Origin of the sequence: Bradyrhizobium sp. CSA207 (assembly GCF_029051685.1) — a bacterium.
Classification (GTDB): Bacteria; Pseudomonadota; Alphaproteobacteria; order Rhizobiales; family Xanthobacteraceae; genus Bradyrhizobium.
On sequence record NZ_JAACFT010000002.1, the window covers coordinates 55,594 to 168,501 of the forward strand.

Annotated in this window: 107 protein-coding genes, 1 tRNA gene and 1 pseudogene (1 of these 109 only partly in view); 57 read left to right on the forward strand and 52 right to left on the reverse strand. The window is 64.9% G+C overall.

Annotated features, from left to right (window positions below; translation table 11 throughout):
• Positions 1–103: 103 nt before the first annotated feature.
• Both GWG65_RS02000 and GWG65_RS02005 read left to right on the forward strand, forming a co-directional pair.
• Entirely contained in the window at positions 104–1,156 is a 1,053-nt protein-coding gene (locus tag GWG65_RS02000) for a hypothetical protein (RefSeq protein ID WP_275193624.1), read from the forward strand.
• Between the two features lie 434 nt (positions 1,157–1,590).
• On the forward strand, positions 1,591–3,036 hold the full coding sequence (locus GWG65_RS02005; protein ID WP_275193625.1) for an MATE family efflux transporter: 1,446 nt from the start codon (positions 1,591–1,593) through the stop codon (positions 3,034–3,036).
• Here the strand turns inward: GWG65_RS02005 and GWG65_RS02010 are convergent.
• The 5 genes from GWG65_RS02010 to GWG65_RS02030 all read right to left on the reverse strand — a co-directional run bounded on the left by GWG65_RS02010 (position 3,033) and on the right by GWG65_RS02030 (position 6,063).
• Positions 3,033–3,500, reverse strand: a complete 468-nt coding sequence (locus GWG65_RS02010; RefSeq protein WP_275193626.1) for a hypothetical protein — start codon at positions 3,498–3,500, stop codon at positions 3,033–3,035. The genes GWG65_RS02005 and GWG65_RS02010 overlap by 4 nt on opposite strands.
• A 112-nt stretch (positions 3,501–3,612) precedes the next feature.
• Positions 3,613–4,014 (reverse strand): SRPBCC family protein, encoded by a 402-nt coding sequence (locus tag GWG65_RS02015; protein ID WP_275193627.1) that lies wholly within the window; start codon positions 4,012–4,014, stop codon positions 3,613–3,615.
• Between the two features lie 205 nt (positions 4,015–4,219).
• Positions 4,220–4,579 carry a VOC family protein gene (locus GWG65_RS02020; protein ID WP_275193628.1) on the reverse strand — a complete coding sequence of 120 codons (360 nt, stop codon included), beginning with the start codon at positions 4,577–4,579 and terminating at the stop codon, positions 4,220–4,222.
• Between the two features lie 56 nt (positions 4,580–4,635).
• Positions 4,636–5,475, reverse strand: a complete 840-nt coding sequence (locus tag GWG65_RS02025; RefSeq protein ID WP_275193629.1) for an AraC family transcriptional regulator — start codon at positions 5,473–5,475, stop codon at positions 4,636–4,638.
• 9 nt (positions 5,476–5,484) lie between these two features.
• On the reverse strand, positions 5,485–6,063 hold the full coding sequence (locus tag GWG65_RS02030) for a methylated-DNA--[protein]-cysteine S-methyltransferase (protein WP_275193631.1): 579 nt from the start codon (positions 6,061–6,063) through the stop codon (positions 5,485–5,487).
• Between the two features lie 176 nt (positions 6,064–6,239).
• Between GWG65_RS02030 and GWG65_RS02035 the strand changes: the two genes are divergently transcribed.
• The 3 genes from GWG65_RS02035 (at position 6,240) to GWG65_RS02045 (ending at position 7,349) form a co-directional block, all read left to right on the forward strand.
• Positions 6,240–6,313: transfer RNA gene (locus tag GWG65_RS02035), tRNA-Gly, on the forward strand.
• Between the two features lie 369 nt (positions 6,314–6,682).
• Positions 6,683–6,862, forward strand: a complete 180-nt coding sequence (locus tag GWG65_RS02040) for a hypothetical protein (protein WP_275193632.1) — start codon at positions 6,683–6,685, stop codon at positions 6,860–6,862.
• 130 nt (positions 6,863–6,992) lie between these two features.
• Positions 6,993–7,349, forward strand: a complete 357-nt coding sequence (locus tag GWG65_RS02045; protein ID WP_275193633.1) for a hypothetical protein — start codon at positions 6,993–6,995, stop codon at positions 7,347–7,349.
• A 9-nt stretch (positions 7,350–7,358) separates the two neighbouring features.
• On the opposite strand, the gene GWG65_RS02050 is transcribed toward GWG65_RS02045, so the two are convergent.
• On the reverse strand, positions 7,359–7,655 hold the full coding sequence (locus GWG65_RS02050) for a hypothetical protein (RefSeq protein ID WP_275193634.1): 297 nt from the start codon (positions 7,653–7,655) through the stop codon (positions 7,359–7,361).
• A 414-nt stretch (positions 7,656–8,069) separates the two neighbouring features.
• On the opposite strand from GWG65_RS02050, the gene GWG65_RS02055 reads away from it, so the two are divergent.
• From GWG65_RS02055 to GWG65_RS02100, 10 genes are all read left to right on the forward strand, one after another.
• The gene (locus tag GWG65_RS02055; protein WP_275193635.1) at positions 8,070–8,651 is read left to right on the forward strand and encodes an XRE family transcriptional regulator; all 582 of its coding nucleotides are present in this window, start codon (positions 8,070–8,072) and stop codon (positions 8,649–8,651) included.
• 10 nt (positions 8,652–8,661) lie between these two features.
• Complete coding sequence (locus GWG65_RS02060) at positions 8,662–9,126, forward strand: GNAT family N-acetyltransferase (protein ID WP_275193636.1); 465 nt, start codon at positions 8,662–8,664, stop codon at positions 9,124–9,126.
• A 96-nt stretch (positions 9,127–9,222) separates the two neighbouring features.
• Positions 9,223–10,269, forward strand: a complete 1,047-nt coding sequence (locus GWG65_RS02065) for a LacI family DNA-binding transcriptional regulator (protein ID WP_275193637.1) — start codon at positions 9,223–9,225, stop codon at positions 10,267–10,269.
• Between the two features lie 80 nt (positions 10,270–10,349).
• Positions 10,350–11,804, forward strand: coding sequence for a xylulokinase (gene xylB, locus GWG65_RS02070; RefSeq protein ID WP_275193638.1), 1,455 nt, complete (start codon positions 10,350–10,352; stop codon positions 11,802–11,804).
• The gene (gene xylA, locus GWG65_RS02075; RefSeq protein ID WP_275193640.1) at positions 11,805–13,127 is read left to right on the forward strand and encodes a xylose isomerase; all 1,323 of its coding nucleotides are present in this window, start codon (positions 11,805–11,807) and stop codon (positions 13,125–13,127) included.
• A 13-nt stretch (positions 13,128–13,140) separates the two neighbouring features.
• Positions 13,141–13,899 carry an ATP-binding cassette domain-containing protein gene (locus GWG65_RS02080; RefSeq protein WP_275193641.1) on the forward strand — a complete coding sequence of 253 codons (759 nt, stop codon included), beginning with the start codon at positions 13,141–13,143 and terminating at the stop codon, positions 13,897–13,899.
• Positions 13,899–14,981, forward strand: a complete 1,083-nt coding sequence (locus GWG65_RS02085; protein WP_275193928.1) for an ABC transporter permease — start codon at positions 13,899–13,901, stop codon at positions 14,979–14,981. Before GWG65_RS02080 ends, GWG65_RS02085 begins: the two co-directional genes overlap by 1 nt.
• A 96-nt stretch (positions 14,982–15,077) precedes the next feature.
• Positions 15,078–16,010, forward strand: a complete 933-nt coding sequence (locus GWG65_RS02090) for a sugar-binding protein (RefSeq protein ID WP_275193642.1) — start codon at positions 15,078–15,080, stop codon at positions 16,008–16,010.
• A 90-nt stretch (positions 16,011–16,100) separates the two neighbouring features.
• Entirely contained in the window at positions 16,101–17,078 is a 978-nt protein-coding gene (locus GWG65_RS02095; protein WP_275193643.1) for an aldo/keto reductase, read from the forward strand.
• Positions 17,079–17,081: 3 nt separating this feature from the next.
• Entirely contained in the window at positions 17,082–17,930 is an 849-nt protein-coding gene (locus tag GWG65_RS02100; protein WP_275193644.1) for an amidohydrolase family protein, read from the forward strand.
• Positions 17,931–18,124: 194 nt separating this feature from the next.
• Here the strand turns inward: GWG65_RS02100 and GWG65_RS02105 are convergent, their stop codons facing one another.
• From GWG65_RS02105 to GWG65_RS02120, 4 genes are all read right to left on the reverse strand, one after another.
• Positions 18,125–18,490: a nuclear transport factor 2 family protein gene (locus tag GWG65_RS02105; protein WP_275193645.1), complete on the reverse strand. Its 366-nt coding sequence runs from the start codon at positions 18,488–18,490 to the stop codon at positions 18,125–18,127.
• A gap of 192 nt (positions 18,491–18,682) precedes the next feature.
• Positions 18,683–19,036, reverse strand: a complete 354-nt coding sequence (locus GWG65_RS02110; protein ID WP_148740113.1) for a RidA family protein — start codon at positions 19,034–19,036, stop codon at positions 18,683–18,685.
• 124 nt (positions 19,037–19,160) lie between these two features.
• Entirely contained in the window at positions 19,161–20,066 is a 906-nt protein-coding gene (locus tag GWG65_RS02115; RefSeq protein WP_275193648.1) for a PHB depolymerase family esterase, read from the reverse strand.
• An 11-nt stretch (positions 20,067–20,077) separates the two neighbouring features.
• The gene (locus GWG65_RS02120; protein ID WP_275193649.1) at positions 20,078–21,736 is read right to left on the reverse strand and encodes an FAD-binding dehydrogenase; all 1,659 of its coding nucleotides are present in this window, start codon (positions 21,734–21,736) and stop codon (positions 20,078–20,080) included.
• A 264-nt stretch (positions 21,737–22,000) separates the two neighbouring features.
• Here GWG65_RS02120 and GWG65_RS02125 point away from each other — a divergent pair, with 264 nt between their 5' ends.
• From GWG65_RS02125 to GWG65_RS02145, 5 genes are all read left to right on the forward strand, one after another.
• Positions 22,001–22,522 (forward strand): hypothetical protein, encoded by a 522-nt coding sequence (locus tag GWG65_RS02125; protein WP_275193650.1) that lies wholly within the window; start codon positions 22,001–22,003, stop codon positions 22,520–22,522.
• 108 nt (positions 22,523–22,630) lie between these two features.
• Positions 22,631–22,825, forward strand: coding sequence for a hypothetical protein (locus tag GWG65_RS02130; protein ID WP_275193651.1), 195 nt, complete (start codon positions 22,631–22,633; stop codon positions 22,823–22,825).
• A 24-nt stretch (positions 22,826–22,849) separates the two neighbouring features.
• Positions 22,850–23,440, forward strand: coding sequence for an SCO family protein (locus tag GWG65_RS02135; RefSeq protein WP_275193652.1), 591 nt, complete (start codon positions 22,850–22,852; stop codon positions 23,438–23,440).
• Positions 23,441–23,655: 215 nt separating this feature from the next.
• A complete protein-coding gene (locus GWG65_RS02140; protein ID WP_275193653.1) occupies positions 23,656–24,591 on the forward strand; it encodes a transporter substrate-binding domain-containing protein in 936 nt (311 codons plus the stop codon).
• Between the two features lie 186 nt (positions 24,592–24,777).
• The gene (locus GWG65_RS02145; protein WP_275193654.1) at positions 24,778–26,421 is read left to right on the forward strand and encodes a lysine--tRNA ligase; all 1,644 of its coding nucleotides are present in this window, start codon (positions 24,778–24,780) and stop codon (positions 26,419–26,421) included.
• A 25-nt stretch (positions 26,422–26,446) separates the two neighbouring features.
• Here the strand turns inward: GWG65_RS02145 and GWG65_RS02150 are convergent, their stop codons facing one another.
• From GWG65_RS02150 to GWG65_RS02160, 3 genes are all read right to left on the reverse strand, one after another.
• Positions 26,447–26,932 (reverse strand): cupin domain-containing protein, encoded by a 486-nt coding sequence (locus GWG65_RS02150; RefSeq protein WP_275193655.1) that lies wholly within the window; start codon positions 26,930–26,932, stop codon positions 26,447–26,449.
• Positions 26,929–27,873, reverse strand: coding sequence for a 2-dehydropantoate 2-reductase (locus tag GWG65_RS02155; RefSeq protein ID WP_275193656.1), 945 nt, complete (start codon positions 27,871–27,873; stop codon positions 26,929–26,931). Before GWG65_RS02155 ends, GWG65_RS02150 begins: the two co-directional genes overlap by 4 nt.
• Before the next feature lie 74 nt (positions 27,874–27,947).
• Positions 27,948–28,784: an AraC family transcriptional regulator gene (locus GWG65_RS02160; RefSeq protein ID WP_275193657.1), complete on the reverse strand. Its 837-nt coding sequence runs from the start codon at positions 28,782–28,784 to the stop codon at positions 27,948–27,950.
• 155 nt (positions 28,785–28,939) lie between these two features.
• Between GWG65_RS02160 and GWG65_RS02165 the strand changes: the two genes are divergently transcribed.
• On the forward strand, positions 28,940–29,257 hold the full coding sequence (locus GWG65_RS02165; RefSeq protein WP_275193658.1) for an antibiotic biosynthesis monooxygenase: 318 nt from the start codon (positions 28,940–28,942) through the stop codon (positions 29,255–29,257).
• Positions 29,258–29,276: 19 nt separating this feature from the next.
• Here GWG65_RS02165 and GWG65_RS02170 read toward each other — a convergent pair whose 3' ends face one another.
• Positions 29,277–30,029, reverse strand: a complete 753-nt coding sequence (locus tag GWG65_RS02170; protein WP_275193659.1) for a carbonic anhydrase family protein — start codon at positions 30,027–30,029, stop codon at positions 29,277–29,279.
• 117 nt (positions 30,030–30,146) lie between these two features.
• Positions 30,147–30,800 carry a helix-turn-helix transcriptional regulator gene (locus GWG65_RS02175; protein WP_275193660.1) on the reverse strand — a complete coding sequence of 218 codons (654 nt, stop codon included), beginning with the start codon at positions 30,798–30,800 and terminating at the stop codon, positions 30,147–30,149.
• A gap of 203 nt (positions 30,801–31,003) precedes the next feature.
• On the opposite strand from GWG65_RS02175, the gene GWG65_RS02180 reads away from it, so the two are divergent.
• Complete coding sequence (locus GWG65_RS02180; RefSeq protein ID WP_275193662.1) at positions 31,004–31,348, forward strand: DUF952 domain-containing protein; 345 nt, start codon at positions 31,004–31,006, stop codon at positions 31,346–31,348.
• Entirely contained in the window at positions 31,345–32,442 is a 1,098-nt protein-coding gene (locus GWG65_RS02185) for a quinone-dependent dihydroorotate dehydrogenase (RefSeq protein ID WP_275193664.1), read from the forward strand. Before GWG65_RS02180 ends, GWG65_RS02185 begins: the two co-directional genes overlap by 4 nt.
• Positions 32,443–32,798: 356 nt before the next feature.
• Here GWG65_RS02185 and GWG65_RS02190 read toward each other — a convergent pair whose 3' ends face one another.
• From GWG65_RS02190 to GWG65_RS02210, 5 genes are all read right to left on the reverse strand, one after another.
• Positions 32,799–34,124, reverse strand: coding sequence for an MATE family efflux transporter (locus GWG65_RS02190; RefSeq protein ID WP_275193666.1), 1,326 nt, complete (start codon positions 34,122–34,124; stop codon positions 32,799–32,801).
• A 1-nt stretch (position 34,125) separates the two neighbouring features.
• Complete coding sequence (locus tag GWG65_RS02195; protein ID WP_275193668.1) at positions 34,126–34,860, reverse strand: MBL fold metallo-hydrolase; 735 nt, start codon at positions 34,858–34,860, stop codon at positions 34,126–34,128.
• A gap of 71 nt (positions 34,861–34,931) precedes the next feature.
• Positions 34,932–35,237 (reverse strand): DUF6460 domain-containing protein, encoded by a 306-nt coding sequence (locus tag GWG65_RS02200; RefSeq protein WP_247389009.1) that lies wholly within the window; start codon positions 35,235–35,237, stop codon positions 34,932–34,934.
• Positions 35,238–35,553: 316 nt separating this feature from the next.
• Positions 35,554–37,428, reverse strand: a complete 1,875-nt coding sequence (locus GWG65_RS02205; protein ID WP_275193672.1) for an ATP-dependent DNA ligase — start codon at positions 37,426–37,428, stop codon at positions 35,554–35,556.
• A complete protein-coding gene (locus tag GWG65_RS02210; protein ID WP_275193929.1) occupies positions 37,425–38,462 on the reverse strand; it encodes a ligase-associated DNA damage response exonuclease in 1,038 nt (345 codons plus the stop codon). The genes GWG65_RS02205 and GWG65_RS02210 overlap by 4 nt, the downstream gene beginning before the upstream one ends.
• Before the next feature lie 130 nt (positions 38,463–38,592).
• Between GWG65_RS02210 and GWG65_RS02215 the strand changes: the two genes are divergently transcribed.
• The 4 genes from GWG65_RS02215 (at position 38,593) to pdeM (ending at position 44,583) form a co-directional block, all read left to right on the forward strand.
• Positions 38,593–39,519, forward strand: a complete 927-nt coding sequence (locus tag GWG65_RS02215; protein WP_275193673.1) for a methyltransferase domain-containing protein — start codon at positions 38,593–38,595, stop codon at positions 39,517–39,519.
• 116 nt (positions 39,520–39,635) lie between these two features.
• Complete coding sequence (locus tag GWG65_RS02220) at positions 39,636–40,865, forward strand: ABC transporter substrate-binding protein (RefSeq protein WP_275193674.1); 1,230 nt, start codon at positions 39,636–39,638, stop codon at positions 40,863–40,865.
• A 275-nt stretch (positions 40,866–41,140) separates the two neighbouring features.
• Positions 41,141–43,705: a ligase-associated DNA damage response DEXH box helicase gene (locus GWG65_RS02225; protein WP_275193675.1), complete on the forward strand. Its 2,565-nt coding sequence runs from the start codon at positions 41,141–41,143 to the stop codon at positions 43,703–43,705.
• Positions 43,706–43,887: 182 nt separating this feature from the next.
• Positions 43,888–44,583, forward strand: a complete 696-nt coding sequence (gene pdeM, locus GWG65_RS02230; protein WP_275193676.1) for a ligase-associated DNA damage response endonuclease PdeM — start codon at positions 43,888–43,890, stop codon at positions 44,581–44,583.
• Positions 44,584–44,716: 133 nt separating this feature from the next.
• Here the strand turns inward: pdeM and GWG65_RS02235 are convergent, their stop codons facing one another.
• A complete protein-coding gene (locus GWG65_RS02235; protein ID WP_275193677.1) occupies positions 44,717–45,580 on the reverse strand; it encodes a LysR substrate-binding domain-containing protein in 864 nt (287 codons plus the stop codon).
• Between the two features lie 98 nt (positions 45,581–45,678).
• On the opposite strand from GWG65_RS02235, the gene GWG65_RS02240 reads away from it, so the two are divergent.
• Together GWG65_RS02240 and GWG65_RS02245 are read left to right on the forward strand one after the other, a co-directional pair.
• Positions 45,679–46,593 carry a DMT family transporter gene (locus GWG65_RS02240; protein WP_275193678.1) on the forward strand — a complete coding sequence of 305 codons (915 nt, stop codon included), beginning with the start codon at positions 45,679–45,681 and terminating at the stop codon, positions 46,591–46,593.
• A 12-nt stretch (positions 46,594–46,605) separates the two neighbouring features.
• Positions 46,606–47,379: an MBL fold metallo-hydrolase gene (locus GWG65_RS02245; RefSeq protein ID WP_275193679.1), complete on the forward strand. Its 774-nt coding sequence runs from the start codon at positions 46,606–46,608 to the stop codon at positions 47,377–47,379.
• A gap of 160 nt (positions 47,380–47,539) precedes the next feature.
• Here GWG65_RS02245 and GWG65_RS02250 read toward each other — a convergent pair whose 3' ends face one another.
• From GWG65_RS02250 to GWG65_RS02265, 4 genes are all read right to left on the reverse strand, one after another.
• Entirely contained in the window at positions 47,540–48,310 is a 771-nt protein-coding gene (locus GWG65_RS02250) for a TIGR02186 family protein (RefSeq protein WP_275193680.1), read from the reverse strand.
• Positions 48,307–49,224, reverse strand: coding sequence for a sulfite exporter TauE/SafE family protein (locus tag GWG65_RS02255; protein WP_275193681.1), 918 nt, complete (start codon positions 49,222–49,224; stop codon positions 48,307–48,309). Before GWG65_RS02255 ends, GWG65_RS02250 begins: the two co-directional genes overlap by 4 nt.
• A 344-nt stretch (positions 49,225–49,568) precedes the next feature.
• A complete protein-coding gene (locus GWG65_RS02260) occupies positions 49,569–52,964 on the reverse strand; it encodes a hypothetical protein (protein WP_275193682.1) in 3,396 nt (1,131 codons plus the stop codon).
• 331 nt (positions 52,965–53,295) lie between these two features.
• Complete coding sequence (locus tag GWG65_RS02265; protein WP_275193683.1) at positions 53,296–53,886, reverse strand: PadR family transcriptional regulator; 591 nt, start codon at positions 53,884–53,886, stop codon at positions 53,296–53,298.
• A 192-nt stretch (positions 53,887–54,078) separates the two neighbouring features.
• Between GWG65_RS02265 and GWG65_RS02270 the strand changes: the two genes are divergently transcribed.
• The 4 genes from GWG65_RS02270 (at position 54,079) to GWG65_RS02285 (ending at position 60,028) form a co-directional block, all read left to right on the forward strand.
• Complete coding sequence (locus GWG65_RS02270; RefSeq protein ID WP_275193684.1) at positions 54,079–54,459, forward strand: nuclear transport factor 2 family protein; 381 nt, start codon at positions 54,079–54,081, stop codon at positions 54,457–54,459.
• A 121-nt stretch (positions 54,460–54,580) separates the two neighbouring features.
• A complete protein-coding gene (locus tag GWG65_RS02275) occupies positions 54,581–56,371 on the forward strand; it encodes an acyl-CoA dehydrogenase C-terminal domain-containing protein (RefSeq protein ID WP_275193685.1) in 1,791 nt (596 codons plus the stop codon).
• Between the two features lie 63 nt (positions 56,372–56,434).
• Entirely contained in the window at positions 56,435–57,643 is a 1,209-nt protein-coding gene (locus tag GWG65_RS02280) for an acetyl-CoA C-acetyltransferase (protein WP_275193686.1), read from the forward strand.
• Positions 57,644–57,811: 168 nt separating this feature from the next.
• Entirely contained in the window at positions 57,812–60,028 is a 2,217-nt protein-coding gene (locus tag GWG65_RS02285; protein WP_275193687.1) for an FAD-dependent oxidoreductase, read from the forward strand.
• 101 nt (positions 60,029–60,129) lie between these two features.
• Here the strand turns inward: GWG65_RS02285 and GWG65_RS02290 are convergent.
• Positions 60,130–60,466, reverse strand: a pseudogene (locus tag GWG65_RS02290) (glutathione S-transferase N-terminal domain-containing protein); the annotation flags it as partial.
• A gap of 126 nt (positions 60,467–60,592) precedes the next feature.
• Here GWG65_RS02290 and GWG65_RS02295 point away from each other — a divergent pair.
• The 3 genes from GWG65_RS02295 (at position 60,593) to GWG65_RS02305 (ending at position 63,235) form a co-directional block, all read left to right on the forward strand.
• Positions 60,593–61,090: a MarR family winged helix-turn-helix transcriptional regulator gene (locus tag GWG65_RS02295; RefSeq protein WP_128968787.1), complete on the forward strand. Its 498-nt coding sequence runs from the start codon at positions 60,593–60,595 to the stop codon at positions 61,088–61,090.
• 99 nt (positions 61,091–61,189) lie between these two features.
• Positions 61,190–62,560: a glutamate--cysteine ligase gene (locus GWG65_RS02300; RefSeq protein ID WP_275193689.1), complete on the forward strand. Its 1,371-nt coding sequence runs from the start codon at positions 61,190–61,192 to the stop codon at positions 62,558–62,560.
• Between the two features lie 114 nt (positions 62,561–62,674).
• Positions 62,675–63,235, forward strand: coding sequence for a PAN domain-containing protein (locus GWG65_RS02305; RefSeq protein WP_275193690.1), 561 nt, complete (start codon positions 62,675–62,677; stop codon positions 63,233–63,235).
• A 117-nt stretch (positions 63,236–63,352) separates the two neighbouring features.
• Here the strand turns inward: GWG65_RS02305 and GWG65_RS02310 are convergent, their stop codons facing one another.
• From GWG65_RS02310 to GWG65_RS02325, 4 genes are all read right to left on the reverse strand, one after another.
• Complete coding sequence (locus tag GWG65_RS02310) at positions 63,353–63,925, reverse strand: nucleotidyltransferase family protein (protein ID WP_275193691.1); 573 nt, start codon at positions 63,923–63,925, stop codon at positions 63,353–63,355.
• A 22-nt stretch (positions 63,926–63,947) separates the two neighbouring features.
• A complete protein-coding gene (gene lepB / locus GWG65_RS02315; RefSeq protein ID WP_275193692.1) occupies positions 63,948–64,724 on the reverse strand; it encodes a signal peptidase I in 777 nt (258 codons plus the stop codon).
• Positions 64,721–66,148, reverse strand: coding sequence for a metalloprotease TldD (gene tldD, locus GWG65_RS02320; RefSeq protein WP_275193694.1), 1,428 nt, complete (start codon positions 66,146–66,148; stop codon positions 64,721–64,723). Before tldD ends, lepB begins: the two co-directional genes overlap by 4 nt.
• A 114-nt stretch (positions 66,149–66,262) precedes the next feature.
• Positions 66,263–66,808 (reverse strand): invasion associated locus B family protein, encoded by a 546-nt coding sequence (locus tag GWG65_RS02325; protein ID WP_275193696.1) that lies wholly within the window; start codon positions 66,806–66,808, stop codon positions 66,263–66,265.
• Between the two features lie 445 nt (positions 66,809–67,253).
• Between GWG65_RS02325 and coxB the strand changes: the two genes are divergently transcribed.
• From coxB to GWG65_RS02370, 9 genes are all read left to right on the forward strand, one after another.
• A complete protein-coding gene (gene coxB / locus GWG65_RS02330) occupies positions 67,254–68,108 on the forward strand; it encodes a cytochrome c oxidase subunit II (protein WP_275193697.1) in 855 nt (284 codons plus the stop codon).
• An 81-nt stretch (positions 68,109–68,189) separates the two neighbouring features.
• The gene (gene ctaD / locus GWG65_RS02335; protein ID WP_275193698.1) at positions 68,190–69,815 is read left to right on the forward strand and encodes a cytochrome c oxidase subunit I; all 1,626 of its coding nucleotides are present in this window, start codon (positions 68,190–68,192) and stop codon (positions 69,813–69,815) included.
• A 59-nt stretch (positions 69,816–69,874) separates the two neighbouring features.
• Positions 69,875–70,819: a heme o synthase gene (locus GWG65_RS02340; RefSeq protein ID WP_275193699.1), complete on the forward strand. Its 945-nt coding sequence runs from the start codon at positions 69,875–69,877 to the stop codon at positions 70,817–70,819.
• Positions 70,816–70,992 (forward strand): CoxF protein, encoded by a 177-nt coding sequence (locus tag GWG65_RS02345; protein WP_148742238.1) that lies wholly within the window; start codon positions 70,816–70,818, stop codon positions 70,990–70,992. The genes GWG65_RS02340 and GWG65_RS02345 overlap by 4 nt, the downstream gene beginning before the upstream one ends.
• Positions 70,993–70,997: 5 nt before the next feature.
• Positions 70,998–71,642: a cytochrome c oxidase assembly protein gene (locus tag GWG65_RS02350; RefSeq protein ID WP_275193701.1), complete on the forward strand. Its 645-nt coding sequence runs from the start codon at positions 70,998–71,000 to the stop codon at positions 71,640–71,642.
• 76 nt (positions 71,643–71,718) lie between these two features.
• Positions 71,719–72,615 (forward strand): cytochrome c oxidase subunit 3, encoded by an 897-nt coding sequence (locus GWG65_RS02355; RefSeq protein ID WP_275193703.1) that lies wholly within the window; start codon positions 71,719–71,721, stop codon positions 72,613–72,615.
• Between the two features lie 98 nt (positions 72,616–72,713).
• Positions 72,714–73,115, forward strand: coding sequence for a DUF983 domain-containing protein (locus GWG65_RS02360; RefSeq protein WP_275193704.1), 402 nt, complete (start codon positions 72,714–72,716; stop codon positions 73,113–73,115).
• Positions 73,112–73,870 (forward strand): SURF1 family protein, encoded by a 759-nt coding sequence (locus GWG65_RS02365; protein WP_275193705.1) that lies wholly within the window; start codon positions 73,112–73,114, stop codon positions 73,868–73,870. Before GWG65_RS02360 ends, GWG65_RS02365 begins: the two co-directional genes overlap by 4 nt.
• Positions 73,871–73,976: 106 nt before the next feature.
• Positions 73,977–74,342, forward strand: coding sequence for a nuclear transport factor 2 family protein (locus GWG65_RS02370; RefSeq protein ID WP_275193707.1), 366 nt, complete (start codon positions 73,977–73,979; stop codon positions 74,340–74,342).
• On the opposite strand, the gene GWG65_RS02375 is transcribed toward GWG65_RS02370, so the two are convergent.
• Positions 74,339–75,679: a histidine kinase gene (locus GWG65_RS02375; protein ID WP_275193708.1), complete on the reverse strand. Its 1,341-nt coding sequence runs from the start codon at positions 75,677–75,679 to the stop codon at positions 74,339–74,341. The genes GWG65_RS02370 and GWG65_RS02375 overlap by 4 nt on opposite strands.
• A gap of 86 nt (positions 75,680–75,765) precedes the next feature.
• Between GWG65_RS02375 and GWG65_RS02380 the strand changes: the two genes are divergently transcribed.
• The 5 genes from GWG65_RS02380 (at position 75,766) to GWG65_RS02400 (ending at position 81,086) form a co-directional block, all read left to right on the forward strand.
• On the forward strand, positions 75,766–76,410 hold the full coding sequence (locus GWG65_RS02380; protein ID WP_275193709.1) for a response regulator transcription factor: 645 nt from the start codon (positions 75,766–75,768) through the stop codon (positions 76,408–76,410).
• Between the two features lie 547 nt (positions 76,411–76,957).
• The gene (gene thrC / locus GWG65_RS02385; protein WP_275193710.1) at positions 76,958–78,376 is read left to right on the forward strand and encodes a threonine synthase; all 1,419 of its coding nucleotides are present in this window, start codon (positions 76,958–76,960) and stop codon (positions 78,374–78,376) included.
• Entirely contained in the window at positions 78,373–79,662 is a 1,290-nt protein-coding gene (locus GWG65_RS02390) for a pitrilysin family protein (protein WP_275193711.1), read from the forward strand. Before thrC ends, GWG65_RS02390 begins: the two co-directional genes overlap by 4 nt.
• Positions 79,663–79,700: 38 nt before the next feature.
• On the forward strand, positions 79,701–80,288 hold the full coding sequence (locus GWG65_RS02395) for a GNAT family protein (RefSeq protein ID WP_275193712.1): 588 nt from the start codon (positions 79,701–79,703) through the stop codon (positions 80,286–80,288).
• Between the two features lie 144 nt (positions 80,289–80,432).
• Positions 80,433–81,086 (forward strand): hypothetical protein, encoded by a 654-nt coding sequence (locus GWG65_RS02400; RefSeq protein ID WP_275193713.1) that lies wholly within the window; start codon positions 80,433–80,435, stop codon positions 81,084–81,086.
• Positions 81,087–81,292: 206 nt separating this feature from the next.
• Here the strand turns inward: GWG65_RS02400 and GWG65_RS02405 are convergent, their stop codons facing one another.
• From GWG65_RS02405 to GWG65_RS02425, 5 genes are all read right to left on the reverse strand, one after another.
• The gene (locus GWG65_RS02405; RefSeq protein ID WP_275193714.1) at positions 81,293–81,778 is read right to left on the reverse strand and encodes an ATP F0F1 synthase subunit B; all 486 of its coding nucleotides are present in this window, start codon (positions 81,776–81,778) and stop codon (positions 81,293–81,295) included.
• A gap of 5 nt (positions 81,779–81,783) precedes the next feature.
• Complete coding sequence (locus GWG65_RS02410; RefSeq protein ID WP_275193715.1) at positions 81,784–82,350, reverse strand: F0F1 ATP synthase subunit B'; 567 nt, start codon at positions 82,348–82,350, stop codon at positions 81,784–81,786.
• Between the two features lie 59 nt (positions 82,351–82,409).
• Entirely contained in the window at positions 82,410–82,640 is a 231-nt protein-coding gene (locus GWG65_RS02415; RefSeq protein WP_007599451.1) for a F0F1 ATP synthase subunit C, read from the reverse strand.
• 53 nt (positions 82,641–82,693) lie between these two features.
• Positions 82,694–83,443 (reverse strand): F0F1 ATP synthase subunit A, encoded by a 750-nt coding sequence (locus GWG65_RS02420; RefSeq protein WP_275193716.1) that lies wholly within the window; start codon positions 83,441–83,443, stop codon positions 82,694–82,696.
• Between the two features lie 113 nt (positions 83,444–83,556).
• A complete protein-coding gene (locus GWG65_RS02425; protein ID WP_148742268.1) occupies positions 83,557–83,931 on the reverse strand; it encodes an AtpZ/AtpI family protein in 375 nt (124 codons plus the stop codon).
• A 359-nt stretch (positions 83,932–84,290) separates the two neighbouring features.
• Here GWG65_RS02425 and GWG65_RS02430 point away from each other — a divergent pair, with 359 nt between their 5' ends.
• Together GWG65_RS02430 and GWG65_RS02435 are read left to right on the forward strand one after the other, a co-directional pair.
• Entirely contained in the window at positions 84,291–84,812 is a 522-nt protein-coding gene (locus tag GWG65_RS02430; RefSeq protein ID WP_275193717.1) for a hypothetical protein, read from the forward strand.
• 150 nt (positions 84,813–84,962) lie between these two features.
• Positions 84,963–85,442 (forward strand): secondary thiamine-phosphate synthase enzyme YjbQ, encoded by a 480-nt coding sequence (locus GWG65_RS02435; protein ID WP_275193718.1) that lies wholly within the window; start codon positions 84,963–84,965, stop codon positions 85,440–85,442.
• A gap of 77 nt (positions 85,443–85,519) precedes the next feature.
• Here GWG65_RS02435 and GWG65_RS02440 read toward each other — a convergent pair whose 3' ends face one another.
• Positions 85,520–87,145 (reverse strand): MFS transporter, encoded by a 1,626-nt coding sequence (locus GWG65_RS02440; RefSeq protein WP_275193719.1) that lies wholly within the window; start codon positions 87,143–87,145, stop codon positions 85,520–85,522.
• A gap of 343 nt (positions 87,146–87,488) precedes the next feature.
• On the opposite strand from GWG65_RS02440, the gene GWG65_RS02445 reads away from it, so the two are divergent.
• Entirely contained in the window at positions 87,489–88,160 is a 672-nt protein-coding gene (locus tag GWG65_RS02445; protein ID WP_275193720.1) for a response regulator transcription factor, read from the forward strand.
• Positions 88,161–88,165: 5 nt separating this feature from the next.
• Here the strand turns inward: GWG65_RS02445 and GWG65_RS02450 are convergent, their stop codons facing one another.
• Positions 88,166–91,006, reverse strand: a complete 2,841-nt coding sequence (locus GWG65_RS02450) for a winged helix-turn-helix domain-containing protein (RefSeq protein WP_275193721.1) — start codon at positions 91,004–91,006, stop codon at positions 88,166–88,168.
• A 186-nt stretch (positions 91,007–91,192) separates the two neighbouring features.
• Between GWG65_RS02450 and GWG65_RS02455 the strand changes: the two genes are divergently transcribed.
• The 3 genes from GWG65_RS02455 (at position 91,193) to GWG65_RS02465 (ending at position 93,350) form a co-directional block, all read left to right on the forward strand.
• The gene (locus GWG65_RS02455; RefSeq protein WP_275193722.1) at positions 91,193–91,612 is read left to right on the forward strand and encodes an organic hydroperoxide resistance protein; all 420 of its coding nucleotides are present in this window, start codon (positions 91,193–91,195) and stop codon (positions 91,610–91,612) included.
• A gap of 71 nt (positions 91,613–91,683) precedes the next feature.
• The gene (locus GWG65_RS02460) at positions 91,684–92,715 is read left to right on the forward strand and encodes an alpha/beta hydrolase (protein ID WP_275193723.1); all 1,032 of its coding nucleotides are present in this window, start codon (positions 91,684–91,686) and stop codon (positions 92,713–92,715) included.
• A gap of 71 nt (positions 92,716–92,786) precedes the next feature.
• Entirely contained in the window at positions 92,787–93,350 is a 564-nt protein-coding gene (locus GWG65_RS02465) for a cytochrome P460 family protein (protein WP_275193930.1), read from the forward strand.
• A gap of 39 nt (positions 93,351–93,389) precedes the next feature.
• Here GWG65_RS02465 and GWG65_RS02470 read toward each other — a convergent pair whose 3' ends face one another.
• The 6 genes from GWG65_RS02470 to GWG65_RS02495 all read right to left on the reverse strand — a co-directional run bounded on the left by GWG65_RS02470 (position 93,390) and on the right by GWG65_RS02495 (position 103,732).
• Complete coding sequence (locus GWG65_RS02470; RefSeq protein ID WP_275193724.1) at positions 93,390–96,899, reverse strand: hybrid sensor histidine kinase/response regulator; 3,510 nt, start codon at positions 96,897–96,899, stop codon at positions 93,390–93,392.
• Positions 96,900–97,421: 522 nt separating this feature from the next.
• Positions 97,422–98,651: a 5-aminolevulinate synthase gene (hemA, locus tag GWG65_RS02475; protein WP_275193725.1), complete on the reverse strand. Its 1,230-nt coding sequence runs from the start codon at positions 98,649–98,651 to the stop codon at positions 97,422–97,424.
• Positions 98,652–98,885: 234 nt separating this feature from the next.
• Complete coding sequence (locus GWG65_RS02480; protein WP_275193726.1) at positions 98,886–99,947, reverse strand: MBL fold metallo-hydrolase; 1,062 nt, start codon at positions 99,945–99,947, stop codon at positions 98,886–98,888.
• A 184-nt stretch (positions 99,948–100,131) separates the two neighbouring features.
• Entirely contained in the window at positions 100,132–102,297 is a 2,166-nt protein-coding gene (locus GWG65_RS02485) for a methyl-accepting chemotaxis protein (RefSeq protein WP_275193727.1), read from the reverse strand.
• Positions 102,298–102,462: 165 nt separating this feature from the next.
• Entirely contained in the window at positions 102,463–103,188 is a 726-nt protein-coding gene (locus tag GWG65_RS02490) for an outer membrane protein (RefSeq protein WP_275193728.1), read from the reverse strand.
• 223 nt (positions 103,189–103,411) lie between these two features.
• A complete protein-coding gene (locus GWG65_RS02495) occupies positions 103,412–103,732 on the reverse strand; it encodes a hypothetical protein (protein ID WP_148742288.1) in 321 nt (106 codons plus the stop codon).
• A gap of 178 nt (positions 103,733–103,910) precedes the next feature.
• Between GWG65_RS02495 and GWG65_RS02500 the strand changes: the two genes are divergently transcribed.
• Complete coding sequence (locus tag GWG65_RS02500) at positions 103,911–104,195, forward strand: hypothetical protein (protein ID WP_275193729.1); 285 nt, start codon at positions 103,911–103,913, stop codon at positions 104,193–104,195.
• Between the two features lie 34 nt (positions 104,196–104,229).
• Here the strand turns inward: GWG65_RS02500 and GWG65_RS02505 are convergent, their stop codons facing one another.
• The 8 genes from GWG65_RS02505 to GWG65_RS02540 all read right to left on the reverse strand — a co-directional run.
• Positions 104,230–105,171 carry an AEC family transporter gene (locus tag GWG65_RS02505; RefSeq protein ID WP_275193730.1) on the reverse strand — a complete coding sequence of 314 codons (942 nt, stop codon included), beginning with the start codon at positions 105,169–105,171 and terminating at the stop codon, positions 104,230–104,232.
• Positions 105,172–105,326: 155 nt separating this feature from the next.
• Positions 105,327–105,536, reverse strand: a complete 210-nt coding sequence (locus GWG65_RS02510) for a hypothetical protein (RefSeq protein ID WP_148742295.1) — start codon at positions 105,534–105,536, stop codon at positions 105,327–105,329.
• A complete protein-coding gene (locus tag GWG65_RS02515; protein ID WP_275193731.1) occupies positions 105,533–105,709 on the reverse strand; it encodes a hypothetical protein in 177 nt (58 codons plus the stop codon). The genes GWG65_RS02510 and GWG65_RS02515 overlap by 4 nt, the downstream gene beginning before the upstream one ends.
• Positions 105,710–106,021: 312 nt before the next feature.
• Positions 106,022–107,620, reverse strand: coding sequence for an ABC transporter ATP-binding protein (locus GWG65_RS02520; RefSeq protein ID WP_275193732.1), 1,599 nt, complete (start codon positions 107,618–107,620; stop codon positions 106,022–106,024).
• 2 nt (positions 107,621–107,622) lie between these two features.
• Positions 107,623–108,462, reverse strand: a complete 840-nt coding sequence (locus GWG65_RS02525; protein ID WP_275193733.1) for an ABC transporter permease — start codon at positions 108,460–108,462, stop codon at positions 107,623–107,625.
• Positions 108,459–109,430: an ABC transporter permease gene (locus tag GWG65_RS02530; protein WP_275193734.1), complete on the reverse strand. Its 972-nt coding sequence runs from the start codon at positions 109,428–109,430 to the stop codon at positions 108,459–108,461. The genes GWG65_RS02525 and GWG65_RS02530 overlap by 4 nt, the downstream gene beginning before the upstream one ends.
• Before the next feature lie 204 nt (positions 109,431–109,634).
• Positions 109,635–111,185, reverse strand: coding sequence for an ABC transporter substrate-binding protein (locus GWG65_RS02535; protein ID WP_275193735.1), 1,551 nt, complete (start codon positions 111,183–111,185; stop codon positions 109,635–109,637).
• 298 nt (positions 111,186–111,483) lie between these two features.
• Positions 111,484–112,908: the 3' portion of a winged helix-turn-helix domain-containing tetratricopeptide repeat protein gene (locus GWG65_RS02540; RefSeq protein ID WP_275193736.1), read on the reverse strand. It continues 126 nt past the right edge of the window; 1,425 of the gene's 1,551 nt are visible here — the last part of the coding sequence; its start codon lies off the right edge, out of view — the gene reads right to left on this strand; its stop codon occupies positions 111,484–111,486.

The window sequence follows — 112,908 nt, forward strand, 5'->3', positions numbered from 1 at the left end:
TGGATCGCCCGATCAAGTCGGGCGATGACACCGAGTGCGTGGTTGGTTGCGCCGCCTTGTCCGCGATGACACACTCCCGCAAAACAACAAGCCGGGAGCGAACATGACCGCCGCAGCAGATTCCACGCAGCAAGCCCAATGGAAACGCTGGCGCGCGGTCGCCGATCTCTATCACGCTTATTTCACCGGCCTCATCCTCACCGTGGTCACGCGGCGCGGCACGGCGGATGCTGCTGAGTTCGTCTTTCGCGTGTTCCGCCGCCAGCAGCAGGAACGCTTCCTGCCGGGCCTCGAAAAGCTCGGGCTCAGCCATCTGCCGCCGGCGGTCGCCGCTGCGCAATATCACTATCTCTCCAACTGGATCGGCGGCGTGCATGTCGAATACATGTACGAGAGCGACACCAAGGCCTGGATTCGCTATCCGCCGCCGCGCTGGATTTGGAAGGGCACCGCGATCTGCGGCGTGCCGGGTGAGGTCAGCCGCGCAATGTTGCGCGGCTGGCACGCCAACAATGGCGTCGCGCTCGGCGACACCAGGCTCGGCTTCGTCTGCACCAAGCAGAGCGTCGACGGCCAGGACGGGCTCGAAGGCTATTACCACCAATATGACCACCCGCTCGAGCTCGACCAGCGCCTGGTGTTCACGCGGCACCTGGAAGCGCCGCTGTTCGACGCGAAGGCCGCGCCGGCATTGCCGGTATCGAGCTGGCCAAAGCCGCGGCTCGAAAAGGCCTATCGCAACTATGCGATGGAATATGTGCGCACCGCCGCGCCGGTGATGGTGCAGCTGTTCGGGCCGGAAGACGCGGGCTATCTGCTGCACTTCACCGGCAAGCTGATCGGCATGCAATACTTTGACGACGTCGCCGCCGCACTGGCGATGAGCCGTGGCGGCGCGCCCGAATTCGCGGCCTTCCTCAACGCGCTATTCGCCGCGCAGGATGATGCGGCCGAGACGAGGCAATCCGAAGGCGCTCTCGAAATCCGCCAGCAGAGCTGGAGATTGATGGACGACGTCGCGGACTATCATGGTGCCTGCGCCAAGGTGCTGGAAGGGCTATTTGAAGGTCTCGCTGCCGGCTGCGGCCGGCATATTGGCGTGCATTTGCGTCCAGCCGCCGGCGGCCGGCCGCCCCTGGAGTGGACGATCGAATGAAGTACAGTGGTGCAGCGCCCTTCGCCTCTCCCCGCTCGCGGCAGGGTGATCGTATATAGCCTTTTGGGCGGCCTGAGCGCGCGCCTCGTCCTTCGAGACGACCGCTCCGCGGTCTCCTCAGGATGAGGCTGAGCGGCATCGGCGCCCGTTGAAACCGCTGCCGCGCACTCCATCCTCATCCTGAGGGCCCGCCCCAAGGCGGGCGTCTCGAAGGATCGGCCACAACAAGATCAGCCCATATGCGATTGCCCTGCCTCACGCGGGGGAGAGGCCGCATCCCATCGCTGCCGCGGGGCACGCCTGCGCCGGACGCAGGAGGAATCGGGGCGTGCCGTGCTAACAAGCCTCGCAACGCGCCTTTTTGCGCGAAGAAAACAATTGGCACACCTAGTTATTGCCCGCCGCATGCCGGCGATCCGTGCCCGGGAGAGGAAATGTCCGACATCGCCGAAATCCCGGTCGATGAGCAAGAGCGTCCGTTGCCGCCGCCCCCGCGCCCCGTGAAGAGCGCACTGATGGACGGCCCGATCCTGCGCACGCTGCTCGGACTCGCTTGGCCGAACGTCATTGCGCTGTCGGCCGGTACCTGCGTGGTGATCGCGGAAACCTCCTATATCGGACGGCTTGGTGTGGAAGCGCTGGCTGCGATGGCGCTGGTATTTCCGACCGTAATCCTGACCATGACGATGTCCGGCGGCGCCATGGGCGGCGCGGTTGCCTCGGCCATCGCGCGCGCGATCGGCGCCGGCGATCGCGAACGGGCCGGAACGCTCGCTGCGCATGCGATGCTGATCGGCATCGCCTTCGGCCTCGTCTTCATGCTGGGCATGCTGATCTTCGGCCCGCAGGTCCTGGAAATGCTCGGCGGCCGCGGCGATGTGCTGACGCATGCGGTTGCCTACACGCAGGTGTTTTTTGGCGGCGCCGTGCTGCCCTGGCTGCTCAACACCATGGCCGGCGTGCTGCGCGGCACCGGCAACATGAAGCTGCCGTCATTGTTGATCCTCAATTCCGCGGTCTGGCAGGTCGTGCTCGGCGGCACGCTGGGTCTCGGGCTCGGTCCCGTGCCGCAGCTCGGCATGCGCGGCGTCGCTGCCGGCGCGCTGATCGCCTATTCCATGAACATCTGCGTGATGGGCTGGTACCTGTTCTCCGGCCGTGCGCGCGTCGTGCCGAAGCTGCGCGGCTTGCGCGTGCAATGGGCGATGTTCTTCGACATCTTGAAGGTCGGCGCCATCGCCTGCTTCTCGCCGTTGCAATCGGTGCTGACGATCTCGATCTTCACCCACATGCTGGCGAAATTCGGCACCGCGATCCTCGCCGGCTACGGCATCGGTGCGCGGCTCGAATTCCTGCTGACCTCGATTGCATTCTCGTTCGGCATCGCCTCGGTGCCGATGGTGGGTATGGCGATCGGTGCCGGCCGCATCGCGCGCGCCCGGCGCATCGCGTGGATCGCGAGTGCCGCCGCCTTCGTGGCCGTCGGCACCCCGGCGTGCCTTGTCGCGCTGTTCCCAGATCTCTGGGTCAACATCTTCACCGACAGCGCCACCGTGCGCGCCACAAGTCACCAATACCTGTCGACGGTCGCGCCGTTCTACGCCTTCTTCGGCCTTGCAACCACGATGTATTTCTCGTCGCAGGCCGCGGCAAAGGTGATCGGGCCGGTGCTGGCGCAGACGGCGCGGCTGATCTACATCGCCGGCTGCGGCTGGTGGTTGTCGACGCATGACGCCACCGCGCAAAGCTTCTTCTGGCTGGCTGCGAGCTCGATGGTCGTGCTCGGCCTGCTCTCGAGCGCCAGCGTGTTTCTGACGCGCTGGGCTCCGCGCGAGAGCAAGCCTGCGATCCGGCCGGCGCTGTCGACGATGGCCGACTAGCGATGCCGGTGGCGGCGATGGCCGCCACCGCCGCCGACATTGGCGAGCCGCATCAGCTGCGGGATCATCGCCATCATGTCGCCGCCGCCCATGCCGTTCATTCCGGTCGGCATATAGCCGCCTCCGCCCACCGGCATGTAGCCGCCGTAATTGGGCGCGCCGAAGCCGCCGCCGCCGAGACCACCCAGGCCGCCGCCCATCATGCCACCAAGCCCGCCGCCGCCATTCTCCATCATGCGGCTCATCATCGGGCCCATGGTCTGCATCATCATGGCGAAGCGGCGCTTGCCCATCTTCGCCTTCATCATCTCCAGCATCGGCGCCATCTGGGTCATCATGTCCTCGCCGCCGGCACCTCCGCCGCCGCCCAAGCCCGCGAACTGCGCCTTGGCCGGCGTACTCGCGACGGAAAACAATAGCAGCACGGCGGCCGCCTGGCAGATCACCTTGTCCGCACCTCTCATGGCATGCTCCTCGCGTGCGTGGCGCCGCCGGGAGAGCGGAGCCAACCGGACGCACGCGGCCATGGTTACGGCTGGCGAGGGCAGGGCTCTGTGGGAAATGTCACAGAGCGGATCAGGCTGCTGCAGGCGGAAACGCCTTGTGCATGGCGATGACGGCGTCCTTGGTCTGCGCTTGCACATAGGGCGCAAGCTCGTTCGGCAGCATGTCGATGATCCAGACGAGGCGACACTTGCCGTCACCGTCGGCGATCACCTGCACCGATGCGCTGTAATGCGTCAGCCGCTCGTTGTTGATCGCATAGACCAGCCGCTGCCGTGCGTTGTCGCAATCGACCAGCACCTCGCGCGCCACAGAGCCATTGGCAAAGGTCACGATGCGCGCATCGCCGTCGAGGGTGCAGGCGGTGACGAAACCCGGCACCAGCCGCTGATGCAGCGCGCCGAAATCACGCACCGCGTCCCAGACGTCACGGGCGGGCGCATTGAGGGGAATGTCGTTGTGAATGGAGGCCATTGGGGATTTCCTGAGTGTGAGGAGACAAGGGTCGTGATGAGGCGTGCTTGGCGGAGGCGCATGCCATCGTCACAGGTGTCATCGCCCGACTTTGATCGGGCGATCCAGTATTCCAGAGACGGCAGTGATTGAATCGAGAAGCCGCGGCGTACTGGATGCCCCGGTCAAGCCGGGGCATGACAGCACCGGTGATAGTGGCGAAATCTCACACACAAACCGCCTCGACATTGTTGCCGTCCGGATCAATCAGAAACGCCGCATAGTAAGTCGGGCTGTAATCCCTGCGCGGTCCGGCGCCGCCATTGTCGCGGCCGCCGCTCTTCAGTCCTTCGCTATGGAATGACTTGACCGCGTCATGGTCCTTGGCACGAAACGCGATGTGGGCGCCGTCGGCCTTGCGGCCCTTGTTCAGATGCAGCCAGAGCGCCGGCGCGTCCTTGGGGCCGAACCCGGCATAGCCGTCGCCGCTCGAGCACAGGACATAGCCGAGCGGCGCCAGCACCGCGGTGTAAAAGCGCGTGGCGGCGTCGAGGTCTGCAACGCGCAGTCCGATGTGGTCGTACATGATCATCTCCATTGCAAAGCGCGCCGCGTGGTGGCGCGTGCCGGAGACGAATCTAGTCAGTTGAGGGCGAGGCGTTCTTGGAGAATCTTGCGCATCCCCCGCGAGGCCTGGCGGAACCTGGTCGGGGACACGCCGGCGGCGCGGTGGAAGGTGCGGACGAAGTTGGAGAGATCGCCGAAGCCGACGTCGTAGGCGATATCGGTGACCGCGATGTCATCGTCGGTCAGCAGGCGGGCCGCATGGCGCAGCCGCGAGCGCACCAGATATTGATGCGGGGTGACGCCGAGCACGGCGGAGAACAGCCGCAGGAAATGGAACGGGCTGAGGCCCGCCCGCTGCGCGGCCTGCTCGAGGTCGACCTCGCCGTGCGAGTTCTCGTCGATCCACAGCGCGGCTTCCACGGCGCGGCGGCGGTCGCGCGCCGAAGGCCGGGCCTGCTTGCGCGTCTTGCCGGAAACCGCATCGACAAAGCGGCCCGCAAAAATCTGGCCGACCTCGTCGAGGCCGATGTCGCTGTTGCCATCTGCCGCCGCTTGCGCCAGCTCGCCCAGCACCATCAGTTCCGGCAGCGGCGGCGTCGCGCCGACCCGCCAGACCTCGCGGCCTCCGCCGAGCGCGTCGACCAGATCCTCAGCAAGGAAGAACGACAGGCAGACGTCGCCGCTGACATGCTCGTGGGTGCAGGTGTATTCGTCGCCGGGCGCGCCGACCAGCACCGAGCCCGCCACCAGCTCGAAGAACCCGGCCCGGCAATGGCAGCCAAAGCTGCCGGAGCGGACATAGGCGATGGAATGACCGGTGCGGCATTCGGCAAATGGCTTGTCGGCCGGTCCCGCATTGCAGCGAAACTCGGAGACCGTCATCGCGCGCGTGGTCAGCAGCGTGGTTGCATCCATGCCACCTATCTAGGTGGAGGGCCTCGGTGGGGCAACGGGCAGCAGCACCTCGAACAGCGTCTTGCTGGCGACCGGATGCGCGCCGTCCAGCGCCAGCAGCCGCCGCTTGGAGATCACCCCGCCATAGGGCGAGAGCCGGTCGGCGTAATTGCCGGCCTCCAGCACCCGGTGGCAGGGCACGATCAGCATGTAGGGATTTTTCGCGATCGCCTGCGCTACCGAATGCGCCGCGCCGGAAGCCCCCAACACCTTGGCGATCTCGTGATAGGTGCGCGTCTCCCCGCGCGGGATGGTGCAGACGAACTCATAGACCCGCCGGTTGAAGGGGGGCACGTCGCCGGCATCCAGGCTGACCTCGGAAAAATCGGGATCGCTGCCTTGCAGCAGGGCTGCGATGCCCTCGATCGCAAGCTCGGCATTCTCGCACAGCCGCCGTTCGCGCGCGTCGGGATGGACCTGAAAAATCCGGCGGCGGGTGTCGATCTCCCGCGCCTCCGGCAATTGCACGCCCACCACGCCGGAATTGCTCCAGACGATGCCGCAGCGGCCTATCGCCGTGTCGAAAATCGCGTAAGCACGCCCCACCATACACACGCCCCCACGCAGTGTACGCTCTCCCCAGACGGGCAATCATAACACCGCCACAATCCGGCGCACCTGGAATCTTGACGAGACGTTAACAAGCGTCAGGTCGGGCGCGCCAAAGCGCTTGGCGGCGGGCGCCGTCTCGGCTAATCAGGGCGGGCGCTGGTGACTAGCGCAACGCGGGCGTAGTTCAATGGCAGAACGGCAGCTTCCCAAGCTGCATACGAGGGTTCGATTCCCTTCGCCCGCTCCAAAATTCCTTATTCTACAGGGTTTGTGCACAGCGCACGTGTATGAAAATAGCTGCATTTCTAGCTTGTTGTGGATAGGTCGTTCGTTGAATTGATTGTGATTTTTGGCACCTATGAGCACGATTTCCGTGCCAAAAACGAACCAAATTAGAAATGCAGCTCTCCACACCGCGACGTTGCGCGTTTCGCATCGTGTGGTTGAATGAACGTATATTAGCTAGTGCGCTTTGTTCTCTCGCTTTGTCACTAGCAGGCGGCGGAATAGAGCGAGAAGCAATCTTGTGTGATAGTCATTGTTACAAGCACGACTCAAAAGTCGTCGCAGTTACTAAGAGGTAGAAAAGACAATCTCGCCCGATAAGGTGGTGGAGATGTACGACAAGACGAAAGAGGAGGCCGAGAAAAAGATACTCCAGTCGTTCGTATTCGACGGCAATGATCTTCGGGGCGTGGTGGTCGAGTTCATGCCTGACTACCAGTCAGCGCCTAAAGCACTACGGCATCCGCTTCACGCTCAATCACACAGAACACATTCGGAAAATCATCCTTAAAAAAGACGCTCCCATCGACCGAGCCGGAGCCCATCAAATGCTGTCAGATGAGATCGTGCATGCCGTGAGCACGGAGGTATTTCGCACCCTCCCTTTAAAAGCTCGGAGTTACAGCAAGGAGACGTGATTGATGAATGTCTTCAAACGCAATGAAGAAGAACGGGCGAAGCGCGAAGCACAGGACGCTCCCCGTCGTACAGAAACAATCAAACGACGTAGCGAAGCCGCAGCGCGGCTCGAAACTGACTTGAAGGAGTTTCTACGCGAGGGCTTCTTAGATGTTGGGATTTCGCGTTCGGAGGAGATCGTAACCCTCACCGGTGCAGACAAAATGACTCTCGTCATTACCGTGATGGACGATCTGTATAGCCTTGAATATCCGGGCGCGACTGATGTAATGGCGCAGCACCGTAAGAATTTCGGCTGCTACGTCATGGAAAAGCAGATGACTGCCAAGGTGGCGGACTGGCTTAATGGCAAGCCCTGAGCGCTGATCTCAATCAGCTAGCAGCTTGGAACAGTGAGGACAATCCAACTCACTCTGCTCCACCGCTTCCTTGATCATGTCCGTGAAATCACGTCGGCTCAATCCAGCGGTTAGGGTGATCTCGCCGCTTGTGATCTTCTTGTTTGCTAGTTTGTACGCCGTCTGCAGGCGGTCGTCGTCAAATTGGTGAATGAGGACATCTTCGTGATGCGGACAACGCCGGACCGCGCCAGTAGTCGCAGCCATGTCCGCAGCCATATCGCGTGCCTCTTCCATGTAAATCGCAAGCTCGCTCATCGCACCCATACGCAACTCCTCTGACAATTGGGTGCCAGACTATGTGGGATCGGGCTTGCAAGGTGCAACTTAGCTTCCCGCGCAAAACCCCAAAAAAGAGGTGCCAAAAAGGAGCCAAAAGCTGTAACTATTTGAATTTACCTGCCCGTCGAATCCTTCCCAAGCTGCATACGAGGGTTCGATTCCCTTCGCCCGCTCCATCCTGCTTCGCGCCGGGGCACTTCGCAGGACTTTGATATTCCGGCAGCGCGAAGCAGGATGCCCTTCGAAGCTTCAGCGGAGAAGGGCGGCCGATGTTGTCCGTCGCACGCCGCGCAAAGATTCCAATATATTAGCCTCTCGCTCCCGGCGTTCGCGTCTGCCCGCGCCAATCTGCGGTCCGGTCGCCGCCGATGTTCGGATGAAGGCCAGGACTTACAAAAAATGGACCAGCAAAAGCTCGATCGCGCGATCGGTCGCCGATTGAAGACTGTGAGGACGCAGGCCGGCATGACGCTGAACGAACTCGCTGCGCGCTCGGGCGTGAGCCGGGCGATGATCGGGCGGGTGGAGCGGGCGCAGAGCAGTGCGACGGCGTCGTTGCTCAACAGGCTCTGCGCCGCGCTCGACGTGTCGCTGAGCGACGTGGTGGCGCTTGCCGAGAAGCCGCCGGAGCGGCTGGTGCGGCTCGCCGACCAGCCGCACTGGCGCGATCCCGACAGTGGCTATCGCCGGCGCCACGCCTCGCCGACGGATGCGGCGAGCGGCATCGAGGTCATCGTCGTCGACCTGCCGGCCGGTGCGCGGGTGCCTTACAGCCCCTGGGGCCGCAACGCCTTCACCCAGCAACTCCTGATGCTGGAGGGTGCGATCGCCGTGCACATCGACGCCAAGGCGGTTCGCCTGCGCGAGGGCGACTGCCTGGATTTCGACGTGATGCGCGCGGTGACCTTCGAGAACGAAACCAAACAGGACGCGCGCTACGTCATCATCACGCGGCGCGGCACCTCTTACGGAAGGATGTGAGACCCCGGCGATGAAGATCCGCACCGGCGACACCTATGATCCGCGCGTGATCGCGCTGCTCGACCATCACCTCGCGGCCGCGCGGGCACAGACCGCGCCGGGCAGTGCCCATGCGCTCGACCTCGCAGGGCTGCGCGCCGCGGATGTCGCATTCTGGACCGGCTGGGACGGCGAGATGCTGGTCGCCACTGGCGCGCTGAAGGCGCTCCTCGCCGATCATGGCGAGGTGAAGTCGATGCACACGGTCCAGGCCGCACGCCAGCGCGGTTTTGGCGGCCGGATGCTCCGCCACATCATCGCGGAAGCCCGCGCGCGCGGCATGACTCGCCTCAGCCTGGAGACCGGCTCATGGGACTATTTCAAGCCGGCGCACGCGCTCTACCGCGCGCACGGCTTTGTCCCGTGTGGCCCGTTCGAGGGCTATGTCGAGGATCCCAACAGCCTGTTCCTGACGCTCGACCTGACCGCCGGCTGAGCCCGGCCGGGGGCCCCACGATACTCGCAACTCAAAATTTCGGCGCTCCCTCAAAATGAGTTGCGTACCTCAGAAAACCTCTGCTAGCCTTCAGGGATGGCCGAGGACACTCTCACCGCCGCCGCGCTGACGCTGAAGGACATCGCCCGCCAGGCCGGTGTCAGCCTGGCGACGGTCGACCGCGTCCTGCACAACCGCCCCGGCGTACGGCCGGACACGATGCGGCGGGTCCAGGAGGCGATCGCGCGCAACGCGTTCCAGCCGCATGTCGCCGCCGCCGAGCTTGCCCGCGGCCGCGCCCGCCGCTTCGCCTTCGTGATGCCGTCGGGGCCGAACCCGTTCATGCAGCAGATCGAGGCTTATCTCGGCGAGATGTCGGGCTGGCTTGCGGCCCGCCGCCTCGGCGTCGAGATGATCGCGACCGACGTGTTCGACGCTTCCGTGCTTGCCGCTTCGCTGGAGGCGCTGGCGGGAGACTATGATGGCGTCGCGGTGGTCGCGCTCGACCATCCGGGCGTCCGCGCCGCGATCAACGATCTGGTCGATGCCGGCACCAAGGTGGTGACGCTGGTCTCGGACGTGCCCTCGTCGCGCCGCCATCATTATGTCGGCATCGACAACATTGCGGCCGGCCGCACCGCCGGCGCGCTGGTCGGGCGGCTCGCCGGCCAAAGCTCCGGCAAGGTCGCGATCCTCGCCGGCTCGCAGGGCCTGCGCGACCACGCCGAGCGCATCTTCGGCTTCACCCAGGTGATGGCCTCGGAGTTTCCGGAGCTCAGCGTGCTGCCGGTGCTGGAGGGACGCGACGAGGACGACCGTTCGGAACAGGTTTTGGCGCGGATGTTCGGCAGACATGCTGACATTGTCGGCCTTTATAACGTCGGCGCCGGCACGCAAGGCGTCGCCAAAGCGTTGGGCGATGCCGGCCGCGACAAGCAGGTGGTGTTCGTCGGACACGACGTCACGGCGTTGACGCGCCGGCTGTTGTTGCAGGGTGTGATGGATGCCGCGATCTCGCAGAACCCGGGACACGAAGCGCGCGCCGCCGTGCGCGTGTTGCTGGCGCTCGCGCGCGGCGAGCCGATCCTGCGCGAACAGGAGAAGATCAGGATCGACATCGTGATGCGGGACAATCTGCCCTAGGCGGCAGCGTGGATTGGTGAGGACGGCCCGCGGAACAGGCGACGGAGATCGCCAACCGGGTCAGCATGGGAGGACAAGGCGTGTATCTCGGCATGGACATCGGCACGTCCGGTGTGAAAGCGGTGCTCGTGAGCGAAGCCGGCGCGATTGTCGCGACGGCGGCGCGCGAGCTCGCGCTGTCGCATCCCGCGCCGCTGTGGTCCGAGCAGGATCCCGACGCCTGGGTCGATGCGGCGATCGGCGCCGTCGACGATCTCGCAGCCCATAATCCGCGCGAGGTCGCGCAGGTGCGCGGCATCGGGCTGTCCGGCCAGATGCATGGCGCGACGCTGCTCGGCGAAGACGGTCGTCCGCTGCGCCCGGCCATTCTCTGGAACGACGGCCGCTCGCAGGCCGAATGCGACCGGCTCGAGCGGCGCTGTCCGTCGCTGCACGCCATTGCCGGCAATCTGGCGATGCCCGGATTCACCGCGCCGAAGTTGTTATGGGTCGCGCGGCACGAGCCCGACATCTTCGAGCGCGTCGCAAAGGTGCTGTTGCCCAAGGCCTATGTCCGCTACCGCCTGACCGGCGAGATGGTCGAGGACATGTCGGACGCCGCAGGCACTTTGTGGCTCGATGTCGGCCAGCGCCGCTGGTCCGCGCTTCTGCTGCATGCCACCGGGCTCGATCTGCATCACATGCCGCGCCTCGTCGAGGGCAGTGCGGCCAGCGCGATGCTCGCGCCAAAATTCGCGCAGCGCTGGGGCATGGCGAAGGACGTCATGGTCGCCGGCGGTGCCGGCGATTGCGCGGCGAGCGCGATCGGGCTCGGCGCGATCGCACCTGGCGATGCGTTCCTGTCGCTGGGAACGTCCGGCGTGGTGTTCCGCGTCACCGATCGCTTCGTACCGGCGCCGGCCTCGGCCGTGCATGCGTTCTGCCACGCGCTGCCCGGCCTCTGGCACCAGATGGGTGTGATGCTGTCGGCGGCGGCTTCGCTCGCCTGGCTCGCGGGCGTGATGGAGACGCCGGCCGCCGCGCTGCTGGCGCCGCTCGGCGAGCACGTCGACGGACCCAGTCCGGTCAAGTTCCTGCCGTATCTCGACGGCGAGCGCACGCCGCACAACGACGCTGCCGCCAGCGGCGCCTTCGTCGGCCTGCGCGGCGCGACCGGGCGCGGCCAGATGGTCCAGGCCGTGCTCGAAGGCGTCGCTTACGCCGCGCGCGACAATCTGGCGGCGCTGAGCGCGGCGAGCGGGCCGATCGCGGAAGTCGACCTCGTCGGCGGCGGCTCGCGCTCGCCGCTATGGGCGCAGATCTGTGCCGACGTGCTCGGCATCCCCGTCCATCGCGTCGAAGAAGGCGAGGTGGGGGCCGCGCTCGGCGCCGCCCGACTCGGCCGCATCGCTGCGACGGGCGAAGACCCGGCCCAGGTCTGTGTTCGTCCGCGGCGGCTCGCAAGTTTCGCGCCGCGGGCATCCGTCACCTCCGCCTACGACGATGCCTATCGCCGCTGGCGCAATCTCTACCCCGCGTTGAAGGAGCCGATTTAAGTGAACGCGCCAGCCAAATTCTTCGATGCAACCCAACCTGTCGCCTTCGGCGGCAAGGATGCCAAGAGCCCGCTCGCCTTCCGCTGGTACGACAAGGACCGTATCGTGCATGGCCGGCGGCTCGAGGATCATTTGCGCTTTGCGGTCTGCTATTGGCATTCGCTGTGCTGGCCGGGCGGCGATCCCTTCGGCGGCGAGACATTTTTGCGACCCTGGCATCACGGCACCGATCCGATGGCGCTGGCGCGCGCGAAGGCCGACATCGCCTTCGAACTGTTCCGCCTGCTGGATGTGCCCTTCTTTACCTTCCACGACGTCGATGCGGCGCCGGAGGGCGCCTCGCTCGCGGAGTCCGTCGCCAATCTCAACGCGATTGCCGATCTGTTCGAACAGAAGATGGCCTCGGGCAAAGTCCGCCTGCTCTGGGGCACCGCCAATTTGTTCACGCATCGCCGCTACATGGCGGGTGCCGCGACCAATCCGGATCCCGACGTCTTCACCTATGCCGCCGGCCAGGTCCGCGCCGCGCTGGAGGTGACGCACCGGCTCGGCGGCCAGAACTACGTGATGTGGGGCGGGCGCGAAGGCTATGAGACCCTGCTCAACACCGATCTCAAGCGCGAGCTCGACCAGCTCGGCCGCTTCGTCGCGCTAGTGGTCGAGCATAAGCACAAGATCGGCTTCAAGGGCCCGATCCTGATCGAGCCCAAGCCGAAGGAGCCGACCAAGCATCAATATGATTTCGACGTCGCCACCTGCTACGGCTTCCTTGAGCGCTACGATCTGCTGAACGACGTCAAGCTCAACGTCGAGCAGAACCACGCCATCCTTGCCGGCCACTCCTTCCATCACGAGGTCGCGCTCGCCGAGGCGCTCGGAATCTTCGGCTCGCTCGACATCAACCGCGGCGACGACCTGCTCGGCTGGGACACTGACCAGTTCGCGATGAACGTGCCCGAGCTCGCGTTGGTGTTCCACGAGCTCCTGAACCGCGGCGGCTTCACCTCGGGCGGGCTCAATTTCGACGCCAAGATCCGGCGGCAGTCGATCGACCCCGATGATTTGATCCACGCCCATGTCGGCTCGATGGACGCCTGCGCGCGCGCCTTCCTTGTCGCGGCCGACATGCTCGACGCTGGCGCTCTCACCGCGCCGCTCGCCGAGCGCTACGGCGGATGGGCGGGCCCTGAAGGCCGCGCCATTCTCGGCGGGCAACGTTCGCTCGCCGATCTCGCCGACCGCGCGCTCAGCCCGGGCTTCGATCCGCAGCCGCGCTCGGGCCGGCAGGAATATCTGGAATCGCTGGTCAACCGCTATGTCTGAGGAAAGGCCGCTGATGGCAAGTACTGGAGCAACCCCGATCCTGGAACTGACCGGCATCGGCAAGGAGTTCGGCGCGATCCGCGCGCTGCACGGCGTCGACATGCACGTGCACCCCGGCGAAGTGGTCGGCCTGATGGGCGACAACGGCGCCGGCAAGTCGACGCTGGTGAAGATCATCGCCGGAAATTTTCGCCCCACCCATGGCGAGGTCCGTTTCGACGGCAATGCGGTCCATTTCTACCGGCCCATCGATGCCCGCGCGGTCGGGATCGAGGTCGTCTATCAGGATCTCGCGCTCGCCGATAACCTCACGGCCGCAGCCAACGTGTTTCTGGGCCGCGAGCTCACGCGCAAGTTCGGGCCGATCGCGCTGCTCGATCACAAGGCGATGGCGTCGCGCGCGCTGAAGCTGTTCGGCGAATTGCGCTCGGAGACGCGGCCGCACGATCTCGTCAAGCAGATGTCCGGCGGCCAGCGTCAGGCCGTCGCGATCGCGCGTACCAGGCTTTCCAACGCAAAGCTCGTGATGATGGACGAGCCGACGGCGGCGATCTCGGTGCGCCAGGTCGAGCAGGTGCTGAGCCTGATCCATCGTCTGAAGGAGCAGGGCGTTGCCGTCATGCTGATCTCGCACCGCATGCCCGACGTGTTTGCCGTCTGCGACCGTGTCGTCGTCATGCGCCGCGGCGAGAAGCGGGCGGACAAGGCGATCCATGACACATCCCCTGAAGAGGTCACGGCCCTCATCACCGGCGCGAAGGAGGCTGCATGATGACCCTGCCCCTGGAAAATCCGATCAGCTTCACCAATATCGGCCGCATCAGATGGTGGCAGCGCGGCATCTTCGCGTCGCAGACCGGCTACGTCCTGCTGGCGCTGCTGGCGCTGCTGGTGGTGATGCATTTCGCCAGCCCGTATTTCTTCACCCAGGGCAATATGCAGAACGTGGCGAAGAACTTTTCCTTCATCGCCATCGCCACGCTCGGCGTCACCTTCGTCATCATCACCGGCGGCATCGACCTCTCGGTCGGCTCGCTGATGTGCTTCGCCGCCATGATCACCTCGATGGTGATGTCGGGCCTTTCGACGCCGGGCATGCCCGGCGCGTCGCTGTTCGTGCACCTCGCCGCCGACGGCAAGACCGTGGTCGCCAACGTGCCCGGCCTGATCCTGGTCGTCTCGGTCGTCGCCGGGTTGGTGGTCTCGCTGCTCGTCGGCCTCGTCAACGGCTTCTGCATCGCGGTGCTCGGGCTGTCGCCCTTCGTCACCACGCTCGGCATGCTCTCGATCGTGCGCGGCCTCGGCTATGTCGTCTCCAACGGCCGCGGCAGCTTTCCCGGCGGGCCGGACGCCGATTATTTCTATGCGCTGACCTCGGGTGATGTGCTCGGCGTGCCGGCGCCGTTCATCTATCTCGTAATCCTCGCGGCCGTGATGGCGGTCGTGCTGCATCATACGAGCTTCGGCCGTCACGTCTTCGCGCTCGGCGGCAATGAGAAGGCCGCGGAGTTGACCGGCATCCCGGTCGTGCGGGTGAAGATCGAGGTCTATGTAATCTGCGCGCTCGCGGCAGGTCTCCAGGGCATCATCATCTCCGGCTGGCTGGGATCCGCGCCCGCGAACATGGCGACGTCCTACGAACTCAACGTCATCGCCGCCGCCGTCATCGGCGGCGCCAATCTCGCCGGCGGCCTCGGCGGCCCGCTTGGGGCCATCGTCGGCTGCGTGCTGCTGGAGGTGATCCGCAACGGCCTCGTGCTCGCGCAGGTCAACTCCTACTGGCAGCAGACGCTGGTCGGCGTGATCATCATCCTTGCCGTGCTGGTCGACCGTATCCGCTCGCGCATGACTTAACGAGTTACTCCGGAAGGACAACGAAAGATCGTCTATCCGCCTGCCGGAGCATCACATCACAAAAGGATAGGCAACAAAGTGTGGAGGGAAAGCAAAATGAAGAAGCTTCTGTTGGCCGGCGTGACCATCGCGATGATGGCGACCCCGGCATTCGCGCAGACCTACAAGTTCGCCATCGTGCCCAAGGCGATGAACAATCCGTTCTTCGACGTGGCGCGTGACGGCTGCCTGAAGCGGGCCAAGGAACTCGGCAACGTCGAGTGCATCTACAAGGGGCCGGTCGAGCATGAACCGGCAACGCAGGCGCAGATCATCCAGGACTTCGTCACGCAGAAGGTGGATGGGCTCGCGATCTCGGTTGCCGACGTCGCGGCGATGACCAAGTCGATCGAGGCTGCGACGGCGGCCGGCATTCCGGTGATCACGTTCGACGCGGATGCGCCGGGCTCCAAGCGCATCGCTTATATCGGCACCAACAATAAGGACTTCGGTCTCGCGCTCGGCAAGCAATTGGCCCAGCTCAGGCCCGAAGGCGGCAAATATGCGATCATCTCCGGCGGTCCCGGCGCCAAGAACCTCGCCGAGCGCGTCGACGGCGTCCGTGAGTCGCTGAAGGGCACGAAGTGGGTCGAGGTTCAGGGCTCGCCGACCTTCTGCAACGACGATCCCGCGCTCGCGATCCAGCAGATGGCAGACTTGCGCACCGCGACGCCGGATCTCGGCGCCATCGTGCCGATCGGCGGCTGGCCGATGTTCGCGCCCGAAGGCTACAAGGCCTTCGTCAACAAGAACAAGAAGGATATCGATGCCGGCAAGTTCACGCTCGTCGTCGCCGACACGCTGAAGATGCAGCTCGAGCTGCTGCGTGACGGATACTCCAACGCGCTCACCGGCCAGCGTCCGTTCGAAATGGGCGAGAAGTCGATGGACACCCTGCTGGCGATTAAGAAGGGCCAGAAGGTTCCGGAAGTGATCTATACCGGCCTCGACCTGGTGACGAAGGACAACGTCGCTCAACTGCTAAAGTAGGAGCGCCGCCAGCCCCGCGCTCCTGCCTGTCTCTCCCGCTTGCGGATTTCGCAAGCGGGAGAGATCAATCGGAAGCTGGAAGGAATGGGAATGGAACGGTCGCGGCTCGGCACGTTTGACGTGACATCAATCGGTCTCGGCACGGCACCTCTCGGCGGACTGTTCGCCCCCGTCAGCGATGCCGACGCGGAAGCGACGATCGAACGCGCCTGGTCGGCCGGAATCCGTTTCTACGATACCGCCCCGCTCTACGGCTTTGGCCTGGCGGAGCGGCGGCTTGGCGCTTTCCTGCGGCAGCAGCCACGCGAATCCTACGCCGTCTCGACCAAGGTCGGCCGGTTGCTGCGCGCGCCGGACGGCCCGGCGGCCGAGGATGACCATTACAAGGGCACGCCGCGCGAGCGGCCGGTGTTCGACTTCAGCCATGACGGCGTGATGCGGTCGGTGGAGGAGAGCCTGGCGCGGCTCGGGCTCGACCGCGTCGATGTCCTGCTCGTGCATGATCCCGACGATCACTATGACGCCGCTGTCGCCGGCGCCTTCCGTGCACTCCAGCGCCTGCGTTCCGACGGCACGGTCAAGGCGATCGGCGCCGGCATGAACCAGTCGGAGATGCTGGTCCGGTTCGCCGAGGCCGTGCCGGTCGATTGCTTCCTGCTCGCCGGCCGCTACACCCTGCTCGACCAGGGCGCGCTGGATGCGCTGTTTCCGGTCTGCGCCACGAAAAACATCGGTATCCTGCTCGGCGGCATCTACAACAGCGGCATCCTCGCCAATCCCGGTGCCGGCGCGAAGTTCAACTATCAGGACGCCGATGCGGGGCTCGTTGCGCGGGCGCGTGAGCTCGACGAGCTCTGCCGCAAGCACGGCACCGAGCTGAAAGCTGCAGCGCTGCAGTTCTGCATCGCCCATCCGGCGGTGACAGTTGCCGTGCTGGGCGCGCGCAACGCTGTCGAAGTGGCCGACAACATCGCGATGTCGCAGAGCGTGGTGCCGCCGGCCTTCTGGCAGGAGCTGCGCGCGCGAAAGCTGGTCGACGCGCGGGCCCCGTTGCCGGGCGGAGCGTAAGCCATGATCATCGACGGCCATCAGCATTTCTGGGATCCGGCGCGTGCCGACTATCCCTGGATGGACGCGCCTGAACTCGCGCCGATCCGCCGCGCCTTCACTCCGGCCGATCTCGCGCCGCTCTTGAAGGCGAACGGCGTCGACGCCAGCATCGTGGTGCAGTGTCGCTCCGCGCTGGCGGAGACCGAGGAATTTTTGCGCATCGCGCGCGACAGCCCTTTCGTCGTTGGCGTTGTCGGCTGGGTTGATCTGACTGACGGTTGGCTTGGCGAAACGCTGGACCGGCTGCGTGCTTCTCCCGGCGGGGACAAGCTGGTCGGCATCCGCCACCAGGTCCACGACGAGCCAGATCCTGATTGGCTGTTGCGCGAGGACGTCCAGCGTGGCCTCACCGCAGTGTTCGCCCATGATCTCGCCTACGATTTCCTGGTCCGCACTCCTGAGCTGCCCGCCGCGATCGCGACCGCGCAGGCGTTTCCGCACGCGCGCTTCGTGCTCGATCACGCCGCCAAGCCGCCGATCGCCGACGGCTGGAGCCCCGAATGGGCCGATCGCATCGCAGCGCTCGCCGCCTGCGGCAATGTCTGGTGCAAGATCTCAGGGCTGGCGACGGAAGCGGTTTGGAACGACTGGGACGCAGAGCGGCTGCTTCCATTCGTCGAGCACGTCGCAAAATGTTTTGGCGAGGATCGCCTGATCTTCGGCTCCGACTGGCCGGTGTGCTTGCTCGCGGGGAGTTACGGCGAGATCAAGAGCGCGCTGGAAGCGTGTCTGGCGAAACTTGGGCCGCAGGTGCGGGAGAAGGCGTTTGGGGTGAATGCGAAGGCCGCATATCGGTTGGTGGCTAGTTGAGGCTTGCCGCGCTCTTTCTTCCTTCTCCCCTTGTGAGAGAAGGTGGCGCAAAGCGCCGGATGAGGGGTTGCTTCCGCGAGTTCAGAACGCGCGAGGGGCATCTGCGGAGAGAACCCCTCACCCAACCGAGCCTGTGTCTACCGGCGTCGCTGCCCTCTCCCACAAGGGGAGAGGGCACAATAACGAGCGCATCCTCACACCCCAGCGGGCACTTGGTCCAGAAAGCCAACGATGCTCATGATGCGGCCGTCCTTCAGCACCGCGAAATCGGTGCCTTTGATCGGGCTGTCGATGCCATCGGGGCCAAGCCCCCACGAAAAACGAACATGGTCGCCGTAGCCGTTGGGCTCGCCGATCAGCTTGAACTTGAATTCGGGAAAGCGCTGCTGCACACCGGCGATCAATGCATCGATGCCGCCATGACCGCCGCCCTGCATCAGGGGATCGACGTAGCTTGCATCCGCCGTCCAGTTCTCGCTGAGCAGCTTGCGGCGACGGCCTGCGGTGCGCTCGTTCCAGAGATCGATATAGCGGCGGGCGACGGTGATGGGGTCGGTCATGGTGTTCTCCTTCGATGGCGCCGTCTTATTCGGCTGTCCCTGACTATCGAAGGTTCGCGCGCGCCGATCGATTACCTCGGAGGTCATGATCCGGAAGTGTGAAGTGGCTTTCCGGCAAGGTCATGCGCAAACAAACAACTGAAGCGCGATGATGCTTTCATCGCGCTTCAGGCGATCGCAAATCTTACGCGGCTATGATTTCGCCGCGACGACCATGATCTCGACGGTGTACTGCGGCGCTGCGAGCTTGGCTTCGACGGTGGCGCGCGCCGGGGTGTTGCCGGGCGAGACCCAGGCGTCCCACACCGCGTTCATCTCCTGGAACGTCTTCATGTCGGTGATGTAGATGGTGGCCGAGAGCAATTTGGACTTGTCGGTGCCGGCCTTGGCGAGATGGCCGTCGATGGTCGCCAGGATATCCTGGGTCTGCTTCGTGACGCTTTCGCCGGCGGCGTTGTTGGCGACGACACCGGCGAGATAGACGGTGTTGCCGTGCACGACAACCTGGCTCATGCGCGGGCCGGTTTCAAGGCGTTGAATGCTCATTGGGATCTCCTGTAAATGGCGGCCCTGTCTAGCGCAGTGCCCAGCGCTGTGCCACCCCAGGCACGCATGCATTGCCAGGCACGCATGCGTTGCCAGGCACGCATGCGGCGGTGCATGCGCAGCCTTACGGAAACCGGCTGAAAAACGTCCAGATCGTTTCGGCGCCGTCGATGTCGTTGTTCTGCGGCCCGAGCAGGCGTGCCGCGATCTTCGGGAAACGGGCATCCGGGGAGGAACCGGGCATGCGGTGGCCGCCATGGTTGATGCGATAGAGCACGACGTCGTGCCCGCTGGGACAGCGCGAGGAAATCCGCGTGACGGTGGACTGGTCCGCGGGCGCCTTGTCGGGCAGGTCGGTCACGTCGGCGTCTCCGGTCTCGCAGCCATTGAGCTTGCGCCAGAACGCCAGCGTCTCTTCGGTCGACCAGAACCCGTCTGCGGCATAGTAGCTCGATCCGCGTCCACCCTCGTAGGGGATTAGCGGGTCGGCCGTGCCGTTCATGAGCAGCATCGGCAGCGGCCGCGACGGATGGCAGGTAACGGCGGCTTCGTCGGTGAGATTCATGATCACGCTCGCGCCGGCCGCGAACAGATCGGCGCGCGCGCAAGCGAGCGTCATCGCCATCGCGCCGCCATTGGAAACGCCGGTGACGTAGACGCGCTTGGCATCGGCCGTGCCGTCGGCCACCAGCTTCTCGACGAGCTTGGCGATGAACGCGATGTCGTCGGTGCCGGGAGGCGGTCCGCGCAGCGCAGGTCCTGCCTTTGTTCTGGCATCGGCCCAGGCATTGTTGAGCCCGTCCGGAAACACCACGGCCAGGCCTTCGCGCTTTGCGACCTGCGGCCATGCCGTCCGCGCCACCATATCGGCGCCGCGCTGGGTCGTGCCGTGCAGCACGACCACGAGCGGTGCCGGCTTTTTCGCCGGCAGTTGCGCGCTGTAAGAGCGCTTCACGCCGCCGACGTCGATCGTGTCGGCGAATGCAGGCGGGGCGGCAGCCAATGCCGCAACCAGCGCCGCAATGCGCATCCAAGTCCGCACTAGACCACCGCTTTCGCCGCGGCGCGGCCCGCATTGCGGCCCGAGAACAGGCAGCCGCCGAGGAAGGTGCCTTCCAGCGAGCGATAGCCGTGCACGCCGCCGCCGCCGAAGCCGGCGGCTTCACCGACCGCGTAGAGCCCGGGGATGACTTTGCCCTCCTCGCCGAACACGCGCGAGTCGAGATCGGTCTCGAAGCCGCCCAGCGTCTTGCGGGTGAGGATGTTGAGCTTGACTGCGATCAGCGGACCATGCGCGGGATCGAGGATGCGGTGCGGGGAGGCGGTGCGGATCAGTCTGTCTCCGATGTAGCGCCGCGCATTGTGGATGTTCATCACCTGCGCATCCTTGACGTAAGGATTGCCGATCTCGCGGTCGCGCGCCTCGATCTGCATCCTCACCTCGTCAAGCCTGAGCAGGTCGTTGCCGGCGAGCTTGTTCATCGCGGCAACGAGATCCTCGAGCTTGTCGCGTACGATGAAGTCAGCACCGTGGCGCTTGAACGCCTCCACCGGCGCCGGCGCGCCCTTGTTGGTGGCCCGGCGCAAGGTCATGCGCCAGCTCTTGCCGGTGAGGTCGGGATTCTGCTCCGAGCCCGACAGCGCGAATTCTTTCTTGATGATGCTCTGCGTCAGGATGAACCAGGAATAATCGTAGCCGGTCGACATGATGTATTGGAGCTGGCCGAGCGTGTCCGAGCCGGGAAACAGCGGCGCCGGCAGCCGCGTGCCCGTCGCGTCGAACCACATCGAGGACGGGCCCGGCAGGATGCGGATGCCGTGGCGCGGCCAGATCGGCGACCAGTTCTGGATGCCCTCGACATAATGCCACATGCGGTCGCGGTTGATCAGCCGCGCGCCGATCGCCTCCGTGATCCCGATCATGCGGCCGTCGACATGTTCGGGCACGCCGGAGATCATGAATTTCGGCGGCTCGCCGAGCCGCTTCGGCCAGTTCTGCCGGACGAGATCATGGTTGCCGCCGATGCCGCCGGAGGCGACGACCACGGCCTGCGCCTTCAGCGCAAACTCGCCGACCGATTTGCGCGAGGAACTCTTGCCGCGTTCGACCTGATCGGCTGCGAGAATGACGCCGCTGATGCCATCCACCGTCCCGTTGGTGACGGAGAGCGCATCGACGCGGTGGCGGAACTTGAAAATCAGCCGGCCGCTGTGGACGGCTTCGCGCGCGCGGCGCTCGAACGGCTCGACGATGCCCGGGCCGGTGCCCCAGGTGACGTGAAAGCGCGGCACGGAATTGCCGTGGCCCATCGCATCATAGCCGCCGCGCTCGGCCCAGCCGACCACGGGAAAGATGCGATGGCCCATGGCGCGCAGCCAGGCGCGCTTTTCGCCGGCAGCAAACGCGACATAGGCTTCCGCCCACTGCCGCGGCCAGAAATCCTCGTCACGGTCGAAGCCGGCGGTGCCGAGCCAGTCCTGCATCGCCAGATCAAAGGAGTCCTTGATGCCGAGCCGGCGCTGCTCCGGCGAATCGACCAGGAACAATCCGCCGAACGACCAGAACGCCTGGCCGCCGAGCGACTGCTCGCCCTCCTGGTCGACCACGATCACGCGCTTGCCGGTATCGGCAATTTCGGTCGCGGCCACTAGGCCCGATAATCCGCTGCCGACGACGATGACGTCCGCCTGCTCAGTCATGAGTTCCCCCCTGTAGTTCCCCGGATTGAAGTCAGCGGTTGCAACTGAGATCAAGGGGCTGTCGCGTAAGACATCATTAACTTGTTCCAGTTTGGGACCCAACGCCTTTGGGACCAACGCCGCCGAGTGCAGCGCGGACGCAACACTGGACTTGAATTTGTTTTGAGCGAGCCGGCGTGCCTAGACAAAGCCGCGGTTACGACCGACGCTAGCGGTGCATCACCACCTGACACGCAGATTCGAACTCGACTGGGGCGGGGGACAATGAGGTTTCTGACGGGGTTGCTCGCGGCGGTCCTCCTGATCGCGGGCATGGGGGCTTCTCACGCGGTGGTTCGGATCGCGGACGACCGCGGCGGCCGGATTGGAACTTACGTCGACAAATACCAGGACCTGCGGCAATCCGGTGACACCGTCATCATCGACGGCCTCTGCGCATCCGCCTGTACCATCGTCCTCGGTGCCATCCCGCGCGACCGCATCTGCGTGACCTCGCACGCCATGCTCGGCTTCCACGCCGCCTGGGATTTCGGCAGCAACGGCCGGGCCATCACCAATGCCGAAGCGACCCAGATGCTCTACGCGATGTATCCGTCGCAGGTGAAACGCTGGATCATGCAGCGCGGCGGCCTCACCCCGCACATGCTCTTCCTCCGGGGCAAGCAGCTCCAGGCCATGTACAAGCCCTGCTACCTCGACGCGCAAGCCTCGGCCAACAGGCCTTTGCGCCGATCTGCTCAGCCAGCGGAAGAGTTGGAGTCGGCCCGCGGGCAGCTGCTGCACTGAACCTATCAAGCGCGACGTGATCTTTGGCCCGCCCGCGGCGCTTGCCCGTCGGCGGGTCAATGCCTATTTGAGAGCCAGGGAACGGGCGCTTTTGGCCCAATCGTTGTCATGGCTCAACCACTGAACCCCACCCATCCGTTACAGGACAATTCGCCCACTGCCGGCCGGACGTCGTCCGTGCTGCTGTTCGCCGGTGCAGTGATCGGTGGGCTTGCCGTGACCGGGGCGCTCGCACTGTGGTTCCACTACGGCACGCAAATGTTCTTCGAAATGATCAGGGCCGGCTTCGCCGCCTGCTTCTGATCCGCGACAGGAAGTCTTCCGCCCATGAGCTCCGCCACCCGTCCGCTGGTGATCGCGACCGCCTTCGCAGCAAGCCTCCTTGTCGGGCTCCTGATCATGTTCTGGGCCATGGGCGGGGTGAGCAAGGTGGCGCAGCCGGCCGCAATCGGCGGCCCGTTCCAGCTCACCGACCAGAACGGCAAGGTCGTCACCGACCAGAACCTCAAGGGCAAGCCGACCCTGATCTTCTTCGGCTACACCCATTGCCCCGACGTCTGCCCGACCTCGCTGTTCGAGATCTCGGAAGTGCTGCGCGCGATGGGCAAGGATGCCGACAAAGTCAACGCCATCTTCATCTCGGTCGATCCCGAGCGCGATACGCAGGCCGCGATGAAGGATTATCTCTCGAGCTTCGACCCGCATCTCGAGGGCCTGAGCGGGGATCCTACAGAGACCGCCAAGGTGATCACGTCCTACCGGGTCTACGCCAAGAAGGTCCCGACCAAGGACGGCGACTACACCATGGATCACACCGCGCTAACCTATCTGATGGACCGCGACGGCAGGTTCGTCTCGCCGTTCAACCTGAAGCGGAGCCCCGAAGAGGCGGCGATCGAGCTGAAGCGGTATCTATAGGGGCTTCTTTCGGGCGCACCAGCTTCCACATCGTCATGGCCGGGCTTGTCCCGGCCATCCACGTTCTTGGGATACGCGAGAATGTGCGTGGATGCCCGGGACAAGCCCGGGCATGACGGACGGCCGGAACTTTCGGCCGCAATCCCCGCTCGCGTTCCCGGCGGGATGGTCTATAAGGCCCTCCGATCCCAACGAAATCCGTTCATTTCCCGCCGATGGCCGCATCGCGACAGGTAAAATCGCTCCAAATCGTGCGCCGGGTCCTGTTGGGGCTGGCGGCTGGCGCTTGCCTGCTGGCGGGTCTGCCTGGCGCGATGGCCCAGATCCCGGCCAAGCCGGCGCCCGCTGCGCCTCAAGCCACGCCGCGGGTCGGTCCCCAAGCCGCCCCCCAGGCCGTGCCGGGCTTCTGGGACCCGCGGCGGCGCCCCGAGCGGCCGGACCTGTCGCGCCTGACCGTGATCCGCTTCCTGACCGAGACCGACTATCCGCCGTTCAACTACACCGGGGCCGATGGCAATCCGGCCGGCTTCAACGTCGATTTTGCTCGCGCGCTGTGCGAGGAGATCAAGGTCACCTGCACGGTGCAGATGCGCCGCTTCGAGACGCTGGTCGACGCGCTCGCCTCCAACCGGGGCGATGCCATCATCGCCTCGATGGCGGTGAGCCCGCAGCTCCGCGCCCGCGTCGATTTCACCGATCCCTACTACCGTGTGCCGGCGCGCTTCGCCTCGCGCAAGGATGCGGTGATGCCGGAGATCCGCCCCGAATACCTCGAAGGCAAGAAGGTCGGCGCCATCGCGGGCTCGGCGCATGAGGCGTATCTAAAGGCGATGTTCACCGACGCCGAGCTGCACCCCTATCCCAACGACGACGCCATGCGCAGCGCTTTACGCAAGGGCGAGGTCGATTTCATCTTCGGTGATGCGATCTCGCTGGCGTTCTGGATCAACGGCACCGATTCCGGTGATTGCTGCGCCTTCTCCGGCGGCCCCTTCGTCGAGAGCCGCTTCTTCGGAGAAGGCATCGGCATCGCCGTGCGCAAGGGCAACGACGTGCTGCGCCAGGCCCTGAACTGGGCGATGTTCCGCGTCTGGGAAAAAGGCCGCTATACCGATTTGTGGCTGCGGTATTTTTCGGTGAGTCCGTTCTAGCCTCACGCTCCGGCACCAATTCCTCATCCTGAGGAGCTTGCGAAGCAAGCGTCTCGAAGGATGAAGGCCCCGCTGGTGGCCTCGCCCTTCGAGACGCGCGCTGAAGAGCGCGCTCCTCAGGGTGAGGGTCTCGCAAAATTGCATTCTGCCGGGAAATCGCTATTTTCCGCGGCCCGGAGGCCCTTAATGTCTGTCATCGATCTCGCCGCGAGCCCGAGCGATCTGCGTGCGCTCGCCGAACAATCCAGCGCCTGGCCGTTCGAGCAGGCGAAGGCCATTGTCGCGCGGCTGAAAAAATCGCCCAAGGACGAGGTGCTGTTCGAGACCGGCTATGGCCCCTCGGGCCTGCCGCATATCGGCACCTTCGGCGAGGTCGCGCGCACCTCGATGGTGCGCCACGCCTTCCGCGTGCTGACCGAAGACAAGATCAAGACGCGCCTGCTCGCCTTCTCCGACGACATGGACGGCCTGCGCAAGGTGCCGGACAACGTGCCGAACAAGGACATGCTGGCGCAATATCTCGGCAAGCCGCTGACCGCCGTGCCGGACCCGTTCTCGAACGAACATCCCTCGTTCGGCGCCGCCAACAACGCGCGCCTGCGCGCCTTCCTCGATCATTTCGGCTTCGACTACGAATTCGCGAGCTCGACTGATTATTACAGATCAGGCCGCTTCGACGCGACACTGCTGAAGATGCTGGCCGCCTACGACCAGGTCATGGCGATCATCCTGCCGACGCTGGGGCCGGACCGCCGCGCGACCTATTCGCCGTTCCTCCCCATCAGCAAGACCACCGGCATCGTGCTCCAGGTGCCGATGATCCGCCGCGACGTCGCCGCCGGCACGATCACCTATGTCGACCCCGACACCGGCGAGGAGGTCGAAACGCCCGTCACCGGTGGCAACGTCAAGTGCCAGTGGAAGGCCGACTGGGCGATGCGCTGGGTCGCGCTCGGCGTCGACTACGAGATGGCCGGCAAGGACCTCATCGACTCCGTGAAGCTGTCCGGCGCGATCACGAAGGCGCTCGGCGGCACGCCGCCTGAAGGCTTCAATTACGAGCTCTTCCTCGACGAGAAGGGCCAGAAGATCTCGAAGTCGAAGGGCAACGGCCTCACCATCGACGAATGGCTGCGCTATGCCTCGCCGGAATCGCTGTCGCTGTTCATGTACCGCGAGCCGAAGGCGGCGAAGCGACTGTATTTCGACGTCATCCCGCGCAACGTCGACGACTACCAGCAGTTCATCGACGGCTTTGCCAAGCAGGATGGAAAGCAGCAGCTCGGCAATCCGGTCTGGCACATCCACAGCGGCCATCCGCCGAAGGGCGACATGCCCGTCACCTTCCAGCTGCTGCTGACGCTGGTGTCGTCGTCAAATGCGGAGAATGCTGAAACGCTGTGGGGCTTCATCGGCCGCTACCGCCCCGGCGTGTCGCCGCAGACGCATCCCAAGCTCGACGCAATAGTCGGCTATGCCATCAATTACTACCGCGATTTCGTGGCGCCGACCAAGCAGTTCCGCGAACCGACCGACACCGAGCGCGCCGCGCTGCAGGATCTGCGCGATGCGCTGTCGCAGCTGCCGCAAGACGCCTCTGCCGAAGAGATCCAGAACGTCGTCTACGAGATCGGCCGCCGCGAGCCGTTCCTCGATCCTGTCAAGAAGGGCAAGGACGGCCGCCCCGGTGTCACGCTGGACTGGTTCAACATGCTCTACCAGGTCCTGCTCGGCCAGGAGAAAGGCCCGCGCTTCGGCTCCTTCGTCGCGGTCTACGGCATCCAGAACGCGATCAACATGATTGACGGCGCGCTGGCGCGGAGCGCATGACCGACCTTGGGATGGGCGCGCGAGGCTAAAGCGGCTCGCCCGCCTTGGTCGTAAATCTGTAGGTCCCGTCCGGTCCGAGCACGGCGCGCATATCGACGTCGGGATAACTGATCTCGTCGTCCAGCGTGCGGTCGCCGATCACCAGCAGCTTGGCGTCCTGTCCCGTCCGGTTGACGAAGCGATGTGCGTCGCCGCTGCCGGCCGGAAAACCGGCGCACATCCCTGCCGTCAACACCTGCGTGCCGCAGTTGGTCTCGAGCACGACCTCGCCCTCGAGCACGAAGACGAATTCGTCCTGACGCGAATGCGCGTGGCGAAACGAGGATTGGCCGCCTGGAACGATGCGGGTCAGGTTGACGCCGAAGTTCTTCAGGCCCGCGTGGTCGCCGAGCCGGCGATTGTAGCGCGTCTGATTGGCGGCGCGGTGCACGGCCGGATAGCTCGTGAAATTGCTTTCGCTCACGTCGTCCGGATCGAATGCCGGACGTGTCAATTGGGATGATGTTGTCATTGCGCTTTCTTGGCCAGGCTGGCGATCGGCGTGCTGTCCGCCGCGCGCATCAGGGTCAGCAGCATGCGGCAGAGCGGCGTTGCGATGTGATGGCGTTCGCCGGCCGCGACAACGGCGCCGGTCAGCGCGTCGACTTCGGAGGTGCGTCCCGCCAGCCGGTCGAAATACATCGAGGTGCCGGCGTCCGGCGGGAAGGTCAGCAGCATCGCCCGCAGTTGCGAGGCCTCGTCGGCCGCGAGCTGCGCGCCGTCGGCGCGCGCGACCGCAGCCGCCTCTTCGAGGGCGCAGAGCACCAGCGCGCCCATGTCCTCGCGCCGGAATACGCCCTGGCGCTGGAGGGTGAGCGCAGTGATCGGATTGGCGACGGCGTTGAGCAGGAGCTTGCGCCAGGCGATGGTCTTGAAGTCGGGACTGAGCAGGATCCGCATCGCCGTGCCTTCGAGCAGATCCGCGAATGCGCGTCCGTCGGCATCGTCGCTGACCGCAAAATCGTAATCGCTGGCGCGGCGATAGCGGACATGGTCCGGCGCCAGCCGCTCGCCATTATAGTAGACGATGGTCGGCACGACGGTTGCGGGTCCGACAAGCGGCGCCAGCCGTTCAACATGCCCGATGCCGTTCTGCAGAACGGCGACACGCGTGTCGGGGTCGCAAAGCCGTTGCAGCCAGGGCGCGCTCGAGGCGGTGTCCTGCGCCTTGGTGCACAACAGCACCCAGTCCTGGGTCTCGGCCCGGGTCGGATCGGTCAGGACACGAAGCCGCGCCTCGATCGTGCGGTCTGGACGCTCAACGACCAGCCGTTCGATCCCGCGTCTCACGCAGGCGGTGACGTCGTGCCGGCCGGCCGCATCGAGCGAGCCGGCAATGATGCCGCCGATACTGCCGAGGCCGACAACGGCAACGCGACGGCGTCCAGACGTGGCATGATCGCTCAGGGACATCAACTGAACCTCCGAGATCGCTGTAGGGCCCGTATTCGCTGTCAGTATTGGCTGAAATTGCGGCGGGCCGTGGTTCAGCCAGTCCGCGCGGCCTGCGCATACTGCAACGGAGTGATGCCGTAGCAGCGGCGGAAATGCCTGTTGAGCGCTGCCTGGTCGCAGAAGCCCGCCGCCAGCGCGCTGTCCGCCAGCGAATGGCCCCGCCGCAGAAGGCGGCAGGCGGCGTTGAGCCTGACGTGAACGAGATAGGCGTGCGGGGTCAGCCCGACCGCGCGCTTGAACAGCCCGATCAATTGGAAGTTGGTGAGATCGGCGATACGGGCGAGGTCGTCCAGGCTCAGGTTTTCGGCGCAGCGCTCCCGCATCAACGCGATCAGCCGCATCGCGGCGGCGGCGTCTTGTCCCGCGGGAAGATTGCGGCGGTCGCCGCCGCTGCCATGGCGGCCGAACAGCCGGCCGAAGGCATCGATGACGAGCTCGTCGGCGAGGAGACTGTCCTGTTCGGTTTCGAGCGCCCGGTGGAGCCGGCCGAACCGCCCGATCAGGTCGCCGTCGTCGAGCATGCTCTCCGGGAAATGGGGCATGGTGTCGATGCCGAAGCGCCGGGCGAGATGGTCGATTGCTGGCTGCGCCAGATAGAAGGCGCGATAGCGCCAATTTTCGCTGTCGCCCATCCGCGCCGATTGCCGATCCCCGGGGTTGGATACGAACAGCGTGGCCGGGCCGACCTTGCGCGCCATGTTCCGGTTGCGGATTTCGGTGCCGCCGGCCTCGGTCACCGCGATCACGAAGGCATCATGGGTGTGGGTGCCGTAGTCGTGACGGCGGAAATCGGCGCGCAGCAGGCTCATGCCGGGAATTCGCCGGCTGTGCCAGTAGCTGGTGTGGTTTCCGGTGTCCCGGCGCGCCATCGAATGCTCGTGTTCCGTCGCCTACCCATCATGACGGCATGAGCGGTTCTGTGCGAGACGCAAAATCGGCATGGCGTTGCGGCAATTTCGGCCAATACCGTGTCCCTCCTTCTCCCTGAGAATTCGCGTTGCAGGGTTCTCGGAGGGAGCAAGAATTGATCGCCCGTATCTGGCGTGCAGCGGCCACGCGCGACAAAGCCGCCATGTATCAGCATCATTTCGCGATCGAGGTCGTTCCGCGTCTCAAGGCGATCGACGGCTTCTCCGGCGCGTCGCTGCTGCGGCGCGAGGTCAAGGGCGGTATTGAATTGCTGGCGCTGACCCTATGGCAGAGCCTCGACAGTATCCGTGCCTTCGCAGGTCCCGATCCCGAAAAGGCCATCGTCGATCCCGACGCGCAGGCCATGTTGACGGACTTCGATTCGACGGCTGCCAACTACGAGGTTGTCGTCGACATCCGGGACAACGGATGAAGCCGCCGGGGTTTCTCGATCAAATCGATCGCAACACGTAACGCCGGTTGTCCTTCTGCACCGGCCGCGCGTTCATGGGATAAAGTTTCGCGAAGGCGGCGATGTCTGCGGCCGACACCTGGATGGGATCGGTGAGCAGCAGCCATTCGACCACTTCCGAGCAGGGCGGCGTCGTCAGCGAGCCGGAATAGCGGAAGTAGCTGAGCTTTTGCGGCAGCATGGCGCCCGGATGGATGCTGCCGTCGGCCTTCACCGCAGGTCCTTCCGCGGCCGGCATGGTCTTGACGATCGTGTTGAAGCTCGCATTCGGCCTGCCTTCGGCCATCAGCACGCCGATCACGGCAAGCCCGCCGGCATCGTTGCGATGGACGAAGTGCGCCTCCATCGGAAAATTCTTGCCGCCGATCATGTGCTCGCTCGGCCGGTGGAAGTGCACTTGCAGCAGCTTGTACTTGACGTTGCCGAGCGTCAGCGTGCTTCCTTCCGCGAAATTGAGCTGGATCGTATGCCCGTTGTTGACGATGGTGTCGGCGCTCTTGGCCCAGTTCAGTTTCAGCGTCGGAAGTTGCGATTTGATCGTCGCCTCAATGTCGATCGGCGATTGTTGCAGGCCGACCGCGCAGGCCTTGTTGGCTGCGTCGAGATCGCCCCATTTGGCCGGGCCGCCCACGCCTTCATAGCTCCAATGCGCGGCTTCGGCGGCGAAGGCCGGCTTGCATAGCGGGCAAAGGGCGAGACCCGCGAGCGCCTTCAATGCATGACGGCGATTCATCATATTCCTCCTGAGATGCATTTGGCTTTCGCAATATCGGCGCAACCTAGGCGAAAGGGGGGTGTGTCGCAACGGCGATCGCGCCAAGACTCTATCGCGAATCTATCGCGCCGGAATCTACTGGCTCGCCCACGCGATTCGCGCGATCCAGGCGATATCGCCCGCCGCCATCGTCCGCCCAGCCTGCGCCGCATCGAGCGGCTGCAATTCCAGTGCTTTTGCCGTGCGGCGCTTCAGTGTCGCGACCGTCACCTCGCCGTCCCTGGTCTTTACCACCACGCGGTCGCCGTTGCGGACCGGCGTGCCCGGCGAAACCAGGATGACGTCGCCGTCGCGGTAGGCAGGCTGTAGCGCATCGCCGGAAATCTCCAGCGCAAAGGTGTGGCCGTCCTCGGCGGCGGGAAGCGCGATCTCGGCCCAGCCCTTGCCGCTGGGAAAGCCGGACTCGTCGAAAGAGCCGGTCGCGCCGGCCTGTGCGAAGGCGAGCAGCGGCACACAGCGGCGGTCACCGGCGTCGTCGCCGATCAGTTTCACGAAAGTCTCAATGGACGATTCGGCCGCGGCGAGCGCCTTGGCGATCGATTCGGTCGAGGGCCAGCGCTCGCGGCCGTCGGCGGTGACGCGCTTGGACCTATTGAAGGTGGTGGGATCGAGCCCGGCGCGCTTGGCAAGCCCGGACGGCGACAGCCCGGCGCGCGCCGCCAGCCGATCCAGCGCCCCCCAGACCTGATCGTGGGTTAGCATCCTCTGCGCTTTGGCCTGCCTGACCATGGAAGGTCCAGCCCGTCGCAACTCAGGAAAACTGTCCTTAAATCAACCGGTTTTCCGTTTTTCGTGCAAGGGGTGTGGCTAAGTCTTGAGTTCGCGAGGTGTGGCCTTTACGGTCGCGCGCGGGATTTGAAGACCCGTCAGAGACGAAAAACCCCAAAAGACTCAACGAGCTGACTCAACGGGCAAACAGGGCTCCGCAAGCGGTGGTCAAGATCTATAAAATCTGTCCGGCCTCGGCCTGGCGCGAGGCGGAACGGCAGGGCGTGTACCGGGGCAGCGCGGATGACACGCGCGATGGGTTCATCCATTTCTCGACCGCCGCCCAGGTTCCCGAGACCCTGCGAAAGCATTTCTTTGGCCAGCGGGCGCTGTTCCTGGTCGAGGTCGACGACGAGGCGCTCGGAGCCGGCTTGCGCTGGGAGCGCTCGCGCAATGACGAGCTGTTTCCGCATCTGTATGGCGAACTCGATCTCGGCGCGGTGATCTCCGTGACGAATCTCAACATGCGCTCTGACGGCAGCCACGACATTCCGGAGCTTCTGCCGTGATCCGCGCCTTCGATGCCTTTTCATTGCCGGTGCTGCGCTGGCTCGACCCGGAGGACGCGCATCGGCTCGCGATCCAGGGCCTGCGCTTCCTGCCGCCCGGCAAGCCGCGGCCGGACGATCCCAAGCTCGCGGTGCGCGCCTTCGGGCTCAACTTTCCCAATCCGATCGGCATGGCCGCTGGTTTCGACAAGAGCGCGGAGGTGCCGGATGCACTGCTGCGGCTCGGCTTCGGCTTCGTCGAGATCGGCTCGGTGACGCCGAAGCCGCAAAGTGGCAATCCGCGGCCGCGGCTGTTTCGCCTCGAGCGCGACGAGGCCGTCATCAACCGCATGGGCTTCAACAATGACGGCGCGGAGACGGCGCTTCGGCGGCTTGCCGCGCGCGCACAGCACGGCGGCATCGTCGGCGTCAATGTCGGCGCCAACAAGGATTCGCCGGACCGCGTCGCCGATTACGTCAAGCTGATCGAGACTTTCGCGCCGGTGGCGAGCTATTTCACCGTCAACGTGTCGTCGCCCAACACGCCCGGCCTGCGCAATCTGCAGGAGGGCGCGCTGCTCGACGATCTCCTTGCAAAAGTCATCGATGCGCGCGAGCGGGTGCGCCAGAAGGCCGGCGACACGCCGGTACTGCTGAAGATCGCGCCGGATCTGAGCCTCGCCCAGCTCGACGACGTCGTGCAGGTCGCGCGCTCGCGGCGGGTCGACGGCATGATCGTGTCGAACACGACCATCGCACGGCCGAGCACGCTGCGCGAGGAGACGCGCGCGAAGGAGCAGGGCGGCCTGTCCGGGCGGCCGCTGTTCCGCCTGTCGACGCGCATGGTCGCGGAGACCTATGTGCGCGTCGAGGGCGCGTTCCCGCTGATCGGCGTCGGCGGAGTGGATTCGGGCGGCGCGGCGCTGACGAAGATCCGCGCTGGCGCGAGCCTGATTCAGCTTTATTCGTCGCTGATCTACAAGGGCCTCGGCCTCGTCGACGAGATCAAGCGCGACCTCACCTCGACGCTGCTGCGCACGGGACGGGATTCGCTGTCCGAGATCGTCGGCGCCGACGCTGCCACTTTGACGGCGGAAGACTGGCCGGGGATGTGAGGCGCACTTCGCCTCTCCCCGCCTGCGGGAATCCCCGTAGCCCGCAGGGCGATCGCATTTGGGCTGATCTTGTTGTGGCCGGTCCTTCGAGACGCCCGCCTAGGGGCGGGCCCTCAGGATGAGGATGGAGTGCGCGGCAGCGGTTTCAACGGGCACCGATGCCGCTCAGCCTCATCCTGAGGAGACCGCGGAGCGGTCGTCTCGAAGGACGAGGCGCGCGCTCAGGCCGCCCAAAAGGCCATATGCGATCGCCCTGCCGCCTGCGGGGATCCCCGTAGCCCGGATGGAGCGCAGCGCAATCCGGGAATCCGTCCGCGAATACGAACGTCCCGGATTACGCTGGCGCTCCATCCGGGCTACGATTTCGGAAACGTTAGCCTGAACAGCGCCGGAAAGCGCGCGCCCTGCAAGCCGCCGCGTGCGAGGTAGGACGCGATCAGCGCGCACCACAGCCCGACATTGCCGAACGATTGCAGCGCCCACCAGGTGATGAGGAAGATCGCGAGCGAGGCCAGCATCAGATTGCGCATCTCGCGCGCCCAGGTCGCGCCGACATAGATGCCGTCGAAACCGAAGGCGAACACGCCCGGCACCGGCGCGAGCACGATGAACGGCAGGAAATCGCGCGCTGCCCGGCGGACGTCGTCGCTTGCCGTCATGAAGTCGATCAGGTTTGGGCCGAACAGTGCGAACAGCACGGAGACGACCAGCGCGAAGCCTAGTCCCCACAGCAGCACCAGGCGGGTCGAATCCGCAAATCCCTTCGCGTCGCGCGCGCCAAAAGTGCGGCCGCAGAGCTGCTGGGCGGCGTTGGCAAGGCCGTCGAGGAAGAAGGCGCTGACCAGCAAAAAGTTATTGAGCACGGAATTTGCGGCCAGCGTGACGTCGCCGGCGCGCGCGCCCTTGGCGGTGAAGAACAGGAACACGGCGATCAGCGCCGCGGTGCGGATCATGATGTCGGAGTTCACCGCCAGCATCCGCATCAGTTTCTCACGGTCGAACAGGCGCGCGCGAGCAACAGCAAAACCACCGCCCGCGTAGCGGTGGCAGACGATCACGCCGAGCACGAAGCCGACCGCCTCGGACAGCAATGCTGCCATCGCCGCGCCTGCGATGCCGGTGTCATAGACCAGCACCAGCAGGATGGTCGCCACCATGTTGATGAGGTTGATCGCGACCTGGAGCAGCAGCGCCGGATTGGCCCGGGCTTGTCCGACCAGCCAGCCGAGGATGACGTAATTGGCGAAGGCGAATGGCGACGACCAGATCCGGATCATGAAATAGGTTTTCGCGGCGTGCGTGACCCCCTCGCTGCCGCCCATCAGGTCGAACAGCACGGCGGCCAGCGGCAATTGCAGCACGATCAGCGCGGCTCCGATCAGGCCTGCGACGATGAAGCCGCGCACGAGAATGGCGCTCAACTCCTGCGTCTGGCCGGCGCCCAGCGCCTGCGCGGTGAAGGCGAGCGTGCTCATGCGCAGGAAGCCGAACAGCCAGAACAGGCAGTCGAAGATGACGGAGGCCATCGCGACACCGCCGAGCAGTGCGGCGTCGTCGAGACGCCCGATCGTGGTGGTCGAGACCACGCCGATCAGCGGCGTGGTGAGGTTCGCGACCATCGCGGGACCCGCGATGGCGAACACCTCGCGGCTGCCGACCCTGGGATGAACGGGCGCGTGCATGTCAGACCACGAGCACCATGCCGTCTTCGGCGGTGAGATGCTGGATGGCGCCCAGGCGCGACAGAACGTCGTCGCTCATATGGGTGAGGACGAGGCGTTTTGCACCGATTGCTGGCAAATGCTGTTCCAAGGTCTTCAGGCTGAGATGGTTCTTGACCACCTTCTCGTACATATAGGCCTCGGCGATGAAAAGGTCCGCGCCATGCGCCAGCGGAATGAGCGTTTCCGTCCATTCGGTATCGGCGCTGTAGGCCAGCGTGCGGCCCTCGGCTTCGACACGGTAGGCCAGGAACGGCCCGCCGGATTCGCCGTGCACGACAGGGTAGGGCGTCACGGTCACCACGCCGAAATTGCAGCTCTGCTCCGGCGTCAGTTCAATGACGGAGAGGTCGAAGCGCGGCTTGGTTTTGGAGGAGTGCTCGAACAACGCCTCCATCACCTCACGCAGCCGCGTCTCGATACCTCGCGGGCCCGCGATGGTCAGCGGCCGCGTCCGCCGCGAGAATTGTGCATCGAGCAGGAAGAACGGCAGGCCGGCAAAATGGTCGCCATGGAAGTGCGTGATGAGGATCAGGTCGATCGCATCGAGGTCGATCTCGAGCCGCTTCAGCGCCGGCAGAGCCGACGCGCCGCAATCGATCAGGAAATTGGCCTCGCTCCCCCAAACGTGGAAGCAGGTGTTGGACCTGCCGCCCGAGCCGAAGGCGTCGCCGCAGCCGACGAAACGCAGTTGCATCGGCTGCTCCCTAGAGCATGATCCGGAAAAGTGTGAAGCGGTTTTCCGACAAGATCATGCTCAAAAAAAACCTAGCGGCCGCGTGGCGTGCCGAACACGCGCATCAACAGCCAGATCGGGACCACGATGACGGCGCCGAGCAGGAAGTAGCGCCACAGCCAGTTGACGGCGTCGAAGCCGAGATCCCAGAGACGCTGGAACAGGAGGCGGATGCTGTAGATGATGTTCCAGGGATCGAAGCCGATCGCCGCCAGCACGACGCCGACCAGGATCGAGAGCAGGACCAGGCGAAACGCGACCGCCAACGGCGAGCCGCCGAGAAAGCGGTTCAGGCCATCACTGCGGCCGGCCGGCAAATCTCTGACGTCGTGGGCCATCGCAAAACTCCTTGGGCGGATTCGACCCCATTATAGGGCACGGCGAGGCACATGGGGAACCCGCAACGGGGCGTCAATCGGCTTACGGGATTTTAATTCGGGCAGCGCGCCAGAGCTTCGATTTGGGACCGCGTCGCTCGCGGCGGGCTCCGTAACCTCTCCCGCTTGCGGGAGAGGTCTCGCCGAAGGCGCGGGTGAGGGCTCTCGCCTCTTGGGAGTCCCAATGCGGACACACCCTCACCCCGGCCCTCTCCCGCAAGCGGGAGAGGGGGCGCACCTTCGCCTTGGCGACAATCGAGCCTCATCTCGGCACGCTTCAGGCCTCAAGCTCCGCAGCGTCCGCCTTCAGCATCTTTTCCAGCGTTTCCAGCCGGTCCGCCTCCCGCGGCGGCTTGTCCCAGCGCAGCCGGCTGATGCGGGGAAAGCGCATGGCGACCCCGGATTTGTGCCGCGGCGAGCGCTGCAGGCCCTCGAAGGCAACCTCCAGCACCAGCCCCTTGTCGGGCTCATGCACGACATGCCGGACCGGACCGAATTTTTCCGTGGTGTTACGGCGGACGAAGCGATCGATCTGGAGCAGCTCCTCGTCGGTGAAGCCGAAATAGGCTTTTCCGACCGGCACCAGCTCGTCGCTGGCCTCGCCCTCGGTCCAGACGCCGAACGTATAGTCGGAATAATAGGACGAGCGCTTGCCGTGGCCGCGCTGCGCGTACATCAGCACGGCGTCGATGATGTGGGGATCGCGCTTCCACTTCCACCACTGCCCCTTCGGCCGTCCCGGCAGATAAGGCGCGTCGCGCCGCTTCAGCATCACCCCTTCGACGGCGTCCGCATCCTCACCCGCACCGGCGCTGGCCGGATTGGCGCGCGCCGCCGTGAGCGCCCCCCAGTCCGCGAAGGGGACGGTCGGCGACAGGTCGATGCGGGGATCGTCGAGCTTGTTTACAAATGCCTCCAGCCGTTCGCGCCGCTCGGCAAAGGGTAATTCACGCAGATCGTTCTCGTCGTCGCCGAGCAGGTCATAGGCGCGCAGATGGATCGGAAACTCCTTGATCAGTTTTGGCGAGACGACCTTGCGGTTGAGGCGCTGCTGCAGAACGTTGAAGCTCTGCACGCGGCCCTCGCGCAGGATCAGAAGCTCGCCGTCGATCGCGCCGGGCAGGCGCAGCGACGGCACGAGATCCGGAAAGCTGCCCGTGATGTCCTCCCCGGTGCGCGAATAGAGCCGCGCCGTGATGTGGCCGCGATCGTCGCGGCCGGCAACCGCCTGCACGCGGATGCCGTCCCATTTCCACTCGGCGATGTAGTCGGCGGGATCGAGGTTTTGGAAATCGGTGTCCTCGATCGCATGCGCCAGCATCACCGGGCGGAACGGCGCCGGATCGCGGTTGACCGGCTTGTCGCCGCGGCCTTCCAGCCAGGCGAACAGGTCGAGATAGGGCGGAGAGAGGCCGGGCCAGATCAGCTCGATCTCATGCGGATCCTTGTCGCCGAGTGCTGCGGCCGCAGTTTTCGCCAGCCGCGCAGAAATGCCGATGCGCAAGGCACCAGTCACGAGCTTCAGCAGCGCCCAGCGCCCGGTCTCGTCGAGCTCGTCAAGCCAGCGTTCGAGCTGTCTTGGCAGCTCGGTCTTGCCGAGCGTGCGCAGTGTCGTGACGACCTCGGTGAGGGTTGGGGGAGGTGGGTAGTTGTGGTTGCGGGCCTGGGAAGACTCATTGCCATCTCGCCCGGAGTACCCCCCTCCCTGCCCCACAAGGGGGGAGGGAACGGAGAGGCTCGTGCGTCCATCACTTCTGAAATCGTTGTCAGTTGTCTTGTTTGTCCGTCGCCCAGCATCGCGCTGCGCTCCCTCCCCCCTTGTGGGGGAGGGCGGGGGAGAGGGGTGGCCCGGAAAAGATTGGTCGTTATCTGGCACGACCGTCTTCGGCCACATCAGCGCCACCGTCTCCGAGAGATCGCCGACGTAATCGTACGACAACCCGAACAGCACCGGATCGGTACGCGCCGCGATCAGGTCGCGGATCAGTGCCGGCTTGGCGTGCTTGAAGCTCAGTGCGCCGGTCAGCGCCGCTAGCGCATAGCCGCGGTCGGGATCGCCTACCTCGCGAAAATAGCTCGTGATCAGCCGCAGCTTGTTATTGCGGCCGGGTTCGTAAGCGAGACGGTCGAGGAGTTCGGCGAAGCGGTTCATGCCTCGGCCTCGTCGGCAAGCGGCGTCTCGCTCTCCTCCTCGTCGCCATAGCCGACGAGATCGAGTGGCTGTGCCTGCAAGCCGCGGCTCCTGCACCAATGCACCAGCGCATCCTCCTGGCCATGAGTGACCCAGACCTCGCCGGCGCCGGTCGCGGCGATGGTCGCTGTGAGGCCATCCCAATCGGCGTGATCGGAAATCACCAGCGGCAGCTCGACCCCCCGTTGTCGCGCCCGGGCGCGCACCCGCATCCAGCCGGAGGCGAACGCGGTCACCGGATCCGGAAACCGCCGCGTCCAGAGATCCGAGGTCGCCGACGGCGGCGCCAGCGTGATGGTGCCTGCGAGCGCCGCCTTCTTCACGCCTTTCACCGGCCGCAGCTCGCCGAGCGCGATCCCGCGGCTCTGGTAGTAGCGCGTGATCTTTTCCATCGCGCCATGCAGATAGATCGGTGCGTCATAGCCGGCCTGTCGCAGCAGCGCGATCACGCGCTGCGCCTTGCCGAGCGAATAGGCGCCGACCAGATGCGCGCGTTCCGGAAACAGTGCGACGGAGGCCAGCAACTTCTTCACTTCGTCGGCCGCATCGCCATGCCGAAACACCGGCAGCCCGAACGTCGCCTCGGTGATGAAGACGTCGCAGGGCACCAGCTCGAACGGCGCGCAGGTCGGGTCTGGCGCGTCCTTGTAGTCGCCGGAGGCGACGATGCAGGTATCCTTGCAGGTCACGGCAATTTGCGCCGAGCCGAGCACGTGCCCGGCGGGGTGGAATTTGACGCGGACGTCGCCGAGCCGGATCTCCTCGCCATACCGCATCGCTTGCGTCGAGCCGGCGAAATTCTCGCCATAGCGCAGCCGCATCATGTCCAGCGTTTCCTGCGTCGCCAGCACCGCGCCATGGCCGGCGCGGGCGTGGTCGGAGTGGCCGTGGGTAATCACGGCGCGCTCGACCGGGCGCACGGGGTCGATATGGAAGCCGCCCGGCTTGCAGCACAGGCCGGCGGCGACCGGCATCAGGATATCGCGCGGACGCATGGCTGTTATATAGGGAGCGCCGGACATGGATTTCACCCGTCCTGTGCGGGCTTGACCCGCGCATCCATCCTCTTAAACAGTGCTTTTTTTGATGGATTGCCGGGCGCCCGGCGATGACGAGCCGAGTTCCATGCCCCTGCGCCTATTCCACTCCTCCGGCGACCTGATGGCCGACCGCCGCTTCGAATTCGCGCGCGACCTCCAGCTCAAGGGCGACCTGCCCGCCGCTGCCGACCTCGTCGAGCAGGCGATCGAGCTTGCTCCGAATTTCACTTCGGCCTGGTTCACGCTCGGCGAAATCCGCAGCCAGCTCGGCGAGCGCGACAACGCCATCGCGGCGTTTCGAAAATCGCGGGAGTGCGATCCGAGCGACCAGCATGGCGCGCACCTGCATCTGATCCGCCTCGGCGACGAGCAATTGTCCGAAATGCCAAAAGCCTACGTGCAGGCCTTGTTCGATCAATATGCGCCGCGCTTCGAACACGTGCTGATCAACGATCTCGGCTATCGCGCCCCGTCCCTGATCTTCAAGGCGGTGCTGGCCGCCCGCGTCGCGGCGAAGAAGCCGGCGTTCTTCAAACGCGCCATCGATCTCGGCTGCGGCACCGGGCTGGCGGCAGCTGCGTTCGCCAAGCAGGTCGATCATTTCACCGGCATCGATCTGTCGTCCGGCATGATCAAGCAAGCGCGCGCGACAAATCGCTACGCCGAGCTCGAAGTCGCCGACATGATCGAGGGCCTGCGCGGCAAGGGCGATGCCAGCGCAAATCTCGTCGTGGCGGCGGATGCGTTCGTCTATCTCTCCGATCTTGTGCCGGTGCTGGGCGAAGCCAGGCGCGTGCTTGCATCCGGCGGCGTGCTCGCCTTCACGCTGGAGACGCATGACGGCAGCGGCGTCGTTCTTGGCGCGGGCCTGCGCTATGCCCATGCAGCGGAATATGTGCGCGGTGCGATCGTCCGGGCCGGGCTCAAGCTCTTGACTCTGGAGTCCGGCTCGCCACGGATCGAGAACAACGAGCCGGTGCGCGGCCTCGTCGTCGTCGCCGAGAAAACTTGAGTCTAGGCGCTACCGCCGCACCGATTTGAGCGTCATTGCGCCGCAAAGCGGCGACTTCTCGCTTGCGAGGCGTGCTGCAATGCCAGCACAATGCGCGCACCAGGGAGAAAACGATAATGACGAAGAATCCATCGCGGCGCGATTTCAGCGCCGCCGCGCTCGCCACCATCGCCGCATCCACTTTGCCCGCGCCCTATGTCTGGGCCGCCGATAAGAAATACGATGCAGGCGCCAGCGACACCGAGATCAAGATCGGCCAGACCGTGCCGCATTCCGGCCCCGGCTCGCTCTATGGCGTGCTCGGCCGCGTCGGCGAAGCCTATTTCCAGATGCTGAACGAGAAGGGCGGCATCAACGGGCGCAAGGTCAAGTTCCTGACCATGGACGACGCCTACAGCGCGCCGAAATGCGTCGAGGCGACGCGGCGCCTGGTCGAGCAGGAGGAAGTGCTGGCGCTCTACGGCTCGCTCGGCACCGCGCCGCAGACCGCCGTGCACAAATACCTGAACTCCAAGGGCGTGCCGCAGCTCCTGCTCAACACCGGCGCATCCAAGTGGAATAATCCCAAGGAGTTCAGATGGACCATGGCGGGCCTGCCGCTGTATCCGACCGAGGCGCGCATCCTGGCGCGGCACGTCGTCAGCGTGAAGCCGAACGCCAAGATCGGCATCCTCTACCAGAACGACGATTTCGGCCGCGACTTCCTCGGTCCGTTCAAGAAGGTGCTGGCCGATGCCGGCGGCACCGCGCAGGTGATCATGGAGCAGACCTACGATCTGACCGATCCGACCGTCGATTCCCAGCTCATCAATCTCTCCAAGTCGGGCGCCGACATCTTCTACAACATCTCCACCGGCAAGGCGTCGTCGCAGTCGATCCGCAAAGTGGCGGAGCTCGGCTGGAAGCCGCTGCAATTGCTCTCCGCCGGCTCGACCGGAAAGTCCATCCTCAATGCCGCCGGCCTCGAGAACGCATCCGGCATCGTCGCGATCCGCTATTCCAAGGATTCCGGCCCTGGCCCGTGGGAGAACGACAAGGACGTGATCGCGTTCGACACGCTGCGCAAGACCTATCTGCCGAACATCGATCCCGACAATACCATCGCCTATGCCGGTTACGGCCAGGCCGTGAGCATGGGCGAGATCCTGCGCCGCTGCGGCGGCGAGCTCACGCGCGAAAACGTGCTCAAGCAGGCCGCGAACCTCAACGGCTTCCATTCGCCGTTCTTCCTTGACGGCGTCAATTACAGCTACACGCCCGACGATTACACGCCGATGAAGACGCTGTTCATCTCGACCTTCAACGGCAAGGACTGGCAGGTCTCCGACAAGCCCGTGACGGAGTAGCGGATATTCCCTTCTCCCCTTGTGGGAGAAGGTGGCATAGGCGGCCTTTGGCCGCCGTTCTTAAGAACGCCGAAGCGAAGCTTCGGCTATGGCGCCGGATGAGGGGTTCTATCCACGAGTTCGAACGAAAGAGTTCGCTCGCAGAGACAACCCCTCACCCGTCTCGCCGCTACGCGGCGAGCCACCCTCTCCCACAAGGGGAGAGGGGACGGAGGCACCTCGCTCATCCAATCCACCCCTCGACGAACCCACCGCCACGGCTTACCTGTGATGCCGTGCCGCCCCGCATTCTCACCGCATCGGCCGAGCCGGCCGCATTGCTGCCCGATCGCTTCCAGCAATGGTTCGCGGCGCGTGGCTGGGCACCGCGCGCGCACCAATTGGCGCTGCTGGAAAAGGCGCGCGAAGATCGCTCCGCGCTGCTGATCGCGCCGACCGGCGCCGGCAAGACGCTGGCGGGGTTTTTGCCGACACTGGTGGAGCTGAGTTCAGCGCCCGTAATTCCAGCCAAATCGGTGGTCTCCACCGGCCGCGGCCTGCAGCGCAGCGGCGGCCTGCACACGCTCTATATCTCGCCGCTGAAGGCGCTCGCCGTCGACATCGCGCGCAATCTGGAGCGGCCGGTCGCCGAGATGGGACTGCCGATCAAGATCGAGACCCGCACCGGCGATACGCCGGTGTCGCGGCGGCAGCGGCAGCGGCGCTATCCGCCGGACGTGCTGCTGACGACGCCCGAGCAGCTTGCGCTGCTGCTGTCGTCCGACGACGCGCCGTTCCTGTTCTCATCGCTCAAGCGCATCGTGCTCGACGAGCTGCACGCGCTGGTGACCTCCAAGCGCGGCGATCTCTTGTCGCTCGGGCTGGCACGGCTGTGGCGGCTGGCGCCGCAAATGCGCGCGATCGGCCTGTCGGCGACGGTGGCCGAGCCGGAATCGCTGGCGCGCTTCCTGGTGCCGCAACCCAAGGACAAGTCGGAAGCCGCCGACATCGTCATCGCCGGCGGCGCGGCGCCGCCGCTGGTCGAGATGCTCGACACGCGCGAGCGGCTGCCCTGGGCCGGTCACAGCGCGCGCCACGCGCTTCCCGAGATCTACGATCTGATCAAGGCGAACAAGACCACGCTGGTCTTCGTCAACACCCGTAGTCAGGCCGAGATGCTGTTCCAGCAGCTCTGGAGCATGAACGACGACAACCTCGCGATCGCCCTGCATCACGGCTCGCTCGACGTCGCGCAGCGCCGCAAGGTTGAAGACGCGATGTCCGCGGGCAAACTGCGCGGCGTGGTCTGTACTTCTTCGCTCGACCTCGGCGTCGACTGGGGCGACGTCGATCTCGTCGTCAATATCGGTGCGCCCAAGGGCGCCTCGCGCCTGATGCAGCGAATCGGCCGCGCCAATCACCGCCTCGACGAGGCCTCGCGCGCGGTGCTGGTGCCGGCGAATCGTTTCGAGGTGCTGGAGTGCCGCGTCGCAATCGATGCCATCGCAGAGAATGCGCAGGACACGCCGCCCTTGCGCACCGGCGCACTCGACGTGCTGGCCCAGCACGTGCTCGGCTGCGCCTGCGGCGAGCCGTTTCTCTCCGGCGAGCTCTATGACGAAGTCCGCACCGCCGCGCCCTACGCCGATCTGGCGCGGCAGGATTTCGACGACGTCGTCGATTTCGTCGCCACCGGCGGCTACGCGCTGAAAACCTATGAGCGCTTCGCCCGAATCAAGCAGGACAAGCAGGGCCGCTGGCGCGTCGCCAATCCAAAGGTGCGGCAGAGCTACCGCATGAATGTCGGCACCATCATCGCGGACGATATGCTGAAGGTGCGCTTGGTGCGCTCGCGCAGCGGCGCTACGGGCTCGACAGGGGTGATCGCGCGCGGCGGCAGGCTGCTCGGCGAGATCGAGGAGGCCTTCATCGAGGGCCTCGCGCCCGCCGACACCTTCGTGTTCAGCGGCGAGGTGGTGCGCTACGAGGCGCTGGTGGAGGACCAGGTCTATGTCTCGCGTGCCAACGACAAGGACCCGAAAGTGCCGTCCTACATGGGCGGCAAGTTTCCGCTCTCGACCTATCTCGCCGAACGCGTGCGCCGCCTGCTCGATGACGGGCGCGCCTGGGGTGCCTTGCCCGAGCAGGTGCGCGATTGGCTGTCACAGCAAAAAGACGTCTCGCACGTACCGGCGGTGCGCGAGCTGCTGGTCGAGAGTTTTCCGCGCGCCAACAAGCATTATCTGGTCTGCTATCCCTTCGAAGGGCGCCTCGCGCATCAGACGCTCGGCATGCTGCTGACGCGCCGGCTGGAGCGTGCCCGCGCCCGGCCGCTCGGCTTCGTCGCCAACGAATATGCGATTGCGGTCTGGGCGCTCGGCGACATGTCCTTCATGATCCGGGATGGCAGGATCGACCTCGACGCGCTGTTCGATCCTGATATGCTCGGCGACGACCTCGAGGCGTGGCTCGCCGAGTCGGCGCTGATGAAGCGTACGTTCCGCAATTGCGCCATCATCTCCGGCCTGATTGCGCGCCGCCACACCGGCGAGGAGAAAAGCCGCCGCCAGGTGCTGTTCTCGACCGATCTGGTCTACGATGTTCTGCGCAAGCACCAGGCCGATCATGTGCTGCTGCGCGCCGCGCGCGCCGACGCCGCCACCGGCCTGCTCGACCTGCGCCGCCTCAGCAACATGCTCACCCGCATCCAGGGCCGGATCACCCATCGGGAACTCGACCACGTCTCTCCGCTCGCCGTTCCCGTGATGCTGGAAATCGGCCGCGAGTCAGTTTATGGCGAAGCTGGAGACGAGTTGTTGGCCGAAGCCGCCGATGAGCTCGTCAAAGAGGCGATGTCGTAGACGGCAACAATGGTTCTTTGGGTCGCAACTCTATCCACGTCGTCATGCCCGGGCAAAAGCGCGGAGCGCGCCTTCAATTGGAAGACCCGGGCATCCACGTCTTTGTCTCCGTGGCAAGAACGTGGATGGCCGGGCATAGGCGAGCGGAAGCGACGCCGTCCTTTGGACGGCTGTGCCCGGCCATGACGGAGGTGGCCCTATCGATCACATCAACGCGTACGCTGGATGTCGCCAGCGTGTCGTTCCATGCCGATCTCTCCGGCGCGCTGTTCTGGGAAGAACAGCGCCTGCTCGTCGTCTCCGACCTGCATCTGGAAAAAGGTTCCAGCTACGCCACGCGCGGTGTGCTGCTGCCGCCTTACGACACGATCGCGACGCTCGGTCGTCTCGCTGCTGTCATCTCGCGCCATGATCCGCGCATCGTCATCGCGCTTGGCGACAGTTTTCACGATCGCACCGCGCATGGACGCCTGTCGGCGGACGATCGCGATGCCGTCAGCGCGCTGCAGTCCGGTCGCGACTGGATCTGGATCTCCGGCAATCACGATCCGGCGCTGCCGCGCGATCTCGGCGGCACTGTCGCCGACGAAGTTGCGATCGGTCCGATCACCTTCCGCCATGAGCCGACCGGCGCCCACGGCGAGATCGCCGGCCATCTGCATCCCAAGGCGCGCGTCTCCACGCGCGGCCGCTCGATGGAGCGCCGCTGCTTTGCCTGCGATGGGATGCGCGCCGTGATGCCCGCCTTCGGCGCCTACGCCGGCGGCCTCAGCATCCGCGACGCAGCGTTCGCAAAGATATTTCCGAATAACGGCTTCGTCGCGCACCTCCTCGGCGACCGCCGCGTGCACGCCATCGCCGCATCGCGGTGTTATTGAGGCTCGCCCTTCGTAGAGTGGGTTAGCGAAGCGTAACCCACCTCTTTCGCTTCCGCGGAGACAGCAGTGGTGGGTTACGCCGGCGGACTGCGCTTCGCGCAGCCGCAGAGCTAACCCACCCTACACAGTCTCATTACGCCGCCTTCGCCTGCACATCATCGCAGAACTGCGCCAACCGATCCGCGAGCCGCAATGTTGCGGGACTCGCACCGGGCGATGCCATCAATGCCACCTCGGTCCGGTTGATCGGCGCAAAGCCGTCCTTGGCGGTCAGCACGCGGTGGTCGGACTGGATCGCCATCTCCGACAGGATGCTCAGGCCCATGCCGGCGGCAACGGCGGCCTGGATGCCGGCGAGGCTCGATGAGGTGTAGGCCATGTGCCAGGGCCGGCCTGCGCTTTCGAGCGCGTGGATGGCGCCGGCGCGGTAGAGGCAGCCGAGCGGGAAGCCGATCAGCGGCACGGAGGCGGCGTCCGCGTCAATCGGATGGCTCTTGCTGGTGACCCAGTGCACCCGCTCCGGCCACACCGCAATCGCGTCCTTCCCGCCGGCCGCGCGCTTGAACAGCGAAAGATCAAGCTCGCCGCGTTCGAGATCGTGCGCCAAATTCTTGCTCTGGTCGGCGCGCACGTCGAGCCGCAGGCCGGGATGCGAGCGCGCGAACGCGCCCAGCAGTTTCGCCAGCCGGTACGCGGCAAAATCCTCGGGGATGCCGAGCCGGATCGCGCCTTCGCTGTCGGGCTGGCGCAGCACGTCGCGCGCCTCCTCGGCGAGCGACAAAAGCCGCCGCGCGTAGGACAGCAGCCGCTCGCCGGCCTCGGTCGGGCGCAAATCCTTGCCGTCACGGTGCAGCAGCACCTGGCCGACGTCCTCCTCCAGCCGCTTGATCTGCTGGCTGACGGTCGATTGCGTGCGGTGGACGCGCTCGCCGGCACGGGTGAAGCCGCCGGCATCGACCACCGAGACGAAGCTGCGCAGCAGCTCGAGATCGAGCATGGCCGCCTCCATTCGAAAATCCACTGATCAGAAGTTAATCATTTAATTTCCGAATGACAAGGGGCGTCCCTAGATCGACGCCACAGGAGAATGTCCCCATGTCGATGGCCCCCTCGATTTCGGTTCCCCGCAGCCGCCTCAACACTCTGCCGCTCGCGATCGGCCTGTTCTGCCTGCTCTGGAGCTATGCCTTCGTCGCCGGCAAGATCGGCGTCACCCATTGCCCACCGCTGATCCTGCTCGCCGCGCGCTTCTCCCTCGCCGGCATTTTGATCGTCAGCGCCACGCTGATCCGCGGCGACGGTTGGTCGCTGTCCTGGCGCGACGCCGCGATCTTCGCCGTGCTCGGCATCGCCAACAACGCGCTCTATCTCGGCCTCGGCTACACCGGCCTGCAATCGGTCTCGGCCGGCCTCGGCGGCCTGATCGTCTCGGCCAATCCGGTGTTCACGGCGGGCCTCGCCGCGCTCCTGCTCGGCGAAGGCATGACCTGGCGCAAGGCGAGCGGCCTGTTGCTCGGCGTCATCGGCGTTACGGCGATCGTCTGGCATCGCCTCTCGGTCGGCACCGACTCACTCCACGGCATCATGTTCACGCTGGCTTCGCTCGCCTCCATCGTCGCCGGCACCATTTTGTTCAAGCTGCTCGCGCCGAGGGGAAGCTTGTGGATCGGCAACGGCATCCAGAATCTCGCCGCCGGAATCGTGCTGACGCCGGTCGCGCTCACCTTCGCCGATGTCCACGCGATCGATGTCACGCCGAGCCTGATCGGCGCCTTTGCGTTCCTCGTGCTCGGCGGCTCGATCATGGCCTACTGGCTCTGGTTTCATCTCCTGAAAGTGTGTGGTGCCACCGCCGCCAGTGCCTATCATTTCCTGATGCCGCCGCTCGGCATGCTGTTCGCCTTCCTGGTGTTAGGCGAGCATGTCGAGGCGCGCGACCTCTTCGGTATCATTCCGGTCGCGCTCGGCATCTACCTGGTGACGCGGCCTGCCGCGAAGCCCATTTCGTAGGAGGAGTTGACCATGCCCATTTCCATCACCCTGATCGGCGGTCCCACCGCGCTGATCGAGATCGATGGCTTTCGCCTGCTCACCGACCCCACCTTTGATGCACCCGGCGCCTACCAATTGCCGCATGTGAAGCTGGAGAAGACGATCGGACCTGCCCTGAAAGCCGACGCGATCGGGCCGGTCGATGCGGTCCTGCTCAGCCACGACCAGCATTCGGACAATCTCGACAATTCCGGCCGCGACTTGCTCAAAAGCGTGAAGCGCGTGTTGACGACAGAGGCGGGCGCCAAGCGCCTCGGCGGCCATGTCGAAGGCCTCGCGCCCTGGGGCACCGCGCATCTGAAAGATCGCGACGGCAACTCACTCACCATCACCGCGACGCCCGCGCGTCACGGTCCGGCCGGCATCGAGCCGCTGTCGGGTGACGTCATCGGCTTTGTGGTGTCGTCGAGCAGGAAGGACACCAGCCCGGTCTATATCAGCGGCGATACCACCTGGTTCGACGGCGTCGCCGAAGTGGCTCGCCGCTTCAAATGCGGCGTGGTGATGCCGTTCGCCGGCGCCGCGCAAACGCGCGGGCCATTCCATCTCACCATGGATACCAACGACACCATCGAGACCGCGCGCGCCTTCCCGGATGCGATGATCGTTCCCGTGCACACGGAGGGCTGGGCGCATTTCCGACAGAACAGCGAGGATCTGCACAAGACCTTTGACATGCTGGGCTTCGGGCCGCGGTTGCGGCTGTTGGAGCCGGGCGTGCCGACGGTGGTGGAGGCGCCGTGATCGTGCCACACCGTCATTGCGCCGTGATCGTGCCACACCCGTCATTGCGAGCGTAGCGAAGCAATCCAGAGTCCCTCCGCGGCGAAAGTCTGGATTGCTTCGTCGCTTCAGTGCAAAATTGCTTCGCAATTTTGTCACGTGCTCCTCGCAATGACGGAGGCTAATCCTTCCGAAATACGATCGACGCCATCCACCCCGTCATCAGCGCCATTGCTGCAGTGACGAGGCCATAGACCAAGCCGTTCTGCCGCGCGTTTGTCGCCACGAACTGCTCGAACCCGATCTTGACGATCTCGAAGGCGGTGTCGGTCTTGCCGATGAACGCGCCGTTCGAAAACAGCTTGATCTCAACCTCATAGGTCCCGATCGGCACCTCTGCCGGCAATGGAATGCCGGTGCGGAACAGCGTCGGCGTCAGGAGCGTCACCGCGGCGGCGTCCTCGCGATAGAGCCCGCGTTGGGTGCGCAGGCGGATAAAGGCCGAGCGGAATGCGTCGTTCGGCACCACGTCGGCATAGTCGCCGCTGACCCGCTGCATCAACAGCACGTTGTTGAGCCCGATCTGCTGCCGCCGCGCGATCTCGGGCGACGTAATTGCATCGAAGGAGCGGTTGGCGAATAGCGCCAGATAACTCGGCACCTGCAGGAACTGCCGGTAATCGGTGTTGATCCAGATCCCGAAGGTCAGTTCCTTGCGCCGCGTCACCATGTCGGCGCGGGGGCCCATCACAGTGACCACGAGATCATAGGCGGTGCGGTCGGCGGGCGTAGAAGCGTCCTTCTCCACCGAGCCGAACAGCACCAGCTCCTCGCCGGAATAGTTCGGCGTCACCGTGACGCGATGGTTGGAGACCGACACGATCAGCCGCTCCGCGCGCGCGGCGCCGCTCAGCAACAGGACGAGAAGAGCTGCAACAAGCGCGCGCCTCACCCGCTCACCCCCAGCTCGCGGATGGTGAAGAGATCCTCGGGCCGGATCACGAGCTCGACCGCGAAGCGGACGCCGACCGAGAGGATCAAAAGGCCCAGCAGCAGGCGCAACTGCTCGCCGCGGATTTTTTGGCCCGCGCGGGCGCCGAATTGCGCACCGGTGACGCCGCCGACCATCAGGATCAGCGCCAGCACCGCGTCGACCAGATGATTGGTCACCGCATGCAACATGGTCGCGAACAGCATGGTGACCAGCGTCAGGATCATCGATGTCCCGATCACCGTCGAGGTCGGCACCCGCAGCAGATAGATCATGATCGGCACCAGGATGAAGCCGCCGCCGATGCCCATGACGGCGCCGATGAAGCCGATCACGACGCCGACAATGACGATCGGGATCACCGACAAATAGATCTTCGAGCGCTTGAAGCGCATTTTCAGCGGCAGGCCGTGGATCCAGTTGTGCGCGCGGCGCGGCGGCACCGCACCGCGCCGTGTTCGCATCAGCGCGCGCAGGCCTTCCGAAAACATCAGGCTGCCGACCGTGCCGAGCAGCACCACGTAGGACAGTGCGATCATCAGGTCGAGCTGACCGAGCGCGCGAAGCTGCGTGAACGTCCACACGCCGAGCGCGGTGCCGGTCACGCCGCCGCAGAGCAAGACGCTCGCAAGCGCCGGATCGATCGCGCGCCGCCGCCAATAGGTGAGCGCACCGGAAAAGGACGAGGCTGCAATGTGGCTCGCGACCGAGGCGACCGCGACCGCCGGCGTGATGCCGATGAAGATCAATAGCGGCGTCATCAGAAACCCGCCGCCGATCCCGAACATGCCGGAGACGAAGCCGACCGCGGCACCCATCGCCAGCACGAGAAACACGTTGACCGGAAGATCGGCGATCGGGAGGTAGAGCTGCATCGGGGCCACGCTCCGGCGAGACGGATCGATTTCGCGGAATGCTCGCAGGAAGACGGAACGATTGCCGCGCCCCTCAATAGCCGAATTCGCCGCCGGACGGATCAGGAATTTGGGGCGTGGTGAACGAGGCGGGTCCGCGTGATGAGATTGGGTTCAATAGCTGCCAGGACAAAGGTGCGCTCCCTCCCCCGCTTGCGGGGGAGGGCTGGGGAGAGGGTGCCTCCGCAGCCGAGACTCTCCAAGAGGATAAAGCCCTCACCCGGCGCTACGCGCCGACCTCTCCCGCAAGCGGGAGAGGTGCACCGAGCCCGCGGCCCGCTTGGTCCGATCTAAAGCGTCAGGTCTCAATGCACAGCCGAGGCCGAGCGCTTGGTTGCGACCGGCTTCGGTGCGGGCTTTGCGCTCGTCTGCGCTGCGCTGTCCCAGCCGCCGGCGGGCGCCGTCACATTGACGGCGTCGTCGGGCTGCGGCTCGGCGCTGAAGGTCTGGATCGCGAGCTTGGCGGCGGCGAGCGACTGCGGGTCGAGGCGCTTGGCGATGTCGTCGCGTTTGCCTGCCGCATCCGCGTCGCCTTGGGCTGCGGCGAGGGTGAACCATTTGTAGGACTCGGCGAGGTTTTGCTCCACGCCGATGCCGCGGGCGTAGAGGATGCCGAGGTTGAACTGGCTGTCGGCGACGCCGCGGTCGGCGGCCTTGCGGAACCACTGCGCCGCGCTCTTGTAGTTGGCGCCGCGTCCGCCACCGTCGGCATCGAGCACTGCGAGATTATGCATCGCCTTGGCGTTGCCGCGCTCTGCCGCCTGCGTGTAGTAGCGGCGCGCGATGTCGGCGTCCTTCTTCACGCCGAGGCCCTTTTCGTACAGCGTGCCGAGCCGGAAGGTTGCGGGCACCACGCCGGCCTGCGCCGCGCGGTCGTACCATTTGGCGGCTTCGTCGTAATTCGCAGGTGCGCCTTTGCCTTCGGCAAAGCGCACGCCGATCTCGTAGGCCGCGGCCGCATCGCCCTTCATCGCGGCGGCGCGCAGCACCGGGCCGCCGATGCCGTCAGGCAGCTTCTCGCCCGGCGGCACCTGGACCTGGCCGAGCTTCGCGCGGCTCGTGCCCGAAAGCGCGCCGGTGATATCGCTGGCCGCGGGCGCGGGTGGTGCCACTGCGGCAGGCGGCGGGATTTCGACCGAAGCCGTGCCACCGGGGCTGGCGGGAGCCGGCGCAGAATTGTTCTGGGATTGCCGGCCGATCGGCGTCGGCGAGGTCATCGATGGCGTGACCTGCTCCGGCGTGGCGGGCTTGTTCTCGACCGGCGGGGCCTGCGGCGCAGGCTCGCTGGAATTCTCCATCGCTTGCGGCGGCGGCGCACTGCCGCCTTCGAGGAGATTCATCGCCATCTTGAAGGTGCCGAGCACGATCACGACCACGCTCGCGCCGACCAGCAGCGAGCGGATCTTCGAAGTAATGGTCGAGCCGCCGTCCTGGCCTTTGTCCTTGCGGCCGGCGCTCGCCGCCTTGGCGCCGCGGCCGGGCTTCTCGGGCTGCGCGGCTGCGGCTTGCGCAGCGCGGCGCGCGGCTGCGATGAAGCTCGACGACGACACCGGCTCTTTCGGCGCGGCGGGGATTTCGCTGATGGCACTTTCGGACGCGGCGATGCGCTCCGACGGCGTGGCAACGCGTCCGCCCGGCCGTGTGCCCGGCTCGAGCGGATGATCCGGCGGCAACTCGGGCGCGATGGCTACGCGTGCGGGCGCCGTATGCGGCTCGAGGATCTCGCTGATCGCGCGCGGCGGAACGGGCGGCGCCATCGGCATTGGCGGCGGTGCGGCCGCATGGAATTCGCGCGGCGCCGCCACGAAGGCGGCCTGCGCCGCTTGCGCGGCAGCGGGATTGGGCAGCTCGGGCTTGGGATCGTATTTCGGCTGCTGCTGTGGCGGCGGCCGCTGCTCGCGCGCCATCGGCGCGGGCTCGATCGGCACGGAGGGAGCGGCCGGCATCGGTTGCGGCGCAGGGGCCGGCGGCGCGGTGCGCACCGCGCGCAGATCGCCCTCGATCATCGAGAGGCGATCGACGACGTGGCCGAGCGTGTTGTGCACGGCCTCCAGCGAATCCTGGGTGCTCCGGTTGGTCTCGGCCTGATTGAAGCGGATGTCGGAGAGCTCGCGCTTGACGAGGTCGACCACGCCGGAATCGGCAGGCGGCGCCGAATTGCGGCTCTCGGCGAGAGCCGAATAGGTCGCCTGTTGTCGCTCAAGGTGCCGCAGGATGTCGTGCAGCCCGTCCTCGACGCGGCTCAGATTTCCGCCGCGCGGATCGGAGGCGGCTTCGATCCGCTCGAGCAGGTAGGAGACGCGCTGTTCGAGATGCGCAAATGTCGAGGCGGAGTCGCTGCCGACCTGCATGCGGTCGAAACGGTCCGACAGCGCGCGGATGGCGCTTTCCAGATGTTCGGTGCTTTCGGACGGTGCCGGCCGCTCGCGCGTTTCCAGCGCGGCCGTCAGCGCCGCGATGCGCTGCTCCAGCACGGCAAAACTGTCGCTGGGGCCGGACGAGCGGGTGATCTGGTCGACCTTGGACGACAGCAGCTGCACGTCGTCGGAGAGCCGGGCCAGCGCCTCGTTGGAGGCGACGTTGGAGACGATGCCGCGCAGCGCCGAGATGGCGCCTTCGAGCTGCCGTACCGTGGAGGGATCGTCATTGGCGCGCAGGATCAAGTCGAGCTTGGCGCCGAGATTGCGGATCGCCTCGTCATAGCCTGTGAGCTGCTCGGCTGGCGTCAGCGTGCGCAGCACCTGCTTGATCTCGGACAGTGCGCGCTCGACGCCGGCCAGCGCCTGGCCGTCGGTGCCGGTGGAGCGGGTCTCGTCGATGCGACGGTGCAGCGAGCGGATCTCGTTCTCGATCGATTCGATCGCGCGGCGCGGCATCGCCTCGGTGATGGCGTGGCGGATGTCCGCGAGCTCGCTGCGGAAGGCGTTGATCGCCTGCTCGGAATTGTCGGGGCGCTGCAGCGCCTCGATCTGGCTGGTGATCTTGAGCAGGTGCCGTTCGAGCGACGAGAAATCCGGTCCCGGCTGCGGTGGCGGCGGGGCGTAGGCGGATGCAGGCGGCGCCATCGGCGGCAAGGGCGTGGCCGTGGGTGCGATCGGTGGCGCGGCGCGCGGCGGCATCTGCCGCGGCGCAAAGCCTTCGAGCTCGCTCTGGCGCGCGGTGATCTCGGCGACCGCAACATCGAACGAAGCGGGGCTCAGCGGAGGCGAGTTGCGATAGACCTGCGCGGCCGTGCGCTCGACCGCATCGGCCTGGCGCTGGCGCGGTTCAACCGGGGCCTGCCGCGGCGGCGGAGCTTGTTGCGGCTTTGCGATTTGCGACAGCCGGGCGTCGAGCCGCGAGATCGCGTCGTTGAGCTGGCGTGCCACGCCCTGCTCACGCGAGACCTCTTTTTCGCGCGAAGAGTCTTGTTCGCGCGAAGAGTCTTGGCGCGGCGCCGGTTTGGAAATCCGTTCGATCTGCTGGGTGATCGCGTCGAGCCGCTGATGGATGTCCGCGACTTCGCGGCTTTCCTGGCTCGGGACGTGGGCTGCTTGCGGACGCTGCTCGTAGGGCCCACGAAAGTTCGGCGGGGCAGCTTCGCCAAGCGTGGAGTTCAGCCAATCGTTGAGCGACATCCCGGCGCGACGCGCAGCAGCTTCGGCCCGCTCCCGGACGGATGGATCGATGCCGTCAACACTCCACGATACGCGCGAATTCATGACTCTGTCCGGTCCCGACTCCGGCGCCCCACCCGGCGCCTCCAGCCTCCCCACGCGTGCCGGTTGCAAGACAATCGAATTTGGCGCGGGTCGTCTGCCTCGAAAACCGACTTTTGTCTGTTACGGTAAATAACGGGTTAAGGAACGCGTTGACGGTGTCTTAAAGTTGGGCGGCGGGAACTCGGTGCCGGTGTCATGCCCCGCGAAGGCGGGGCATCCAGTACTCCGAGGCAGCGTGGCTAGAAGCGATCTGCCGCGGCGTACTGGATCGCCCGCCTGCGCGGGCGATGACAGCGGAGGAAGAGGCGACTTCCGCGCCGGAGTTCGCGCCTTAGCCCTTCCCCTCGCGCTTGCCGTCCTCGAGCGGCACCACCGTGCCCGTGCCGCTCGTCGCCGACAGCGCCTCGAGCGCCTCCTCGCAGAAGTCGGCCACCATCTGCTCGTGCCGCGCGCCGAGGCGGAGCAGGAGCAAATTGCCGAGGTCGAGCACGCCCGACGCCGAGCCTTCCGGAAAGCGCTTCTTGAGGATGCGCTGGTAATTGTCGTGGCGGTCGCGGTGGTGCTCGAGCCGGGCCATCAGGTCGGTGCGCATGGGCTCGATGTCGATGCTGTCGAGCGCGTGTAGCCGTACCAGGAGGTCGTCCTTGATCGAGGGCGGCGTGCTCGGCCGCGCGGCCCAGTGCCGCAGCGCTGTTCGGCCCTCGGGAGTGAGCGTATAGATCAGTTTATTGGGTTTGCCTGATTGCACGACTTCGCGCCCCTGGATGTAGCCCCGGTCGCGCAGCTTGGAGAGTTCGCGGTAGATCTGTTGGTGGTCGGCCTTCCAGAAAAAGCCGATCGAGGAGTCGAACGTCTTGGCGAGCTCATAGCCCGTCATCGGACGTTCGGTCAGGCATGCGAGGATCGCGTCGCCCAGCGCCATGGCACCGGCCTCTCTTCTTGGATGTAACCAAACGGCTTGACTTTATGCGCATCGGCGCATATGCGTCAATGTGCATATGAAGCGGCTTACAGGCGGGCCAAAGACCCGTCCCGAAAATCCAACGAAATCAACCTTTTCGCTACTGTGCATGGGGTTGTTTTCGCGTTTTGGCCTTTAGGGAGGCATCTGACCATGACCGGCCTCGACTCCTGGTACGGCTACATGAAGTCTCATGACCACACCGCGCTCTGGGACCTGCTGCATCCCGATGCCGTCTTCGAAAGTCCCGTCGTGCACTCGCCGCAGCGCGGCCGCGACATCACCTTCAAATACCTATCCAGCGCCGAGAAGGTGCTCGGCGGTCCCGGCTTCACCTATGTCGGGGAGTGGACAAGCGAGAGCGGCGCCGTGCTCGAATTCAAGACCATGATCGACGGTATCGAGATCAACGGCGTCGATATCATCACCTTCGACACCGACGGCCGTATCACGCATTTCAAGGTGATGGTGCGTCCGCTCAAGGCCATCAACATGCTGCATCGCCTGATGGCGGAGCAACTCGCCCAATCATGACACTGCCCGCGGTTGCAGAAGCAGCTAGGCCTCCAGGCAAGCGCTGCATCGCAGGGACCGTTCAGAGAAATCCACCACTTCAAGGCCCAATTTACTTCGAGGCTCATGCCGGGAGAACGCCATGCCGATCTATAAAGCCCCCGTCGAAGACATGAACTTCCTGCTCAACGACGTCTTCCAGATCGACCGCTACGACAATCTGCCCGGCTTCAGCGATGCCTCCAGCGACGTGCGCGAGGCGATCTTGGGCGAGGCCGCAAAGCTCGCTGAAGAGGTGCTCCAGCCGCTCAACCGTGTGGGCGATCTCGAAGGCTGCAAGCGTGCCGATGACGGCAGCGTCACCACGCCCAAAGGCTTCAAGGAGGCTTTCAAGCAGGTCGCCGAAGGCGGCTGGCTCGGCCTGTCGGCGCCGACCGAATTCGGCGGGCAGGGCCTGCCGGTGACGTTGAGCCAGGCGGTCAACGAATTCCAGATCTCCGCCAACATGGCGTTCTCGATGTATGGCGGCCTCACCATGGGCGCGACCGCGGCGCTGCTGGTACACGGCACGCCCGAACAGAAGCAGACCTACGTGCCGAAGATGGTGGCCGGCGAATGGACCGGCACCATGAACCTGACCGAGCCGCATTGCGGCACCGATCTCGGCATGCTCCGCACCAAGGCGGCGCGCCAGGCCGACGGCAGCTTCAAGATCACGGGCACCAAGATCTTCATCTCGGCCGGCGAGCATGATCTCGCGCCCAACATCATCCACCTCGTGCTCGCCCGCATCGAGGGCGCGCCCGCCGGCATCAAGGGCGTCTCGCTGTTCGTGGTGCCGAAATTCCTGGTCAACGCCGACGGTTCGATCGGCGCCCGCAATGGCGTGGTGTGCGGTTCGATCGAGCACAAGATGGGCATCCACGGCAATTCCACCTGCGTGATGAATTACGACGGCGCCACCGGCTGGCTGATCGGCGAAGAGAACAAGGGCATGCAGGGCATGTTCGTGATGATGAACGAGGCCCGCCTCGGCGTCGCCGTGCAGGGCCTCGCCCAGTCCGAAGTCGCCTATCAGAACGCGGTCGCCTATGCGCGCGAGCGCATCCAGGGCCGTTCGCTCACCGGCACCAAGGCGCCGGACAAGCAGGCCGACCCGATCATCGTGCATCCCGACGTGCGCCGTACGCTGCTTTCGATCCGTTCCTTCAACGAGGCGGCGCGCGCCTTCGTGATGTGGACCGCACTGAAGAGCGATGTCGCCCACCGCTCCGAGGATCCCAAGGACCGTCAGGCTGCCGACGATCACATGGGCCTGATGACGCCGGTGCTGAAAGGCTTCCTCACCGATTACGGCTTTGCCAACGCGGTGCAGGCGCAGCAGATGTATGGCGGCCACGGCTACATCGCCGAGCAGGGCATGGAGCAGTTCGTGCGCGATGCCCGCATCGCCATGATCTATGAAGGCGCCAACGGCATCCAGGCGCTCGACCTCGTCGGCCGCAAGCTGCCGCGCGACGGTGGCCGCGCCATCATGGCGTTCTTCGGCGAGGTCATGGGCTTTGCCAAGGAGAACGGCGGCGACGAGGCGATGAAGCCTTTCGTTGCCCCGCTCTCGACTGCGCTCGGCCATCTCCAGCAGGCCACCACCTGGCTGATGCAGAACGCGATGGCGAAGCCGGACAACGCCGGCGCCGCCGCAACCGATTACCTGCATCTGTTCGGTTTCGTCACGCTCGGCTACATGTGGGCGCGCATGGCGAAGGTCACCCAGGTTAAGATTGCCGAAAGCGGCGCCACGCCCTATCTATCGACAAAACTCGTCACCGGTCGCTTCTTCATGGAGCGGATGCTGCCGGAGACCGCGGCCAATCTCGCGCGCATCCAGGCCGGATGCGCCACCATCATGGAACTGCCGGCGGAAGCGTTCTGAAGCTGCTCCCGCCGCGACCTGTCCACTCTCAGATCAAGATCATCATCACATCAGGAGGGCGCCATGCCTGAGGCATTCATCTACGATCACGTCCGCACCCCGCGCGGCCGCGGCAAGGCCGACGGCGCGCTGCACGAAGTGACCGCACTCGCGCTCGCCACGGTGCCGCTGAAGGCGCTGAAGGATCGCAACAACCTGCCGGAAGATTGCGTCGACGATGTCATTCTCGGCGTGGTCGATCCCGTCGGCGAAGCTGGCTCCGACATCGCGCGCTTCGCGGCGCTCAAGGCAGGTCTCGGCGAGGCGGTGCCGGGCGTGCAAATCAGCCGGTTCTGCGCCTCCGGCCTCGATGCCGTGAATTTCGCCGCCGCGCAGGTCATGAGCGGGCAGCATGAGCTGGTGATCGGCGGCGGCGCCGAATCCATGAGCCGCGTCGGCATTGGCGCATCCGGCGGCGCCTGGCCGATGGATCCGTCGATGGCGGTGCCGGCCTATTTCATGCCGCAGGGCGTCTCGGCCGATTTGATCGCCACCAAATACGGCTTCTCCCGCGACGATGTCGATGCTTATGCAGTGCAGAGCCAGCAGCGCGCAGCCAAGGCCTGGGACGAGGGGCGTTTCGACAAGTCGGTGGTGCCGGTAAAGGACATCAACGGCCTCACCATCCTCGCCAAGGACGAGCACATGCGTCCCTCGACGACAATGCAGTCGCTGGCGCAGCTCCAGCCCGCCTTCACGATGATGGCGCAGATGGGCGGTTTCGACGGCGTCGCGGTGCAGTCGCATCCGGAGATCGAGCGCGTCAATTACGTGCACCACGCCGGCAATTCTTCGGGCATCGTCGACGGCGCTGGCGCCGTGCTGCTCGGCAGCAAGGAGGCGGCCAGCAAGTACGGCCTGAAGCCGCGTGCAAAGATCCGCGCGTTCGCGAACATCGGCTCGGAGCCTGCGATGATGCTGACCGGACCGGTCGACGTCACCGAAAAGCTGTTCGCACGCTCCGGCATGAAGACGTCGGACATCGACCTGTTCGAGCTCAACGAGGCCTTCGCCTCCGTCGTGCTGCGCTACATCCAGGCCTTTGACATCGACAACGCCAAGATCAACGTCAATGGCGGCGCGATCGCGCTCGGCCATCCGCTCGGGGCCACGGGCGCGATGATCCTCGGCACCGTGCTCGACGAGCTCGAGCGTACCAACAAGTCGACCGCGCTGGTGACGTTGTGCATCGGCGGCGGGATGGGCACCGCGACCATCATCGAGCGGGTGTAACTGCGTAGGGTGGGTTAGCTGAGCGGCTGCGCGAAGCGCAGTGCGCTCGGCGTAACCCACCACTTCTTTCGCCGTGGAATGGTGGGTTACGCCTTCGGCTAACCCACCCTATGGGATCACAGTCAACCGCCGCGCCTGAGATCGGCTGCCGGCACCAAGGAGCACCACATGGCTTACAAGAACTTCAAGGTTGAGACCGACGCCGACGGCATCGCGCTCGTCACCTGGGACATCCCGGGCCGTTCGATGAACGTGCTCGACGAGACCTCGACCAGCGAGCTCGATGCGATCGTCAAGGCGACCACGGCTGACGCTGCGGTCAAGGGCGTCGTCATCACCTCCGCCAAGGACGCCTTCTGCGCCGGTGCCGATCTGTCGATGCTCGAGGGCATGAACCAGGCTTATGCGAAGGTCTTCAAGGAGCAGGGCGAGACCGCGGCGAACCAGATGCTGTTCGAGCAAAGCCGCCGCTTCTCGCAGGTGCTGCGCTCGATCGAGACCTCCGGCAAGCCGTGGGCTGCCGCAATCAACGGTCTCGCGCTCGGCGGCGGTTTCGAGATCACCCTGTGCTGCCACTATCGGGTGGCGGCCGAAAATCCCAAGACGCGCCTCGGCCTGCCCGAGGTCAAGGTCGGGCTGTTCCCGGGCGCGGGTGGCACGCAGCGCGTGCCGCGTCTGGTGCCGCCGCAGGACGCCATGACGATCCTGCTGAAGGGCGACCCGGTGACGGTCGAGAAGGCCAAGGCACTGAACCTCATTCACGCTGTTGTTCCCGCCGCCGACCTCGTCAAGGCGGCGAAGGACTGGATCAAGGGCGGCGGCAAGGCCGTCGCACCCTGGGACGAGAAGGGTTTCAAGCTCCCCGGCGGTCCGGTGTTCTCCAAGGCCGGCATGATGATGTTCCCTGCCGGCAACGCGATCTATCGCCGTGAGACCTACGACAACTATCCGGCCGCGCGCGCGATCATGAGCTGCGTCTATGAAGGGCTCCAGCTGCCGATCGACGCCGCGCTCCGGGTGGAGTCGCGCTACTTCACCTCGGTGCTGCGCTCGAAGGAAGCGGCTGCGATGATCCGCAGCCTGTTCCTGTCGATGCAGGAGCTGAACAAGGGTGCGCGCCGTCCGAAGGATGTGCCGCCGACCAAGGTGAAGAAAATCGCCGTGATCGGCGCCGGCTTCATGGGCGCGAGCGTCGGCTACGTCTCGGCCCGTGCCGGTCTCGACGTCGTCCTGATCGACCGCGACCAGGAGAGCGCCGACAAAGGCAAGGCACATGCGCAAAAGGTGATCGAGGAGCAGATCAAGAAGGGCCGCGCCAAGCCCGCTGACGCCGAAGCGCTGCTCGCGCGCATCACGCCGACTGCGGACTATGCCGCGCTCAGAGACGTCGACCTCGTCATCGAGGCGGTGTTCGAGGATCGCAATGTTAAGGCGGAGACCTTTGCCAAGGCGCAGGAATACCTGAAGCCCGACGTGGTGTTCGCGTCGAACACGTCGACGCTGCCGATCACGTCACTTGCGGAAGCCTTCAAGGACCAGGGCAAGTTCGTCGGCATCCACTTCTTCTCACCGGTCGAGAAGATGATGCTGGTCGAGATCATTTTGGGCAAGAATACCGGCGATCTCGCGCTCGCGACCGCACTCGACTACGTCCGGCAGATCGGCAAGACGCCGATCGTCGTCAACGACTCTCGCGGCTTCTTCGCCAACCGCTGCGTCGGCCGCTACGTCGCCGAAGGCAACGAGATGTTCTTGGAAGGCGTCCCGCCGGCGATGATCGAGAACTGCGCCAAGATGGCCGGCATGCCGGTCGGCCCACTCTCGCTGTCGGATGAGGTCGCGCTCGATCTCGGCCTCAAGATCATGAAGGCGACCGAGGCCGATCTCGGCCCCAACGCCATCAATCCCGATCAGAAAAAGCTGATGGTGGAGATGGTCGAGAAGCAGGGCCGACTTGGCCGGAAGAACAGCAAGGGCTTCTACGACTATCCCGAGAAGGGCAAGGGCCAGAAGAGCCTGTGGCCGGGACTATCGGCGCTGCAGCCGAAGCAGCTCGATCCTGATACGCTCGACGTCGAGGAGCTGAAGCAGCGCTTCCTGGTGGTGCAGGCGGTGGAAGCCGCGCGCACGGTGGAGGACCACGTCATCGTCGACCCGCGCGAAGCGGACGTCGGCTCGATCCTCGGCTTCGGGTTTGCGCCGTTCACCGGCGGCACGCTGTCCTATATCGACTTCATGGGACCTAAGAAGTTCGTCGAGCTCTGCCATAAGCTCGAGGCGAAGTTCGGCTCGCGCTTCACCCCGCCAAAGTTGCTGGAAGAGATGGCGGCGAAGGGAGAAACCTTCTACGGCCGCTTCGCGCCGAAGAAGGCCGCTGCTGCCTGATCGTTTGAGATCGTCTAGCGAAGGCCGGATCACCGATCCGGCCTTTTCGCGTCGCGAGGCGACAGTCGCTTTACGAGGCCTGCGCCAGCCTTTCCCTTTTCGAATAGCCGACCAACGCTCTTGTGCACCTCCGAGGTTAGGAAGTTCAGCCACTCCAGCAACTTGTAGCGCTCGGAACTGTCGCGGGGAGGGGTCAGCGCCGTGGCCGGGGCCTGGTCCGCGATCATCTGGACAATGACCGGCCCTTCGGTCACGATCTCGCCGCTATCGAGGCCCAGCGCAGGGACTTGGCCCTTGGGGTTCAGCTGCAGGTAATCCTCACCATTTTCAAGCTTCTTGGCCCGGATATCGACCTTGACCAGCTCATAGGGCAGCCCGGCTTCCAAGAGTGCGATGTGGGGGGACAGGGAGCAGGCGCCGGGCGTAATAGAGCTTCATGGAATTTCCTCCTCTTGACGCTTGGTTCGGGCGAAAGAACGACTACATGCATCTGCTTGAAATAGTCAAGATTGATGCAGGTGCATCGAATGGGGTAAGAGACGGGCGACGAGTTTGAGCGGAACCATGAAACGCAAACCATCGACCGAGGCCACCTCCGCCTGGATCCGCCTGATGCGGGTGCAAAGCCGTGTGCTCGATTGCGTCGAGCAGGACCTGAAGAAGGCCGGCTTTCCCCCGCTGGCATGGTACGACGCGCTGCTCGAGCTGTCGCGGGCGCCCTCGGGCGAGCTGCGGCCGGTCGAGCTCGAACGGCAGATGCTGATCCCGCAATATTCCACTTCGCGGCTGATCGACCGCCTGGTCGATGAGGGATTGGCTTCCCGGCGCGAATGCAAGATCGACAAGCGCGGCCAGTTCGTGGAGATCACGGAAGCCGGCCGCGAATTGCAGAAGCGGATGTGGGGCGCCTATTCGGCCGCGATCGAGAAATATGTCGGCTCGAAATTGTCCGATGCCGATGCCGTCAAGCTCAGCGGTCTGCTCGACCGCCTGGGCTGCTCGTGCGGCGAGATGAAGCTGCCGCCCGTCGTCAACGTCAACGAAAGCTCGCCGTCGCGATGATCGCGCGGCAAACCAGCACGTCCGCGCAACCGATCGGTTCGCGGACCATCCCTGTCACCCGCGCGCATTCGGTCGAAGCGCTATTGATTAGAGTTTGATATGGCGCGAGACCAGATCGATATGACACCGCTGCAATCGCGCGACGAACTCGTCGCGTGGTTCGAGGCCGGCTGCAAGGACCGGTCCGAATTCCGCATCGGCACCGAGCACGAGAAGACCCCGTTCACGCTCGAAGGCCACCGTCCGGTGCCTTACGAGGGTGCACGCGGCATCGGCGCGCTGCTCGAAGGCATGAAGCTCCTGCTCGGCTGGGAGCCGATCATGGAGAAGGGCAACATCATCGGCCTCTACGACGTCACCGGCGGCGGCGCGATCTCGCTCGAGCCCGGCGGACAGTTCGAGCTCTCCGGCGCGCCGGTCGAGACCGTGCACCAGACCCAGAGTGAGCTGATGGCGCATCTGGCGCAGGTGCGCGAGATCGCAACGCCGCTCGGCATCGGTTTCCTCGGTCTCGGCATGACGCCGTCCTGGTCGCGCGCCGACATCCCGGTGATGCCCAAGGGCCGCTACAAGATCATGACCAACTACATGCCGAAGGTCGGCCAATACGGCCTCGACATGATGTACCGGACCTGCACGGTGCAGACCAATCTCGACTTCTCGTCCGAAGCCGACATGGTCAAGAAGCTGCGCGTCTCGGTCGCGCTCCAGCCGATCGCCACCGCCCTGTTCGCCAATTCGCCGTTCACCGAGGGCAAGCCGAACGGCTTCCTCTCCTTCCGCTCTGAGATCTGGCGCGACACCGACAATGCGCGCTCCGGCATGCTGCCCTGGGCGTTCGAGGACGGCATGGGATTCGAGCGCTATGTCGATTACGCGCTCGACGTACCCATGTATTTCGTCAAGCGCGGTGAGGAGTATATCGACGTGTCGGGCTCCTCGTTCCGCGCCTTCTTCGATGGCCGCAACAACAACCTTCCCGGCGAGCGTCCGACGCTGTCGGACTGGGCCAACCATCTCTCGACCATCTTCCCCGAGGTGCGGCTGAAGCGCTATCTCGAGATGCGCGGCTCCGATGGCGGCCCGTGGGGACGCTTGCCCGCGCTGCCGGCATTCTGGGTCGGGCTGCTCTACGACGATGCCGCGCTCGATGCCGCGTGGGACATGGTGAAGCACTGGACGGCGCACGAGCGGCAGGCGCTGCGCGACGACGTGCCGCGCTTCGGCTTCAAGGCGCGGATCAGGGACCGCTATCTCTTCGAGATCGCCAAGGAATGCCTCGTTCTGGCACATGCCGGTTTGCGTCGGCGTGGCCGGATCGACCAGCTCGGCCGCGACGAAACCCGGCATCTGGAGCCGCTCGATCGCATCATCGATGCCGGCCGGACGCCGGCGGAAGAGATGCTGGACAAGTTCAACGGTCCCTGGAACGGCTTGGTGGAACCGGCCTACGCGGAATACGCTTTCTAGTTCGATCGACCGACCCGCAGGACTTCGGCCGTTCATCGCCCATACAGGTTTGCGGCGATCAAATGATCGGCTGAAAAAAAACTGAGCGTCGTCAATAACTCGAAAGCTGTTCCGATGGGGAAGGGCCGCCTGCCTGGGGCCGTCATGGCAAGCGTTGTGGCCGGCGTTGCGCTGCTCGCGCTCGCGAGCGGGCCTGCGCGTACCCAGACGGCGTTCGACCGGCCAGGCGGCGACTATTTCAACACGCCGGTCACGTCGGGCGATCCCGAGGATTGCGCGCTGCTGTGCGAGCGCGATCGCCGTTGCCGTTCCTGGAGCTTCAGCTACCCCGACGTAGAAGGCGGCTCGGCAGTGTGCTGGCTCAAGAGCACGGTACCGCCGCGGGTGCCGGAAAGCTGCTGCATTTCGGGCGTGCGCGGCGCCGGCGTGATCGAGCCGCGCGTCGAGGGCGTGGAGACATCGATCGACCGCCCCGGCGGTGATTTGCGCAATTTCGAGCTCAAGTCCAGCGAAGGCGAGGAGGCCTGCAAAGCCGCCTGCACGGCCGACAACAAGTGCCGCGCCTTCACCTACGCCCGGCCCGGCTATACCGGGCGCGAGGCGCGCTGCTTCCTGAAAAAGGAAATCAAGCCACCGCGCCGGAAAGCAGGGTTCACATCGGGCGTGGTGAGATAGCGCTTCGCCGTTTCCGTCGTCATTGCGAGCGCAGCGAAGCAATCCAGAATCTTTCCGCGGAGATAGTCTGGATTGCTTCGCTGCGCTCGCAATGACGAGGAGGATGCATCGGGCATTTCACCCTGTCGCAATCACCGTGATCTCGGGCCACAGCGCCTTCCATCGCTGGGTCTTCGCTGCGTAGTTCGTTGCGGAGAAATTCGGGCCTGGATTGGGGCGCGCGACGAGGCCTGCGATGTCGTCAAACCCATGCGGCGCATAGACGTCGTAGTCGTAGTCGTAGCCTGCGCGCCTGATGCCGACCTGCGTGTTCTGCGTAAGGAAGCGGTCGATGCCGTCGGTCGCGCGTGTCAGGGGCGGATAGGGCAGGCCGTGCTTGTCGGGATACCACAGGTGCACGCGCGCCTGGTTGCGGATCTCGACCTTGACGTCGAGATGTCCGAGCCGCGCGTTGACATTGCGGATGACGGCATCCTCCGCTTCCCATGACGTATCAGGGCCGAAATAGAACGCGTCGTAATCGGCAATGCCGTAATCGATCGCGTGGCCCGTGAGCACGTTCCACACCGTCTGCACCAGACATCCCGAGACCAGCCACGAGTCCGGCAGCGCCAGCAACGCCAGCTCGTCAATGATCGCGACGTTGATCGGATTCTTCAGCGCCAGCGCCAGGAATTCGTCGCGGTTCATCGCGAGGCGGGGACACTGCCGCTCAGTGCACAGCGGTAAAGAAACGCGCGAGTCTGAAACCGGACAGCCAGGTCCATACCGGCTGGCTGCGCATGCCGAGATCCCAGGAGCCGAGCACGGCATCCGCGCGCCCCACCAGATTGTCGATCGGCAAGAGGCCGACGCCGCCGGAGCGCAGCGGCACGCGGCTATCGGCGGAATTGTCTCTGTTGTCGCCGAGCACGAACAGATGTCCGGCGGGCACCGTGACTTCCTGCGTGTTGTCGAGCGGACCGTTGTCGCGCATCTTGAAGATCAGATGCGAGACGCCGTTCGGTAGCGTCTCGACATAGCGATAGGCGGGCTCGTTGCTGCCATTATCGTCCTCGGCTGCGCCGACGCCATCCGGCTTCAGCTCGGCGGGACGGTCGTTGATGAAGAGCTGGCCTTGCCGCATCTGGATACGGTCGCCGGGCAGTCCCACGACGCGCTTGACCCAGGCCTGCGAGCGATCGCCGGGCCATCGGAACACCACGACATCGCCCTGCTTCGGCGTCTCCGCAAAGACGCGGCCGCTCTCGGGAAGGTTGATCTGGATCGGCAGCGACGAGGTACCGTAGCCGTAGGGAAATTTCGAGGCGATCAAGGCGTCGCCTATCAACAGCGTCGGCTCCATCGAGCCTGACGGCACGTAGAACGGCTCGGCCAATGCGCCCTTGGCGATGAACACGGCGGCGACGATGCCGGCGAGCTGCACCAGCTGGCCGCCCCAACCGCTGCTCTTCCGCTTGATGGGGACGGTCGCCTTCTCGACACTCATGCGCCCGTTCCACCCACCGTAATGCGCTCCATCAACAGCGACGGCTGGCCGACGCCGACCGGCACGCCCTGGCCGTTCTTGCCGCAGGTGCCGATGCCGGTATCGAGCGCGAGGTCATTGCCGATCATCCGGATGCGGTGCAGGTCGGTCGGCCCGTTGCCGATCAGCATGGCGCCCTTCAGCGGCGCCCCTAACTTGCCGTTCTCGATCTTGTAGGCCTCGGTGCACTGGAACACGTATTTGCCGGAGGTGATGTCGACCTGGCCGCCGCCGAAATTTGCGGCAAAGACGCCGTTCTTTACCGAAGCGAGGATCTCCGCCGGATCGCGGTCGCCCGCGAGCATATAGGTGTTGGTCATGCGCGGCATCGGCACATGGGCGTAGCCCTGGCGGCGGCCGTTGCCGGTCGGCTTCATGTTCATCAGCCGCGCGTTCTGGCGGTCCTGCATGTAGCCGACGAGAACGCCGTCCTCGATCAGCACGGTGCGGTTGGTCGGCGTGCCCTCGTCGTCGATCGAGAGCGAGCCACGCCTTGAAGCCATGGTGCCGTCGTCGATCACGGTGACGCCCTTGGCCGCGACCTGCTGGCCCATCAGCCCGGCAAACGCGGACGTCTTCTTGCGGTTGAAATCGCCCTCGAGCCCATGACCGACCGCTTCATGCAGCATCACGCCGGGCCAGCCGGCGCCAAGGACGACATCCATTTCGCCGGCAGGAGCGGGAATCGATTCCAGATTGACCAGGGCCTCGCGCAGCGCGCCGTCGGCCGCATCACGCCAGTTCTTGCTCTCGATAAATTCGGCATAGCCGGCGCGGCCGCCATAACCCTTGCTGCCGCTCTCCTGCCGGTCGCCTTGCCCGGCGACGACGGAGATGTTGACGCGCACGAGCGGGCGAATGTCGCGATAGCTCTCGCCGTCGGGCCGCAGGATCTCGACGACCTGCCAGGTCGCGCCCAGGCTGACGCTGACCTGCCGCACCCGCGGATCCTTGTCGCGCAGGTAAGCGTCGATCTCGGCGAGCAGCTTCACCTTGGTCTCGAAGCCCGGCGCGTCCAGCGGATTGTCGTCGCCATAGAGCCGCACATTGGTGTGCGGCGGCGGTGCCGCGAAGCTGCCGGAATAGCCGCCACGCACGGCGGCGACCGCGTCGGCTGCGCGAATCAGCGCCGGCACCGACACGTCGGAGGAATGCGCGTAGCCGACCGCGTCGTCCTTGACGGCGCGCAGGCCAAAACCCTGCGAAGTGTCGTAGGTCGCCTGCTTCAGCCGCCCGTTGTCGAACATCAGCGCTTCGGTCTGGCTGTATTCCAGGAACAATTCGCCGTCGTCAGCGCCCGCAAGCCCGCGCGCGACCTCGTGGCGAACCTGGTCGCGGTCGAGATTGGCACGTTCGAGCAGGGAGGTCGTGGCAGGATTTGTCATGCGTCCGTCCATTATCGGATGATGTGGGGCAAGATAATGGTTTTGGAACGGTTCCGCGAGGGCGCGAAGCCTCACATTACGGAAACAATAGGTTCGCCGCAGGTCCGACCAGCTCTACGGCAGCTTGTCGTAGCCCTCGCCCAGTCCGTTCAGGCTGAGCGGGAAGCCGATGCCTTCTTCCGGTGTCTCGAAGATGATGAAGGTTGCGGTCTTCGCGGCGCGGAGCTGGCCGAGCAGCTTGTCGTCCATGACGACCTCGGCGACGCAGCCATTGGGCAGGCAGCGGACGAAGCCGGCGCGGCCGACGTCCTGGTTGTCGAGCTTCAGCCCGAGGCCGGAGGGCAAAAGCACGCCGAGGGGGGCGACCACCCGCATCAGGCGGCTCTTCTGGTCGGCGGTTTTCAGTACGATCACGGTAAGGCCGGCATTGGAGCGGTCTTCGGCCACAACGCTCTGGATCAGGGCACATTGCTCGGTCTGGGCGCCCGGGGGGGTGTCGCAGCGGATCTGCCAGTCGCCATGGACGGAGCGCACCGCGCCCTGCGCATGGGCAAGACCGGGGACAGCCAGGAGGACGACCGCAATCAGCTGGGCTACCAGCACTGTAAGGCCGCTAATCTGCCTTGTAATCTGCCTTGCCATGGATCTCGAAAGCCCCATCGGGGTCGCCCTTCTCGCCTGGATCGCTCGCGCTGGTCGACTGATACGGCAATGACGGCGTCTTGAGGGCGATTCTCAAGCAAATCCCGCGCCGCCTCGGCCCGCCATCGCCGGCACGAATCAGATTCTTGCGCAGCCGTCCGCAAGTGCCTACCGCGGGCAATTGTGCTGTCAAGCCGCAGCGTCCCGGGAAACGGTATTTTTGTCTGATGTTACTAGGAAATATCTTGCGGGTGATCGCAGGCAGAGGGGGTTCAAGACTGCATTGCGATAGATCAAGAATTATGGTTTGAGAAGCTTGATTTCGGCGTTCTAGCGATCTGGCCCGAATTCCTCTTAGAGGTATTCTTGAGCGGCGGTTTGTCGGACGGGCGGGTCGAATAAGCGTTTCCCGGAAATAGGGGGAGCGCACCTGGGGTGATTTCGTAAGGGGAGCGCGAACGGCATGAGCATGTCGATGGGTCGGTTGGGCCGACATCTGCTGGGATTGGCCGCCGTTGCCGCGGTAGCGGCCGGCATGATGCTGGCAACGGGCGGCACGGCCTTCGCCGAGCTCGGCCAGCCTGAGCCGTGGGAATGGCATCTCCAGGGTTCGGCTTCCCCGGTGATGGACAACATCGTCTGGTTCCACAATTTCCTGTCCGTGCTGATCACTGTGATCACGCTGTTCGTCCTGGCGCTGCTCGTCGTAGTGGTCGTGAAGTTCAACGCGCGGGCCAATCCGGTGCCGTCGCGGACAACCCACAACACGCTGATCGAGGTAGCCTGGACGCTGGTTCCGGTGCTGATCCTGGTCGGCATTGCGGTGCCGTCCTTCCGCCTCCTGTTCCTCGAGCTTGACGTGCCGAAGGCGGATCTGACCATCAAGGCCACCGGTAAGCAGTGGTACTGGTCCTATGCCTATCCCGATAATGGCAAGTTCGAGTTCGACTCGCTGATGGCCCAGGACAAACAGCCACGGCTGCTCGGCGTCGACAACGAGATGGTGGTTCCGGTCAACAAGGTGATTCGCGTCCAGACCACCGGCGCCGACGTCATCCACGCCTTCGCGCTGCCAGCCTTCGGCGTCAAGATCGACGCCATTCCGGGCCGGCTGAACGAGACCTGGTTCAAGGCCACCAAGACCGGCATGTTTTACGGCCAGTGCTCGGAATTGTGCGGCAAGGACCACGCCTTCATGCCGATCGCCATCCGCGTGGTGAGCGACCAGGAGTTCGCCTCCTGGGTTGAAACGGCGAAGAAGAAATATGCGAGCGGCGGCACCAACACTTATGCCTCCACGGCCGGCCCGACGCAGTGAGTGCCGGGCAAGGGGACTGAAAGCGACATAAAGGGCGGGACCTCCAAAAGGTCCGAATGGGACGCAAGGCAGGATTTGAAAATGGCAACGAGCGCAGCGGCACACGGCGATCACGCGCAAGACCACGGACATGACGAGCACGCCCATCCGACCGGATGGCGGCGCTACGTCTATTCGACCAACCACAAGGACATCGGCACGATGTACCTGATCTTCGCGGTCATCGCCGGCGTCATCGGTGCCGCGATGTCGATCGCGATTCGTGCCGAGTTGATGTATCCGGGCGTGCAGATCTTCCACGAGACGCACACCTACAACGTGTTCGTCACCAGCCACGGCCTGATCATGATCTTCTTCATGGTCATGCCCGCAATGATCGGCGGCTTCGGCAACTGGTTCGTGCCGCTGATGATCGGCGCGCCGGACATGGCGTTCCCGCGCATGAACAACATCTCGTTCTGGCTGCTGCCGGCCTCCTTCGCGCTGCTCTTGCTGTCGACTTTCGTCGAGGGTGAGCCGGGCGCCAACGGCGTCGGCGCCGGCTGGACCATGTATGCGCCGCTGTCGAGCTCCGGCCATCCGGGCCCGGCCGTCGATTTCGCGATCCTGTCGCTCCATCTGGCGGGTGCCTCGTCGATCCTCGGCGCCATCAACTTCATCACCACGATCTTCAACATGCGCGCGCCGGGCATGACCCTGCACAAGATGCCGCTGTTCGTGTGGTCGATCCTGGTGACGGTGTTCCTGCTGCTGCTCTCGCTGCCGGTCCTTGCCGGTGCGATCACCATGCTGCTCACCGATCGCAATTTCGGCACCACCTTCTTTGCGGCCGACGGCGGCGGCGATCCCGTGCTGTTCCAGCACCTGTTCTGGTTCTTCGGTCACCCCGAAGTGTACATCCTGATCCTGCCGGGCTTCGGCATGGTCAGCCAGATCGTGTCGACCTTCTCGCGCAAGCCCGTGTTCGGCTATCTCGGCATGGCCTACGCCATGGTCGCCATCGGCGGCATCGGCTTCGTGGTGTGGGCGCACCACATGTACACGGTCGGCATGTCCTCGGCGACGCAGGCCTATTTCGTCGCCGCCACCATGGTCATCGCAGTTCCGACCGGCGTGAAGATCTTCTCCTGGATCGCCACCATGTGGGGCGGCTCGATCGAATTCCGCGCCCCGATGATCTGGGCGGTGGGCTTCATCTTCCTGTTCACGGTCGGCGGCGTCACCGGCGTCGTGCTGGCGAATGCCGGTGTCGACCGCGTGCTTCAGGACACCTACTACGTCGTCGCGCACTTCCACTACGTGCTGTCGCTCGGTGCCGTGTTCGCGATCTTCGCCGGCTGGTACTACTGGTTTCCGAAGATGTCGGGCTATATGTACAACGAGACGCTCGCGAAGGCGCATTTCTGGTGCACCTTCGTCGGCGTCAACCTGGTGTTCTTCCCGCAGCACTTCCTCGGTCTGTCGGGCATGCCGCGCCGCTATGTCGACTATCCCGACGCGTTCGCGGGGTGGAACCTGGTGTCCTCACTCGGCTCCTACATCTCCGGCTTCGGCGTGCTGATCTTCCTCTACTGCGTGTTCGACGCCTTCATGCGCAGGGTCCCGGCGGGTAACAATCCCTGGGGTGCCGGCGCGACCACGCTGGAGTGGACGCTGTCCTCGCCGCCGCCCTTCCATCAGTTCGAAGTGCTGCCCCGCGTACAGTAAGCAGACTTTCGCGGCGTCCATTTCGGGCGCCGCGACTCTATAGCGAAGAGTAGGTTTAGGTGTCCGTCCTCGATCACAACGCCATCGACATCAATCCGAGGATCTCCGAGGCGGAGGTCGGCGACTACATCGCGCTGCTCAAGCCGCGGGTGATGTCGCTCGTGATCTTCACCGCGCTGGTCGGGATGGCGATGGCGCCGGGGCACTTCCATCCCGTGCTCGCCATCACTTCGCTGCTTTGCATTGCCGTCGGTGCCGGCGCCTCCGGTGCGCTCAACATGGCGCTCGAAGGCGATATCGACGCCATGATGTCGCGCACGGCGAACCGGCCGATCCCGCGCGGCCGCGTCACCCGGCCCGAGGCGATGACGTTCGGCATGACGCTCGCGTTCTTCTCGGTGATGACGCTCGGCATTCTCGTCAACTGGATCGCGGGCGCGCTGCTCGCCTTCACCATCTTCTTCTACGTCGTCATCTATACGATGGGACTGAAGCGCCGGACCGCACAGAACATCGTGATCGGCGGCGCCGCCGGCGCGCTGCCGCCCGTGGTGGCCTGGGCGTCGGTGACCGGAACCGTCGACGTCGAGCCGCTGCTGCTGTTCGCCATCATCTTCTTCTGGACGCCGCCGCACTTCTGGGCGCTGGCGCTGTTCCGCTCCGACGACTACGCCCGCGCCGGCATTCCGATGTTGCCTAACGTCGCCGGTCCCGACGCGACGCGCCTCCAGATCCTGCTCTACACCATCGTGCTGATCGCGGTAGCCGCAGCACCCTGGGCGCTCGGCTATTTCGACGCCATCTACGGCGTTACCTCGCTCGTGCTCGGCGCGGGCATGCTGGTGTTCGCTATCAACGTCTATATCCGCCGCGAGCGCAGCCAATCGCTGCGCGCGACCCGGAAGCTGTTTGCCTTCTCCATCTTTTACCTGTTTGCGCTGTTTGCGACCCTGCTGGCCGAGGTCGTGTTCCGGGCGCTTGCGCCGATGGTAGGGGGCGCATGATAGCGGGGATGGCCGACAAACCTGAGCCAGATGGAATCGTCCTCACGGAGGCGCAGAAGAAGAGCCGTCGTCAGCGCTCGGTTGCGATCGCACTCGCGCTCGGCGTGCTCGTCTTGCTGTTTTTCGCCGTCACCATGGTCAAGGGACCGGCGGTGCTAGTTAGGCCGATGTAGGGAAGATGGATCAGAAGCCGACGATATCGCCGGATCAGAGCCGGACGGCCGCCAAGGGTCGTTTCAGTGGCCTTGGCCGCGACGCGCTGGTCGCCTCGATCTGCGGTGGCGTGGTTGCGCTGATGGTCGGTGCCTCCTATGCGGCGGTGCCGTTCTACAACTGGTTCTGTCGTTCCACCGGCTTCAACGGCACCACTCAGGTCGCGACTTCCGCGCCCGCCACCGGTCCCATCGCGCGAAAAATCGCGGTCCGCTTCGATTCCAACGTCGCGCCCGGCCTGCCCTGGAAGTTCGAGCCGGAGCAGAGCGAGATCGAGGTTCATATCGGCCAGGTCACCACCGTTTATTACACCGTGACCAACCAGGCCGCGCGCACCACCGCAGGGCAGGCCGCCTACAATGTCGCGCCGCTGACGGTCGGATCCTATTTCCAGAAGATCAACTGCTTCTGCTTCACCGAGCAGACCATGGCGCCCGGCGAGAAGCGCGAGATGCCGGTGGTGTTCTTTGTCGATCCGTCGATCGTCGACGATAACCAGAACGACGCTCTGGGCACGATCACGCTGTCCTACACCTTCTATCCGGTGCGCAATGCTGTGGTGAAGCCGCTTGCATCGGGCGACGAGGACAAACGCAAGGGAAATCTCTGATCGCCGGAATCACGTTCGGGGGTTGGAACAAGGGGATAAGTGCCGGACGGGCACGGGATTGAGGAGAGAGACCGCTATGGCTACGGCGCACACCAAGCATCACGATTACCATCTGGTCGATCCCTCCCCGTGGCCGGCGGTCGGCTCCGTCTCGGCCTTCATCATGGCGGTTGGCGCGATCACCTGGATGCACCACATGTTCTCGGCTGCGCCGATCATCTTCGGCGTCGGCACCGTCGGCGTGATCTACACCATGGCGAGCTGGTGGGGCGACGTGATCAAGGAAGCCCAGTACAAGGGCGACCACACCCGCGTCGTCCAGCTGCATCACCGCTACGGCATGATTCTGTTCATCGCCTCCGAGGTGATGTTCTTCGTGGCCTGGTTCTGGGCCTATTTCAATGCGGCGCTATTCCCGGCCGACGCCGTCCACGCCACTCGCGATGCGGTGTTCGGCTGCGGTCTCGGCACCCAGGCAGGCGCCTGCTCGGTGCCGGGCACCTGGCCGCCGCATGGCATCGAGACCTTCGATCCCTGGCACCTGCCGCTCCTCAACACGCTGATCCTGCTCACCTCCGGCACCACGGTGACTTGGGCGCACCATGCACTGCTCGAGGGCGACCGCAAGGGCCTGAAATACGGACTGATCCTGACCGTCATCCTGGGCGCGACTTTCACCTGCGTGCAGGCCTATGAGTACAGCCATGCAGCGTTCTCGTTCGCGGGCAACGTCTACGGCGCGACCTTCTTCATGGCGACCGGTTTCCATGGCTTCCATGTGCTGGTCGGCACCATCTTCCTGATCGTGTGCCTGGCGCGTGCTTATGCCGGCCATTTTACGCCGACACAGCATCTCGGCTTCGAGTTTGCCGCCTGGTATTGGCACTTCGTCGACGTGGTGTGGCTGTTCCTGTTCCTGTGCATCTATGTCTGGGGACACGGCGCCGAGACCATGGCGCACGGCGCACACTGAGCGGCCATATATCGGATCGAGAGAGGGCGGTCGCAGGGCCGCCCTTTCGCTTTCTACGTGCCAGAGGTTCGGCAGAAACTGTGCTAGACTCCGTCATCATGAATGAAACCGCCAGCACATCCGAGACCGAAGTTACTCTCCTGAAGAGCGCACTGCGCGGGCTTGCCTGCAAATGTCCGCGTTGTGGCCAGGGCAAGCTCTATGCGGGCTTCCTGACGCTCGCCCCGGCCTGCGAGCACTGCAGCCTCGACTACGCCTTCATTGATTCCGGCGACGGCCCTGCGATCTTCATCATCATGCTGGCCGGCGCAATCGTGGTCGGCTGCGCGCTCGTCGTCGAAGTCAAGTATCAGCCGCCGTACTGGCTGCATGCGGTACTGTGGCTGCCGCTGATCCTCGCCACCACGCTGCTGCCGCTGCGCGCCATGAAGTCACTGTTGATTGCGTTGCAATTCCACCACAAGGCGGCGCCGGGCCGACTGGTCGACCGCGCCAAATGAACGAGCCTGCGCGCAAGCCTCGCGTGACCGGCTTTGGGCTGTTCACGCTGCTCCTGACTGCCGCCTTCATCGCACTCGGCGTCTGGCAATTGGACCGCCGCACCGCAAAGCATGAATTGATCGCCGCGCTCACCGAGCGTCTTGCGGACGCGCCGGTCGCGTTGCCGCCGCCCGCGCAATGGGCCGCGCTAAATCCCGCGCGCGACGAATTCCGCCGCGTCAGCTTTACCGCGACGTATGCCCCCATGCCGGATGCGATGGTGTATTCCTCCGGCTCCGCGGTCCGTAAGGACGCATCAGGTCCGGGCACCTGGGCCTTCCTGCCGGCACGGCTTTCGACCGGCGAGATGGTCGTGATCGATGTTGGATTCGTCGAGAACACGATGCAGGATCGCAGCGTCGAAGATCGCGCAGTCAAGAAGCTCGTGACCGGCGCGCCGGTCACGCTCACCGGCTATCTTCGCTTCCCCGAGGCGCCGGGGTGGCTGACACCGGCGGAGAATCGCGACAAGCGGCTCTGGTTCGTGCGCGATCATCTGGCGATGGCCGGCGCGCTCGGCTGGGGCGCGGTCGCACCATTCTACGTCGACCTGGAGCTGCCGACGCCCGAGAACGGCATTCCCCGCCCGGGGCCGCTCGACGTGCATCTGAAGGACGACCACCTGCAATACGCCGTCACCTGGTTCACTCTCGCAGGCGCTGTGCTGATCGCGTTCGGCGTGTGGGTCAGAGGACGACGATTCAACCTTCCCTAGGTTTCCCGGCGGAACCCGGTATCGCCCGGGGTTTATTATTCAGCGCACATTCACGAGTGTGGTCCTAAGCCGCGTCAATTTTTTCCGCGGCAGACAGGATTGCGGCGTGAGCGATTTCGATCAGATGGGAATTGTCGTCGACTGGGTGGACGCCTGCCGGAAAGGCGACCTTGCGATCCTGCTCGACCTCTATGCGGACGACGCCCAGCTCGAATGCACCTGCAACGGCACGCGGCGCTATCGCGGACGACGTGAGCTCGAGACCTATTGGGGACCGCGGCTCAACACTTTCTCGTCGGCAGGGTTCGGTCTGGAGGAGATCAATCCCGTGCCGCATGGCATCGATCTCGAATATACCGTCGCAGGCTCGCTGCGCATCCACGCCTCGTTTCGCTTCAGCCCGGAAGGCAAGATCCACAGTACGCTGTGCGAGCCGGCGCGGCAGAATCGGCCGGATGGCTGCGCGTGCTAGCCGGCTGCAGCCGCGCCTCGCGTCGGGTCCACCGGCAGATGGCAACGCACATAGGTTCGTTCGTCCGCGCGCAGGAGTGACAGCGATCCGCTGAGCGCGCGCACGCGCTCATGCATGCCGGTCAGCCCGCGGCCGAACACATTGTCGACGGGAAAGCCGCGGCCGTCGTCGGAGATCTCGACGGCGAGCGCGTCACCGGTGATGGCAGCCTGCACATGGGCATTGCTCGCCCCGGCGTGGCGCAGCACGTTGGTGAGGCCCTCCTGGATCAGGCGATAGACCGTCTGTGCCAGCGGCCCGTCGATCCGGTTGAGCGCAGGATCAATCGCCGCCGTCAGACCGATCTGCGGCGCCTGCTTGCGGAAGTTTTGCAGCAGCGTCTGCACACTGGTCTCCAATCCCAATTCCTCGATGTAGAGCGGTCGCAGCCGGTCGAGGATGCGGCGATTGGTCTGTTGCAGCGCCTCGACCGATTGCAGCACCTCTTGCGCCGAATTACCGGGATTTCCCGCCAAAGGGGAGGCCTCGATCAAGGCGATCGCGCCGGCGCGGATGCCGAACAGCAGCGGGCCGAGTTCGTCGTGCAGTTCGCGGGCAAGATCGCGCCGCTCGTTGTCCTGGAGCGACACCAGGCGGTGCAACAGGTCGCGATTGTCCTGGCTCAATTGCGCCAGCGTTGCGGCCAGCGCATTGGCCTCCTCGCAGCTTTGTCGGATTTCCGGCGGTCCCCCGACCGGGATTGGCTTTGCGTAGTCGCCGCGCCGAATCCGCGTAAGGCCATCGCCGAGATCTTGTAAGGCGCGCAGTGCCGAGCCGGCGAAGATGTAGGCGATGACTCCGGTAAGCCCCATCAGCGCGGCGACGAGGCCGGTCAGCGCGAGGAAGCCGATCCATTTCTCGAACAGGTCGGCCGACGGATCAGGCAGGAACACGATATCGCCCACACGCCTGCCCTCGATCATCACCGAAGACGCGGCGTCCACGTCCGGGATGGTAAGAAGGTCGATGAACCATTGCGGGACGCCATGCACGTTGCGCAGGCCGTCCCGCGGGGAGGATGCGGGACCTGCTTCCGCAGCACGGAATTGAATATCGGACGAGGTGTCCAGGGAATGGACGAAGGCGTCGAGCGTCTGCCGCGGATTGCCCGAGGTGCGCAGGGTGTTGTTGAGCGCGGCGGCCAGCGTCTTCGTCGAGCGTCGGCCCGGTTCGTTCTCGTCCGCCAGTTGGCCCGCTGCAAAGGCCAGGAGCAGCACGCCGCCCATGATCAGCGCAGCCACGAAGCTGACGCCGAGCGGAAGAAACAGTTGCGTCCTGAAGGAAAGCCGTTGCCACATTAGGTCAATTCTAACGCGCATCGGCGGAATTTGCTCTTTCCATTTGTTCCCGCCGGTCTATGAGTCCAAAAACAAGAGAGCGCGCGATGCAAGATACCGCCAAGCCCGCAACCAGGGTTCTGATCGTCGACGACCATCCAGTGGTGCTGTCCGGTTGCCGTACCCTGTTTGCCGCGGACCACTCGATCCGCATCGACGAGGCGACCGACGCCAAATCGGGGCATCGCGCCTATGTCAGCAAGCGGCCCGACGTCACCGTGATCGACATCAGCCTGCCCGACGTCTCCGGCTTCGAGCTGATGCGGCGGATCCGCAAGGACGATCCTGACGCGAAGATCATCATGTTCAGCATGAACGACGACCCGGCCTTCGTGGTCCGGGCGGTCGAGCTGGGGGCGCAGGGCTATGTCTCCAAGGGTGACGATCCCAGAATCCTGCTCAAGGCGGTGCGCAAGGTGGTCGCGGGTGATAATTTCATCTCGCCGCAGCTTGCAGAGGCCGTGACGTTTTCGGGCGCCGCGATCAAGGCCAATCCGGCCTCGCAGATGACGCCGCGGGAGCTCGAGATTCTCCGCCTGCTCGGACGCGGCGACAAGATCGTCGAGGTCGCCGAGGCGCTCGGCATCTCCTACAAGACGGTCGCCAACACGACGTCCCTGCTCAAGCAGAAGCTCGGCGCCAAGAACCATTCCGATTTGATCCGGATCGCGGTGGAAATCGGGATGAATTGACCCGTCGGGACCGAACCGGCTGCTCCAGGATGCCGCCGGTTCGGCCGGCGGACCGGCGCCACCATTCGGCTGGGCAATACGTAGCCGACAGCGAACGCCATCCGCCGACACAATGGGTCGAGACGGCGTTCGTTCCGGGGCCGGCGTCATAAATCAGGAAAACATGGCAATGTGCGCCAGGAGCCAGCGAGCGGCATCGGGCTGTGGCCGTAGCGCTTCGGGAAAAATAGGAATATTTGCGCGAAGCTTGGCGTTTGGCCATTGACGTCGCCATGACGGGCGACGAAAAGTTGCGCGCGCAATTCGACGGATAAACGACCCGGAACCAGGCAAACCGGTCTGCACACATCAATGACAGACCTTCCAAGAGAAGGGCTGCGGCATCGCCGCAGCCCTTTTTCGTCGGATGAGCCAGGATGGGGGAAGCGGTTTCCCGATGCTACAAAACACTCTATGGTGCCGCAAAGCCTCCGGCTGCGAACCAGGAGCATCGTGAAATCAAAGGCTTACGGCTTGAGCGCAGCGCGGCCGGCCTTTGGAGGGCAGTTTGACTCGTTATATATCGACCCGGGGCGAGGCCCCCGAACTCGGCTTTTGCGACGTGATGCTGACCGGGCTTGCCCGCGACGGCGGTCTGTACGTGCCGGCGACCTGGCCGCAGCTTTCGGCGGAGACGATCGCCGGCTTCTTCGGCCGCCCCTATTGGGAGGTTGCCGTCGAGATCATCCGTCCGTTCACCGGCGGGGAGATCACGGACGCCGAGCTCGGCCGCATGGCGAATGAGGCCTATGCCACCTTCCGTCATCCGGCTGTGGTGCCGCTGCGCCAGATGTCGCCGCACCAGTTCGTGCTGGAGCTGTTCCACGGTCCGACGCTCGCCTTCAAGGACGTGGCGATGCAGCTGATCTCGCGGCTGATGGACCATGTGCTGGCCAAGCGGGGCCAGCGCACCACCATCGTGGTCGCGACCTCCGGCGACACCGGCGGTGCCGCGGTCGAGGCGTTTGCGGGGCTGGAGAACGTCGATCTTATCGTATTGTTTCCGCACGGCCGCATCTCCGAGGTGCAGCGGCGGATGATGACGACGACGGGCGCAGCCAATGCGCATGCGCTGGCCATCGAAGGCACGTTCGATGACTGCCAGGCGCTCGTGAAAGGGATGTTCAACAACCATCGCTTCCGCGACGCGACGGCGCTCTCCGGCGTCAATTCCATCAACTGGGCGCGCATCGTTGCCCAGGTGGTCTACTACTTCACCTCCGCCGTTGCCGCCGGTGCACCGGCGCGCGCTGTGGACTTCATCGTTCCGACCGGCAATTTCGGCGACATCTTTGCCGGCTACGTCGCCAAGCGGATGGGCCTACCGGTACGCACCCTGCGCATCGCTGCCAACGTCAACGACATCCTCGCCCGCACGCTCAAGACCGGGATCTACGAAGTGCGCGAGGTGCACGCGACTGCCTCGCCTTCGATGGATATCCAGATTTCCTCCAATTTCGAGCGGCTGCTGTTCGAGGCCGGCCGGCGCGATGCGGCCGGCGTTCGTCGTCTGATGGATTCGCTGAAGCAGTCCGGGCGCTTCGTCCTGCCCGACGCGACGCTGGCGGCGATCCGCGACGAGTTCGACGCCGGGCGCGCCGACGAGACCGAGACCGCGGCTGCGATTCGCGTCGCCTGGCGCGAGGCGGGCGAACTCGTCGATCCCCACACCGCGGTGGCACTGGCGGTCGCCGATCGCGACACCACCGATACGACCGTGCCCAACATCGTGCTCTCGACCGCCCATCCGGCCAAATTCCCGGATGCCGTGGAGGCGGCCTGCGGCCAGCGGCCGCAACTGCCGGCCTGGCTCGATGGTCTCATGACCAAATCCGAACACATGAAGGTGATGAAGAACGATCAAGCCGAGGTCGAGCGGTTCGCGCTGTCCGTCAGCCGCGCCGCAAAACAGGGAGTTGCCGGATGAGCGTCGAGATCTCCAAGCTTGCCTCCGGCCTGACCGTCGTCACCGACAAGATGCCTCACGTCGAAACCGCAGCGCTCGGCGTCTGGGCCGGCGTCGGCGGCCGCGACGAGAAGCCGAACGAGCACGGCATCTCGCATCTGCTGGAACACATGGCGTTCAAGGGCACGACCAAGCGCTCCTCGCGCGAGATCGTGGAAGAGATCGAGGCGGTCGGCGGCGATCTCAACGCCGGCACCTCGACCGAGACGACGTCCTACTATGCGCGGGTGCTGAAGGCCGACGTCCCGCTCGCGCTCGACGTGCTCGCCGACATCCTCGCCAATCCCGCCTTCGAGCCGGACGAGCTGGAGCGCGAGAAGAACGTCATCGTGCAGGAGATCGGTGCTGCGCAGGACACGCCCGACGACGTCGTGTTCGAGCATCTCAACGAGCTCTGCTATCCCGACCAGCCGATGGGACGTTCGCTGCTCGGCACCGCAAAGACCTTGCGCGGCTTCAGCCGCGACTCGTTGCGCAGCTATCTGTCGACGCATTATCGCGGACCTGACATGGTGGTGGCGGCCGCAGGCGCCGTCGACCACCAGCAGGTGGTTGCCGAGGCCGAGAAGCGCTTTGCGGGCTTTGAGGCGACCCCGGGTCCGAAGCCCCAAGCTGCACAGTTCGGCAAGGGCGGTGCCAAGGTGGTGCATCGCGAGCTCGAGCAGGCGCATTTGACGCTGGCGCTCGAAGGCGTGCCGCAGACCGACTTGTCGCTGTTCTCGCTTCAGGTGTTCACCAACATCCTAGGCGGCGGAATGTCGTCGCGGCTGTTCCAGGAGGTCCGGGAGAAGCGCGGCCTCTGTTATTCGATCTACACCTTCCACGCGCCCTATACCGATACCGGCTTCTTCGGCCTCTACACCGGCACCGATCCCGCCGACGCCCCCGAGATGATGGAGGTCGTCATCGACATCATGAATGATTCGGTCGAGACGCTGACCGAGGCCGAGATCGCGCGCGCCAAGGCGCAGATGAAGGCCGGCCTGCTGATGGCTCTGGAGAGCTGTTCTTCGCGCGCCGAGCAGCTCGCCAGGCACGTGCTGGCCTATGGGCGGCCGCAGACGGTGGAGGAGCTGGTGGCCCGGATCGACGCCGTCAGCGTCGAATCGACCCGCGATGCGGCGCGTGCACTGCTTTCGCGCAGCCGCCCCGCCGTTGTTGCATTGGGCAGCGGAAGAGGTCTGGACACGGCGGTGTCTTTTGCGGAAGGATTGACTCGGGCGCGCGCCAAGGCGCGGCTGCATTAGGAGCCGCGTACGGGCCGCCCGCTTCGGGAAGCATCACCATGGCCCTCTTTCGCCTGCCATCCAGTGGACCCGCCGCCCTCGCGCCGCGCGGCAACGGGCTGTTGCTGCGCGCGCCGCAGATGTCGGATTTCCTGCAATGGGCCCATCTGCGCGAGACCAGCCGCGACTACCTCACGCCCTGGGAGCCGATCTGGCCGTCGGACGACCTTACCCGGTCCGGCTTCCGCCGCCGCCTGCGCCGCTATTCGGAGGACATCGCCGCGGACCGCTCCTATCCCTTTCTGGTCTTCCGGGAGCTCGACGGCGCCATGATCGGTGGCATCACGCTAGCCAATGTCCGGCGCGGCATCGTGCAGGCCGGCACCATCGGTTACTGGGTCGGGCAGCCCTATGCCCATCGCGGCTACATGACGGCCTCGCTGCGGGTGCTGCTGCCGACGCTGTTCGGCGAGCTCAATCTGCACCGGGTCGAGGCCGCCTGCATTCCCACCAATGCGCCGTCGATCCGGGTGCTGGAGAAGTGCGGCTTCTCCCGCGAGGGGCTGGCGCGCCGCTATCTCTGCATCAACGGGATTTGGCAGGACCACCTGCTGTTCGGCCTGCTGCACGAGGATTTCCGCGGCTGAGCCGGGGCTTCATGCGCCAGATCAATCTCATTCCGGCCCTCTGGTTTCCCGCTCTACTTCATGCCTTGGGATCGCCGATTTTGGCGATATAACGGCGCGGGCCGGCCGGCATCAGCCGGGACGTGTCAAGGAGTACAGGCGTTCATGAAGGAGCTTCGATCATTGCGGAATGCGCTACGGCGAGGTTCGGTGATCGCGCTGGCGCTGTCGGTCTCGTGCGCGACGATCTCGCCGGGCGCGGCCCAGTCGCTGACCGACCGCTTCAAGGGCCTGTTCGGCGGCACGTCCGACGAGCCGGCCCAGTCGAAGCCGGCGCCTGCGCCGGGCCAGCCGCCGGCCGACGACGACATCGATTGTCCCCAGGTCACGGTGCGCGCCGGAGCGTCGACCTATGCGGTCGGTGCCAACGGCAAACAGGCGGTCGGCAATGACGTTCGTTTCCAGGCCTCCATCACCAAGATGGCGCGCGAATGCGCCCGCAACGGCGGCGACATCACCGTGCGCGTCGGCATCCAGGGCCGCGTCATTGCAGGTCCCGCGGGCGCGCCGACCTCGGTCGATGTCCCCCTGCGCGTCGCTGTGGTCCAGGGCGGCATCGGGGAAAAGGTGATCGCCTCGAAGGCCTACCGGACTAAGGTCGAGATGTCGGAGGCCGGCAGCGTGCCCTTCACCTTCGTCGCCGAGGATCTCTCCTACCCGATGCCCTCGGCGGCGGTCGCCGATTCCTACATCTTCTACGTTGGCTTCGATCCGCAGGCGCTGTCGCCCGAACCGAAGGCGCGGGGGAAGAAGAAGTAGCGCATGGCCCGATGCGCGTTTGGGCGGCAGGCAGTTCCGCAAACTCGTCATGCCCGGGCTTGTCCCGGGCATCCACGCCTTGGCTCCGTGCGAGAAGAACGTGGATGGCCGGGACAAGGCCCGGCCATGACGATAAGGAAGCATCTTGCCAAAGAAAAAAGCCGGCGCTCATCGCGCCGGCTACTTGATTGGTGAGGAAGCTCGCCTCAGTTCAGCTTCTGCCGGACCTCGGTGATGCCCTTGGCGAGCAGGTCGTCGGCGACCTGGCCCTTGACCGACTGCGACAGGATCGTGGAGGCGGCCTGGACGGCGGCTTCCGCGGCTGCGGCGCGGACGTCGGCGAGCGCCTGGGCCTCGGCGAGCGCGATCTTGCCCTCCGCGGTCTTGGTGCGACGGGCGACGAAGTCTTCCATCTTGACCTTGGCGTCGGCCGCAATGCGCTCGGCGTCGGCCTTGGCGTTGGCGATGATATCGGCGGCCTCGCGCTCGGCCGTGGCGCTGCGGGCCTTGTAGTCGGCCAGCACCTTGGCGGCTTCCTGCTTGAGACGCGTTGCGTCGTCGAGCTCGGCCTTGATGCGGGCGGCGCGATGATCGAGCGTCGTCAGCACGGTCTTGTGGATACCGAGATAGGCGAACACGACCATCAGGATGACGAAGGCGACGGCGACCCAGAATTCAGGTTCGAAGAACATATCGACTAACCCTTCAAGGACGCGTCAACGGCGGCATTGACCGACGCAGCGTCCGGAACGACGCCCGTGAGCTGCTGCACGATCGTGCCCGCCGCATCGGCCGCGATGCCGCGGACGTTGCTCATGGCAGCCGTGCGGGTCGAGGCGATGGTCTTCTCCGCCTCGGCGAGCCTGGCTGCCAGCTGCTCTTCCAAAGCCTTGCGCTCGGCTTCCGCCTGTGCGTTCAGCTTGTCGCGGGTCTCGTTGCCGATCGCCTGCGCCCGCGCCCGCGCCGAAGCGAGCTCGCTTTCATAGGCCTTCAGCGCCGCGTCGGACATGTCCTTCAGCTTCTGCGCCTCGGCGAGGTCGCCCTCGATCTTGTTCTGACGCGCCTCGATCGCACCGCCGATGCGCGGCAGAGCGAGCTTGGACACGATCACGTAAAGCGCGACGAAGAAGATCGCGAGCGACACCAGTTGCGAGGCAAAGGTGCTGCTCTCGAACGGCGGAAAGCCGCTACCGTGGTGACCACCGTCAGCCTCGGTGTGAGCGCCCGCCGCCGGACTCTTTGCGCCGCCATGACTTTCAGCCATGGAGTACTCCTGTTGCTGTCATGTGCGCCGCTTCGGTTGAAGCGGCGCGAAGTACGTCCTCAGAGCGGAACGAACAGCAGCAGCAGCGCGATCAGCAGCGAGAAGATGCCGAGCGCTTCGGTCACGGCGAAGCCGAAGATCAGGTTGCCGAACTGGCCCTGAGCAGCCGACGGATTGCGAACGGCGGCGGCGAGGTAGTTGCCGAAGATCACGCCGACGCCGACGCCCGCACCGCCCATGCCGATGCACGCGATGCCCGCGCCGATAAGTTTTGCTGCTGCCGGATCCATTTTTGACTCCTTGGAAGAAAGATTGGGTTGTGGGTGGGAATTCCCCGGACCGCTCAGTGTCCCGGATGAATGGCGTCGTTGAGGTAGATGCAGGTCAGGATCGCGAACACGTAAGCCTGGAGGAACGCGACCAGCAGTTCGAGGGCAGTCAGCGCGACCGTGAGCGCCAGCGGCAGCACGCCGCCGATCCAGCCGATGGCGCCGAGCGAGACGCCGAGCATGGCGACGAAGCCCGCGAAAACCTTCAGCGCGATGTGGCCGGCCAGCATGTTGGCGAACAGACGAACGCTGTGGGAGACCGGCCGCAGGAAGAACGACAGGATCTCGATGAACATGACCAGCGGCAGGATGTAGATGGGGACGCCGTGGGGAACGAAAATTTTGAAGAATTTCAGGCCGTTCTTGTAAAGGCCGTAGATCAGGACGGTGAAGAAGACCAAGAGCGCGAGCGCCGCGGTGACGATCAGATGGCTCGAGATCGTGAAGGTGTAGGGGATGATGCCGACCAGGTTCGAGACGCAGATGAACATGAACAGCGAGAAGATCAGCGGGAAGAACTTCATGCCTTCCGAGCCGGCAGTCGAACGGATGGTCGACGCCACGAACTCGTAGGAGATCTCGGCGACCGACTGGAGGCGCCCGGGAACCAGCTGGGTGCCGCTGGCGAGCATCAGGAGCGAGATCACCGCCACTGCCACCAGCATATAGAGCGACGAATTGGTGAAGGCGATCGTGTGATTGCCGATATGGCCGATCGTGAAGAGAGGCTCGATGTTGAACTGGTGGATCGGATCGATTTTCATCAGCGCGGCATCTCTTGGTCTGCCGGACTAGCCGGCTGGTCTCGGTCTACCGGCCGGGCCGGCCCGTACCGGCGAAGCCGGCACGATCAGTTCCTCTCCTCTGGTCGGATCAGCTACGACCCACCGCGCCTGTTTTGACCCGCACCTGCCGTTCTCACCACATTCACCACGCCGGCCACGAAGCCCAGCAGCAGGAACACGATAAATCCGAAAGGCGACGTCGACAGCAAGCGGTCGAAACCCCAGCCAATCCCCGCTCCGACAACGACCCCGGCGACCAACTCGGAGGATAACCGAAAACCAAGCGCCATCGCCGAGGCTCTGGCCGCTCTGTCTTCACCGTCACCTGCGGGTTGCTCGGTCTTGATCCGTCGGTCGCGTAATTCGGACAACCGTTGGTCAAGACTTCCGAGCCGTTCGGAAAGCGCAGCTTCCTCGGACGATCTATCGCCGTTTCCATTCTCGCCGTGTCCCGCGCTCTGTGCCATGCAACAAAGACCCGAAACGCCGCGCCCAAATGGAAATTACGTCCGCCACCCTCAAAAGCCGCGCGGACCATACTGAGCACACATAATCAAGTCAAGCCGGGTCACGAATGCGTCGTCTGCGATTATCCATTTGATTTAATTGATGATATTGTCGTGCGCGCCAGCGCCGCACACAGCGTGACGCCGCAGCGCAGCAGCTGCCCGCGCGATCTGCCGATGCGGCCGACATTTCGCCATGGCGCCGGGATCAAAGGGCTCGCTGCGGGCGTTGATTTCATTGACCGGTTTAGGCGGCGGATTCCGCCGCCGCGGTGTAGACTTGCGGGAAAGGCAGCAGCAGCGCCGTGGCGGAGAGCGCGATGAGACCGGCGAAATCATCCACAACATCATGGCTTGCAGCCTTGGCGCTCGCCGCCCTGGTTGCAATCAGCGGCGGCCTCGTAGCCGCGCAATCCACGCCCGACAGCGACAATGGCCGCTACGCCATGACGCCCATCCCGGAGGGCGTGCTGCGGCTCGACACCCGCACCGGCACGATATCGACCTGCACGAAGAACGGCACCGGCTGGGCCTGTTACGCAGTGCCTGACGAGCGCGCCGCATTCGATGCCGAGATTGGCCGGCTCCAGGCCGAGGTGGACAAGCTGAAGGACCAACTCGCTACTGCGCCGACCGTGTCGGGCAAGGTCGACGAGGCGCTGCCGAAGTCCGATCCGTTGAAGAAGGCGAAGCCGAAGGTTGCCGACGGTGACCGCAAGATCGAGATCCCGCTGCCGAGTGACCAGGACGTCGACCGCGTGATGTCGTTCCTGGAAAAGGCCTGGCGGCGGCTGATCGACATGGCGAGCCGCGTCCAGAAGGATGTGTCGGGGAAGATTTGAATTGTCTCTGTGGCGGCATCCCGGCGTAGGCCGGAACCCATACGCTGCGGCGTCTCTGTTTTTTCCGATGCGCGTCGCCACCTTTCGCCACGTCAGGCATTTGGGAGTATGTGCCCCGGCCTTTGCCGGGGAAAAGCACCGAGAGCTTTCATGACCTCAACCAAAGCGCAGACCCGCTCGACACCGTTGACGGTGCACGCCACGAGCGTCAGCACCGCGACGCTGACGGTGCAGACCTCAGGCTGCGGCTTTATCGACCTCACGCCCGAAGCTGCGAACTTCATCGCCGACGTTCATGCGCAGGACGGCGCGCTGACGCTGTTTATCCGGCACACCTCGGCGTCGCTGACAATCCAGGAGAATGCCGATCCTTCCGTGCTCGTCGATCTCACCACGGTGCTGGCGCGGCTCGCGCCGGACGATGAAGATGCAGGCTGGACTCACGACACCGAAGGGCCGGACGATATGCCGGCGCATATCAAGACCATGCTGACAGGGACCTCGTTGCAGGTACCGGTCCTGGGCGGCGCGCTTGCGCTGGGCACCTGGCAGGCGATCTATCTGATCGAGCATCGTAGCCGTCCGCATCGGCGCGAGGTCGTGCTGCAGTTTATCGGCGCATCGCGGTGACAAAACAAAACCGGCCGCAGATGCCTGCGGCCGATTTGTAGTCCGTGACGCCGGCGTCGTACGCCGGCATCCTGCGATCAGTTCGACTTGATGTCGACGTCCTTGGTCTCGGGGAGGAACAGGAAGCCGACCACTGCGGTGATCACCGCGAACGCGATCGGATACCAGAGGCCCGCATAGATGTCGCCGCTCGAGGCCACGATCGCGAATGCGGTCGCGGGCAACAGGCCGCCGAACCAGCCGTTGCCGATGTGATACGGCAGCGACATCGAGGTGTAGCGGATCTTGGTCGGGAACAGCTCGACCAGCATCGCCGCGATCGGCCCGTAGACCATGGTGACGAAGATCACCAGGATGAACAAGAGTCCGATGATCGCTGCGACCTGCGGGCGGAAGATATCGAACGGGTTCGACATCTTCACGATGCCGGCGTCACCCGTCTTGGGATAGCCGGCTGCCTGCACCGCAGCGAGCACCGCCGGGTTGCTGTCCTTGGCGTTGGCGTAGGCCACGTCCTTGCCGTTGACGACAACCTTGACGCCGGAGCCGGCCGCGCCGCTGGTCGTTGCGTACTTGACCGACGACTGCGACAGGAAGGCGCGTGCCGTGTCGCAAGGCGAGGTGAAGACGCGGGTACCGACCGGGTTGAACAGATCGCCGCAGCCCGCGGGATCGGCCACCACCTCGACCTTCGTTGCCTCGATCGCCTTCTCCAGCGCCGGATTGGCATTGCTGGTGATCATCTTGAAGATCGGGAAGAAGGTCAGCGCCGCAATCAGGCAGCCGCCGAGGATGATCGGCTTGCGGCCAATCTTGTCGGATAGCGCGCCGAACACGATGAAGAAGCCGGTGCCGAACAGGAGCGACCAGGCGATCAGCAGGTTCGCCGTGTAGCCGTCGACCTTCAGGATCGATTGCAGGAAGAACAGCGCGTAGAACTGGCCGGTGTACCAGACCACGCCCTGGCCCATCGTGCCGCCGAGCAGCGCGAGCAGCACGAGCTTGCCGTTCTGCCAGTTGGCGAAGGCCTCCGTCAGCGGCGCCTTCGAGCTCTTGCCCTCGTCCTTCATCTTCTGGAAGATCGGCGATTCATTGAGGCGGAGACGGATCCAGACCGAGACGCCGAGCAGCAGCACGGAGACCAGGAACGGGATGCGCCAGCCCCACGCAGCGAAGTCGGCTTCGCCGATCGCGGAACGGGTGAACAGGATCACCAGCAGCGACAGGAACAGGCCGAGCGTCGCGGTGGTCTGGATGAACGAGGTGTAGTAGCCGCGCTTTCCGTTCGGCGCATGCTCGGCGACATAGGTGGCCGCACCGCCATACTCGCCGCCGAGGGCGAGACCCTGGGCGAGACGCAACGCGATCAGGATCACGGGAGCTGCGAAGCCGATGGTCGCGGCGTTCGGCAGCAGGCCGACGATGAAGGTCGAGAGACCCATGATCAGGATGGTGACAAGGAAGGTGTATTTGCGGCCGACGATGTCGCCGATACGGCCGAACACGATGGCACCGAACGGGCGGACCAGGAAGCCCGCAGCAAACGCCAGCAGCGCGAAGATGTCGCGCGTCGCCGGCGGATAGGCCGAGAAGAACTGCGCGCCGATGATCGAAGCCAGCGATCCGTAGAGGTAGAAGTCGTACCACTCGAAGACGGTACCGAGCGAGGAGGCGAGAATGACGAAACGTTCGTCCTTCGTCATACCTCCTGTGCGCGCCTGAGACACAGCCATTGTCGACATGTTGCGATCGCTCCCCGAAACGTGTTTCCTCATGTCCCCGACGTCCGGATTCTCCCGGATCGACCAGGGCCTTGCCGCTAAAGTAACATCGCCGTGAAACCGACCCCAATACGACTTTCGGCCTTGCGCACCGACGCTCGCCTGACGCGCGGGTATCGGGTGCCGCGCAGCAGCGCGCGGCCTGTGAATTAACCCCTTTGCTACAAAGGGATAATGTGCACTTGCATGCCACGGCCGGTCGGGGAAGAATTGAGCCGACCCGGATTCGGCTGACTGGCCCGGCGCCAACGATAGCAAGAGATCGATGAACGCTCCCTCGACCCATCTCGTCATCGCCGATGATCACCCGCTGTTCCGCGATGCGCTTCGGCAGGCGGTGGCCGGAGTCCTGACCTCGGCCAAGATCGATGAGGCCGGATCGTTCGAGGATCTGACCAGGCTCCTGGAACAGACGTCCGACGTCGACCTGATCCTGCTCGACCTCTCGATGCCGGGGATTTCAGGCTTTTCCGGCCTGATCTATCTGCGCGCGCAATATCCCGCGATCCCGGTGGTCATCGTCTCGGCCTCCGACGACAGCGCCACGATCCGCCGCTCGCTCGATTTCGGCGCCTCCGGCTTCATTCCGAAGCGCTTCGGGGTCGAGACGCTGCGCGATGCGATCCTCAAGGTCATGGAGGGGGATGTTTGGGTTCCTGCCGACACCGACCTGTCGGCCGCCGCCGACCCCGACATGACCAGGCTGCGCGACCGCCTGGTGACGCTGACGCCGCAGCAGGTGCGGGTCCTGATGATGCTGTCGGAGGGCCTCCTCAACAAGCAGATCGCCTACGAGCTCGGTGTCTCCGAAGCCACCATCAAAGCCCATGTCTCGGCGATCCTGCAAAAGCTCGGTGTCGAAAGCCGCACCCAGGCTGTGATCGCCGCCGCGAAGATCGCCGGCGGGCAGTGGACGCAGGGTACGCCGACGGGGTGATTCCGCTACAGCGTCTTCATGAGTGTGCTGGCTGCCCTGATATCAGCCGTCTCGGAACCTTCAACGAAACCTTCGAGCGCCGATTGGAGCAATAGCCTTGCTTCCTTGCGGCGGTGCTGTTCAGCGAGAAGCTGGGCAAGATCGATCGCCGCTCGCAGTTCCCAGGCCCTGGCGCCTCTGCGGCGGCCTAGCTCCAGCGCCTGCATCAGGCAGACTTCTGCTTGCCCGGCATTTGGTTCGGGGAGGGACAGCAAGACCCTACTCTTCAGGCGCAACAGCTCAGGCATATACAAATGATCGCCGCTTTGCTCGACGAGACGGATCGCATCGTCGACCAAGCGAGCGCTCTGGTCGATCTGATCGAGGGCCAGAAGGCCATGAACCAGCGCGATGTTGAACGTCGTGGTGAGCAGTTCGTAGCCCGCATCGTGAAGTTCCTGGAGGCAGCGCCTGATCGTCTCGACGCCGATCGCGGCGTTGCCGCGCCGGATCGCGAGTTCGCCTTTGACGCCTCTTCCGGCCGCGAGATAGGGGCCCATCGAGCGCGACTCGGCGTGAGCGATGAATCGATCGATGTTTTCTTCCGCGCCGTCGATGTCTCCGCCCCACAGATCGATCGAGACCGCCCAGATCAAGGCGATGCAGAGCGTGATCGGATGATCCATCTGGGCGGCCTCGGCCACGGTCTGCTGCGCCAGTTGCCGTGCACGCGACGGCTGGCCCTGCAGCCAAAGCTCTCTTGCAAGCGAGATGCCGGCCCGATTGCGATGATCGAAACCATAGACTGTGCTGATCCGTTCCGCGCCCGGCCCTTCCCAGGCGAGCTCCAGCATCTTCAGCGCGTCGCAATGCTCGCCGGCCAGATGCAGCGAGACACCCAGCAGTGAATGGGCGAGAGCCATGGAGGCTGGATCGCCCAGCCCTTCGGCGACGACGAGGCTTTGCTGCGCATAGCCAAGCGCTGCGTCGAACTGTCCGATGCGCTCGTGGAAGATGTGCATCCGGCCGAGCAACTGGAGCTGATTCGGGGCGTCGCCGCGCGTCTCGGCGATCGCCAGGCTTCTGGTCAGGGCGTTGCGCGCGGCCTCGCTGCCGCCACGCGTGAACATCAAGGTCAGTCCGAGAGCGGCCTGGAGGTGCATTTCCGCGGCACTGCCGCGTGCGCCAGGATCAATCGCAAGCAACGCCCGCTCGGACCAGCGCCTGCACTCGATGAGCAGGGACATCGCCAGAAAAATTGGTGCCGCGGCGGCGGCGAGAGCGACTCCGATGCCGGCGTCGCCGCCGGTCCCAAAACTCCAGTCCAGCGCGGCGCGCACATTGTGAAGTGCGGAGAAATGGATCGCGCGCTCGTCGGCGCTTGGCACCGTCGCCCACGTCGTGCCGGCCTGTTCCAGCCATCGCCGGTAGTAGTTGGCGTGGCGGGCGGCGAGTGCAGCTTCGTCTCGCGCGATCTCGAGCAGATAGGCGCGCGTCGTGTCCAGCAGGCGGTAGCGCATCATCGCGCCGATCGGCCGCGGCGCCACCATCGACTTGGCGACGAGGCTGTCGATGGCTTCGAACAGCCGGGCGCGGTCGACGCGTTCGTCCGGTACGACCTCGAGCGCGGCGTCGATGGTGAAATGCCCGGCGAAGACCGCGAGTCTGCGCAGCACGAGGCGTTCGACCTCGGACAGGAGCCCGTAGCTCCAGTCCAGCGTAGCTTGCAGCGTCTTCTGCCGCGGCGGCGCGGTGCGCTGACCCTGCCAGAGCAGGTTGAGGCGTTCATCCAGCAGCGCCGCGGTCTGCTTCAGTCCGTAGGCTTCGACCCGGCCGGCGGCGAGCTCGATCGCCAGGGCCATGCCGTCGAGCTTGCGGCAGATGCCAGCGACGATGGCGGCATTGGTATCGTCGAGCGTGATCTGCGCGCCGCCGGCTGTCGCGCGTTCAAGAAACAGTTCCAGCGCGGAATAGGTCTGCGCGACGGCGGCTGTCAGTCCGGGGCCATCGGGCGGAACGGCAAGCGGCGTCAATCGACAGACCTGCTCGCCCTCGACGCGCAGGGCTTCCCGGCTGGTGGCCAGGATATGAACCTGCGGCGCGGCCCGAAATATCTCCGCAGCCAGAGGCGCGGCCGCCGCGATGACGTGCTCGCAATTGTCCAGGATCAGCAGCAGCTTCTTGTCACGCAGATGCGCAAGCAAGGCGGGCATTGGATCGTCGGTCTGCGCCGGCAGGCCGAGCATCAGCAGGATCGAGGTGATCACGAGATCGGGATCGCTGAGCGCGGCAAGATCGACGAAGTGCGCGGCGTCGGCGAACGTCTCGAGCAGGTCGTGAGCGATCGCCACGGCAATTGCGGTCTTGCCGACGCCGCCCGGGTCGACGATCGTGACGAAGCGCGACGCGATGAGCTTCTCCGACAGGGTGGCGATCGCATCGTCTCGCCCGACCATCCGCTGCAGCCGGTTCGGAAGTTTGACGGGCGGCAATTCCGGCCGCGGTGCAGCGCGGCGTTGTGCGGGAAGACCGCTCTGCGAGATCGACGCCACGAAGCAATAGCCGCGCCCGGACAGCGTTGTGATGTAGCGGGCGCCGTCCTTGCCGTCGCCCAGAGCTTTCCGAAGGGCCGCGATGTGAAAGCGTAAGTTCGCTTCCTCGACGATCATGCCGGGCCAGACCAGGTCCATCAGCTCCAACTTGCTGACCACCTCGTTCGGCCGCGACATCAATGCGATCAACGTATCGAAGCTCCTCGCGCCGAGCGGCAGCACGATGCCCTCGCGCGTCACGAGCCTCTCCTGCGGCGTCACGGTGAATGGCCCGAACGATAGCATTCCTGCCGTGGGCCCTGCCGGCTCAGTCATGGCAAAGTCTGTCCCATTTGAGAGAACCCGGATAGCCAGCGGACCGCGATCCAGCAAGGCCGGCCTTGCATCGTGATCAGAGCCTCGCAATCGCGGGTTCCGCATGGCCTCACAACTTCTCACAAGACCAAACGGGTGTGCCGCTAAGGCGGCTGCTAGGCATTGCGCGACGGCAAGGAGATCCTCATGAGCCAGACGGCAAAACTGCTCTACACGGCCCGCACCCAAACCGCTGGCGGGCGGCAGGACGGCATGTCGCGCAGCTCCGACGGTCGTCTCGACGTGAGGCTGTCGCCGCCGGGCGGCGCCGGCATCGGCACCAATCCCGAGCAATTGTTCGCGGCCGGCTGGTCCGCCTGCTTCGAAGGCGCCATGGAGATCGCGGCCCGCAAGCGCAAGATCGCATTCCCCAGGAAATGCGCGATCGACGCCGAGGTCGACCTCCTCCTCGACCAGGACGCTTACTTTCTGCGTGCGCGCCTCAATGTCAGCCTGCCCGGGCTCGACCGCGACATCGCGCGCGATCTCATCAACGAGGCGCACCGAACCTGCCCCTATTCCAAGGCCGTCCGCGGCAACATCGATGTCACCCTCGACCTGATCTGACGTGCCGATCACCGAATTCCACCGACATCGTCGGCCGGAATAGCACCCATCATCAACATGGCAGTATCAAGATGAAGCAGTTTATCGACCAGCACCGGCGCCAGTTTCTCGGAGTCGCAGCCGGAACCGTTGCGATTGGTCTCGGCGTGATCGACCTCGCGCGCGCCGAATCGGAAGCGGCGCGATCGTCCGCAACCAATGCGTCCTTCGGCGCGATCAAGCAGGTCGATGCCGGCGTCCTCAACGTCGGCTATGCGGAGGTCGGTCCCGCTACCGGCCCTGTGGCGATCCTGCTCCACGGCTGGCCCTACGACATTCACAGCTTCGTCGATGTCGCGCCGATCCTGGCGCAGGCCGGCTATCGCGTGATCATCCCGTACCTGCGCGGCTACGGTACGACGCACTTCCTCTCCAGCGAGACGCTGCGCAACGGCGAGCCGGCGGCGATGGCCGTCGATATCATCGCGCTGATGGATGCGCTCAATATCAAGAAAGCGGTCGTTGCCGGATTCGACTGGGGCGCACGAACCGCAGGTATCATCGCCGCACTGTGGCCCGAGCGCTGCCGTGCGCTGGTGTCGGTCAGCGGCTATCTGATCTCCGGCGAGGCGGCCGGAGCCACGCCGCTGCCGCCGCGGGCCGAACTGCAATGGTGGTACCAGTTCTATTTCGCGACCGAGCGCGGCCGCGCCGGGTACGAGAAGTACACGCACGATTTCGCAAAGCTGATCTGGAAGATCGCATCACCGCAGTGGAAGTTCGACGACGCCACCTTCGACCGCAGCGCCGCGGCCTTCGACAACAAGGATCATGTCGCGATCACGATCCATAATTACCGCTGGCGGCTGGGGCTAGCCCAGGGCGAAGCGAAATACGAGCAGCTCGAAAAGAAGATTGCGGCAACGCCCGACATCGACGTGCCGACGATCACGCTCGAAGGCGACGCCAACGGCGCGCCGCACCCAGACGTCAGCGCCTATGCCAAGAAGTTCTCGGGCCGGTTCGAGCATCGCCTGATCACCGGCGGCATCGGTCACAACCTGCCGCAGGAAGCGCCGAAGGCCTTTGCCAAGGCAGTTGTCGACGCCGACGGCGGCGCCTGAGAAATTTTCAATGCCCCGGTCCGGCGCAGCTGGACCGGGTATCGTCCCACGAGCTCAGCCTGATGAATGCCATGATGCCGACTAAACCCGAAAAGAAAAGATTTCCCCATGCCACGGTCATCGTGCTGGCCATGGTCCTTCTCGTCGTCCTCCTGACATGCGTGCCATATCTGGTGACGATTGCGCTTGCGCAGGGGCCGGCGCAACGCGACGCCAGGGATGCTTCGCCGATCTTCGGCGTCATTATTCCCGAAGGCTACAGGCAATGGGAGCTGATCGCGCCGGCCGAGGAGGTGGCTCCATTGAACGAGCTTCGCGCCGTCATCGGCAACAAGATCGCGATCAATGCCTATCAGGACGGCAAACTTCCATTCTCCGACGGTACCGTTCTGGTCAAGCGCGCCTGGAAGCGGCAGCAGTCACCCGACTTTGCGTCCGCGACGATTCCCGGCGCGGCCACCACGGTCCAGGTGATGGTGAAGGATTCGCAGAAATATGCCGCGACCGGCGGCTGGGGTTTTGGCCGCTTCATCAACGGCAAGCCGGTCGACGAGGCCCAGCACCGCACCTGCTTTGCCTGCCACGAAGCCCGGGCGAAGGGGCACGATTACGTTTTCACGCGGCTTGCGCCTTGATCGCTGGCGGCCTGTCGACCCTTCGCAACAAGACTGACTTCACTCCGCCGCCACCATCTGCTGCGTGCGCCACTGACCGAGCAGGGCGCGGAGAGACGCCGGCTTGACCGGCTTGTTGAGCACCGCGACCTTTTCATCCCGTGCAGCCACCTGCACGGCCGGGCTGCGGTCGGCGGTGATCAGGATCGCCGGGATAGTATCGCCGAAGCGGCGGCGGATGTCGCGGATGGCGGCGATGCCATTGCCGCGGTCGAGGTGATAATCGACGAGCAGGCCGGTGACGCGTCTCCCGGCGGCTTCGATGGCGGCGATCGCGCCCTCGGGATCGGCCACCGCGATCACCTCGGCGTCCCAGGCCTTCAGCAGCGTGCGCATGCCGTCGAGGATCGCTGCATCGTTCTCGATGCACACGATCAGCGCGCCCGAGATCGGTGTGCGTGCGAGCGGCGTCGCGCTGGTGACGGCGGCGGTGTGGGTGATCGCCTTCGCCGTCGGCACCGTCACCGAGAACACCGAGCCGCCGCCCGCATTGGAGTCGATGGCGATGCCGTGGTTGAGCACGCGCGCGAGGCGCTCGACGATCGACAGCCCGAGCCCCAGTCCGCGCGCGATCCGCGCGCCCTGCTCCAGGCGGTGGAATTCCTTGAAGATCTCGCCGCGCTTGACCGGCGGAATGCCGACGCCGGTGTCGTAGACGCAGATCTTGAGCGAGGCGCCACGGCGGCGGCAGCCGACCAGCACGCGCCCGCGCGGGGTGTATTTGATCGCGTTGGAGATCAAGTTCTGCAGCAGCCGCCGCAGCAACAGCCGGTCCGACTCGACCGGCAGCGAGCAGGGCACGAAGGCCAGCTCCAGGTTCTTGGCGCGCGCGATCGGTGCGAACTCGATCTCCAGCGAGCGCATCAAATCGGCCATCTTGAAGCTCGAGATCGAGGTGGTCATCGCGCCGGCATCCAGCCGCGAGATGTCGAGCAGCGCGCCGAGGATCTCCTCGATCGCCTGCAGCGACTCGTCGATGTTCTCGACCAGCCGCGTCTCCTCGCCGCTATGCTGGCGCTCGACCAGGCTGGTGACATAGAGCCGCGCCGCGTTCAGCGGCTGGAGGATGTCGTGGCTGGCTGCCGCCAGGAAGCGAGTCTTGGAGATGCTGGCGTCTTCGGCCGCGCTCTTGGCCAGCGCCAGCTCCGAATTCAGCCGGGTCAGCTCCTCGGTGCGGTCGCGCACCCGCTTTTCCAGCGTTGCATTGGCGCGCTCCAGCGCTTCGGCCGCCTCGAACGTGGGCGTGACGTCGGTGAAGGTGATCACGAAGCCGCCGCCAGGCATGCGGTTGGTCAAGATCTCGATCACCATGTGGCGGTCGGGCAGGCGCTCGAGATAAGGCTCGCTGTCGGTGGTGTAGGCGGCGAGCCGGCGCTCCAGCATCGCCTCGCGCTCGATCGGATCGGCCGGTTCGCTCACGCCCATGAATTCCAGGATTTCACGCAGGGGCGTGCCGAACTGGATGAAATGCGGCGGCACGTGGAGCAGATCGCCAAACTGCCGGTTTGAGCAGATCAGTTGCAGGTCGGCATCGAACACCGCGATGCCCTGGCGCACGTGGTTGAGCGCGGTCTGAAGGATCTCGCGGTTGAAATGCAGCGCGGCATGGGAATCGTCGAGCAGCTTCAGCGCCGCTTTTGCAGAAACCGTTCGCTTGCGCAGCAGCAGCGACATCACCAGCCGGGAGGAGGCCGCGCCGATCGAGGAGGCGATCAGGTGCTCGGCGTGCTGCAACAGCTCGAAATCGGCGGGCGCCGCGTGCTCCAGCCGCACATTGCGCCGGGCCGAAAACGCCTCGAACGAATGCCGGGCGCGGTCGGGACCGAGATATTGCGCGACGGTGGTCTGGATGTCCTGCACCGTGACGGTGGTGCGCCAGCGGCGGAAGTTCGGAGAGATCGGGGCGAGCGTGTCGGGCACGAACAGATCGGCCTGCACCAGCTCGATGGAGCTCGGCCGCCGCGCCAGCGACAACAGCACATAGGTGAGGATATTGAGCGAGAGCGACCAGATGACGCCATGCATCAGCGGCGGCAGGTCGGCGCCGAACAGCGCCTGCGGCCGCAGCGCCTCGATCCCGAACGGCCCGTGCTGGAGCAACAGGATTCCTGAAGTCGAGGTGTCCATGAAGCTCGGAATGAACAGTGTGTAGAGCCAAACCGCGAAGCCGACCAGCATGCCGCCGATGGCGCCACGCGCGGTGGCGCGCCGCCACAACAGCCCGCCGAAAAAGCTGGGTGCAAGCTGGGCGATGGCGGCAAAGGAAAGCAGGCCAATCGCCACGAGCTGAGTGTTGCCGAGCGCGCGGTAATAGAAATAGGCCATCACCATGATGGCGAAGATCGCGAGCCGGCGCGAGCGCAGCAGGAAGTCGCTGAAATCGGCGCCGCCGGTGCGCCCTTCCGGCCGTCGTTTTAGCACCAGCGGCACAACGAGGTCGTTCGAGACCATGATCGAGAGCGCGACGCATTCGACGATCACCATCGCGGTCGCGGCCGACAGGCCGCCGACGAAGACGGCGACGCTGAGCAGGTTCGCGCCGCCCTCGATCGGCAGCGCCAGCACATACATGTCGGGGTCGGCCACGCCGAACGGGAAGGTGACGAGACCGGCGAGCGCGATCGGGATCACGAACAAATTGATCGCGACCAGATAGAGCGGAAACAGCCAGCGCGCGCGGCCGACCTCGGCATCCGAGGAGTTTTCGACCACGCTGACATGGAACTGGCGCGGCAGCAGCATGATCGCGCAGAGCGACAGCAGCGTCATGGTGAGGAAGTTGCCGATCGACGGCGAATAGTTGATCGCTCGCACCGCCTCCGGCGTCTTCATGGCGCGCTCGACCAACTCGTGCGGCGAGAACATCCAGAAGGTGACGAAGATGCCGGCGGCGAGGAAGGCGAACAGCTTGATGATGGATTCGGTCGCGATCGCCAGCATCAGGCCGTGCTGGTGCTCGGTGGCGTCGGTCTGCCGCGTGCCGAACAGCACGGCAAAGGCCGCCATCGCCAGCGTCACCATCAGCGCCACGTCGCCGAGGATCGGGATGTGCGAGAACGCCTGGTCCTCGCTCAGAATGGTTTCGAGCGAGGAGGCGACCGCCTTGAGCTGCAGCGCGATGTAGGGCACCGAGCCGATGATCGCGATCAGCGCCACTGTTGCGGCCACCGCCTGGCTCTTGCCGTAGCGCGCGCCGATGAAGTCGGCGATCGAGGTGATGTTGTGAGCCTTCGCGAGCTGGATCACGCGGCGCAGCACGCCGGTGCCGAGCCCGATCATCAGGATCGGGCCGACATAGATCGCGAGGAAGTCGGTCGAGGTGCGGGTGGCAAAGCCCACGGATCCGAAGAAGGTCCAGGAGGTGCAGTAGATCGCCAGCGACAGTGGATAGATCAGCCCCGAAGCGCGGCCGCGCCCGGCCGGCGAGCGGCGGTCGCCGTGGCTCGCTACCAGGAACAGAAAGCCGATATAGCCGAAGGCGGCGGCGATCACGCCCCAGTCGTGGAGCATTGCGGAGAGCTCTCCCAGGGCGCGACAGCTCCGCGCCCGATCTCATTTTCCCTCCAAATCTAGCGCGTCGGGCAGGCGCAAGCGACAGCGAAATGCCCGGACGGCGCGGGAACTGGCATTGTCGTTAAGCCGCGGGGCTTGCCGATACTTGCCCTCCCCTGGAGGGGGAGGGTCGCTTCGCATGCAGCGAAGCGGGGTGATCTCTCAACACGGAGACCGCCTCAATGGAGAGACCGTCACCCCACCCCGCTCGCGCTACGCGCGCTCGACCCTCGCCCTCTAGGGCAGGGCAATCGCATAGGGCACTTGAGAGGTCATGAAAGTGCTCAGCCTGCTTGGTTCGAGACGCCCGCTTTGGCGGGCTCCTCACCATGAGGGTCTAAGATTTCGCCGCGAAACAAGACCTCATCCTGAGGAGCTCGCCAAAGCGGGCGTCTCGAAGGATGGGCCACAAGGAAACAGCACATCGACTTCTTTTTCAAATGCGATTGCCCTGCCCTCCAGGGGAGGGTGAAAAAGATCCTACTCCGCCGCCAGCGATTTCTCGCGCAATGGCAGACCGATGCGGTCCCACACTTGGAGCAAGGCTTCCGCGAGCTGATCGATCAGGCCGTCGTCATGATAGGGCGAGGGCGTGATGCGCAGGCGTTCGGTGCCTTTGGCGACGGTCGGATAGTTGATCGGCTGGATGTAGATGCCGTGCTCTTCGAGCAGCAGGTCGGAGGCCTGCTTGCACTTCTCGGCATTGCCGATGAACAGCGGCACGATATGGGTGTCGTTCGACATCACAGGCAGGCCAGCGGCATTGAGGATCGCCTTGACGCGGGCGGCGCGGTCCTGGTGGCGCTCGCGTTCCCAGCTCGAGGTCTTCAGATGCTTGATCGCCGCGGTCGCGGCCGAGCAGATCGCCGGCGGCAGGGCGGTGGTGAAGATGAAGCCCGGTGCGTAGGAGCGCACGGCGTCGATGATCTGGCCGTTGGCGGCGATGTAGCCGCCGAGGCAGCCGAAGGCCTTGGCGAGCGTGCCTTCGAGCACGTCGATGCGATGCATCACGCCGTCACGCTCGGCGATACCGCCGCCGCGGGGGCCGTACATGCCGACAGCGTGGACCTCGTCGACATAGGTCATCGCGCCATATTTCTCGGCGAGATCGCAGATTTTTGCCAGCGGCGCGACGTCGCCGTCCATGGAATAGAGGCTCTCGCAGGCGATCAGCTTCGGCCGGTTCGGACCGGCCGCTTTCAGCAGCGCCTCGAGATCGGCGAGATCATTGTGCCGGAACACCATCCGCTCGCAGCCGGACTGGCGGATGCCCTCGATCATCGAATTGTGGTTGAGCTCGTCCGATAGGATCAGGCAGTTCGGAATCAGTTTTGCGATGGTCGCGATGCCGGTCTGGTTCGAGACATAGCCCGAAGTGAACAGCAGCGAGGCTTCCTTGCCGTGAAGATCGGCGAGTTCGGCTTCGAGCTGCACCAGCGGATGATGCGTGCCGGCGATGTTGCGGGTGCCGCCTGCGCCGGTGCCGACGCGGGTCGCGGTCTCGACCATGGCGCCGACCACTTTCGGATGCTGGCCCATGCCGAGATAATCGTTGGAGCACCAGATCACGACGTCGCGCTTGCCCTTGGGTGAGTGCCAGAGCGCATGCGGGAACCGGCCGGCGATACGCTCGAGATCGGCGAACACGCGGTAGCGCCGCTCGGTGTGCAGACGATCAAGGGCGGAATTGAAGAACTGGCTGTAATCCATCGGCAAAACCTGCACGGAACCTGACCAAGGGCTCGTATCTTCTTAGAGCTTTTCCAGCTCTAATGTCTATGCGCTATCCCACATTTGGGCCTGTGGGGCATCTGGGCAAAATGCCCTATCGGGCGCACGGTGGCTTGATGTGGGTCAAAAGTGCCGACGGTATCGCCCATGTTGCTGTGCGATAGCGGCGTCCCGGTCGGTCTCGACGGTCAAATAGCGAAATGAAGGCAGCGCTCACGTCGTCCTGAAGCGCAGCACGCTGTCGGCGGTCTCAGCGGTCAACCGGCCCTCGACCAGCATGTAGTTGACATGGGCGATCAGTTCGCCGGAGGCGAAGCCCATCTGGTGCACGTCGAGGGGGTACTTGTTGAACACCACCGGCACCAGCTCCCGCGACGTCTGCGGCACCTCGCGGCAGGCCTCCGCAATCAGCCGGCAGCGGTCCTCGTGGTGATCGGCGAGCTGCTTGATGCGGGTCTTCAGCCCATAGAACGGCACGCCGTGGCCGGGCAGCACCAAGAGGTCATAGGGCAGCGTGGTGGTGAGGCTTGCCAGCGAGGCCAGATATTCGCCAAGCGAATTCTGGTCGGGCTCGACCGCCCAGACGCTGACATTGGGGGAGATCTTGCTCAGCACCTGGTCGGCGGAAAGGAACAGCTTGTCGTCGGCGCAATACAGCATCACCTGGTCGAGCGCGTGGCCGCCGCCGGTGATCACCTTGAAGCGCCGCGTGCCGATCACGACCTCGTCGCCATGCGAGATGCGGCGGTAGGACGGCGGCAGCACCGAGACGCGCTTGAGATAATCCTGGCCGCGCCCGAGCAGCTTGTCGGTCAGGTCTTCGTCCATGCCGTGACGGCGGAAGAACAGCCGTTGCGCCTCGCGCCGCTCCTCGGTGCCGCGGTTCTGGTGATAGACCGATTGCAGATATTCGACCTGCGACATCAGGAGCGGACAGCTGAAACGCTCGACGATCCACCCCGCGAGCCCGACATGGTCGGGGTGCGAATGGGTCACGATCAGCCGGGTGATGTGGACGCCCTTCAGCGGTCCGTCGAACAGCTTGGTCCAGGCCTCGATCGTTTCCTCGTTGCCGAAGCCGGCGTCGACCATCGCATAGCCGTCGCCGTCGGCTAGCAGGTAGATGTTCACGTGGTTGAGGCGGAACGGCAATTTCAGCCGCACCCACAGCACGCCCGGCTTCACCTCCACGACCTCTTCGGGGCCGGGATGCTGGTCCCAGGGGTAGCGCAGAGCCTCGGCGGAGGACTGCACAATGTCGGCTTTTGAGTTCATGCCACCGGCTTAAACCCACTGGCTGCGGCGCGCCAGCCGAAAAAGGACGCGTGGCCGGCCCGCATAGCGGTCATTCCAGCCAGTTTTCCGTAGCCCGGATGGAGCGAAGCATAATCCGGGACCTTAGCACTTGTGGCACTGTCCCCGGATTGCGCTTCGCTCCATCAGGGCTATAGGATGGCGCTTACGCCGCCCGCATGTTGTTGAGGAACGCGTCGATCTCTCCGCGCAGCATGTCGGCTTCGCGGCGGAGCGCATCCGATGCGCCCAGCACCTCGCTCGCCGCGGCGCCGGCCTCGGCCGATGCCGTGGAGACGCCGACGATGTTGCTGGAGACCTCGCTGGTGCCGCCGGCCGCATGCTGGATGTTGCGGGCGATCTCGCGGGTGGCCGCACCCTGTTCCTCGACTGCAGCCGCAATCGTCGTGGTCACGTCGTTGATCTCGCCGATGATCCGGCCGATGCCCTGGATGGCGCCGACCGCCGAGGTCGTGACTTGCTGCATGCTGGCGATCTGGGTGCGGATCTCCTCCGTCGCCTTCGCGGTCTGGCTCGCGAGGCTCTTCACCTCGGAGGCGACCACCGCGAAGCCGCGGCCGGCCTCGCCCGCGCGCGCCGCCTCGATGGTGGCGTTGAGTGCGAGCAGATTGGTCTGCGAGGCGATGGTCTGGATCAAATCGACCACGACGCTGATGCGGCTCGCGCTGTCGGCAAGACTCTGCACCGTGGCGTCGGTCGAGCCGGCCTCGTCGACCGCCTTCCTGGCGATCTCGGCCGAGGTGACGACCTGACGGCTGATCTCGGCGATCGAGGACGACAATTGCTCGGTGCCGGCCGATACGGTCTGCACGTTGACCGAGGTCTCCTCCGCGGCGGAGGCGACCGCGTTCACCAGCGCGTTGGACTGATCGGCGGTGTTCGACATGCTCTGCGCCGTCGACTGCATCGAATTGGCCGACTGCGCGAGATTGTCGAGCGCGGAACGTACGGTGCCCTCGAACTCGGCGATCTTCGCCTCCATGCGGGCCGAACGTTCGGCCTTGGCGGCACGATCCTTGTCCTGCTCGCGCGCGAGTGCGCGGGCCTCGATCATGCTGTCGCGAAACACGGTCAGCGTATCGGTCATCGCGCCGATCTCGTCATTGTGCCTCGTACGCGCGATCTCGGTGTCGAGATCGCCGGCCGAGAGCGACTGCATCGCGCGCTGGAGTCCGCCGATTCGGCGCAGGATGTTGCGGCCGACATAGAGCCAGACGAACAGTGCCGAGCCGACCAGCGTCAGCGCACCCAGCGCCAGCATGCTCGTGGTCGCGAGCGATATCTCCTGCCGCGCCTGGAAGGTCGAGGCGTTGGTATCTTTCTGCACGCCGTCGACGAGCTGCTGCACGCTGATGCCGAGGCCGACATTGAGCTTGCGGGTCTCGTCCAGGATGGTCTGGCCGTAGTCGATCGAGTCGAGCTCCTTCTGTCGGACCTTGAACACGCCGGTCTTGCCCTCGCCGAACGCGAACAGCTTTTGCACGGCATCGCGCACGGTCTGCATTGACGGCACGTTCGGCAGGTCCTCGAGGTTCGACTTGACGCGATCGCGGGTCGTCTTGAATTCCTTTTCGATCGCCTCCAGCGTATCGCTGTTGTTGGCCGAAAGCGCCGCCATCATGTCGGCGGCCATCAGATTGCCGTTGGCAGAGACGGTCGAGATCTGGGCGACGGTGCGCGCCGCTTCGGTGGCGTCGTCCGCGGAAAGGTCCGCCGCGCCGAGGATCGCGTTCAGCCGGGTCTGCGCATCCAGCATTGCCGGGCCAGCCGCGCCGACGAAGGCGAGCTGCGCCTTGCGCAGTGCTTCATACTGCTTGTCGTGCACCGCGCCGGTATCGAGCCGCTCGCGCGCCGCCGATACCAGGCTCTGCGTCGCCTCGTCGATGCTCTTGGCGGTGTCGCGGAGCGCGGTCGCGATCTGCTTGTCGGCGCCGAGCTCGATGATCTCGCCAAGCTTGGCCATGGCGAGCTGCTGGATCTCCTGCACCTTCTTGGTACGTTCCTTCAGCGCCTCGTCGGAGGGCGATGCCAGGAGGCCCGGGCCCTGCGCGGCGAGGGTTGCGCTTTGCGAGGCAAGCTGAAGGCTGGCGGAGAGCCGCGGAATGTCGCGGCCGCTCAGATCCATCATGGTCGCGCCCAGATGGTTGAACACGAAGCCGGCGCCCGCCGAGATCACGAGACCCATGCCCGCGATCACGGCGAAGGCCGCAAACAGACTGCCGCGCACGCCCCATTTCGGCAACGAGAAATGAGGCCGCAAACGGCCAAGGGCATGGCCAAGGATACGACCAAGGCTCAAACGGATCGCCATCGAAATTCCCCCAACATTCTTGCTTCTGTTTTGTGGCCGGCAGTATCCGCATCGCGGGTTAAAAAATCGCAATCTCCCCAAACGGTTGCGCTTGTTCCGCAGAGCGAAAAAAGAAGGGCCGGCAGACTTGCCGGCCCTTCGTCAGCATAAGGATTTGCTAATCGATCAGTAGCGCGCGGCCACCGGGCCGGCCCAGTTGAAGCGGTAGTTGACGCCCGCCTTGAAGGTGTGGTCGTCAGTGGTGAAGTTGCCGGTGCCCGCCAGCGGGCCCCCCGTGAAGTGCGCGTCGCCGAAATTGTAGTACTGGTACTCGGCCTTGGCCGACCAGCTCGGGGCGAACATGTACTCGAGGCCGGCGCCGACGGTGTAGCCGTTGCGGTGATCGCCGGTGATGACGAAGGCGGTCGGCACGCCAGCGACCGTCACCTTCTCGTTGTTGTCCGAATAGGCGTAGCCGCCCTTCACGTAGAGCAGGCCCGGACCCCAGGTGTAGCCGACGCGGCCGGTGATCGAGCCGAGGCCGCGCTGGTCGTTGGTGTAGGCGACGCCGCCGGGGAACACGGCGCCGACGCTGCCGGAGAGCCAGGAATACTGGCCTTCGACGCCGACCACGAAGTTCGGGTTGAACTGCCAGTCCGCACCCACCTGCACGCCGCCGAGGAAGCGGCCGTTGCCGTTGTTACCGGTGGAGAGGCCATTGAAATTGTTGTCGCTGGAGAACGCGCCGCCGACATGGGCGCCGAGATAGAAACCGGTCCAATTGTAGATCGGCGCGGCATAGGCCGGCGCCGCCTTGTTGTAATAGGGGCGGGCGCCGAGATCGGCGCCGAGGGCCGGCGCCGCCGCGCCCACCACGATCAGCGCCACGGTCGCAAACAGAATCTTCTTCATAGTCCTAACTCCAACACTCAGGTCCCCGGCAGGCGCGCTTTCCGCGCCGTCGTTGGTTTTGCAGATAGCTCGCTTTTGACGAAAATGCTGTCACCTGCATGGCACAGCAGCACCCAACCTAACTTATTGGGCTGCAAATGCTTTTTGTGCTTAATGCCGGCTTAAGAAATGCTGAAGGAAGGTTTAACTTTGAGGCTCGCAGGTAACTTGCGCGCGTACCTCGTTAACCAAGACGCCGCAGCGCCTCGTCGCGCATCTGCGCGCGGAACGCCGCGCGCCGCGCCGGCCGGTCTTCCTCGCGCACGTCGTGGCGATCGAAGACGTCGAAATTTTCCAGGATAGGATAGCGCTCGCTCGCCATCGCGAGCACGCGCAGCACCTTGGTCGCTGATGGCGTCGGGCCGCGTACCTCCCAGCGCCGGATGGTGTCGGCGCCGCCCTTCTCCGGCAATCCGCACAGCTTCGCCATATCCGCCGCCGTGAGCTTCCGCTCGAGGGCAGCGGAAAGGTCGTCGCGGAGTTGCTTCAGTTCGGGGCCGGTCATGTCACCTCATTGCGCGAGATCGCCGAGGTGAATGCACTAGCGCTGATTCGGGTCCATCCGAAGGCGACGAGCGCGCGCTGCGGCACCATCGTGCGCGCACGGAGTTATGATCGGGGTGCTATGGAAATCCTCCGATCAATCAACAGATGGCACAACGGACCCGCAGGAGGGATCAGCCATGACAACCATCAAATTCGCTATCGCTACACTCATCACTGCCGGACTGCTTGCCGCGCCCTTCGCGGCTGAAGCCAAGAAGTACCGGTCGAGCAGACATTACAGCACGCGCGTCCTGGCCCCGACCTACGGGGGTGCTGGATCGCCGGCGCCGCAGCCGAGGGCGTCTTATGGGTCATCGGGACAGACGGTCGGCACGGTCACGGCGCCGTCGATCGGATCGTACAATTGGCCGTCGGTCGGCGTAACCAATGCGGTCCCCACCTGGAGCAACACCACCAGATAGAGACTACATTCTGCGAGGCGTGAGGCGCTGCCGGTCAACGCGTGCCGGTCGCGAGGCCAGAGAGCAGGTAGAGCGCGACCAGCAGTGTTGCGACTGACAGCATGGTCGTGATTGAGACTGTGGCCGCAACCAGCTTCTCCTCGACCTTATGTTCGTGTGCGAGGACATACACGGTTTTCGCAGTCGGAACGGCTGCGCATACGACGGCGGCGACGGTGTAGAGCGAATTGAGGCCCACGGCCGCACAGAGTCCGTAGACGATCAGCGGCATGACCACCAGTTTCACGGTCGCGAGCGCGAACGATGCCTTCAGGTTCGACCGCAGCCCCTCGACGGACAGGCCGAGCCCGATGGCGAAGAGCGCGCAGGGCGTGAGCGCCGCGGCGATCATGTTCAGAAAGGCCGCGACCGGCGCCGGAATGGGCAGACCCGTAATTGCCCAGACGAGTCCGATGAGGGTCGACAGCACCATCGGATTGAGCAGAATTTGCTTCGCCAGCCCGGGAGAATGCACAGACGGACTGCGCGCTTCCTGCTTTTCCAGCAGGATGACCGTGATCGGAAACATCACGGCGGCCACGAACACCGTCGCCACCGCGGCAGGCAGAACGGCGGGCTGGCCGTAGATCGCGTGCAGGATCGGCAGCGCGACGAACCCGGTATTCGTCATCGCCGCCGCCATTCCATGGATCGTGCTGCTGGCGAGATCGTGCTTGCCGCCCGCGCGGACCGCCAGGAAAACCAGCGCGAAGCAGAGGAGGGAGCCGCCTCCGAACGCGAGCAGGAAGCCCCATTCCAGGAGATTTCGCGCCGGCTCCTGCGCGATCGTGACGATCAGCAGCGCCGGCATCGCCACGTTGTAGGCGAAATGCACCAGCGCGTCGGCCAGCGAGCGGGAGAGATAGCCGAGCTCGCCGGCGAGCCAGCCGGTGACGATGATCGCGAAAACGGGAAGAACGAGGCTGGCGACCTCCATCCGGTTTCCCCTTGCTGCCAGCAGCCGTAGGGCAGGTTACACCGGCGATGGAATGCCGTCACTGCTTTGCTCTAGCCGTTCTTCGCTCGAAAAATCCGCGTCGATCCCCAGCCATCACGGCCATGCGGCTCGACTCTTCTGGCGGGCGTGCGACCCTAAATTCCTCGGCCGCTTTGTTGACCGATGACGCAGCGCCATGCCGCCAGGCGCTCGGCCGGATGCTGGTTCATCCACTCGGCGAGCTGCGGCGCGCCCATCAGGCAGGACTGCACCGAGACCTGGGCAAAGTCCGAGGTGGTGACGATCTGCTCGTGACAATTGGCCGGAGAAGCGAGACTGCAGAGCACGGCAATAATCTTGATCACGACAGGTTACCCCTGTCGCCGCCGATGGATGCGCGGCCAAACGCTGTTTTATCCTGTCTCTCGCTGGCAGGATCAGCCGGCGGGAAGATGCTGTCGTAGATGGCGCGTGCCTCCTGAATGAGGCGTGCCCGCTCGCGCTCCGACCTTGAGACAAATTGAATGACTTCGCCCATGTTGGCTCCGAGTATCGGTTAACAAGTCCGTCATGAGATGACGGTGATCATGTTATGGTCATCTATGGTGCCGCCTTCGGCTTTGAAGCGGCGCGGCCGGTCACGACTGAATAACAAGCGCGTGACCGTACTCCGCAAGCGAGCGGATGCTGGTGTCTACTTACCCCATGCTGTGATCAACAGGGACAGTCTCACAAAGCAAATGCTGCTGACTCAAATATGTTTCGCGTCGCGCAGCGAGCAAGTTTTTGGAACCATCGCGGAGTTCGCGAACCCGCCACGACCGATCTCTCACGCCGCCGGCGCGCGCTCCTATTGCCCCGGCACAGCCGAAAGCAGCTCGCGCGTATAGTCGTGCTCGGGCGCGGCGAAGAGCTGCGCGGTCGGCTTCAGCTCGACGATGGCGCCGCGCTGCATCACCGCGATGCGGTCGCAGATTTGGGCTGCAACGCGTAAGTCATGGGTGATGAACAGCATCGAGAGGCCGAGCCGCGCCTTGAGATCTTCAAGCAGTCTCAGCACCTGTGCCTGCACGGAGACGTCGAGCGCGGAGACGGCTTCATCGGCGACGATGATTTCTGGTTCGAGCGCGAGCGCGCGCGCGATGCCGACACGCTGGCGCTGGCCGCCGGAGAATTCATGGGGGTAACGGTCGAGCGCGCCGGCATCCAGCCCCACCATCTTGAGCAGATCGCGGGCGCGGTCGAACGCCGCCTTCGGTTCGACGCCGGCTGCGATCGGGCCGTCGGCGATGATGTGGCCGATCTTGCGGCGCGGATTGAGCGAGGCGAACGGATCCTGAAAGATCATCTGGATGCGATGGCGCTCGGCGCGCAGCGCCCTGCCCGAGAGCGATGTGAGATCGGTCTTGCCGATCCGCACGGTGCCGCGATCGGCCTCGATCAGCCGCATCACGAGGCGCGCCACCGACGACTTGCCGGAGCCGGACTCGCCGACGAGGCCGAGCGTCTCGCCCTTCAAGATCGCGAAGTTGACTTCTCGCGCGGCATCGACGCGGCGATCCTGGCGAAACCAGCCGCCCGAGGTGACATAAGTCTTGTCCAGCCCGATCACCTCGACGGCCTTGAGCTGATCGTCCAGCGGCGCGCGCGCCGGAGGAGCCATGGTCGGCACCGCCGCGAGCAGCGCCTTGGTGTAGTCGTGCTGCGGCTCGTTGAAGACGGCGCTGGCGGGGCCTTCCTCCACCACCTTGCCATGCCTGAGCACCACGACCTGGTCGGCGATATCCGCGACCACGCCGAAATCGTGGGTGATGAACATCACCGCCATGTTGCGGTTGCGCTGGAGGTTGCGGATCAGCTTCAGGATTTGCGCCTGCGTGGTGACGTCAAGCGCGGTGGTCGGCTCGTCCGCGACCAGCACCGCGGGCTCCAGCGCGAGCGCCATCGCGATCATGGCGCGCTGGCGCTGGCCGCCGGAAAGCTGGTGCGGATAGGCGCGCACGATGCGCTCGGGGTCGGGCAGGCCGACCTCACGCGCCAGCGACAACGCCTTCGCGCGTCGTTCCCTCGGCGTGAGCAGGCCGTGGGCCTCGAACATCTCCGCCATCTGGTCGCCGATCCGCATCAGCGGATTGAGCGCGGTCATCGGCTCCTGAAAGATCATCGCGAGCCGGCGGCCGCGCAGGTCGCGCCAGCCGTCGTCGTCGAGCTTGAGCAGGTCGCGGCCTTCGAACATGATCTCGCCGGAGTTGACGGAGACCGTGTCCGGCAGCAGGCCCATCAGCGCATGCGCGCACATCGATTTGCCGGAGCCGGACTCGCCGACGACGCAGACGATCTTGCCGGCTTGCAGATCCAGCGAGACGCCGTCGACCGCGAAGGGACGCTCGGCGCCCTTGGGCAGCGCGATCCGCAAGTTCTTGATGGAGACAGCGGGCGGTGCGGTCATGATCAGCGTCCCTCCCGCGACAGCCGCGGATTGAGCGCGTCGTTGAGGCCTTCGCCGATCAGGTTCAGGCCGAGCACCGAGATCAGGATGGCGACGCCGGGAAACACGGTGATCCACCAGGCCTGGCGGATCACGGTGCGGCCGGCGCCGACCATGTAGCCCCAGGAGATCAAATTGGGATCGCCGAGGCCGAGAAATGCCAGCGAGGATTCCAGCAGGATCGCGGTTGCGACCATCAGCGAGGCCAGCACGATCACCGGCGACAGCGCGTTCGGCAAAATCTCGCGCAGGATGATCCAGGTGTTGCTCTGGCCGGTGACCACGGCGGCCTGGACATATTCGCGGGTGCGCAGCGACAATACCTCGCCGCGGACGAGGCGCGCGACCGGCGGCCAGCTCACCACCGCAATCGACGCCACGATCGAATAGATCGAAGGCTGGAGGATCGCGACCAGCACGATCGCGAGCGCGAAGCTCGGAATGGTCTGGAAGAATTCTGTGAAGCGCATCAGGGCGTCGTCGACCTTGCCGCCGAAATAGCCGGCCATGGCGCCGACCGGCACGCCGACGATCAGCGCCACCAGCGTCGAGACGAGGCCGACGAGCAAGGAAACGCGTGCGCCAAAAATCATGCCGGCGAACACGTCGCGGCCGAGCGCGTCGGTCCCGAGCGGCACGGTCGAGAGCGTGAAGGGCGGCAAGAATGGCCGCTGCACCATGCGCCACGGCGAGTTCGGGAACAGCAGCGGCCCGAACACCGCGACCGCGATCGCGAGCACGAGAATGATGAGCCCGATAACGCCGCTCGGGCTGCGCAGCATCGATTTCCAGAACTGTTTCATGTGGCGTATTCGATGCGCGGATCGACCAGGCGATAGACCAGGTCGGTGATGAGGTTGAAGATCAGCACCATGGCAGAGCAGATCACGAAGACGCCGAGCAGCAGATTGTAGTCGCGCTGCAACAGCGCGTCGTACATCAGCCGTCCGATGCCGGGCCAGGCGAACACGGTCTCGGTGATGACGGCCCCGCCGATCAGCGTGCCGGAATGCACGCCGGCGAGCGTCACCACCGGCAGCAGCGCGTTGCGCAGCACGTGGCGGCGCTGGATCACGGCGTCTGAAAGACCCTTGGCGCGGGCGGTCTTGACGAAGTCGAGCCGTTTCACCTCCAGCATCGAAGCCCGTGTCATCCGGGTATAAGTCGCCATGAAGAACAGGCCGAGCGTCATCGCCGGCATGATCAGATGCTGTGCGACGTCGATCACATGGGCAAGGCCGGTCAAGTTGGCTCCGACCGTCTCGTAGCCAAAGCTCGGCAGCCAATCCGTGGTGACCGAGAACAGCAGGATGCCCATCAGCGCCACCCAGAAGATCGGCATGGCGTAGAAGATCAGCGCGAACACGGTGATGGCGGTGTCGAGGAAGGTTCCGGCGAAGCGCGCGGCGAAAGTGCCGAAGAGAACGCCGAGCATGAGCGAGATCGTGAAAGCCGTCAGCGTCAGCAAGAGGGTCGCCGGCAGCCGTTCCAGGATCAGCTTCGATACCGGCGCCTGCTGGCGGAAGGAGAAGCCGAGATCGAGCGTGGCGATGCCCTTGACGTAGATGAAGAGCTGCTCGGGCAGCGGCTTGTCGAGGCCGAATTTTTCCTTGAGCTGCTGGACGAAGATCTGGTCGCTGGCCCCCGCCTCGCCCGCCATCACGACCGCGGGGTCGCCGGGCGCAAGCCGGATCAGGAAGAAATTGAGGACGACGATCGCAAGCAGGACGATCACGCCCTTCACGACACGCTGAGCGACGAAGGAGAGCATATTAGAGAGTCATATGAGTGATGTGACCTGCAGCCACGGGGGGCGGTGCGCTCCCTCGCCCCGCTCTTGCGGGGAGAGGGTTGGGGTGAGGGGCCTCTCTCCACGCGTGAGAATGCCGAGAGACCTGTACCCCCTCACCCGCCGCGCTCTGCGAGCGCGTCGACCACTCCCCGCAAGCGGGGAGAGGTGAAGTCAAGAGCGCCCTCACTTGTCGAGCCATGCGTCCTTGAAGCCGTCATTGACCCCGATCCCGGTGGTAATCAGGTTCTTGACCTTGCAGCGCGTGATGGTCGGGAATTGCAGCTCGAGCATCCAGGCCACCGGCACGTCCTCGACCAGGATCTTTTGCGCCTTCTCGTAGATCTCCTTGCGCTTGGAATCCGGTGTCGCGACGGCGCCGTCGGCAAACAGCTTGTCGATCTCGGGATTGGAGTAGCCTTCGACGTTGTTGAAGACCTGGCCCTTTGCGATCGCGCTGGAGACGTAGTTGCGGCCGACGCCGAGCGCGGGATCGCCGTACTGGTAGAGATAGGTGAAGGCGATGTCGTAGTCCCAGTCGCCGATCTTCTGGTTGCCGCCGGCGACGTCGGTAGCGATCGTCTCGATATTCATGCCGACGTCCTGGAGGTTCTGCTTCACCGCTTCACCCCAGCGCTGCCAGGTCTCGCCATAGGCGAGCGGCAGCAGGCGGATCTTCTCGCCCTTGTAGCCGGCTTCCTTCAAGAGCGCCTTGGCCTTGGCCGGATCGTAGGGATATTTCGGCACGTCGTCGGTGTAGTACTTGATGGCCGAGGCAGACGGGCCGGTCGCGACCTTGCCGAGTCCGTTCCAGATCACGTCCTTGGCGAAATCGCGATCGATCGCATACATGACAGCCTGACGCACCCGCTTATCCGCGAGCGGGCCCTGGCGGTTATTCAGCCACAACCAGGCCAGTGGCGAAAAGAACTCCCAGCCGGCACCGGTAACGCAGGTGTCCTTCAGCTTGGACAGCCGCGGCACGTCGAAATTCTCGACTGAGCCGCCGGGCAGCACGTCGACTTTGCCTGTTTCGTACGCCACCGAGCGCGCTGCGGCGTCCGGGATGACCTGCCAGTAGATCTCGTCGAGATAGGGCTTGCCCTTCTCGTAATAGTTCGGGTTCTTGACCAGGCGAATGAACGAGCCCTTCTGCCATTCCTTGAACATGAAGGGGCCGGTGCCGATCGGCGCGTTGTTGTAGGGGTTGGTCTTGAAGTCGGTGCCTTCGTAGAGATGCTTCGGCACCATCGGCATCGAGCCGACCTCGAAGATGCCGAGGAACGGACCGAACGGCTGCTTCAGCGTGAACACGACGGTGTAGTCGTCGGGCGCCTCGATCTTGTCAACCTGCACGAGATTGTTGCGCGCGCGTGCGTGGGTCTGCTTCAGCATCTCGATCGAGAACAGCACGTCGGCGGCGGTGAAGGGCTTGCCGTCATGCCAGGTCACCCCCTTCCTGAGCTTGAAAGTATAGGTCTTGGCGTCGTCGCTGACGCTCCAGCTCTCGGCCAGCTCCGGCTGCGGCTCGAGCTTGGGGCTGTAGCGCAGCAGACCCTCGAAGATATTGCCTGCCACCATCTGGACCGGACCGTTCTGGACCATGGCAAGCATCAGGCCGGGCGGCTCGGGCTGGATCACCGCGTTGATCACGCCCCCCGTTTTCGGCTCTTGCGCCAGCGCCGGGGCGGTGAGGCCGCAAGCCAGGAGGATACCGAGCAACACTCGTTTTGACATGTCGTATCTTTCTCAAGCGAGACCAGCCGTAAAGGCTTCGCACGTCATGGCGCGCGAAGCTACGGCCGTCCCATCCCAGTCCCCATCCGGTATCGAGGCTCACATAGTCTCATTCGACGCCGCAAGATGAAAGTCTCGACAGTGTTCGCACAAAAAATGTACAGCGCGTCCCGTATTGATTTTGTCACCGACGGAGCGGCCAGGTCGGCCGTTGCAAAAGCCCAGCGACACGAAGTCGCGGCCTAGCCCCGCCCGCGGTCGCACGGCACGACGGCTCTCCGCAAGCGGCAAAGGCGGCTCACTCCAGCCCCGCCCGCCGGAATCCCTCCAGATAGTGCTCGCGGTCCACCTCGTTCGCCCATGGCAGTTGCGTCGCGATCCAGTGCAGCGAGATGCCGGGCTGGGTGCGGCGCAGCTCCTGCAAGGCCATCTCCGCAACCGCGCTGTCGCCGGTCATGCCGGCGGAGACCGCGAGCACGCGATAGGCGCCGGTGAGGTCTCCGCGGTGACGGATCGCCTCGCGCGCCAGCGCGATCGCCTCGTCATAATGCCGCTCGGTGAAACGCGCATAGCCCGCGATGCCGTGATAGATCGCCAGCGACGGATCGCGCGGTGAGAGCCGGATCGCCTTTTGCACCGCCTCGAACGAATCCTTCGGCCGTCCGGCATAGGACAGCGCCAGCGCATAATAGCCCTGCGCCAGCGAGAAGTTCGGGTTGAGCGTGAGCGCCTGCTCGAACTCGGACAGCGCGTCCGCAAGCCGCCGCGTCGAGAAGCAGACGCTGCCGAGAGCGGCATGCGCCCAGGCGTCCTCGTGGTCGCAGCGCACCGCGGCGAGCGCCGCGGCCTCCGCGACCGGCGCCGTCGTGGCGAGGTCGGCCCAGCCGAGATGCACGCCGAACATGTGGCTCGCCGCCAGCACCGACAGCGCCTGGCCGTAAGCGGGGTCGATCGCGATGGCGCGCTCCAGCAGCGCCTGCGCGGCGAGGTGGTCCTGCCGTGTCACGCGCCAATAATGCGACAGCGCGCGCATCACCAGATCCCAAGCGTCCAGGCTCAACGGCGGCTTGCGGTGGCTGCGAAAATTCTCCGCCGCATGAATCTGCGGTTCGATTGCCGCGGCGATCGCGTTGGTGATCTCGTCCTGCACGGCGAAGACGTCGATGATCTCGCGGTCGTAACGTTCGGCCCAGAGATGACTGCCGGAGATGGCGTCGTTGAGCTGTGCGGTGATGCGTACGCGGTTGTCCGCCTTGCGCACGCTGCCCTCGACAACGTAGCGGACGCCGAGTTCCTCGGCGATCTGCCTGATGTGGACCGCACGGCCCTTGTAAGTGAAGGATGAGTTGCGGGCGATCACCATGAACCAGCGCTGCTTTGACAGCGCGGTCAGGATGTCCTCGCTGATCCCGTCGCCGAAATACTCCTGGGCAGGATCGCCGCTCATGTTCTCGAACGCGAGCACCGCGATTCCCGGGCGGTCGGCTGCCGCGCGCGCAGGGGCAGGCCTGGCTTCGGCCGGCGCAGGCGTGGCCGGCACTTCTTCCCGGACTTCTCCGACGAAGCGAAAGCCCTTGCGCGGGATGGTCTTGATCAGCCGCTGGGTCGCGCCGTCGTCGCCAAGCGCCTTTCGCGCGGCGTTGATCCGGCTGTTCAGCGCAGAGTCCGAGACGATCCGGTCGCTCCAGATCTGGCGAATCAGGTCACCCTTGCTGACCACTCG

Bases quoted from the DNA above. Each gene is read 5' to 3' on its own strand.
- GWG65_RS02500 (WP_275193729.1), top strand. From the start codon at position 103,911: ATGACAACCATCAAATTCGCTATCGCTACACTCATCACTGCCGGACTG.
- GWG65_RS02265 (WP_275193683.1), bottom strand. From the start codon at position 53,886: ATGGCGCTGGGCGACGCGATCCTCGCATGCCTGACCGAACGTCCGATG.
- GWG65_RS02505 (WP_275193730.1), bottom strand. From the start codon at position 105,171: ATGGAGGTCGCCAGCCTCGTTCTTCCCGTTTTCGCGATCATCGTCACC.
- GWG65_RS02105 (WP_275193645.1), bottom strand. From the start codon at position 18,490: ATGACCGACCCCATCACCGTCGCCCGCCGCTATATCGATCTCTGGAAC.
- GWG65_RS02195 (WP_275193668.1), bottom strand. From the start codon at position 34,860: ATGCAACTGCGTTTCGTCGGCTGCGGCGACGCCTTCGGCTCGGGCGGC.
- GWG65_RS02480 (WP_275193726.1), bottom strand. From the start codon at position 99,947: ATGAACTCAAAAGCCGACATTGTGCAGTCCTCCGCCGAGGCTCTGCGC.
- GWG65_RS02130 (WP_275193651.1), top strand. From the start codon at position 22,631: ATGGCTCAACCACTGAACCCCACCCATCCGTTACAGGACAATTCGCCC.
- GWG65_RS02220 (WP_275193674.1), top strand. From the start codon at position 39,636: ATGACGAAGAATCCATCGCGGCGCGATTTCAGCGCCGCCGCGCTCGCC.
- GWG65_RS02295 (WP_128968787.1), top strand. From the start codon at position 60,593: ATGAAACGCAAACCATCGACCGAGGCCACCTCCGCCTGGATCCGCCTG.
- GWG65_RS02275 (WP_275193685.1), top strand. From the start codon at position 54,581: ATGCCGATCTATAAAGCCCCCGTCGAAGACATGAACTTCCTGCTCAAC.
- GWG65_RS02010 (WP_275193626.1), bottom strand. From the start codon at position 3,500: ATGAGAGGTGCGGACAAGGTGATCTGCCAGGCGGCCGCCGTGCTGCTA.
- GWG65_RS02355 (WP_275193703.1), top strand. From the start codon at position 71,719: ATGGCTACGGCGCACACCAAGCATCACGATTACCATCTGGTCGATCCC.
- GWG65_RS02235 (WP_275193677.1), bottom strand. From the start codon at position 45,580: ATGCTCGATCTCGAGCTGCTGCGCAGCTTCGTCTCGGTGGTCGATGCC.
- GWG65_RS02055 (WP_275193635.1), top strand. From the start codon at position 8,070: ATGGACCAGCAAAAGCTCGATCGCGCGATCGGTCGCCGATTGAAGACT.
- GWG65_RS02305 (WP_275193690.1), top strand. From the start codon at position 62,675: ATGGGGAAGGGCCGCCTGCCTGGGGCCGTCATGGCAAGCGTTGTGGCC.
- GWG65_RS02270 (WP_275193684.1), top strand. From the start codon at position 54,079: ATGACCGGCCTCGACTCCTGGTACGGCTACATGAAGTCTCATGACCAC.
- GWG65_RS02495 (WP_148742288.1), bottom strand. From the start codon at position 103,732: ATGACCGGCCCCGAACTGAAGCAACTCCGCGACGACCTTTCCGCTGCC.
- GWG65_RS02215 (WP_275193673.1), top strand. From the start codon at position 38,593: ATGCCCCTGCGCCTATTCCACTCCTCCGGCGACCTGATGGCCGACCGC.
- GWG65_RS02190 (WP_275193666.1), bottom strand. From the start codon at position 34,124: ATGCACGCGCCCGTTCATCCCAGGGTCGGCAGCCGCGAGGTGTTCGCC.
- GWG65_RS02420 (WP_275193716.1), bottom strand. From the start codon at position 83,443: ATGAAAATCGATCCGATCCACCAGTTCAACATCGAGCCTCTCTTCACG.
- GWG65_RS02520 (WP_275193732.1), bottom strand. From the start codon at position 107,620: ATGACCGCACCGCCCGCTGTCTCCATCAAGAACTTGCGGATCGCGCTG.
- GWG65_RS02155 (WP_275193656.1), bottom strand. From the start codon at position 27,873: ATGTCCCTGAGCGATCATGCCACGTCTGGACGCCGTCGCGTTGCCGTT.
- GWG65_RS02390 (WP_275193711.1), top strand. From the start codon at position 78,373: ATGAGCGTCGAGATCTCCAAGCTTGCCTCCGGCCTGACCGTCGTCACC.
- GWG65_RS02380 (WP_275193709.1), top strand. From the start codon at position 75,766: ATGCAAGATACCGCCAAGCCCGCAACCAGGGTTCTGATCGTCGACGAC.
- GWG65_RS02050 (WP_275193634.1), bottom strand. From the start codon at position 7,655: ATGGGTGCGATGAGCGAGCTTGCGATTTACATGGAAGAGGCACGCGAT.
- GWG65_RS02470 (WP_275193724.1), bottom strand. From the start codon at position 96,899: ATGCTCCACGACTGGGGCGTGATCGCCGCCGCCTTCGGCTATATCGGC.
- GWG65_RS02025 (WP_275193629.1), bottom strand. From the start codon at position 5,475: ATGGATGCAACCACGCTGCTGACCACGCGCGCGATGACGGTCTCCGAG.
- GWG65_RS02090 (WP_275193642.1), top strand. From the start codon at position 15,078: ATGAAGAAGCTTCTGTTGGCCGGCGTGACCATCGCGATGATGGCGACC.
- GWG65_RS02405 (WP_275193714.1), bottom strand. From the start codon at position 81,778: ATGTTCTTCGAACCTGAATTCTGGGTCGCCGTCGCCTTCGTCATCCTG.
- GWG65_RS02135 (WP_275193652.1), top strand. From the start codon at position 22,850: ATGAGCTCCGCCACCCGTCCGCTGGTGATCGCGACCGCCTTCGCAGCA.
- GWG65_RS02435 (WP_275193718.1), top strand. From the start codon at position 84,963: ATGACCTCAACCAAAGCGCAGACCCGCTCGACACCGTTGACGGTGCAC.
- GWG65_RS02000 (WP_275193624.1), top strand. From the start codon at position 104: ATGACCGCCGCAGCAGATTCCACGCAGCAAGCCCAATGGAAACGCTGG.
- GWG65_RS02060 (WP_275193636.1), top strand. From the start codon at position 8,662: ATGAAGATCCGCACCGGCGACACCTATGATCCGCGCGTGATCGCGCTG.
- tldD (WP_275193694.1), bottom strand. From the start codon at position 66,148: ATGACAAATCCTGCCACGACCTCCCTGCTCGAACGTGCCAATCTCGAC.
- GWG65_RS02465 (WP_275193930.1), top strand. From the start codon at position 92,787: ATGATGCCGACTAAACCCGAAAAGAAAAGATTTCCCCATGCCACGGTC.
- ctaD (WP_275193698.1), top strand. From the start codon at position 68,190: ATGGCAACGAGCGCAGCGGCACACGGCGATCACGCGCAAGACCACGGA.
- GWG65_RS02410 (WP_275193715.1), bottom strand. From the start codon at position 82,350: ATGGCTGAAAGTCATGGCGGCGCAAAGAGTCCGGCGGCGGGCGCTCAC.
- hemA (WP_275193725.1), bottom strand. From the start codon at position 98,651: ATGGATTACAGCCAGTTCTTCAATTCCGCCCTTGATCGTCTGCACACC.
- GWG65_RS02350 (WP_275193701.1), top strand. From the start codon at position 70,998: ATGGATCAGAAGCCGACGATATCGCCGGATCAGAGCCGGACGGCCGCC.
- GWG65_RS02205 (WP_275193672.1), bottom strand. From the start codon at position 37,428: ATGAACCGCTTCGCCGAACTCCTCGACCGTCTCGCTTACGAACCCGGC.
- GWG65_RS02455 (WP_275193722.1), top strand. From the start codon at position 91,193: ATGAGCCAGACGGCAAAACTGCTCTACACGGCCCGCACCCAAACCGCT.
- GWG65_RS02200 (WP_247389009.1), bottom strand. From the start codon at position 35,237: ATGGCCCACGACGTCAGAGATTTGCCGGCCGGCCGCAGTGATGGCCTG.
- GWG65_RS02400 (WP_275193713.1), top strand. From the start codon at position 80,433: ATGAAGGAGCTTCGATCATTGCGGAATGCGCTACGGCGAGGTTCGGTG.
- GWG65_RS02280 (WP_275193686.1), top strand. From the start codon at position 56,435: ATGCCTGAGGCATTCATCTACGATCACGTCCGCACCCCGCGCGGCCGC.
- GWG65_RS02415 (WP_007599451.1), bottom strand. From the start codon at position 82,640: ATGGATCCGGCAGCAGCAAAACTTATCGGCGCGGGCATCGCGTGCATC.
- lepB (WP_275193692.1), bottom strand. From the start codon at position 64,724: ATGAGTGTCGAGAAGGCGACCGTCCCCATCAAGCGGAAGAGCAGCGGT.
- GWG65_RS02040 (WP_275193632.1), top strand. From the start codon at position 6,683: ATGTACGACAAGACGAAAGAGGAGGCCGAGAAAAAGATACTCCAGTCG.
- GWG65_RS02425 (WP_148742268.1), bottom strand. From the start codon at position 83,931: ATGGCACAGAGCGCGGGACACGGCGAGAATGGAAACGGCGATAGATCG.
- GWG65_RS02045 (WP_275193633.1), top strand. From the start codon at position 6,993: ATGAATGTCTTCAAACGCAATGAAGAAGAACGGGCGAAGCGCGAAGCA.
- GWG65_RS02440 (WP_275193719.1), bottom strand. From the start codon at position 87,145: ATGACGAAGGACGAACGTTTCGTCATTCTCGCCTCCTCGCTCGGTACC.
- GWG65_RS02145 (WP_275193654.1), top strand. From the start codon at position 24,778: ATGTCTGTCATCGATCTCGCCGCGAGCCCGAGCGATCTGCGTGCGCTC.
- coxB (WP_275193697.1), top strand. From the start codon at position 67,254: ATGAGCATGTCGATGGGTCGGTTGGGCCGACATCTGCTGGGATTGGCC.
- GWG65_RS02450 (WP_275193721.1), bottom strand. From the start codon at position 91,006: ATGACTGAGCCGGCAGGGCCCACGGCAGGAATGCTATCGTTCGGGCCA.
- pdeM (WP_275193676.1), top strand. From the start codon at position 43,888: ATGACGGAGGTGGCCCTATCGATCACATCAACGCGTACGCTGGATGTC.
- GWG65_RS02015 (WP_275193627.1), bottom strand. From the start codon at position 4,014: ATGGCCTCCATTCACAACGACATTCCCCTCAATGCGCCCGCCCGTGAC.
- GWG65_RS02085 (WP_275193928.1), top strand. From the start codon at position 13,899: ATGACCCTGCCCCTGGAAAATCCGATCAGCTTCACCAATATCGGCCGC.
- GWG65_RS02255 (WP_275193681.1), bottom strand. From the start codon at position 49,224: ATGCAGCTCTACCTCCCGATCGCCGATCTTCCGGTCAACGTGTTTCTC.
- GWG65_RS02115 (WP_275193648.1), bottom strand. From the start codon at position 20,066: ATGCGCATTGCGGCGCTGGTTGCGGCATTGGCTGCCGCCCCGCCTGCA.
- GWG65_RS02310 (WP_275193691.1), bottom strand. From the start codon at position 63,925: ATGAACCGCGACGAATTCCTGGCGCTGGCGCTGAAGAATCCGATCAAC.
- GWG65_RS02525 (WP_275193733.1), bottom strand. From the start codon at position 108,462: ATGAAACAGTTCTGGAAATCGATGCTGCGCAGCCCGAGCGGCGTTATC.
- GWG65_RS02300 (WP_275193689.1), top strand. From the start codon at position 61,190: ATGGCGCGAGACCAGATCGATATGACACCGCTGCAATCGCGCGACGAA.
- GWG65_RS02360 (WP_275193704.1), top strand. From the start codon at position 72,714: ATGAATGAAACCGCCAGCACATCCGAGACCGAAGTTACTCTCCTGAAG.
- GWG65_RS02005 (WP_275193625.1), top strand. From the start codon at position 1,591: ATGTCCGACATCGCCGAAATCCCGGTCGATGAGCAAGAGCGTCCGTTG.
- GWG65_RS02240 (WP_275193678.1), top strand. From the start codon at position 45,679: ATGTCGATGGCCCCCTCGATTTCGGTTCCCCGCAGCCGCCTCAACACT.
- GWG65_RS02150 (WP_275193655.1), bottom strand. From the start codon at position 26,932: ATGACAACATCATCCCAATTGACACGTCCGGCATTCGATCCGGACGAC.
- GWG65_RS02065 (WP_275193637.1), top strand. From the start codon at position 9,223: ATGGCCGAGGACACTCTCACCGCCGCCGCGCTGACGCTGAAGGACATC.
- GWG65_RS02210 (WP_275193929.1), bottom strand. From the start codon at position 38,462: ATGCGTCCGCGCGATATCCTGATGCCGGTCGCCGCCGGCCTGTGCTGC.
- GWG65_RS02365 (WP_275193705.1), top strand. From the start codon at position 73,112: ATGAACGAGCCTGCGCGCAAGCCTCGCGTGACCGGCTTTGGGCTGTTC.
- GWG65_RS02535 (WP_275193735.1), bottom strand. From the start codon at position 111,185: ATGTCAAAACGAGTGTTGCTCGGTATCCTCCTGGCTTGCGGCCTCACC.
- GWG65_RS02110 (WP_148740113.1), bottom strand. From the start codon at position 19,036: ATGAGCATTCAACGCCTTGAAACCGGCCCGCGCATGAGCCAGGTTGTC.
- GWG65_RS02375 (WP_275193708.1), bottom strand. From the start codon at position 75,679: ATGTGGCAACGGCTTTCCTTCAGGACGCAACTGTTTCTTCCGCTCGGC.
- GWG65_RS02080 (WP_275193641.1), top strand. From the start codon at position 13,141: ATGGCAAGTACTGGAGCAACCCCGATCCTGGAACTGACCGGCATCGGC.
- GWG65_RS02260 (WP_275193682.1), bottom strand. From the start codon at position 52,964: ATGAATTCGCGCGTATCGTGGAGTGTTGACGGCATCGATCCATCCGTC.
- GWG65_RS02285 (WP_275193687.1), top strand. From the start codon at position 57,812: ATGGCTTACAAGAACTTCAAGGTTGAGACCGACGCCGACGGCATCGCG.
- GWG65_RS02445 (WP_275193720.1), top strand. From the start codon at position 87,489: ATGAACGCTCCCTCGACCCATCTCGTCATCGCCGATGATCACCCGCTG.
- GWG65_RS02345 (WP_148742238.1), top strand. From the start codon at position 70,816: ATGATAGCGGGGATGGCCGACAAACCTGAGCCAGATGGAATCGTCCTC.
- GWG65_RS02120 (WP_275193649.1), bottom strand. From the start codon at position 21,736: ATGACTGAGCAGGCGGACGTCATCGTCGTCGGCAGCGGATTATCGGGC.
- GWG65_RS02095 (WP_275193643.1), top strand. From the start codon at position 16,101: ATGGAACGGTCGCGGCTCGGCACGTTTGACGTGACATCAATCGGTCTC.
- GWG65_RS02395 (WP_275193712.1), top strand. From the start codon at position 79,701: ATGGCCCTCTTTCGCCTGCCATCCAGTGGACCCGCCGCCCTCGCGCCG.
- GWG65_RS02030 (WP_275193631.1), bottom strand. From the start codon at position 6,063: ATGGTGGGGCGTGCTTACGCGATTTTCGACACGGCGATAGGCCGCTGC.
- GWG65_RS02245 (WP_275193679.1), top strand. From the start codon at position 46,606: ATGCCCATTTCCATCACCCTGATCGGCGGTCCCACCGCGCTGATCGAG.
- GWG65_RS02100 (WP_275193644.1), top strand. From the start codon at position 17,082: ATGATCATCGACGGCCATCAGCATTTCTGGGATCCGGCGCGTGCCGAC.
- GWG65_RS02430 (WP_275193717.1), top strand. From the start codon at position 84,291: ATGAGACCGGCGAAATCATCCACAACATCATGGCTTGCAGCCTTGGCG.
- GWG65_RS02140 (WP_275193653.1), top strand. From the start codon at position 23,656: ATGGCCGCATCGCGACAGGTAAAATCGCTCCAAATCGTGCGCCGGGTC.
- GWG65_RS02160 (WP_275193657.1), bottom strand. From the start codon at position 28,784: ATGGCGCGCCGGGACACCGGAAACCACACCAGCTACTGGCACAGCCGG.
- GWG65_RS02485 (WP_275193727.1), bottom strand. From the start codon at position 102,297: ATGGCGATCCGTTTGAGCCTTGGTCGTATCCTTGGCCATGCCCTTGGC.
- GWG65_RS02530 (WP_275193734.1), bottom strand. From the start codon at position 109,430: ATGCTCTCCTTCGTCGCTCAGCGTGTCGTGAAGGGCGTGATCGTCCTG.
- GWG65_RS02490 (WP_275193728.1), bottom strand. From the start codon at position 103,188: ATGAAGAAGATTCTGTTTGCGACCGTGGCGCTGATCGTGGTGGGCGCG.
- GWG65_RS02125 (WP_275193650.1), top strand. From the start codon at position 22,001: ATGAGGTTTCTGACGGGGTTGCTCGCGGCGGTCCTCCTGATCGCGGGC.
- GWG65_RS02020 (WP_275193628.1), bottom strand. From the start codon at position 4,579: ATGTACGACCACATCGGACTGCGCGTTGCAGACCTCGACGCCGCCACG.
- GWG65_RS02175 (WP_275193660.1), bottom strand. From the start codon at position 30,800: ATGGTCAGGCAGGCCAAAGCGCAGAGGATGCTAACCCACGATCAGGTC.
- GWG65_RS02170 (WP_275193659.1), bottom strand. From the start codon at position 30,029: ATGAATCGCCGTCATGCATTGAAGGCGCTCGCGGGTCTCGCCCTTTGC.
- GWG65_RS02325 (WP_275193696.1), bottom strand. From the start codon at position 66,808: ATGGGGCTTTCGAGATCCATGGCAAGGCAGATTACAAGGCAGATTAGC.
- GWG65_RS02460 (WP_275193723.1), top strand. From the start codon at position 91,684: ATGAAGCAGTTTATCGACCAGCACCGGCGCCAGTTTCTCGGAGTCGCA.
- GWG65_RS02515 (WP_275193731.1), bottom strand. From the start codon at position 105,709: ATGGGCGAAGTCATTCAATTTGTCTCAAGGTCGGAGCGCGAGCGGGCA.